Here is a 115343-nt window from a genome sequence, read left to right as displayed (position 1 = left end):
GCCGAGGAGTTCGGTACGGCGATCGAGTACGAGCCCAAGGGCGGGGTGGTCGTGGCCTCCGGGCCCGCGGAACTCGCCGCTCTCACCGAGCTGGCCGCCGCCCAACGCGCCGCCGGCGTGGAGTCGGTGGCCGTCGACGCCGAACGCCTCGCCGAGTTGGAACCGCGCCTGGCACCTGGTCTCGCGGGCGGCGTGTACTACCCCCAGGACGCGCAGGTGATGCCCGCCCTGGCCGCCGCGCACCTGATCCGCGCGTCGGGCGCGCGACTGCTCACGCGGACGACCGTCACCGGTGTACTGCATACAGCCGACGGCAGGGTGCGCGGCGTACGCACCGATCAGGGGGAGCTGCACGCCCCGGCCGTCGTGAACGCCGCCGGCACCTGGGGCGGTGAACTGGCCGCGCTGGCGGGCGTCCGGCTTCCGGTCCTCCCCCGGCGCGGCTTCGTCCTCGTCACCGAGCCGCTGCCGCCGTATGCGATACGGCACAAGGTATATGCAGCCGACTATGTGGCGGATGTCGCCAGCGACTCCGCGGCCTTGCAGACGTCGCCGGTGGTGGAGTCGACGGCGGCGGGACCGGTGCTGATCGGCGCGAGCCGGGAGCGGGTCGGCTTCGACCGCTCGTTCTCGCTGCCGGTCGTACGGGCACTGGCGGCGGGCGCGGTGCGGCTGTTCCCGTTTCTCTCGGGGGTGCGGGTGATGCGGACGTACGTCGGTTTCCGCCCATATCTGCCGGACCACCTGCCGGCGATCGGCGCCGATCCCCGGATGCCGGGGTTGTTGCATGCCTGCGGGCACGAGGGCGCGGGCATCGGGCTGGCACCGGCTACCGGGCAGTTGATCGCGCGGGTGCTGACCGGGGGGCAGGTGTCGGCCGGGAAGCAGTCGGAGCTGGATCTTTCGCCGTTCCGGCCGGATCGGTTCATACAGGAGCCCGTATGAAGCATTCAGTAGCCCGTATGAAGCGTTCGGTCAACCGTATGAGGCGGTCGGGAGGGCCGCGCCGTATGAAGCATTTTGGATATCGCATACACCATACGCGCGCACTCCCCCTCGACCTAGCCCGAGCCAACCCCGGCCCTCCGTTCTCCCTCACCTTCGACGGCCAGGAGATCCAGGCGCTGCCCGGTCAGACCGTCGCCGCGGCACTCTGGTCGGCCGGGATCACCGCCTGGCGGACCACGCGGGGATCGGGTAGTCCGCGGGGCGTGTTCTGCGGGATCGGTGTCTGTTTCGACTGCCTGGTGACCGTCGACGGCCGGCCCAATCAGCGGGCTTGTCTGGTACCGGCCGAGCCCGGGGCCGACGTCCGTACGCAGCGGGGGACTGGGCACGATGGCTGAGGGGACCGCCGAGCCGTGTGTCGCCGTGGTGGGGGCCGGTCCGGCGGGGCTGGCGGCGGCGCTCGCGGCTGCCGCCCGGGGTGTGCGCGTGTTGCTGATCGACTCCGGCGCGGAACCGGGCGGGCAGTTCTACCGGCAGGCCGCGCCCGCGCTGCGGGCGAGCCGTCCGGAGCGGTTGCACCACCAGTGGCGCACCTGGGAGCGGCTGCGTGACGGGCTCGCCGCGCACCGGGCCGCCGGGCGGATCACTCATCTGTCGGAGCGTCATGTCTGGTCGGTCGAGCGGCAGCCGTACGGGCACGGGGGTTTCGTCGTGCACGTGCTGCTCGGGCCCGCGCAGGAGGAGTCCGAGGCCGTGCGGGCGGACACCGTGCTGCTCGCGACCGGTGGCTACGAGAGGATGCTGCCGTTCCCCGGTTGGACACTGCCCGGTGTGGTCACCGCGGGTGGGGCGCAGGCCATGCTGAAGGGCGGGCTGGTCCTGCCCGGGCGTCGCGTGGTCGTCGCCGGCACCGGGCCGTTGCTGCTGCCGGTGGCGACCGGGCTCGCCGCGGCGGGCGCGGAGGTGGCGGCGCTGGTCGAGTCCGCCGCCCCCGGGGCCTTCGTACGGCATGCCCGTGCCCTGGTCGCCGAGCCCGCGAAGCTCGTCGAAGGCGCCGGATTCGCGGCACGGCTCGCGCGTCACCGTATCCGCCCGATGAGCGATCACGTGGTCGTTGCCGCGCACGGTGATCAGCGGGTCGACTCGGTGACCGTCGCCGCCCTGGACCGCGAGGGGCGGGAGCGGCCGGGCAGCCGGCGTCGTATCGTCTGCGACGCGCTCGCCGTGGGGCACGGCATGCTGCCGCACACCGATCTGGCCGACGCGCTCGGCTGCCGCCTGGCGGGGACGGCCGTCCACGTCGACGACGAGCAGCGCACCGACGTCCCGGGCGTGTGGGCGGCCGGTGAGGCGACCGGCGTCGGTGGCGCCGCGCTCGCGCTCGCCGAGGGGCACATCGCGGGCCGGTCGATCGCCGCACGGCTGCGGGGCGACGTTCCCGACCCGCGCGCGTGGGCGCCGGCCGCCCGTGTCCGTGGGCGGCTGCGCCGGTTCTCCGCGACGCTCGACGCGGTGTACGCCCCGCCCGCCGGGTGGCCGGAGCTGGTCACCGACGAGACGGTGGTGTGCCGCTGCGAGGAGGTCACCGCCGGGGCGGTCCGCGAGGCCGTGGGCGTCCTCGGCGCGGGCGACCTGCGTACCGTGAAGCTGTTGACGCGGGCCGGAATGGGCTGGTGCCAGGGCCGGATGTGCGGGCCCGGCGTCGCCGGGGTCGCCGGGTGCGAGCCGGACCCGGCGCGGCGCGTGCCGGCCCGGCCGGTGCCGCTCGGTGTGCTCGCCGAGGACGTCACCCGGCCCGCCCCCGCAGAGTCCCCGGGCTCCCGGAGGCCGCCCGAGAGTCCCCGAACTTCCGGAGAGCCCCCGTGACGCCCGGACCTCCCGAAGCTCCCTGAATCCCCGGACTTCCCGAACCCCCGGAACTTCCCGAACTCCCGAACCCCGGAGCCTCCCACCCCCCCCGAGCCAACCAACCCGCCACTGCCATGCCAAACCTCCCGAAGGGCACCCCATGACAGTCAGCGCGCCCACCCCCACCACCGCCCCCGCTCCCGCTCCCGCTCCCACCACCCCACCCCACCCCTGGCGCGGCCTCCTCGTCGCCACCGCGCTGCCGCTGGGTGCCGACCTCTCCGTGGACTACGACCGGTACGCCGAGCACTGCGTCTGGCTGGTGGAGAACGGCTGCGACGGTGTCGTACCGAACGGCTCGCTCGGCGAGTACCAGGTGCTGAGCCCGGAGGAACGCGCCCGGGTGGTGGAGACGGCCGTGCGGGCGATCGGTGGGGAGCGGGTGATGCCCGGCGTCGCCGCGTACGGCTCGGCGGAGGCGCGGGGCTGGGCCGAGCAGGCGGGTGAAGCGGGCTGCGCGGCGGTGATGCTGCTGCCGCCGAACGCGTATCGTGCCGACGACCGTTCGGTGCTCGCCCACTACGCGGAGGTGGCGCGGGCGGGTCTGCCGGTCGTGGCGTACAACAACCCGATCGACACGAAGGTCGACCTGGTGCCGGAACTGCTCGCCCGGTTGCACGGCGAGGGCTGGATCCGCGCGGTGAAGGAGTTCTCCGGCGATGTGCGCCGCGCGTACCGGATCGCCGAGCTGGCCCCGGAGCTGGATCTGCTGATCGGTGCCGACGACGTGCTGCTGGAGCTGGCCGTGGCGGGCGCGAAGGGCTGGGTCGCCGGGTATCCGAACGCACTGCCGCGCGCGTGTGCCGGCCTGTACCGCGCGGCGGTGGCCGGGGATCTCGGCACGGCGGCGCCGCTGTACCGGCAGCTGCATCCGCTGCTGCGCTGGGACTCGCGCGTGGAGTTCGTGCAGGCGATCAAACGGTCGATGGATCTCGCCGGCCGGTACGGCGGCCCGGTCCGCCCGCCGCGGATGCCGCTGCTGCCCGAGCAGGAGGCCGCCGTCCGCGCGGCCACGGAGAAGGCCCTCGCGGCCGGACTGGCATAAGGAGAGGCCCGTATGCGCAGCAGACTCGTCCTGCACGCCGTCGACTCGCACACCGAGGGCATGCCCACCCGTGTGATCACCGGCGGGATCGGCACCCTCCCCGGCGCGACGATGAACGAGCGGCGGCTGTACTTCCGTGAACACCGCGACGACGTCAAGCGGTTGCTGATGAACGAGCCGCGCGGGCACGCGGCGATGAGCGGTGCCGTGCTGCAGCCGCCGACCCGCCCCGACTGCGACTGGGGCGTGGTGTACATCGAGGTCTCCGGATATCTGCCGATGTGCGGGCACGGCACGATCGGGGTGGCGACCGTGCTGGTGGAGACCGGCATGGTGGAGGTGACGGAACCGGTCACCACGATCCGGCTGGACACCCCGGCGGGGCTCGTGGTCGCCGAGGTCGCCGTCGAGGGCGGCGCGGCGCGGGCCGTGACGCTGCGGAACGTGCCGTCGTTCTGCGTGGGCCTGGGCCGCGAGGCGACGCTCGCGGACGGGCGGACGGTGAGGTACGACCTGGCGTTCGGCGGCAACTTCTACGCCATCCTGCCGGTGGCGGAGCTGGGCCTGCCCTTCGACCGGGACCGCAAGGACGAGCTGCTTCAGGCCGGTCTCGCGCTGATGGAGGCGATCAACGCGGAGGAGGAGCCGGTGCATCCGGAGGATCCGTCGATCCGCGGCTGTCACCATGTCTACCTGGCCGCCCCCGGCTCCACCGCCCGTCACTCCCGGCACGCGATGGCCATCCACCCCGGCTGGTTCGACCGCTCCCCCTGCGGCACCGGCACCAGTGCCCGCATGGCGCAGCTGCACGCGCGCGGCGAACTCCCGCTGCACACGGAGTTCGTCAACGAGTCGTTCATCGGGACCCGGTTCACAGGGCGGCTGCTGGGCACGACCGAGGTGGCGGGGATCCCGGCGGTGCTGCCGAGTTTCACCGGGCGCGCCTGGATCACGGGCACGGCCCAGTATCTGCTGGACCCCACCGACCCGTTCCCCGCCGGGTTCGTGCTCTGATCGTCGTACGACCGCTGCCGACCGCTCGCTCTGCTGGAGACACCCCATGCCCGCTCAGCCGACCCCCGACCCCGTCCTCCCCGTCCTCCCCGTCCTCGGCGGGAAGCGGAGCAGCTACCGCGAGCGCGTCGCCGACGCGCTGCGGGCCGCGCTGATCACGGGTGAGCTGCGGCCGGGCGCGGTGTACTCGGCGCCGGCGCTGGCCGCCCGGTTCGGCGTCTCCGCGACGCCGGTGCGGGAGGCGTTGCTGGACCTGGTGAAGGAGGGGCTGGTCGACGCGGTGCCCAACAAGGGGTTCCGGGTGACGGCCGTGTCGGAGCGGCAGCTGGACGAGTACACGCACGTTCGCGCGCTCATCGAGATACCCACCGTGGTGGGGCTGGCCGGCACCGCCGAACCGGCCGCGCTCCAGGCCCTGCGGCCGACCGCCGAGGAGATCGTCACCGCCGCGGCGGCGGGCGACCTCATCGCGTACGTCGAGGCGGACACCCGCTTCCACCTGGGGCTGCTCGCGCTGGCGGGCAACGGCCACCTCGTGGAGGTGGTCCGCGACCTGCGGGGCCGGTCCCGCCTCTACGGCCTGACCGCGCTGGCCGAGGCGGGCAGGCTGCGCGCGTCCGCGGAAGAGCATCTGGAGCTGCTGGACGCGCTGCTGGCCGGGGACGCGCCGGCGGTGCGGGCGGTGATGACGCGTCACCTGGGGCACGTACGGGGGTTGTGGGCCGCGCCGGGCTGAGACCCCGAGGGCGCGTTCAGCCCTGGTCGCGCAGGCCCCACGGCGAGCCGTACTCGGTGAGCAGGTCGAGGAAGGGACGCGGCGGGAAGGCCTCCGGGCCGAGGACGCCCCGGCCCGTCCAGGCGCCGGTGGCCAGCAGTTCCAGGGCGACGACGGGGTTGACGGCCGTCTGCCAGACGACGGCCTGTGAGCCGTACTCGCGCATCGACCACTGGTTGTCGACCACGTGGTAGAGGTACACCTCCCGGGGCGCGCCCTCCTTGGTGCCCTTGACCCAGGTGCCGGCGCAGGTCTTGCCGGTCATCCTGTCGCCGAGGGTGGCCGGATCGGGCAGGCAGGCCGCGACGACGTCGCGCGGGGATACCCGTACGGGTCCGTCCCCGCCGGGCACCGTGACGTCGGCGGTGGAGTCCAGCCCCAGCTCGTGGAGCGTCTTCAGCTTGGCGATGAAGTCGTCGCCGAGCCCGTACTTGAAGGTGACGCGGCGCGCGTCCACCCAGCGGGGGATCAGCAGCACCTCCTCGTGCTCCACGTTGACGCACTCCACCGGGCCGATGCCCTCGGGGAAGTCGAAGACCTCCGGCTCGCTGAACGGAGGGGTGGTGAACCAGCCGCGGTCCTTCTCGTAGACCACGGGCGGGTTGAGGCATTCCTCGATGGTCGTCCAGATGCTGAAGGAGGGGGCGAAGTCGTAGCCCTCTACGGTCAGGTTCGCGCCGTCGCGGACGCCGATCTCCTCGATGTCGTCGAACAGCTCGTCGGCCGCGTAGCGGGCGAAGACGTCGGACAGACCGGGTTCGACACCCATGCCGACGAGGGCAAGCCGGCCCGCATCCTCCCAGCGCCGGGCCAGCGCGAACTGCTCGTCGCCCAGCTTCACCCCGCACTGCTCGTACGGGTGGTCGGCGTGCGGCGCCGACAGTGACATCGCCATGTCCACGTAGTGCGTGCCGGCCTCCAGGGCCGCCTGGAACAGCGGCATCACGAAGCGTGGGTCGGTGGCGTTGAGCAGCACGTCACAGCGCTGCTCCACGAGCACCCGGCGCACCGCCTCCGGGTCCGAGGCGTCCAGCCGCAGCGCGCCGAACCGGTCCTCCTCGGCGCCCAGCGCCGCGACGGCGGCCTCGGCACGGGAGAGGTCGTAGTCGGCGACCACCATGTGGGTGAGGAAGTCCCGTCGGGACGCGATCCGGGTGACGGCGGTTCCGACACCGCCCGCGCCCACGAGAAGCACTCGCATGTCACACACCTTTCGTCCGGGAGGCGACCGCCTCCGGCACGACCGATGCAACGGGATGGCGCGATGTAAGGTCAACCCTGTTGGCATAAGGCCGGCCGTTCGGCCCTGGGTACGACGGCGGCCGGAGTGCGAGGCGGAGGAGGAGGCGGCGGACATGGCGAAGGCAGTGGTGCCCGAGACGGCACGCCGACGGCGGCGGCCCACCCGGAGCGGCACCGTGCTGTCCGAGGAGATCATCGTGCGCACCGCCCTGCGCGTGCTGCGCGAACACGGCAGCACCGGGCTGACGGCGCGCCGTCTGGGCGCCGCCCTGGGTGCCGATCCGAGCACCCTCTACCGGTACTTTGCCGGAATGGACGACCTGACCAGGGCCATCGGGGACGAGCTGATGGGACAGGCGCTCGCCGGCTGGGAGGCGACCGGGGACTGGCGAGCCGATCTCCGGGCCCTGGGCCTCGCCATCCACGCCTCCTACCTCGCCCACCCGCAGGCGGCCGTGCTCACCGCCAGCCGCGTCACCGGCAGGCCGCGCGAGATCGCGGTGGACGAGACGATCCTCGGCATCCTGCGCGGCGCGGGCCTGCCCGACCCGGCGGCGGTCCGCGTCTACCACGCGTTCATCGACCAGAGCCTCGCCTTCGCCGCGCTGGACGCGGGCTCGCTCGCGCTGACGGACGAGGCCCGTACGGCGGACGAGCGGATGTGGGAGTCCACGTACGCGCGGCTGCCGGCCGAGTCCCATCCGAACATCGCGGCCACCGCACACCTGCTCGCCCGCCGCATGCCGCACAGCGCCTACCCGGCTGCCCTGGAGATGCTGCTGGAGCACACGGCGGCACAGCTGGCGCGGACGGGTGCCGGGTCCGGCTAACGGGTGGCGGGTCCGGTTAACGCGTGCCGGGGGTGGTTAACGGGTGGCGGCCTTCTGTGTTCTGTGTTCTGCGTTCGTGTTCTGCGGCCCGCATACCGCATGTCGCATACCGTATGCCGCGTACTGCATACCGCGTACCGCGTACCGCGTACCGCGTACCGCGTACCGCGTACCGCGTACCAACGATGACCGGCCGCCGCAGTACGACGTCCAGCACGCCCCGCCGGGTTTCCCGACCGTTCACGGCTCCCTCACTCGCGCGGCCTTGGGGTTCGACCGGGGCCGAACTAGCGTCCCACGGCGTCCGTTCGACGAACGAGAGGGGTCTCGATGTCCGTCAGACACTTCCTTGCCTCCCTTGCCCTGGTGCCGGCCCTCGCCCTCCCCACGGCCGCGCACGCCACCCCGCACACCACCTCGCACGCCACCTCCGCGCACGGCCCCGGCGGCCTCCCGCACCCGGCGCGTTTCGACCTCCAGGCCCACCGCGGCGGCCTCGGCATGACCACCGAGAGCACTCTGGAGGGGTTCGCCAAGGCGCTGCGCCTCGGGGTCTCGACACTGGAGCTGGACACCCAGGTCACCAAGGACCGCAGGGTCGTGGTCACCCACGACCGGCAGGTCAGCGCGCAGAAGTGCCGGGACACGGGGCCGGTCGTGCTTGGCGATCCCCAGTACCCGTACGTCGGCAAGTTCATCAAGGATCTGACGCTCGCCCAGATCAGGACGATGGACTGCGGCTACCAGCAGTTGCCCGGTCACCCCGAGCAGGAGCGGATCGCGGGTGCCCGGATGGTGGAGCTGCGGGACGTGCTGGACCTGGTCAAGCGGTACAGGGCCCGGCAGGTCACGCTCAACGTCGAGACGAAGGTGGAGGCGGGCGCGCCCGAGCAGACCGCGCCGCGTGAGCTGTTCGTGCGGCGGGTGTTCGAGGAGATCCGCGCCTCGGGCATCGAGGACCAGGTCACCATCCAGTCCTTCGACTGGGGCGCGCTGAGGGCGATGCACCGGCTCGCCCCGGACTGGCCGCTGGTCGCCCTCACCAACTACGACTTCCTCCAGGTCGGCAAGCCCGGCGCCTCCCCCTGGCTGGGCGGGATCGACGCCGACGACTACGGCGGCGACTTCGTGCGGGCCGCCGCCACCGTCCCGGGGCTCCGGGCCCTCTCCCCCAATTACGGCTTCCCGCAGAACGGGAAGATCGGCGACCCGGGCTTCCGCTTCTACCCCGACCGCACGATGATCGCCGACGCCCATGCGCGCGGGCTGAAGGTGATCCCGTGGACCTGCGACGACCCGGCCACGGTCGCCGCGCTGATGGACCTGGGCGTGGACGGCGTCATCACCGACTACCCCGACCGGGTGCGGGCGTTGATGGCCGATCGCGGCATGCGGCTGCCCAAGCAGTACCACCCGCGGGGCCGGCACCGGTGAGGGGACGACGCGGGGCCCGCTCAGTCCAATCGGCGGCCCGGCGCCCGACGGCACCTGTCACCGGCGGACGCCGGCCACCAGGCACCGGCCACCACGCACCAAACACCGACCACCGGCCCTGGCCACCGGCCACCGGCCACCACGCACCAAACACCGACCACCGGCCCTGGCCACCGGCCACCAGCCCCAGCCCCAGCCCCCAGCCCCCAGCCCCCAGCCCCCAGCCCCCAGCGAATCCTCAGCCCCGCGGCACCGAAAAGATCATGCACGTACTCGTCGCATGAGCGAGCAGCCGGTCCTTCTCGTCAAGGAGACGGGCCTCGGCGAGTGCCGTGCGGCGGCCGGCGTTGAGGACGGTGCCGACGGCGCGGACGCGGCCGGTGTCGACGGTGACCGGGCGGAGGAACTTCACCGCGAGGTCGACCGAGGTGTAGCCCGTGCCCTGCGGCAGGGTGGACTGGACGGCGCAGCCGGCGGCCGAGTCGAGGAGGGTGGCGTAGACGCCGCCGTGCATGCTGCCGATGGGGTTGTAGTGCTCCTCGCCGGGCAGCAGGGAGAACACCGCGTGTCCGTGGTCGACCTCGTCGAGGGTGAAGCCGAGGGTGGCCGCGAGGGGTGCCGCGGGCAGGCGTCCGGCGACGACGTCGCGGAGGAAGTCCAGGCCCGTGCCCCGGCCGACGGCGGCTGCCGAGGTCGTGGGGTCCTCCCACTCGTACGTGCGTGACCGTCCCATGGTGTCGTTTCCTCCTCCGACTCCTGGCTTCACCCGATGAAGCCAGCCAGCCCGCCGAAGCTAGCCCGCGCGCGAGCTGACTGTCAATGACGAAGCCAGGAGCTACGATGAGGGGCATGGAGTGGCTGGAGATCAGCACGGAGAACTGCACGGTCCAGCGCGCCCTCGACGTGGTCGGCGAGAAGTGGACGCTGCTGATCCTGCGTGACGCGTTCAACGGGGTTCGCCGTTTCGACGCCTTCCGCCGCCATGTGGGCCTGTCCGAGGCGGTCCTCTCCGACCGGCTGCGCAAGCTGGTCGCGGCCGGGATCCTGGACACCGTCCCCTACCGGGAGGAGGGCAGCCGGACCCGGCACGAGTACCGGCTGACCCCCAAGGGCCGGGATCTTTGGCCCGTACTGATGGCGCTGCGGCAGTGGGGTGAGACACATCTCGCCGACCCCGACGGCCCGGTCCTGGACGTCTCGCACCGCGACTGCGGGACCCCCGTAAGGGTCGTCGTCGAGTGCTCCGGCGACCGCGCTCCGCTCGCTCCCACCGAGGTCACGGTCCGTCCCGGCCCCGCGGCCCGCCCGCGACCCTGAACTGCGCGCATGCTCGCGGGGCGTGCGCCGGTGTGCCGGTGGGCGCCCCCGGGCGCCGCTTGTCACCACCCCGAGCCGGGCATTACTGTCACCACGCCTTGGTGAACGGGAAATCCGGTGTGATGCCGGTGCGGCCCTCGCCACTGTGATCGGGAAGTCCGGCTCCAGCCCTCACGGGCAGCCACTGGGTCCTCCGGGACCCGGGAAGGCGGAGTTCGGGCGGTGGTACCCGTAAGCCAGGAGACCGGCCAAGGCGCGTCAACCATCCACGAGGTGCTGGAGAGGGTCTGTTCGAGCCATGCACATAGCCGAGGGTTTTCTGCCTCCGGCGCACGCGGTCGCCTGGGGCGTCGCGTCCGCCCCGTTCGTCGTCCACAGCGTCCGACGACTCACCCGTGAAGTCCGGGAACACCCCGAGAGCACCCTGCTGCTCGGCGCGTCCGGAGCCTTCACCTTCGTCCTGTCCGCGCTCAAGCTGCCGTCGGTGACGGGCAGTTGCTCCCACCCGACCGGCACCGGTCTGGGCGCCGTCCTGTTCCGCCCGCCGATCATGGCGGTGCTGGGCACCATCACCCTGCTCTTCCAGGCCCTGCTGCTCGCCCACGGCGGTCTGACCACCCTCGGCGCCAACGTGTTCTCGATGGCAATCGTCGGCCCCTGGGCCGGGTACGGCGTCTACGCGCTGCTGCGCCGGTACGACGTGCCGCTGATGGTCTCCGTGTTCTTCGGCGCGTTCGTCGCCGACCTGTCCACGTACTGCGTCACCAGCGTCCAGCTGGCCCTCGCCTTCCCCGACCCGAGCAGCGGGTTCCTCGGCGCGCTCGGCAAGTTCGGCGCCATCTTCGCCGTCACCCAGATCCCGCTCGCCGTGAGCGAGGGCCTGCTCACGGTGCTCGTGATGCGGCTGCTGGTGCAGTCCAGCAAGGGCGAACTGACCCGGCTCGGCGTGCTGGTGGCCGGCAAGCGGGCCGAGAAGACGAAGACCGGTTCCGAGGCGGTGGCGTGATGAAGAAGAGCACGAGGATCAATCTGCTGCTGCTGCTCGCCGTGGCGGCGCTGGCCGTCCTGCCGCTCGTCCTCGGCCTCGGCGACCACAAGGAGGAGCCGTTCACCGGCGCCGACAGCGAGGCGGAGACGGCGATCACCGAGCTGGACCCGGACTACGAGCCCTGGTTCTCGCCCCTGTACGAGCCGCCGTCCGGGGAGATCGAGTCGGCGCTGTTCTCCCTCCAGGCGGCGATCGGCGCGGGCGTCCTCGCCTACTACTTCGGGCTGCGGCGCGGACGCCGGCAGGGCGAACAGCGCGCCCTGGCACGGCAGGACGCCGCCCCGGGCGGTACCGGCGAGCCCGGCGTCTGAGCGCCCGTGCTGCCGATCGACGCGGCGGCGCACAGCAGTCGCTGGCGCCGCCGTCATCCCGTGGACAAGGCCGTGCTCGGGCTCGGTCTCACCGTGCTCGCGATCGCGTTGCCGCCCTGGCCGGGCGCGGCGCTGGTGCTGCTGGCGGCGCTGGTGGTGCTGCTCGGCCCGGCGGGCGTGCCCGGGCGCCGGCTGTGGCGGGCGTACCGGGTGCCGCTCGGGTTCTGCGTGAGCGGCGCGGCCACGCTGCTGGTGCAGGTGGGCGGGCCCGGAGGGTTCGTGGCGCTCGCCCCCGCCGGCCCGGCCCGCGCCGGGGAGCTGCTGCTGCGCACCTCGGCCGCCTCGCTGGGGGTGCTGCTGTTCGCCTTCACCACGCCGATGTCCGACCTGCTGCCGCGGCTGGTGCGGGCGGGAGTGCCCGCGCCGGTCGTGGACGTCGCCCTGGTGACGTACCGGATGAGCTTCCTGCTGCTGGAGTCGGTGCGGCTGATCCGGGACGCGCAGGCCGCCCGGCTCGGCCACACCACGCGGGCCGCGACGTGGCGTTCACTGGCCGGGCTCGGCGCCACCGCGTTCGTGCGGGCCTTCGACCGGGCGGCGCGCCTCCAGGCGGGGCTCGCAGGGCGCGGCTACGACGGCACCCTGCGCGTGCTGGTTCCCGAGGCCCGGGTCTCCGCCCGGTTCACGGGCGCCAGCTGCGCCCTGCTCGCGGCGCTGGCCGCGCTCACCTTCGTACTGGAAAGGCCGCTGACATGAGCGAGGCCCCCGCCCTGGTCGCCCTGCGGGGCGTGTCCTTCGCGTACGAGGACGGCCCGGCCGTGCTCAGCGCGCTCGACTTCGAGGTGCGCGAGGGGCGGGCGCTGGCGCTGCTCGGCCGCAACGGCAGCGGGAAGACGACGCTGATGCGGCTGCTCAGCGGCGGGCTGCGGCCGCGCGAGGGGCGGCTGACGGTCGAGGGCGAGCCGGTGGGCTACGACCGCAAGGGGCTGACGCGGCTGCGGACGACCGTCCAGCTCGTGGTGCAGGACCCGGACGACCAGCTGTTCGCCGCGTCCGTCGCTCAGGACGTGTCGTTCGGGCCGCTGAACCTGGGGCTGCCGGACGCCCAGGTGCGGTCCCGGGTCGACGAGGCGCTGGCCGCCCTGGACATCACCGCGCTGGCCGACCGGCCCACCCATCTGCTGTCGTACGGGCAGCGCAAGCGGACCGCGATCGCGGGCGCGGTCGCCATGCGGCCGCGGGTGCTGATCCTCGACGAGCCGACGGCCGGACTCGACCCGGACGGCCAGGAGCGGCTGCTGGCCACGCTCGGCGGGCTGCGGGCGGGCGGTACGACGGTGGTGATGGCCACCCACGACGTGGACCTGGCGCTGCGCTGGGCCGACGACGCGGCCCTGCTCACCCCGGCGGGTGTGCGGACCGGTCCGGCGTCCGAGCTGCTGGCCCGCACCGACCTGCTGCGGCAGGCGGGCCTGCGGCTGCCGTGGGGGGTGGCGGCGGCCCGGCTGCTGAGCGCGCAGGGCCTGCTGCCCGACCCGGCGGACGGCCCGCGCACCGCGGAGGAGCTGGCGGCGCTCGTCCCGGCGCGGACAGCGGGCGACGACTGAGACCCGGCGCCGCCCCCGCCCGCGGGTGCCGTCCATACGGGGCATCGGCTGGGCCCCGGCGGCCCGGCAGCGGCAGCGGCATCGGCAGCGGCGGTGTCGGCTCAGGGCACGCCGGACAGGTCGATGCGGAACATGCCGCGGCCGTGGGTGACGCAGACGAGGGTCTCGTCCATCCAGAACAGGTCGTCCACCGAGCAGTTGGTCGGGCCCTCGTTCGTCGGGGACCAGGTGGCGCCCTCGTCCTCGCTGGCGAACAGGCCGACCTCGGTGCCGCAGTAGAGCAGGCGCGGCCGCCGTGGATGCAGGACGAGGGCCCGGACCGGCACGGCGGGCAGGGTCGCCGCCAGGTCGGTCCACTCGACGCCGCCGTCCCGGGTCACCCACAGGTTGCCGGTCTCGTACCCGCCGAACGCGGCGTACACGATGTCGGTGTCGTCGGGGTGGGCGGTCAGGGAGGTGCAGTACCGGCGCGGCTCCAGGCGGCGGGCGCCGGTCACGCCGACGCGGTCCCAGGCGGGGGTGGCGGCCGTGCCCTCGGTGGTGCGGAAGACCAGGCCGTCGGTGTGGCCGGCCCAGATCACGTCGGAGTCGCCCGGGGCCACCGCGAGGGCGCTGATGGGCGAGCCCGCGCTGGGTTTGATCGACCGCCAGCTCGGCCCCGACGTCGTCGTGTTGCGTTTCTTCGCGTCGTCCGTCACCCACAGGGAACGGCCGCCGGCCAGCAGCCGCTCGGGGTTGTTCGGGTCCAGCACGAACGGGGCGATGAACAGCGCCTGCTGGTTCTTGGCGTCCGGGATGCGGAAGGGCACCGGCTTCCAGTCCCACTCCCCCGTGACCGGGTTGAGGAACTGTCCGCTGATGTAGCGGTCGCCGCGGGTGTCGTCGGTGGTGCCGCCGTCGGTGTTGCGGTGGATGTTCAGGAAGACGTACTCGCCGTAGAAGACCTTCTCGTCGCCGGGGTCGGCGGCGCACCAGCCGCCGTCGCCGCCGAAGATCTCCCGCCAGTCCTCCGTGCCCCGGGCGGGGTCGAAGCAGAGGGTGCCGTTGTCCTGTGCCCCGCCGATGATCTTCCCGGTGGTGGTGCCGGCCGCGCCGGCGTAGAACTGGGTGGCGCCGTAGTTGTTGACCAGCTCGGTCCAGCCGTGCACGAACGGCGGTTGCGCCTCGGTGCCCACCTGGGCCAGGTCGGTGGCCTTGAACACACCGCCGTCGTTGCCGAAGAACACCGTCCGGTTGGTGACTCCGTCGTAGCCGGGGTGGGAGACGACGGCGTGCTGGTCGGCGTGGACCGAGCCGCGGTCCCACCAGGTGCTGATCTCGGCGAGCCGGTCGCCGCCGTCGGTGCTGCGCCACAGGTCGACACCGCCGGCCACCAGCAGGTCGGCGTCGGTGGGGTCCCCGGCCCAGAGCACGTTGTCGTACCAGCCCTGCTTGGCGAGGTAGGCGGCGGCGCGGCCCTGCGGGTCGAGGGTCTTGCGCGGCTCGTACGTCTCGCCGCCGTCCGTCGACCGCCAGATCTCGCCGCTGGTCATCTCCACGGACGCGTACACGACGTCCGAGTCGGCGGCCGCGTAGGCCAGTTCCACCCGGCCCGACCACGGGCCGCGGCCCGCCGCCGCCCAGGTGCGGCCGCCGTCCCGGCTGAACCACGCCTCGCCGTCCCGCATCGACCCGGCGACGGCCCTGTCGTCGTCGGCGGGGTCGAACTTCACGTCCGCGACGGGAATCCCCGTCAGCACCGGCGTCCAGGTGGCGCGTCCGGGGTCGGCGCAGCGGAAGACCCCGCTGTTCGTGGCGACCAGCAGCACCTCGCCGGTCGACGACACGGCGATCCTGCTGACGAAGGCGAAGTCGGGGGTCCGGGTGGCGGGCAGCGGCGTCCAGGTGACGGTGTCGGTGGTGGCGAACAGGCCGTTGCCGCGCAGGGCGTCGCCGTTGGAGAAGCCCTCGCCGGTGCCGACGTAGAGGGTGGCGGGGCGGGCGGGGTCCATGGCGATGCAGGCGCACGCCAGGTTGCCGAGGAAGTCGTCGACGGGCTGCCACTCCCCGCCGCCGTCCTCGGTGTGCCAGACGCCGCCGCCCGCGCTCGCCGCCCACATGCGCTCGGGGTCGTCCGGGTCGATGACGATGCCGCGGGTGCGTCCGCCGATGTTGCCGGGGCCCAGCCACTCCCAGGCGGCCAGGGACATGCCGGCCGTGGGTGAGGGGCCCGCTCTGCCCCGCGCTTCGGCGCGGCTCGTCGGCACTCCGGCGGTGACCGGGGCGGGCCGGGCGACCGCGAGCGAGGCCCACAGCTGTTCCAGGGCGCTGCCGAGGGCGTGCACGGGCACCCGTCCGTCGTCGCCGCGTTCCTGTTCCATCCGGAACATGCCGCGGGCGGTGGGCATGTCCGGGTAGTCCAGGCGGCGCAGCGCGTAGTGCACGGACGCCTCGGAGAGCCCTTCGAGGGTCTCGTTGGTGGCGCCTCGGAGCTCGCGCAGCAGGACGACCTGTTCGACGCTGATGTGCTTGGCTCGGGCGAGTTCTTCGTCGGAGACGGTCATGGTGGCTCCTCGGGGGACTCGGTGACTCGGGGGGGCGGGGTTACGGCTGCGGGGCCGGCGGCGGTCACGGGCGGAGCGGGGGTGCGCGCGGCGGGGGTGCCTCGTCCAGCACGACCTCCCACACGGGCGTATCGGCGGGCGGTCTGGTGCCCCGCAGCACCACGGCGACGCCGCTCGGGTCGGGGCGTACGGCCAGCTCGACGGTGAGGTCGCCGACCCGGACGGCGCTCGGCGGCCCCTCCCCCGTCTCCGGGGCCGGGGGCGGTTCGGGCAGCGGGGTCACCGACGGGGGGCCGCGCAGGTCGACGCGTACGGCTCCGCGTGCCTCGTGCGTGGCGGCGGCGACCCGGTCCGGGCCGGGTGCGGCGCCGCCCCGGTAGCCGGAGCGCGCGGTCCAGCGCAGGACGACCTGGTCGTGCCCGGGCTCGGCGTCCAGGGTGAACGCGTCGGTGTCGTGCAGGGCAGGGCGCGCCCACGGCGGCAGGGCGAGCGGCTCGGACGCCCACCGCTGGACGCCGTCGTCGGCGTCGAGCAGCACGACCACGAGCGGTTCGCCCGGCTCGCCGGGCGCGTCGATCCGCACGGCGACGACCGTCCCGGCCACGAGGGCGCAGGGCCGCAGCCCTCGCCCGGCGCGCCAGGCCACCCGCCCGGTCCTCGGATCGAGCGCGACGAGTGTGCCCCGCCGGTCGTGCACCACGGCCCGCGCCCCCTGCGCGTCGGCCACGCCACGCGGGAACTCCCCGGTCACCACAGGCCGTTCCGGCGCCCTACCCGCCGTGTTGCGGGCGGACCTTCCAGAAGTGCCGCAGCGCCGAGCGGACGCCTTCGACGAGCGCGTCGAGAACGAACCAGGTGGCGAGGAACGCCACCGCCTCCAGCGCGAAGTTCCCGAACTTGTAGAACAGGGCGGCGATCACGAACGAGACGGCGAACACGGGCGCCTGGCGGGCCGCCAGGTCCATGCCGCTGATGGTGCGGATGAGCTGGAACATGTCGTCCCCACGGGAGACCTGAGACCTTTCACCGCCCGTCGGGGCCCGACCGGGCGTGGCTCCCCTTCTCATGGTGCTCCCGCGGGGACGCGTCCGCATCTCACGGGGACCGGTGGCGGGTGCGCGTCACCGGTCCTTGGCGAGGGCGACGAGTTCGGCGAAGAGGCCGCCCGCGTGGACCAGGTCGTCGTAGTGTCCGTGCTCGACGACGCGGCCGTCGCGCAGCACGACGATCCGGTCGGCGAGGCGGGTGTTCTCCAGCTGGTGGGTGACGACGACGGTCATCCGCTGCGCGGCGATGCGCTTGATCTCGAGGAAGATCCGGTGCTCGCCGCGCGGGTCCATCTGCGAGGTGGGCTCGTCGAGGATGAGCAGGGGGGTGCGGCGGTACAGGGCGCGGGCGCACACCAGGCGCTGCCACTGGCCGCCGGACAGCTCGACGCCGCCGAAGAGTTCACGGGCGAGCAGGGTGTCGAGCTGCCGGGGCAGCCGTTCGACGGCGTCGCGCATGCCGACCGCGTCGACGGCGTCCCAGACGGGCCCGTCGTCGTAGGTGCGGGGCTGGCCGAGGGTGACGTTCTCGCGGGCCCGCAGCGGCCAGCAGGCGAAGTTCTGCGGGACGAGCGCGGTGCGCCGCCACACGGCGTCCGGCCGCACCCGCGCCAGGTCGACGCCGTCCCACAGGACGCGGCCCTTGTCGGGCAGGAGGATGCCGGTGAGGAGTTTGGTGAGGGTGGACTTGCCGGAGCCGTTCTCGCCGACGACGGCGACGATCTCGCCGCGGCGCAGGGTGAGGGAGATGCCGTCGACGGCGGGCTCCTCCTTGCCGGGGTAGCGCAGGACGACCTCGTCGAGCCGGATCTCGTCCACCCGTTCGGGGATGGTCGACTCACCTCGCTTGGGGGCCAGTTCGGCTGCCATGTCGAGGAAGGAGCGCATGTCGGCGAGGTAGAGGGAGGTGTGGAACATCGCCGCCCCGTGCTGGACGAGCTGGCCGAGCGCGGCAAGGGTGGTCTGCACGGCGACGACGGCGGTGGCGGCGACGGGCAGGGCGACCCGGCCGGTCGCGGCGAGCCAGGCGAGCGCGGCCCAGGTGACGAGCAGGAAGACCCCGCCGAGCGCGGAGGTGGCGAGGACGATGCGGAGCATGCGCGGGGCGGCGGTCAGGGTGCGCCGGTCGATGCGTTCGGACAGCGCGCGGTACCAGTGGACGAGGTAGCCGGTCATCCCGTTGGCGCGGACCTCGTCGCCGTGCCGCGGGTTGGTGGCCCACCAGCGCATCATGCCGCGGACGTTGCGGTCGCCGACGTTGAGGTAGTGGGTGGCGTAGTCGACGCGGGCGGACAGCACCGCGCCGAGGCCGGCGGGCAGCACGGCGAGCAGCAGCAGCGGCAGCATCAGCCAGTGCAGGGCGCCGATGACGCCGGCCGCGGCGGTCATGCGGATGAGGGAGGCCATGAACCGCTGGGCGTCCCTGACCATGTAGGTGGTGCGGACGACGCCGACCTCGGCGGCCTCCTGCCGGTCGGCGAACCCGTCGACGCCGTACGCGGAGCTCTCGACCCGGCACACGGCGGACACCAGCGCGACGTCGGCCTCGGTGGTCAGGCGCGGGGTGATGCGGCCGTCGGCGTAGGCGGCGAGCGCGCTGCCGGCCCGGCCCGCCGCGGCGGCGGCCGCGACGATCACCAGGTCGGGCAGGGCGGCCTGGAGGCGTTCGGGCACCACGCCGGTGCCGAGGAGGTGGGTCATGGCCCGCGCGGTGAAGCCGAGGACGACGGCGGCGGCGACGCCGGTGAGGACCTGGCAGCCGAGCAGCAGCAGGACGGCGGAGCGGTCGACGGCCCAGGCCATGCGCGCGGTCTGGCCGAGCACGGACGGCAGCCGCCCGCACATCTTCCGGAAGCCGGCGTCCTCCAGCGGGTTCCTGCCCAACTGCCCCGAGTAGTCGATCGGGGCCGGCGGTGGAGGGGGCGGTGTGCCGGAGTTGTCTGTCGCGGTGTCGGAAACGGTCACCTGCGTCCCTCCTCGGGGTCGGCGCCGCACCTGGATGGTCCGGCGGTGCCCGGCTCAACGAGGCGGAGGGCGAATCGAACGCGCTCGATTCCGGACGACGCGCGGGCCCGTGTTCCCGGGGGCGCCGCGGCGCCGGGCGCGGTGCCGCACGGCCTCCGCGCGGACCGTGGGTGACCGAAACGCCGGTGCTCGTGGCGGGTGTGACCGGTGGGTTCTCAGCCCGGTGTGCGCTCCGCTCCCCCGGTCTTCGCGGGTGCGGGTGCGTCCGCGCGGAGGTCGTCCCAGTGGACCGTGCGGTCGCACCAGCGGCGCAGCAGGACGGGGTCGTGGCCGACGGCGAGCAGGCCGGCGCCGGTGGCGGCGCGGTACTCCTCGACGACCGCGACCAGGGCGGCGGTGGTGGAGGCGTCGAGCATCGCGGTCATCTCGTCGCACACCAGCCAGCGCGGGCGCAGCACCAGGGCGCGGGCCAGGCAGGCGCGTTGCAGCTGGCCGTCGCTGACCTCGTGCGGCCGTCTGGTCAGCAGGTCCGCGGTCAGGCCGACCGTGGCGGCGAGGCCGGCGACCCGCTCGGGTGCCTCGGCCCGCCCGCCGGTGGCGCGCAGGGGCTCGGCGATCAGGTCGGCGAGGGACAGCCGGGGGTCGGCGGAGAGCCGGGCCTGCTGGAAGACGACGCCGAAGGCGGTGCGCTGGGCGCGGGGCGCCCGGTGCCGCCACCGTCGTACGGGGGTGCCGTCGAGGACGACGGTCCCGGCGTCGGGGCGGTGCAGCAGGGCGGCGACCCGGGCGAGGGTGGACTTGCCGCAGCCGCTGGGGCCGAGCAGGCCGACGGCCTCGCCGGGGGCGACGGTCAGGGAGACGTCGCGGACCGCGGGGGCCTGCCGGTCGTATCCGGCGGTGATGTCGCGCAGTTCAAGCACGGAGGTCCTCGGGGACGTACGGGTGGTGGCAGGCGGCCGTGCCGGTGAGCGGCGGCAGCGTGGCGCACAGGTCGTCGGCCCGGTCGCAGCGGGCGGCGAAGGCGCAGCCGTCGGGGAGGGCGCCGAGTTCGGGGGGCATGCCGGGGATGGGGGTGAAGGCGCGGTCGGGCAGGGCGTCGAGCAGGCCGCGGCTGTAGGGGTGGCCGGGGCCGGGTGCGCCGAAGAAGGCGGCGGCCTCGGCGAGTTCGACGATGCGGCCCGCGTACATCACCGCGACCCGGTCGGCGACGCGTTCGGCGGCGGCCAGGTCGTGGGTGATCATCAGCAGGGCCCGGCCGGCGCCGGCCCCGGTGTCGAGGTGCCGCCGCAGTTCGTCGACCGTGCGGTCGACGAGGTCGCGGTCGAGGCCGGTGGTCGGCTCGTCGGCCAGCAGCAGCGGGGCGTCCCCGACGAGGGCGAGGGCGGTGGCGGCGCGCTGGGCGAGACCGCCGGAGAGCTGGTGCGGGTACCGGTCGAGGTGGTCGGCGGGGAACGCGGCGCGCTCGGCGGCCCGCTCCGCGGCGGCGCGCAGCGCGTCCCGGCCGCGGACCGGGGCGAGCGCGGCGACGGTTTCCTCCAGCTGGGAGCGGATGGTGCGCACCGGGGTGAGGTGCGCGGCCGGGCTCTGCGGGACGAGGCCGACGAGGCGGCCCCGCACGGTGCGGGCCAGGGTCCGCTCGTCGGCGGCGAGCAGGTCGAGGTCGCCGAGCAGTGCCTGCCCGGCGGTCTGGGCGTTGCCGGGCAGCAGGCCGAGGAGGGCGGAGGCGAGCACGGACTTGCCGCAGCCGCTCTCGCCGATCAGCGCCAGGCATTCGCCGGCCGCGACGTCGAAGTGGGCGCCGCTGACGGCGGCGACCCGGCGTCCGCCGGGCATCAGGAACCGCACCGACAGTCCGCGCACCGACAGGACGGGCGGGCGGCCGGTCGCGGCACCGCCGCCCTCCCGGGCGGCAGCGAGTTCGTTCGGGGCCTGGTCCGCGTTCACAGCATCAGCTCCGATCGGCGGCGGGGATTGATCCGTTCGCGCCAGGCGCCGGCGAGCCCGGCGATGGCGAGGGTGGGCAGGATGATGAACAGGCCGGGGAACAGGGTGGGCCACCACTGTCCGGCGAGCAGGGAGCCGCGGGCGCCCCGGATGAGGGTGCCGAGGCTCGCGGTGTGGGTGGGCAGGCCCAGTCCGAGGAAGGACAGCGCGGACTCGTGCCACATGGCGTGCGGCACCATCAGCACGGCGGCGAGCGCGGCCTGCGGCAGCACCGCGGGCAGCAGATGGCGTACGGTCACCCGCCACCGGGTCGCTCCCCCGCTGACGGCGGCGTCGACGAACGGGCGGGAGCGCAGGGACAGCACCTCGGCGCGCACGATCCGGGCGGTGGACAGCCAGTGCGTGACGGCGACGGAGACGACCACCGGCCAGACGCCGGGCCGGAACATGGCGACGACGAAGATGCCGAGCAGCAGGTGCGGGACGGACGAGAGGGTGTCGACGACCCGCATGACGGCCCGGTCGGCCCAGCCGCCGAGCGCTCCGGCGAGGGCGCCCACGGCGGTACCGATCACGGTGGCCGTGAGGGCGGCCGCCAGACCCACGAGCAGCGACACGCGCAGCCCGTGGACGCAGCGCAGCAGCAGGTCGCGGCCGACGTCGTCGGTGCCGAAGGGGTGTGCGAGGGACGGGGGCAGGAGTTTGTCGGCCAGCTCGACGGCCTGCTGGTCGAGCCGGACCAGCGGCGGCACGAGCAGCACCGCGAGGACGGTCACGGCCAGCACGACGGCGGACACCCGGACCCGCAGGGCACGGGTGGCGCGGCGCCTGCCGCCGTACGACCGCCACGCGGGCTCGGCCGGGGACGGGGACTTCGGTCCGGCGGGCGCCGGGGCGTCACATGTCACTGAGCTTCACCCTCGGGTCGAACAGTCCGTAGAGCAGGTCGGCGAGCAGGTTGCCGACGAGGACGGCGGCGGTGGCCAGCGTGGTCAGGGCGGCCAGCAGCGGGAAGTCGACGGCCGTGGCCGCCTGGACGGTGGCCGCCGCGATGCCCGGCCAGCTGAAGACGCTCTCCACCAGCAGGGCGCCGGTGATGAGTTCGGGCACCCGGGAGCCGATCAGGGTGAGCACCGGCAGCAGGCCGGAGCGCAGGGCGTGGCCGAGCAGCACGGTGCGTTCGCCGAGGCCGCGGGCGCGGGCGCCGCGCACCGGGTCCTCCGCGAGGGCGTCGCCGACGCCTTGGCGGACGTACAGCGTGAACCACGGGAGCTGGGAGACGGCGAGGACCCCGGCGGGCAGCACCAGGTGGCTCGTGACCTGCCCGAGGGTGACGTGTTCGCTGGCCGCGTCGGTGAGGCCGCCGGCCGGGAGGAGGTTCCACTGGAGGGCGAACAGCCAGACGGCGAGCAGCGCGATCCAGAAGACCGGGGCGGCCTCCAGGACGTAGGCGAGCGAGGTGACGGCCCGGTCCAGGAAGGAGCCGGGGCGGCGGGCGGCGAGCACGCCGAGGACCGTGCCGAGCAGCACGGCGACGGCGAACGCGACCGCGCACAGCAGCGCGGACCACACCAGGCGTTCGCCGATGACCTGTGTCACCGGCTGGCGCAGCACGCTGGAGTGGCCGAGGTCGCCGGTGAGCGCGGACGTCAGCCAGTCCCACCAGCGGGCCGGGAACGGCTCGTCGACGCCGAGGTTGTCGCGGAGCCGGTCCAGGGTCTCCTGGTCGGCGCCGAGCGCGGCGCTGCCGGCGTAGGCCTTGACGGGGTCGAACGGGGAGGCGGCGGCGATCGCGAAGACGCCGAAGGTGACGGCCAGGAGGACGGGCCCCGCGTACAGGGCCCGTCGTCCGGCCAGTCGTGCCATCGCTCCCCAGGGGGGCGTGGTCATCGCTCGGGCTGCCAGTCCTCGATGTTCCACCAGGGGCCGCTGGCGAAGCCGTGCTCGTGCGGCTCCAGCTGGGTGGTCAGGCCGTCCCAGCGGTCGGCGAGGACGTACAGGTGGTCGATGTGGGTGAGGAAGGTGTAGCCGGGGTCCTTCACCAGGGCGCGCTGGAGCTTGTCATAGGCGGCCTCGCGTTCGGCGGGCACCCGGGTGCGGCGGGCGGTGTCGAGGGCGTCGTCGACGTCCTGGTTCCGGTAGCGGGCCATGTTGTTGAAGCCGTCGCCGGCGAGGGAGGAGTGCAGCAGGGTGTAGAGGCCGAAGTCGGGGTCGCCGACGCTGCCGAAGCCCGCGAGGACCGCGTCCTCGCCCATGCGCGGCTCGATGACCTCCCAGGTGGCGCTCTCCACGGCGACGTCGATGCCGGCCTTCTTCGCGTCGGAGGCGTAGGCGAGCGCGTGGTCCTGGCGGACCTTGTCGCCGGACGGGTACAGCAGGGTGAACGCGGCGCGGCGGCCGTCCTTGGCGCGGATGCCGTCGTCGCCGGTCTTCCAGCCGGCCTCGTCGAGGATCCTCTTCGCCTTGCCGAGGTCCCGGGTGCGCTCGATGCCGTCGGCGAAGGCGGGGTCGTCGACGGGCAGCGGCCCGTACGCCGGGCGGCCGGCGCCGTCGAGGATCTTGTCGACCATGGCCTCGCGGTCCACGGCGGCGTCGAGGGCCTGCCGGATCGCGCGGTCGCCGGTGACGGGGTTCCCGGTGGGCAGGGTCACGGCGCGGAAGTCGTAGGACCGCGCCTCGTAGGTGCGCTTGCCGTCCTCGCCCTCGAAGGTGGCGGCGAGGTTCGGCGGCAGGACGGCGCCGTCGAGGTCGCCGGAGCGCAGGCGGGTGGCGCGCACGTCGTCGTCGGCGACGATCGCCATGGTGAACGACTTCACCTCCGGCGCGGGGCCCCAGTAGTGCGGGTTGGCCTTGAAGGTGAGCTTCTCGCCCTTGCTCCACCGGGTGAGGACGTACGGTCCCGTGCCGACCGGCTCGGTGTTGAAGGACCCGGTGTTCGGGTCCTGCTTCCCGGCGATGTGCTCGGGGACGATGGGCAGGACCGTGCGGGCGGCGAACGGCGCGTACGGGTACTTCAGGGTGAAGACGACCTTGTCGTCGCCGCTCGCCCGGACGCTGTCGACGGCGTCCAGTTCGCTCTTGGCGGTGTTGTTGGTCTTCGCGTCGAGGACGGTCTCGTAGGTGTAGACGACGTCGGCGGCGGTCAGCGGCTCGCCGTCGCTGAACTTCACGCCGTCGCGCAGGGTGAAGGTGTAGGTGCGGCCGTCGTCGGCGATCTTCGGGAGGGCGGTGGCCAGGGCCGGCTTGAGTTTCAGGTCGGCGTCCCGGGCGAGCAGCCCGTCGAAGATCTTGGAGTTGCCGTCCTTGCCGTAGCCCAGCAGCGGGCTGAGCGTCTCCGGTTCGGTGGCGACGCCGATCACGACGGACTCGGCGGCCTTGCCGTCGCCCGCCGGGTCGCCGGGCGCCGAGCACGCGGCGACCCCGACGGTCAACGCCGCCGTGACGGCGGCACCTCGTATCCGACGGGCCGTCATGGACCTCACACCCCTACTGCCATCTCGTCGTTGTTGCATATCGATGGCAATTAAAGGTCACGAAGGCCCTCCGGCACCAGTCCGCCCCCGCCCCGACCAGCGGGAACACCCGATGATCAAGGGCGGGCGCGGGGGCTGGAGACGATCTAGACCGTGCGCGGGCGCAGGAAGCGGCTCAGCAGGTCGTCCAGGGTCACCAGGCCGGTGAGCCGGCCCGCGGGGTCGCGGACCACGGCGAGGGAGGCGCGGCGCCTGCGGAGCAGGTCGATCGCGTCGGCGACCGTGGCGTCCTCGGTCAGCTCGGGCACCGGGCGGGCCAGCGAGCGGGCGCTGGTGCTGCGGCCCCGGGCGCGGGCCACGAGGGCGTCGCGGGCGTGCACCGAGCCGAGCACGGCGCCGTCCTCGCGGACGAGGAGCCGGGTGCGGTCGCCGGCGGCGGCCAGCCGCAGGATCTCGTCGGCGTCGGCGGCCCCGTCGACGGAGGTGATCGCGGCGGCCGGCACCAGCAGGTCCCGTACCGGGGTCTCCGGCTCGGTCAGCGAGCGGGTCAGCAGCTCCGAGTCGGTGGCGCTGATCAGGCCGAGCCGTTCGGACTCGGTGACCAGGTGGGTGAGCTGTTCCCGGTTGTGCACGGAGGCCAGCTCGTCGCGCGGGCTGACCCGGCACAGCCGGAGCAGTCCGTTGCTGAGCGCGTTCAGCGCCCGGATCAGCGGCCGTACGGCCTTCACCACGGCCCGGAACGGCGGGGACAGCAGCATCGCCGAGCGTTCCGGGTGGGCGATCGCCCACGACTTGGGGGCCATCTCGCCGACCACCATGTGCAGGAACACCACGACGATCATGGCCACGGCGAACGCGACGCCGTAGCTGACCGCGCTCGGCAGGCCGAGCCGGTGCAGCAGCGGGTCGAGTTCGTGGGAGATCGCGGGCTTGGACACCGAGCCGAGGCCCAGGGTGCACACGGTGATGCCGAGCTGGGCGCCGGCCAGCATCAGCGACAGCTCGCGCATGCCGGCGAGCGCCGCCCCGGCGCCGTGCCGCCCCTCGGCCGCCGCCTTCTCCATGCGGTGCCGTTTGGCGGCGACCAGCGCGAACTCGGCCGCCACGAAGAAGCCGCTGCCGATCAGCAGCAGGACGGTGACGAAGAGCGCCGTCGGGAAACTCATGCCTGTTCCTCCGTGGCCGGGGCGAGCCGTTCGATCCGGACCCGCTCCGGGACGTGCCGGTCGAGGGTGCGTACGTCGATCACCGCGTCGCCGCCGTCGGGCAGTGCCACGGTGACCCGGTCGCCGATGGCCGGGAAGCGGCCCAGCCGGTCGACGACCAGGCCGGCCACGGTGTCGTAGTCGTCCTCCTCGGGCAGTGCGACGCCGGTCGCCTCGGCCACCTCGTCCAGGCGGCGTCCGGCGTCCACCAGCCAGCCGGCGCCGTCGGCGACGGCGACCCGGGTGACGGTGTCGGACTCGTCGGCGATGTCGCCGACCAGCTCCTCGGCGATGTCCTCGTAGGTGACGAGGCCGGCGACGCCGCCGTGCTCGTCGAGGACGACGGCGAACTCGTCGTCCCGCTCACGCATCCGCTCCACGGCGTCCGGCAGCGGCAGGGTGTCCGGCAGCAGCAGCGGCCGCCGGGCGAGAGCGCCCGCCGTGCTCCCGGCGAGCCGGCCGGCGGGCAGCGCCATCAGCTCGCGGACGCCGAGGACGCCCGCGACGTCGTCGGGGTGGTCGCCGAGGACGGGGTAGTTGGAGTGGCCGTACCTGCCGATGAGGCCGACGGCCTCGGCGGCGGTGGCGTCCTTGCGGACGAAGACGGCGTCGGCGCGCGGCACCATCACCTCGTCGAGGGTCCGCTCGGAGAACTCCAGGGCGTGGTCGAGCAGGTCGGCGGTGCCGCGCGGCAGGTGGCCCTGCTCGTGCGACTCGCCGATGAGGTGGCCCAGCTCCTCCAGGGTGGCGCCGTGGTGGAGCTCCTCGACGGGTTCGATGCCCGCCTTGCGCAGCAGCCGGTCCGCCGCCCCGTCGAAGATCCGCACCACCGGTCCGACGACCTTCAGGTAGCCGAGCGTCGAGGCGGCCAGCGTCTTCGCGAGGCGTTCCGGCACGGCGATGGCGAGGTTCTTCGGGGCCAGCTCGCCCAGCACCATCTGCACGGCCGTGGCCAGCACGAACGCGAGCACGACGGAGATGCCGGTGACGGCGCCGTCGGGGATGCCGACGCCGGTCAGCACGGGGCGCAGCAGCGCGGAGACGGACGGCTCGGCGATGAAGCCGACGACCAGTCCGGTGACGGTGATGCCGAGCTGGGCGCCGGAGAGCACGAAGGACAGGCGCTCCAGCACCTTCAGGGCGCGGGCGGCCCTGCGGTCCCCGGCCTCGGCGTCCCTCGCGAGGGCGAGCCGGTCGGCGGAGACGTAGGCGAACTCCTGGGCGACGAAGTAGCCGGTGCCCGCGGTCAGCACGAACACGGCCAGCACGCCCAGCCAGGCCTGAACGGCACTCATCGAACACCACCCCGCCGCGTGCCGTGCTCAGGAGGTTCCTGGCGGGATGGTCGGGGACTGTGCCCCGAGGGGTCCGTCGATCCGGCGGACAAGCAGTGACTCCTCATCTAGGTGGATATCCGGACAACGATTCTGTCCGGAACGTTGTTCCCGCACCCGCCGGGCCGTCCCGGCGGGTGTGTCCGGTCACGCGGATGCCTCAGGCCGCGGGGCCGACCAGCTCGGACAGCACGTCCTCCATGGTCACGAACCCGATCACCTGGCCGCGCTCGCCCACCACGGCCGCGAGATGGCCGCCGCCGGCGCGCAGCGCGGTGAGGGTGTCGTCGAGCGGGGTGTCGATCCGCACCCGGGTGACGCGGTGCAGGGCGGTGCGCGGGAAGGGCCGGTCCCGGTCGGTGACGCCGAGGGTGTCCTTGATGTGGAGGTAGCCCAGCAGGGTGCCGCCGGGTCCGGTGACGGGGAAGCGGGAGTAGCCGGCCTCGGCGGCCACCCGTTCCAGCCGGGCGGGGGTGATCGAGGCGTCGACCGTGCGCATGGCGCGGGCCGGGACGAGGATCTCGCCGACCGGCCGGGTGCCCAGCTCCAGCGCGTCGCGCAGCCGCCGGCCGTCGGCGGGGCTGAGCAGTCCGGCCTCGCTGGCGTCGACGACCATGCGGGCCAGCTGGTCGTCGGTGAAGACGGACTCGACCTCGTCCTGCGGCTCGACGCGCAGCAGCCTCAGCAGGGCGTTGGCGAAGGCGTTGACGCCGAACACGACCGGCCGCAGAGCGCGGGTGAGCGCGACCAGCGGCGGGCCGAGCAGCAGGGCGGTGCCCACCGGGGCGGCCAGGGCGACGTTCTTCGGGACCATCTCGCCGATCAGCATGTGCAGATAGGTGGCGGCGGCCAGGGCGACGACGAAGGCGACGGGGTGGACCAGGCCGTGCGGGAGGTGGACCGCCTCGAAGCCGGGTTCCAGCAGCCGGGCGATGGCGGGCTCGGCGACCGCGCCCAGCACCAGCGACGAGACGGTGATGCCGAGCTGGGCGGTGGCCATCATCGCGGAGAGGTGCTTCAGGCCCCACAGGGTCATCCGGGCCCGGGTGTCGCCCGCCTGCGCGCGGGGTTCGATCTGGCTGCGGCGCACGGAGATCAGCGCGAACTCGGCGCCGACGAAGAAGGCGTTGGTGAGCAGGGTGAGGGCGCCGACGGCGAGCTGCAGGGCGGTCATCACGCGTCCTCGGTGAGAGTTGCGGGGCGGGCGGCGGAACCGGCCGGGGCGGTGACGCGTATCCGGTCGGCGCGGTGGTGGTCGACCTCCAGGACCTCCAGCCGCCAGCCGTCGAGGTCGAGGGTGTCGCCCTTGACGGGGATGCGGGCGAGCCGGGTGGCGATCAGTCCGGCCAGGGTCTCGTACGGCCCGTCGGGCGCGGCGAGCCCGGTCTCCGCGAGCTGGTCGAGGCGTACGCCGCCGTCCGCCTCCCACACCGCGCGGCCGTCCCCGGTGTGCGGGGCGGGCAGCAGGCCGGGGGGCTCGACGGGGTCGTGCTCGTCGCGGACCTCGCCGACGACCTCCTCGACGATGTCCTCCACGGTGGCCACCCCGGCCGTACCGCCGTACTCGTCGATGATCACGGCCATGGTGCGGCTCGCGCGCAGCCGCTCCAGCAGGCGGTCCGCGGGCAGGCTGTCGGGCACCAGCAGCGGTTCGGTGGTCAGTTCCGTGACGGGGGTGGCGGCCCGGCGCCCGGGCGGCAGGGCGAGGACGTCGCGGATGTGGACGGTGCCGACGACCTCGTCGAGGGTGTGGCGGTAGACGGGGAAGCGGGACAGTCCGGTGGCGTGGCTGAGGCGGGCGGCGTCGGCGGCGGTGGCGTGCGCCTCCAGGGCCCTGACGTCGACGCGCGGTGTCATCACGTTCTCCGCCGTCAGCTCGCCCAGGTGCAGGGTGCGCACGAACAGCTCGGCGGAGTCCGCCTCCAGGGCGCCCTCGGCGGCCGAGTGCCGGGCGAGCGCGACCAGTTCGTCCGGCGTGCGGGCGGAGGCCAGTTCGTCGGCGGGTTCCAGGCCGAAGCGGCGTACGACACGGTTCGCGGTGTCGTTGAGGTGGCGGATGAACGGGCCGAAGGCGGCGGTGAAGCCGCGCTGCGGGCCCGCGACCACCTTGGCCACGGCCAGCGGACGGGAGATCGCCCAGTTCTTCGGCACCAGTTCACCGGCCACCATCAGCACGACGGTCGACACGGCCACGCCGAGCAGGGTCGCCACCGGTGCGGCGGCGCCGCCCAGGCCGGCCGCGCGCAGCGGTCCGCGCAGCAGCGCGGCGAGGGACGGTTCCGCCAGCATGCCAATGACCAGGGAGGTGACGGTGATGCCGAGCTGGGCGCCGGAGAGTTGCAGGGTCAGCCGGCGTACGGCCTTCAGCGCGCCGTCGGCGCCGCGCTCGCCCGCCTCCACGGCCCGCTCCAGGTCGGCCCGTTCGACGGTGGTCAGTGAGAACTCGGCGGCGACGAACACCGCGCAGGCCAGCGTGAGCAGCAGGGCGAGCAGGAGCAGCAGGAGTTCGGTCACCGTGCCACCCCCGTTCCCTCGGCTCCGGGAGTCCGGCGGGGGAGAGCACGGCTGGTACTGGGAGGCTCACCCATCGGGGGTCCGTCGCTCCTTCTCATAGGGTCACCTGCTTGCGCGTCCACTGTAAAGGACTCGCAAAGCCGGGACCACGTCACCCGCAAGCCACCCACGAATTGCACTTTTTGTCTGCCTAGCATGCGTACTCCGCGTGACTCCGCGTGACGATCCGCGTGATGAGAGGACATCAGATGGCGCCCACAGGCCGTCACCCAGGCCTGCCCGAGCATCCTTCCGCCCCCACCGACGCCGTCTGGCGTTCCGCCGCCCCGCATCTCGCCCGCCGCCGTTTCCTCACCGTGGCCGCCGCGGCCACCGCGCTCGCCTTCGGCACCGGCCTGCCGGCCAGGGGCGCGATGGCCGCGCCCCGGCTCGACGCCGCCCGGATCACCGAGGACCCGTTCACGCTGGGCGTCGCCTCGGGCGACCCGCTGCCCGACTCGGTGGTGCTGTGGACCCGCCTCGCTCCCACGCCCTACGAGCCCGACGGCGGGCTCGGGCAGCAGCGGATCACCGTGGAATGGGAGCTGGCCGCCGACGAGTTCTTCGCCATCGTGGTCCGCACCGGCACCGCCGTGGCCTACCCGGAGTACGCGCACAGCGTGCACGTCGACGTCCAGGGCCTCGACCCGGACACCCACTACCACTACCGGTTCCGCACCGGCACCTGGATCAGCCCGGCGGGCCGCACCCGCACCGCGCCCGCCCAGGGTGCCGCCGCGCCGCGGGTCCGGCTGGCGGCGGTCGCCTGCCAGGCGTACTTCGACGGCTTCTACACCGCCCACCGGCATCTGGCGCAGGAGGACGTCGACCTGGTCTTCCACCTCGGCGACTATCTGTACGAGTACCCCGTCGACTCCTCGGCCGGGGAGCGCGGGTACGCCGCCGGCACGCTCCCGGACGTCTTCGACCGGGAGACGATGACGCTGGCGGACTACCGGATGCGGTACGCGCTGTACAAGAGCGACCCGGACCTGCGGGCCTGCCACGCCGCCCACCCCTTCGTCGTCGCCTGGGACGACCACGAGACGGAGAACAACTACGCGAACTCCGTCCCCGAGAACGACGTCCCGCCCGAGCAGTTCCTGCTGCGGCGGGCCGCCGCCTACCGCGCGTACTGGGAGAACCAGCCGCTGCGCGCGGCACAGCTGCCCCAGGGCCCGGACGCGCGGCTGTACCGCCGGCTCCGCTGGGGCACCCTCGCCCAGTTCGACGTGCTCGACACCCGGCAGTACCGCTCCGACCAGGCCTACGGCGACCGGCCCAGCGTCCCGGGCCCCGAGTCGGACGACCCGGCGCGCACCCTCACCGGCGCCGCGCAGGAACGCTGGCTCATCGACGGGTGGGCGGCCTCCGACGCGCTGTGGAAGGTGATGCCGCAGCAGGTGTGCTTCTCCCAGCGCAAGTTCGACGAGAACGAACCGGCGAAGCTCTCCATGGACGCCTGGGACGGCTACCGCGCCTCCCGCGACCGGGTCGTCGCCGGGGCGAAGGCGGCCGGCGTCGCCAACTGGCTCGTCCTCACCGGCGACGTCCACGTCGGCTACGCCTTCGACATCAAGGACGACTTCGAGGACCCGCAGTCCCGCACGCTCGGCACGGAACTCACCTCCACGTCCGTCACCAGCGGCAAGGACGGCGCCCAGAAGCCGTCCAACTGGGAGACGTTCATGCGGGTCAACCCGCACCTGCGGTTCTACGACGGCAGACGCGGCTACGTCCGGGTGGAGCTGGGCCGGACCCTGGCGCGGGCCGACTTCCGGACCGTCTCCGCCGTGACGACGCCCGGCGCGCCCGTCACGACGGCCGCGTCCTTCGTCACCGAGGTGGGGGACCCCGGGCTGAAACCAGCGTGAGGCCACCGCCCTCCCGGTCACCCGCCGCACCCCCTGACACGGCCTACTGCACATGGCGCCCCGCGCCGCACCAAAAGCGCGAAAGCACGTCACCGACGACATCGCCGCCGACCTGCAGGGCAAGGCCTACCCCGTCCTGCCCTTCCCCTCCGCCCAGCCCCTCCCTTCCCCTCTCCCCTCCCCCTCTCCCCTCGAGCGAAGGAGACAGCCCGCATGGCCCGCAGACGAACCGTCACCCGGCCCCGCGCCGCCCTCAGCGTCCTCGGCGCACTGGTCCTCGCCGGACTCCCGTCCGCCGCCGGGGCCGATCCCGCGCCCGCCGCCGGGCCCGCCCCCAGCGCGGCGCAGACGCTCGGCGCCGACAAGCCGTCCCAGGAGATGCTGCTCGCCCTGGAACGCGACCTCGGGCTGACGCCGGTCCAGGCGCAGACACGGCTGGTCAACGAGGCGGAGGCGGGCACCCGCGCGGGCCGGCTGCGCAACGCGCTGGGCGAGCGGTTCGCCGGTGCCTGGGTGCGGGGCTCGGCCGCCGAGGAGCTGACCGTCGCGACCACCGACGCCAGGGACGTGCCGGCCATCGAGGCCGGCGGCGCGAAGGCCGCGGTCGTCACCAACCCGCTGTCCCGGCTGCGTGCCGTGAAGGCCCAGCTGGACAAGGCGTCCCTGCTGACCGACACCCGGAACACACCGCTGTGGTACGTCGACGTGCCCGGCAACCGGGTCGTGGTGGAGGCCACCGACCAGGCCTCCGGCGACGGCTTCGTCAAGGTGTCCGGGCTGGACCCGCGGTGGGTCTCGGTGCGGGTGACAGCGAACCGGCCGCGGCTGTACGAGAACATCACCGGCGGTGACGCCTTCTACATCGACGCCGCCTCGCGCTGCTCGGTCGGCTTCTCCGTCACCAAGGGCGAGCAGCAGGGCTTCGTCACCGCGGGCCACTGCGGCTCGCCGGGCGCCGTCACCACCGGCTTCAACCAGGCCGCCCAGGGCACGTTCCAGAGCTCCACGTTCCCCGGCCGGGACATGGCGTGGGTGGGCGTCAACGGCGGCTGGACCGCGACTCCCGACGTGAAGGCGGCGGGCGGCCAGAAGGTGCAGGTCACCGGGTCGGTCCAGGCGCTCGTCGGGGCGTCCGTGTGCCGTTCCGGGTCGACCAGCGGGTGGCACTGCGGGACGGTCGAGCAGCACGACACGAGCGTCAGCTACCCGGAGGGCACCGTCGACGGCCTCACCCGGACGACGGTGTGCGCCGAGCCGGGCGACTCCGGCGGCCCCTATGTCGCGGGCGTCCAGGCGCAGGGCGTGACCTCCGGCGGCAGCGGCGACTGTGCCACCGGCGGGACCACCTTCTTCCAGCCGGTCAACCCGATCCTCGACGGCTTCGGCCTCACCCTGAAGACGGCCGCCACGCAGAGCGCGCCCACCCCGCAGGACAACGCCGTCGACGCGTGGACCACGGGCCGTGTCTACGCGATCGGCTCCACCGTGACGCACGCGGGAGTGCGGTACCAGTGCCTTCAGCCCCACCAGGCGCAGGGCGGGTGGGCTCCGGAGACGACACCGGCTCTCTGGCAGCGCCTGTAGGAGGTGTACGTCCGGTGCGGGTGGGCGCTCCCCCGCGCCGGACGTCGTGTCATGGCTCCGCGAGGAGGCCGTACGCCGTGGTCACGAACGGGTCGCGGTGCCGGAAGCGGCGGGTGCACAGCGCGGCCAGGGCCGTGCCGGTGTCGGGCCGGAAGCCGAGGAACGCCTGCTGGCCGAGGGTCGCGCCGCAGTGGAAGTACATCGGTCCGCCCGGCGCCGGATGCCGGAACCAGGCCACGGTGTGCACATGCCGGTGCCCGAGCCCCCGGCGCAGCACCGGTGTGCGCACCGCCCGCGGCACGCCGTTCGGGTCGAGATGGGCTTCGAGGAAGGTCAGCAGGTCGTGCGGGGTGGCCCGGATCGCCCCGGCCGCCGTGAAACCGCCGGCGTCGAACGCGGGAACGGGCGTACGGCCGTCCCCGGCGCGCCCGGCGGCGTCGGTCCCCGGGTCGTCCGCCGCCCGCAGCGCGGTGCCGTGCAGTCCGAGCGGGCGCAGCACGTGCGCGGCGAGAAGGTCCTCCCACGGCGTGCCGGTCGCCGCGGCCACGGCGTGGCCCAGCACGGCGACACCGAAGTTGGAGTAGTGCCAGCGGGCCCTCGTGCCACGCGGCCCGGCTTCTCCAGGCCGACCGACCGCGCAGAGCATCAGGGGGCCCAACTGAACGCCGTCCGGGGCTGGTTCGAGCCTCGAAGCGGCCGTCACCACATGTCCGTGACGCTCTACTCCGGGCGTCCGTCGGGCTGTCGCGTACCGGCGCCGCCGGGGGCCTCCGAGACGTTCCAGGCGACGGCGCCCGCGTCGGTCCCCACGGAGGCGATCTCGAACGTCACCTCGCCCCGCGGCCGCTTGACGGCCACCAGCTCGTTGCCCGTGTTGCACGGCAGTCCGCGGGTGTCCGTCGTCCCGTTGACGGTCAGTCGGACCTTGACGGCCGTGCCCCGCCCGCGGCAGACGACCGACAGGAAGTGGTCGGTGCCGGAGTCGAGCCCCGAGACCTGACGGCGGATCCGCCCGGGGAGGTCACCGACCCCCTCGTCCGCGTGGTCGTCCGGCTCGCGGTCCAGGTTCAGATCGGCGTAGAGGCCGTCCAACGCCGCCTGCCGGTAGACGTTCAGCGGCGAAGTGCTCTCCAGCAGCCGCTGCACGTCCCGCAGGGTCCTGCGGTTGTACGTCTCCCCGACGGCGAACTCGGCGACCGCGTCCTCGGGCAGCCCCCGGACGGCCCGGCGATACGCGTCGGGGCCGATGGAGCGGCCCTCGAACTCGCCCCGGCCGAAGGTCTGCGCGTCGTAGGGCAGGGCCGCGTCGTCACCGATCAGTTCCACCCCGCGCTCCAGGCCGGCGAGCCCCACGAGGTAGGTGTGGCCGGGCTCCAGACGGGACGCTCCCTCGCGTGCGGCTTCCTCCCTGCCGCCCCAGAGGGTGCCGTACCAGCCGTTCACCCGCAGGGTGATCCGCTCGGGCAGCCGGGGTGCGCCGGGCCGCGACCAGACGACGCGGGTGACGTTCGCGGTGACCGTCCGGGGGATGTAGTCGCCGTCCTTCGGGTCGGGCTCCCCCGCCTTCTCCCCGGTGACGCGGATGACGGCGGCGTGGTCGCCGTGGGCGACCCACTCCTCCGCGGCGGCCGAGCCGCGGAACGGGTCGTACGAGGCACGGGAATGCAACCGCCGGCCGTCGTCCCCGACGACGGCCATCGTGCACCCGACGACCGCCAGGACGACCACCCCGGTGGCGATCCCGATGCTCACTCGTCTTCTCGGCGCCACCACAGTGCTCCCGTCCGATCCCCTGAGTTCCAGCCGCGTCGCGCGTCGACGGCCGACCGACTGTAGCCCTGCCGGACACACGGCCGTCGGGCGGGGCGCCGTTCGTCGGCGGTTTCGGGGTGCGGAGGACCGGTTCAGAGGACCGGTTCAGACGACCGTCGGCGCCGCCCCGGGTGCGGGGCTGATCCGTGCGCGTTCGCCGTGGTGGCAGTGGACGATACGGTCGCCGAGTCCGATGGCCTCCGTCTCGGTGAGGAACGCGGACAGGGGCGAACGCATCACCGTGTAGTCCCCGTAGTGGATCGGCAGGATGCGGCGGGGGTCGAGGCGCCGGGCCAGTTCCGCGCCCTGGACACCGTCCATGGTCACCACGAAGCCACCGGGGAGGCGTGTGCCGCCCAGGTGCAGAACGGCCAGGTCGGCGGCCGGGAAGCGGCGGGCGATCTCGTCGAGGCCGTCGTACACCAGCGTGTCGCCGGAGATGTACAGCCGTAGCCGGACCGGCCCTCCCACCGGGCCGAACTCCAGCATGCTGCCCATCACCGGCGGCAGCAGGCCGCGCAGCACGGGATGCCCCGCGTGGCGTCCCGGCAGCGCCGTCACCCGGACCTGCGTGTCGCCTCGCTGCAGGGTCAGCCCCTGCCAGGTGCGCAGCCCCGCGGTGTAGGGGAAACGGTGCACGACCCGGAGGCGGCGGGCGGCGTGCGGCGTGGTCAGCACGGGCACGGTGTGGTCCAGCTGCCTGTTCGTCCGGCGGTCCCAGTGGTCACCGTGCAGGTGCGACAGGACCACCCCGTCCAGCGGTGGAAGCTCGTCCGCGCCGATCGCGGGTTCGGTCAGGCGGCGGCTCAGCAGCCCGTAGCCGAGATACGCGTACTCTCCGCGGTGCAGGAAATTGGGGTCGGTGAGCAGGGTGAGCCCGCCGTAGCGCAGCAGAACGGTCGCGTTGCCGATGAAGTGGAGATCGACCGCGCCGTCGGTGATGTCGTCGTCCACGGGCACACGGAGTACCCCTGTCGGGCGTGGTCATTCGGGCCTGGGCCGGCCGTCCGGCGCCCCGGTGTCAGGCCGCCGCCGTCCTCTTCCTGCGGCGCCCGGCTCGGGCGAGCGCGTCGATCAGCTGCTCCCGGCTCATCCTCGACCGGCCGGCGACGTCCTGATCGGTGGCCCGCTGGTACAGCTCCGCCTTGCTCAGCCTCCCCAGCTCGCTCTTCGACGCCGCGCCGGAGCCCTTCGGACCGCTGGACCTACCGGCCTTTCCGGCGGTCTTGCGCGGCTTCCCCGCCGCGGCCGTGGAGGGCTTCCGCGTCTTCCTCCGGGACGCCGCCGCCCCGGGTTCACCGCGTTCCTCCAGCCGGCCGCCACCGCGGGCGCGGTCGATGCTGCCCTGGAGGACCTGCATCAGGTCGATGACGTCGGTCGCCGCGGGTGGCTCCGCCGCGGGCGTGATCTCCTGCCCCTCCGCCTTCGCCCGCACCAGTTCCCGGACCTTCTCCTGGTAGGTGTCGTGATAGCGGGACGGGTCCCACGGCCCGCTCAGCGTCTCGACCAGTTGCAGCGCCATGTCCAGCTCCTTGCCGCGCCCGGCGCGGCCCGAGGGCAGTTCGGGCAGCTCCCGGCCGGGGTCGCGGACCTCGTCGGCCCAGTGCAGGGTCTGCAGGACCAGCACCTGCGCCTCCGCCCGCAGAGCGGTCAGATACTGCCTGCCGCGCATTACGAGGGTGGCGATCCCCACCTTGCCGGACTCGGCCAGCGCCGCGCGCAGCAGCTCGTACACCTTCAGGTACTCCCCGCCGCGCGGGGCGACGTAGTAGGTGCGGTCGAAGTAGACCGACTCGATCTCCTCCAGCTCGACGAAGTCGGAGATCTCGATGGTCCGGGAGCGGCCCGGCGCGATCTCGTCCAGTTCGTCGGGTTCGATGACGACGTACTCGCCCTCCCCCACCTCGAAGCCCTTGACGATGTCGTCACCGGCGACTTCCTCGCCGGTGCGCTCGTTGACCCTGCGGTTGCGGATGCGGTCGGAGGTGCCGCGCTGCAGCTGGTGGAAGCGGACGGCGTGCTCCTCGGTCGCCGCGTACAGGCCGACCGGCACGCTGACCAGCCCGAACGTGATCACGCCGGTCCACATCGCCCGGGCCATCCGTCCGCTCCTCGGGGTTCCCGGAACACCCCCGCACGGGTGCTCCCTGCCTGCCCTCCACGCTGGCCCACTCCTCGCACGGGCGCGCGCCGGGTGGGCCGCACGGGGCAAGCTGCAGGCGAGAGGGCCGGGAACCGGGCTCGGCCGGGCCTACTGGTGGCTCCAGTCCTACTGGTGGTGGCTCACTCCCCGGTCGCCCGCACGTCGAAGTCCCCGCGCCCGTCGAACCGCACCTCCAGCACGGCATCGAAGCCGTCGTCGGGCGACGGCTCGCGCAGACGCCTCAGCGTCGCGAGGACGCCGACGTCGGGCACGCGGTCGCGGCCCTCGCGGGCGGCGTTGCGGCGCAGCGACCCGGTGAGGTCCGGGGGGAACCAGTACGCCGTCGCCGTGGCACCGTGGGCGCGGGCGGCCTCCACCAGCGGGGTCCACTCCTCCGGGGACGGGTTGGTGTTGTCCACCGCCACGGGCTGGCCCGCCGCCAGGGCCTCCGCCACCAGCCGCATCTGCCGCCGCTGCTTGTTGCGGGCGCCCCGCGGGAAGAGGTCCTTGCTCACCAGCGCGTACCGGCCGGACAGCCGCCGCCGGTAGAAGGTCGACTTCCCGGACGCCTGCAGCCCGACGAGCACCGCGACATCCAGTCCCGTCGTCATACCGGCAACCATGACACGAAGACACGAAATGGTGGCCGGGATCGCTCCCGACCACCATTTCGTGATCTGTGTCCGAGGGGGGACTTGAACCCCCACGCCCGATAAAGGGCACTAGCACCTCAAGCTAGCGCGTCTGCCATTCCGCCACCCGGACTAGGTGTTTGTCGCCTTTCGGGGGTGTTCCCCGCGGCGACATGGACAACAATACCAAGGTTTCGGAGTGCCTTTCACCTGCGTATCCGTACCCCTGAGCCACCCCGGGGCGGGCCGCCTGACCCCGCGGCGCCGGATCACCGCGGGTGACGGTGCGATCACTGTGCGAACGCAGGCCGCGGGAGTCAGACGTCAGGGCATGTGGCGTGAGGGCATGTGGGGTCAAGGCATGCGGCGGACGTCCCGGTGAGCCGCGGACGTCACGGCATCAAGTGGTAGTCCGGGAAGTTGCCGGGCAGCCGTTCCCCCGCCGGGCCCTGGGTGACGGCGCGGATCAGCAGCTCGCCGCCGACGAAGGCGCCGCGCCAGGACGCGCCGAGGCCGCCGAACAGCTCGTCGCGGTCGCCGCGGGAGCGCGGTGTGCCGTAGCCGACCTTGAACGCGCGGATCTGCGGGGCCAGCCGGTCGTACGCCGCCCGGTCGTCCGTGGCCAGCGTGGCGACCAGCGCGCCGTTGGAGGCGTTCATGGCGGCCAGCAGCTCCGCCTCGGTGTCGACCAGGACGATGGTGTCGACCGGGCCGAAGGGTTCCGCGTGGTGCAGCGGGGAGGACGGCGGGGGGTTGAGGAGGGTGACGGGCTGGACGTACGCCGAGGTGTCCTGGCCTGGTAGGAAGCGGGCGGCGGCGGGCCGGCCGCGGTACAGCGGGACGGCGCCGCGGTCGATCGCCTCGGCCACCTGGTCCTGGAGTTCCTTGGCCTTGGCCGCGTTGATCACCGGCCCGAAGTCGAGCGCCGGGCAGGGGTCGCCGGGGTGCTCCACCGCCAGGGGGTGGCCGACGCGGAGGGTGCGGACCGCGGGGAGGCAGGCCTCGAGGAACGCGTCGAAGAGTTCCCGTTGGACGACGAAGCGCGGGTAGGCCGTGCAGCGCTGCTTGCCGTAGTCGAAGAGCTTGGGGACGACGGCGGTGAGCGCGTCCCAGTCCGTGAAGTTCCAGATGCCCCAGGTGTTGAGTCCTTCCTGTTCCAGGATGTGCCGCTTGCCTAGGTCGGCGACGGCCGTGGCCACCGTGGCGCCGGTGTCGCGGCCGCCGACGAAGGAGACGCAGCCGATCTCGGGCGCCCGCACCAGCACGAGGGTGAGACGGGCAGTCCCTCGCGTCACCCCGCTGCGGGTATGAGTGGGGTCACTCCGCGGCGCCCAGGACGGCCTGGGCGAGGCGGGCGGTCCCGGTCGGGGTGCCGCCCACCCGTACGCCCAAGGCCTCCAGGGCCTCTTTCTTCGCCTGTGCCGTCCCGGAGGATCCGGACGCGATCGCTCCGGCGTGCCCCATGGTCTTGCCCTCGGGGGCGGTGAATCCGCATCCGTGTCCTGGACATGACCCACGTCCGGTCCGGGCCGTCGGCGACGCAGCTCCTCGCCTGGCTCGGCGCGGACGTCGTCAAGCTGGAGGCGCCCTCGGCAAGTGGTATCCGGAGCGCAAGGGCGGCAAGACCGGTCGCAGGCGGCATCGTGGCCACGGCGATGTCCCTGAAGGCGATCGTCAACGGCACCGGCCGCGGGGTCATCGGCTGGATCTCCGACCGCTACGGCCGCCGCAACACGCTGATCATCGTGTGCCTGGTGCTGGGTACCGCCCAGTTCGGCGTGCTGGTCTCCGGCCAGATGGGCAGCATGCCGTTCTTCCTGTTCTGCTCCATGGTGTCCGGCTTCGGCGGCGGGGCGATCTTCCCGCTGTTCGCGGCCATGACGGCGGACTACTTCGGTGAGAACAACAACGCCACCAACTACGGCATGGTCTACAGCTCGAAGCTGATCTCCGGCCTGGTCGGCTCGGGGATGGGCGCGATCGTGGTCGGCGCCTGGGACTACGAGGGCGCGTTCGTGCCGGCCGGCTGCATCGGCCTGGCGTCGGCGGTGCTGGCGCTGTTCCTGAAGGCCCCGGGCCGGCCGGCGGTCCGCCGGGTCGTGCCGAACCCGCAGCCGCTGGGCGAGGAGTCCGCGTGATCTGACGCGGGGGGAGGGAAGGGCCCCTCCCGGAGTTCCGGTTCCGGGAGGGGCCCTTCCTGGTGTGCGCGTGCGGTCAGCAGTCCTCCCGCAGCGAGTGCAGATGCGCGCTGGACTTGCGGGCGAAGGCGAAGGACTCGACGGGGTTGTCGTGCTCGGCCTGCCAGTGGTGGGCGAGCCGCTGCCCGCGCAGCCGCGTCACGCCGGAGATGAACCGCTGGTAGTCGATGTCGCCGTCGCCGACGTCGGTCATGCGGTAGCCGTGCTCCGTCGACGGGTCGCTGACGCCGTCCTTGACGTGGAAGAGCGGATAGCGGTCGGGGTCGCGCTGGACGTAGTCGAGCGGCTCGAACGGCGCGGGGGTGCCGTCGGGCCGCTTGGAGAAGCGGAACTGGCCGACGTACGCCCAGTAGACGTCCATCTCCAGGTACACCAGGTCCGGGTCGGTCTCGGCGAGCAGCACGTCGTAGAGGCGCACGTGCGGCTTGTCGGTGGCGAAGGAGAACTCCTCGGAGTGGTTGTGCTGGTAGAACTTCATGCCGCGTGCCCTGGCCGCCGCGCCGTAGGTGTTGAAGTCCTCGGCGGCCCGCTTCCAGGCGTCGACGGTGGAGCCGTAGCGGAACGGGCCGGAGGCGGTGCCGATGTGCTTCAGCCCGAGGGCCTCGGCGTCGTCGAGGACCTTGGTGAGGTTGGTGGCGAAGGTGTAGGCGTTCGGGTCGCTGGAGTAATAGCCGACGTGGCTGCCGATCGGGTTCAGGCCGTGGCTCCGCGCCAGCCGCTTGAGCTGGGCGAGTGTGATGGGGCCGGCCGAGCCCTGGGTGTAGCCGGCGAACTCGACCTCGTCATAGCCGTACCGTTCCAGCTCGGCGAAGACGGGGCCGAAGCCGAGGGTGGAGACCTTGTCGCGCAGGCTGTAGAGCTGGATGCCGAGGCGGCCGGGAGGCAGCACGGGGCGGCCGCGGCCGTGCGGGGCGCTCGCGGCCCCGGTGGCGGCCGTCGCGGGGGTCGTGGCGGCGCCGAGCAGGGCGGCGGCGGTGGCGCCTGCGGCGACGCCGAGCATGCCCCGTCTGCTGATGCGGTGGCCGAGTTCGGGGTCGGGCTGGGAGAAGCGGCTCATGCCTGGAACTCCTGTGGGTCGGGGGCCGTTGTCAGTGGTGGGTGCTTCACTGGTGACCAGTCAGGAGAGACCGGCCAGTTCGAGCAGGAGTGCTTTCACGTCGGTGGCCGCGACGCGGTCGCCGACAGCGCGGGGGGTGGAGCAGATGAGGAGCGGACCGTCGTAGTCGCTCGCCGGGAGGCGGCCGTGGCTGCCTCGAATAGGTGAGGGGTCCAGGGGCACGACCGCCATGCGGTAGCGCAGGCCCAGCTTCTTGCGGGCCAGGGCTGTGGCCGCCTTCACCTTGACGTAGGGGTCGAGGGGATCCATGAAGAGTTCCACCGGGTCGTAGCCGGGTTTGCGGTGGATCTCGACGAGCTGCGCGAAGTCGGGCGCGCGGGCGTCGTCGAGCCAGTAGTAGTACGTGAACCAGGCATCCGGCTCCGCGACGGCGACGAGTTCGCCGGAGCGCGGGTGATCGAGGTGGTGGGCCTTCTTGCCCTCGTCGTCGAGAAGCCGCTCGATGCCGGGGAGCCCGGTCAGCGCGGCGCGGGTCGCCTCCAGGTCCTCGGGGCGGCGTACGTACACATGGGCGATCTGGTGGTCGGCCACGGCGAAGGCGCGGGACGCCATCGGGTCCAGGTATTCCATGCCGTCCTGGGTGTGCACCTCCAGCAGTCCGGCGCGGCGCAGGGCCCGGTTGATGTCGACGGGCCGGGACACGCGGGTGATGCCGTACTCGGACAGCGCGACGACGGTACGGCCCTCGGCGCGGGCGTCGTCGAGCAGCGGGGCGAGCGCCGCGTCCAGGTCGGCGGCCGCCTGCAGGGAGCGCGGGTCGTCGGGTCCGAAGCGCTGGAGGTCGTAGTCGAGGTGAGGGAGGTAGCAGAGGGTCAGGTCGGGGCGGCGGGTGCGCTGGATGTGGCGGGTGGCGTCGATGATCCAGCGGCTGGAGACGAGGTCGGCGCCGGGGCCCCAGAAGTGGAAGAGCGGGAACGTGCCGAACTTCCGGGTGAGTTCGTCGTGCAGGGCGGCGGGACGGGTGTAGCAGTCGGGTTCCTTGCGGCCGTCGGCGTAGTAGACCGGGCGGGGGGTGACGGTGATGTCGGTGTCGGCGCCCATGGCGTACCACCAGCAGATGTTGGCGACCGTGTAGCCGGGGTGGGCGCGGCGGGCGGCGTCCCACAGTTTGTCGCCGGCGACCAGGCCGTTGTGCTGACGCCACAGCAGGACGTCGCCGAGTTCGCGGAAGTACCAGCCGTTGCCGACGATGCCGTGCTCCGACGGCGTCGTACCGGTGAGGAAGGTGGACTGGGCGGCGCAGGTGACGGCGGGCAGCACGGTGCCGAGGTGCGCGTGGGAGCCGGACCGGGCGAGGGCCTTCAGGTGCGGCATGTGGTCGAGGAGACGGGGGGTGAGGCCGACGACGTCGAGGACGAGGAGCGGGGTGGGGCGCGCCGGGGCGTGGGCGGTCACGGCAGCTCCTTCAGGCCGAGGTCGGTGAGCAGGTCGCGGGCCAGGGTGAGTTCGGCGGCGATGCCGTCGGCGAGCTGGGCGCGGGTGTGGGGCCGCAGCTCGGGCGGGAGGGCCTGCCAGGTGTAGGTCTCGACCTCCAGGTGGCGGGTGAGCGGGTGCGGGCCGCCGACGAGCCGGGTCAGGGCGGTCTTCAGGACGGGGAGGGTCGAGGTGAGGGGTGCGGCGGGAGCCGCGTGCAGCGGGACGTGGAAGTGGGACCGCCAGGGTGCGCCGTCCGGCAGGGCGTCGCCCTCGACGGCCTCGCCGAGGTCGTCGGTGCCGCGCAGGCCGGCGGCGGTGGAGGTGCGGGTCTGGTGCAGGAAGCGGGGCTCGTCGAAGGCGGCGAGGGCTTCCCGGACCTCGGGGAGATGGGGTTGTTCGGCGTGCAGGGCGGCGGAGAGCTGCGACTTGACGACGGGGACACCGGCCCGGGCGAGGGCGTCCAGGGCGGTGTGCGGGTCCTCGAAGGAGGTGGCGAGATGGCAGGTGTCGACACAGATGCCGATGCGGGGGTGGTCGATCGCGGTCAGCGGGGCGAGGGCGTCGCCGGTGGTCTCGACGACGCAGCCCGGCTCCGGCTCCAGGCCGACGCGCAGCGAGCGGCCGGTGAGCTCGGCGAGGGCGTCGAGGCGTTCGCCGAGGGTGACCAGCGCGGCGCGGGCGGCGGCGCGTTCGTCGTCGGCGGCGGTGCGCCAGGCGAGCGGCAGGGTGGAGATGCTGCCCTCGGTGACGTCGTCGGGGAGCAGTCCGGCGAGCACGCGGGCCAGGGCGGTGGTGTGGTCGAGCCGTTCCGGGTCGGCCCAGTCCGGGCGGTAGACGCGGTACTTGACCTGCTCCGCGCCGAACCCTTCGTACGGGAAGCCGTTGAGGGTGACCACCTCCAGGCCGCGCCGGTCCAGCTCGGTGCGCAGGGCGCGCAGCGCGGACGGGTCGCCCTCCAACGCGCGGGCGGCGTCCCTGGCGAGCCACAGGCCGATGCCGAGGCGGTCGCGTCCGAGGCGGCGACGCACTGGTTCGCAGTGGTCGCGGAGCTGGGCGAGAACGCCGTCGAGGGTCTCCGCGGGGTGCACGTTGGTGCAGTAGGCGAGGTGGACGGTGGAGCCGTCGGGGTGGCGGAAGCGCATCGATCACTCCCCGCCGCGCAGGATGGAGTTGCCCTCGTGGGTGGCGTCGGTCGTGCCCACGTCGAGGGTGAGCCGGCCGCTGAGCCCGTAGAAGGCGACGGGGTTGCGCCACAGCACCCGGTCGACGTCGTCCTCGCTGAAACCCTCGGCGAGCATCAGGTCGCCGACCTTGCGGGTCTTCAGCGGGTCGCTTCTCCCCCAGTCGGCGGCGGAGTTCACCAGGACCTGCTCGGGGCCGTGGGCGCGCAGCAGGGCGACCATCCGCTCCTCGTCCATCTTGGTGTCGGGATAGACGGAGAAACCGAGCCAGCAGCCGCTGTCCTTGGCCTCCTTGACGGTGGTCTCGTTGAGGTGGTCGAGCAGCACCCGCTCCGGGGGCAGGGCCGACTCGCGGACCACGTCGAGGGTGCGGCGCAGACCGGCGAGCTTGTCACGGTGCGGGGTGTGCACCAGGGCCGGCAGGCCGTGGTCGGCGGCGAGCTGGAACTGGGCGGCGAGGGCGGTGTCCTCGGCCGGCGTCATCGAGTCGTAGCCGATCTCGCCGACGGCGACCACCTGGTCCTTGACGAGATAGCGGGGCAGCTCGTCGAGGACGGGACGGCAGCGCGGGTCGTTGGCCTCCTTCGGGTTGAGGGCGATCGTGCAGTGGTGGGCGATGCCGTACTGGGCGGCGCGGTACGGCTCCCAGCCGAGGAGGGAGTCGAAGTAGTCGAGGAAGGAGGCGGGCGAGGTGCGGGGCTGGCCCAGCCAGAAGGACGGCTCCACGACGGCACGGACACCGGCCGCGTGCATGGCCTCGTAGTCGTCGGTGGTCCGGGAGGTCATGTGGATGTGGGGGTCGAAGATGCGCATCAGGACTCCTTGCCGTGGGGGACGTCCGGTCCGTGCGACGGGGTCTGGGGCACGCTCTCGGTCAGCGCCAGCACGCGGTGCAGGTCTGCCGGGACGGGGCGGCCCGCGGCGGTGCGTTCGGCGGCGTAGTCGCCGAGCATGCGGGCGAGTTCGCGGTCGGCGCGGGCGCGGTCCTCCAGGTCAGCAACCTCGTCGACGGGCACGCCGGTGAACAGGCACTTCAGGACGGCGTGGCGCCAGCTGTGGGCGTCGAGGTGGCGGGCGGCGTACGGGCCGACGGCGGCGGCCAGCAGCCGGGTGTCGTTGGTGCGCAGGGCGTCCTCGACGAGGGGCAGCGCCTCCGGGCCCGGGACCAGGTGGCTCAAGGCGTGCAGGACGGCGCGGCGTTCCGCGGCCGTGCCCTGTGTGTAGACGCGGCGCAGCGCGGCCGGGTCGGCGCGGGCGGCGTGCAGGATCAGCACCCGGGCGGCGTCGGCGTGCACGGCGCCGCACCGGCGGCCGGCCTCGGCGAGCCGCAGCTCCCACACCGAGATCGGGCCGTGCGTACCCGGATGCGCGGTGGCCTCGGCGAGGGCCTGGTCGAGCCAGGCGCGGGCGGCTCCGGACAGTTCGGCGGCGACGCGGGCGTGGAGGTCGTGCGGTGGGGTGCGGGCGAGGGTGGTGCCCGCGGTCGGACCGCCCGGGTCGGGCTGTGCGTGGGTCATGGGGTGCTCCCTTGTGGGGTTGGCGCCGCGTGACGGAGAAACGGGAGGGACAGGTCGGCGAAGTGCGGGCCCGCGTGCGAGTGGCGGGGCAGTTCGACGACGGTGAGCCCCTGGTAGCCGGTGGCGGCCAGGGCCGCGAGGACCGGCGGGAAGTCGATCTCGCCGTCGCCGAAGGGAAGGTGTTCGTGGACGCCTCGGCGCATGTCCTCGATCTGGACGTGGCGCAGCCAGGGTGCGGCGGCGCGGACGCAGTCGGCGGGAGGGAGGGGTTCGAGGCACTGGCAGTGGCCGATGTCCAGGGTGAGCCCGAGCGGTTCGGGGTCGCCCAGGAGGCGGCGCAGGTGGTGGAAGTCGGCGAGGGTGGCGAGGAGGTGGCCCGGTTCGGGTTCGACGGCGAGGGGGACGCCGGCGGTCGCGGCGGCGTCCAGGACGGTGGTGAGCCCGTCGGCGAGGCGCTTCCACGCCGAGTCCGGGTCGGTGCCGGGCGGGGTAATGCCGCTGAAGCAGTGCACGGCGTGCGCGCCGAGGTCGGCGGCGACACGCACCGCCCGCAGCAGCAGGTCGACGCGGCGGGCCCGGTCGTCGGGGTCGGGGTCCAGCAGCGAGGGTCCGTGCTTGCGGCGCGGGTCGAGAACGTAGCGGGCGCCGGTCTCGACGGTCACCGACAACCCCAGTGCCTGGAGGCGTTCCGCGACACGGCGGGTGCGGGTGGCGAGGTCGGGGGCGAGGGGGTCGAGGTGCATGTGGTCGAGGGTCAGACCGACACCGTCGTAGCCGAGGTCGGCGAGCAGGGCGAGGGCGTCGTCGAGGCGGAGGTCGGCGAGACCGTTGGTGCCGTAGCCGAAGCGGAGCGGCGACGGGGAGCCGGGGCCGGGCGCGTGCGGGCTCATGTGACGCTCACCTTCCTCGCGTACTTGCGTCCGATCGGGGCGAGCGCGGCGACGGCGAGGGCGGTGACGCGGGCTCCCGAGCGGGCGGCGAGCGCGGCCTGCAACGGGATGGTGGCGCGGATGCCGCCGCCGACGGCCCGTTGGGTGAGCGGAGGTGACGGGTTGAGGGCGGCGTGGAGATAGGGGCGGGCGACGGTCGCGGCGTAGGCGGCGCCGAGGGCGGTACGCAGGACGGACGCCGCACCGGTTCCGCCCAGCTGCCCGGGTGCGGTCGGACGGCTGGAGGCGGTCGGACGGCTGGAGGTGATCAGCCGGGTCAGCACGGCGGAGGTGGTGAGCGCGGCAAGGGGGACGAGAGGAGAACCGCCCTGCGTCTCCCGGCGGGAGACGGTGGTGACGGCGAGGGTGTGGGTGCCGAGGAGCGCGGCGGACGGGAGGGCGCTGCGGGTACCGCCACCGGTGGCGGCGGCCCCGAGGAGCAGGTCGAGGCCGCGGGCGGCGGCCATCGCGGCGGGCCCGGCCGGCGTGCGCTTCAGGACCAGGTCGTACGCCCAGACCGTGGTGGCGAGGGGCGCGGCCACGGCCAGCGCGGGGCGGCCGGCGCGGGCCGCGAGGGCGAGCCCGGCGCCGGTCAGGGCACAGGCCGCGGCGAGAGCCGCCACCGGTCGGACTCGGCCGGACGGGAGTGGCCGGTGCGGCCTGTCCCGAGCGTCCTCGGCCCGGTCCGCCCAGTCGTTCAGGGCCATGCCGGCCTCGTACAGGCACAGGGAGGAGCCGATGGCGAGCAGAGTGCGCGGGCCGGGGCGCACACCGGTCGCGGCGGCTCCCGCCAGGGCGTCGCCGGGGACGGTGAAGAGGGCGGGGAGACGGAGGAGTTCGGCCCAGGCGCGGGGGCGGGAGGGGGAAGGGGAGGGCGATGAGGCGGGGTGGGAAGTACCGGAGGCCGTGTCGGTGCGGGCGCCGATGACCGTGCCGGAGGCCGTGTCGGTGCCGAGCTCCGCCTCGGTGCCCGCATCGGTGCCGGTGGCGGTACCGGTGTCCGTGCCGGAGGCCGTGGCGGCGTCGCTGGCGGTGCCGGTGTCTATGCCGGTGCCGGTGCCGGTGACTACGCCGGTGCCGGTGTCGGTGTCGATATCACTGCCCGTGTCCCTGCCGGTGCCGGCGCCGGCGTCTGCGCCGCTGCCCACGGCGGTGCCGGTGCCCAACCCCCGCCGAATACCGCCGGTGTCCGAGGCAGCCGTTCCGGGCTCCCCAGGGCGGCGCGCGCTCACCGCTGCTCCCCGGAGGGATCCGTCGCGGTGTCCCGCGTGCCGCGCCTCAGCCGGTCCGCGAACGCGATCAGTGCCGCGTACTGCTCGCCCAGGGACGACGGCCCGTCGCCTACCGGGTCCTTGAAGTAGAAGCCCAGTTCGCCCAGAGGGCCGGACAGTCCCGCCTCGTGGGCGCGGGCGGTGAGCCGGGCCAGGTCCAGGACCAGGGGGGCGGCGAGGGCCGAGTCGCAGCCCTGCCAGATGGTCTGGAGGATCATGCGGGTGCCGAGGAAGCCGTCGAAGGCGATGTGGTCCCAGGCGGTCTTCCAGTCGCCGAGCGCGGGCACGTCGTCGATGTGGACCTCGCCCTCGGGGGCGGCGCCGAGCGTGTCGGCGAGGACGCGTTCCTTGCCGGCGTTCTTCGCCGCCGCCGCGGCCGGGTCGGCGAGTGCCGCGCCGTCGCCGCCGCCCAGGAGGTTGGTGCCGGACCAGGCCCGCACCGAGAGGGCCCGCTGGGCGAACATCGGCCCGAGCACCGACCGCAGCAGCGTCTGCCCGGTCTTTCCGTCGCGGCCCGCGTACGGGAGACCCGCGGCCTCGGCCTCGGCGGCGAGTCCCGGGTGGTGCAGTCCCGTGGAGGGGGTGAAGTTGACGTACGGACAGCCCGCGCGCACGGCCGCCGCCGCGTACAGGGAGCTGGTCGGCGGCTCGGCCGCGGTCGGGGCCGGTTCCGTCGAGGCGACGTTCACCACGACGGCCCGGGCCAGCCCGTTCCGGCGTTTGAAGTCTCGTATGTCGGAGGCGAAGACGGTGATCAGGTCCTCTGCGCTCCGGGTGTCACCGGTGTGTCCCGGAACCGGGCCGCCCGGCCGGATCTCGTGATCGGCGGCGGCCAGGTCGGCGGCGACGACGGCCGGCAGGCCCGGTGGCAGGACGCCGCCCGCCGCCAGGGCCTCGGCGCGTTTGGGCAGGGGGTAGTCCACGATGTCGTGGCCGCCGAAGACGAGTGACGACAGCGGCGGCAGGCCGCTGTCCTCGAAGGGTGGGGTCTCGGTGACCATGCCCGTGGGCGGGTGCAGGCCCGCCGTGACGGCGGCGCAGCCCGCGACGACGGTGGTGGCGACGGAACCGCGGGCTCCGATCAGCCAGACGCCGACGCGCGGCTGGGAAACGGACGCGGACATGGGCAGCCTCCTTGTCCCCAAGTGATGGCCGGATGTCGTCCCCCGTGGCGGTGGCCGGGAGACGGCGGGCGGGGGTCCGGCGTCCCCCGCCCGCCGCCGTTCAGTCGCCCGTGACGGGCAGTTCCCTCAGCTGGATGTTCCGGAAGGAGACCTGGTCGTCGGCGCCGTGGTTCTGCAGGCCGATGTGACCGTCGGTCAGGCTCCGCTGCGGGTCCTTGTTGGTGAAGTCGTTGATCTTGACTCCGTTGAGGAACACCTGGAGGCGTTCGCCCTGGACCTTGATCTCGTAGGAGTTCCACTGGCCGGGCGGCCGCAGGACCTGGTCACGGGCCTTGATGTTCGCCGACTTGAACGAGTAGACGGAGCCCGTGGTGCGGTCGGGGGCGTCCGTGGCGTCGATCTGGATCTCGTAGCCCTTGTTCACCGCGGACCAGGGGTCGTCGGAGGCCGGGAAGCCCACGAAGATCCCGGAGTTGTCGTCGCCCTGCATCTTCCAGTCGAGCTTGAGCGAGTACGACTTCAGCTCCTTGGCCTGGTACCAGAGCAGGCCCATGCCGCCCTCGGTCTCCAGGGTTCCGTCCTTGACGTTGAACTTGCCGGGGCCGGCCTGCTTCCAGCCGTCCAGGGTCTGGCCGTTGAAGATCTCGCGGTAGCCCTTGCCCGGCTTGCAGTCGGCCTTGACCTGCCCGGTGGCGTACTGGAGACCGCCGAGCAGATGGGCCCGGAAGGCCTCCTCGGCGTAGGACTCCTTGGTGTGGCCGCCGCCGGTGTAGAAGGAGCGGCCGCCGCCGTAGCTCTGGCACCAGGCGATCGGGTGGTCGCCCTTCATGGTGCCGCCCTGGTAGGTGGTCTCGTCGAGGGTGGCGAGGACCTTGGCCTGCTCGCGCGGGTTGGTGCGGTAGTTGTACCACTCGTCGGTGCGCTGCCAGGCGTCGTCCAGGTGCGCGGTGGACGGGTGGTCGTGGTCCTCGACGCGTACGGTGGCCTGCTGGATGGCCGGGTGCGAAGTGAAGTAGGCGCCGACGAGGCCGCCGTAGAACTCCCAGTCGTACTCGGTGTCGGCCGCGGCGTGGATGCCCATGTAGCCGCCGCCGCCCGCCACGTAGTCCTCGAAGGCCTTCTGCTGCTCGGCGTCGAGCACGTCGCCGGTGGTGGACAGGAAGGCCACCGCGTCGTACTTGGCGAGGTTGGTGGTGGTGAACTGCCGGGCCTCCTCGGTGGCGTCGACCGTGATGCCGGCGGGGGCTCCGAGTTCCTTCAGGGCGGCGATGCCGGCCGGGATGGAGTCGTGGCGGAAGCCGGCGGTCTTCGAGAAGACCAGGACCTTCTTGCCGCCCTTGAACGGCTCCTTGGAGAACTCGAAGTCGTCCACGTCGAACAGCGCGCCCTCGCCGCCCTTGAAGACCAGGTAGATGTCCGTGGTCTTCTTCGGCAGCGACCGCAGCGGCACGTCGACGTTCTGGAACGTCTCCCAGCCGCCGGTCGGCGGGATGTACGCCGATCCGTGCAGCGGGCCCTCGGGTGAGCCGGTGCGCAGCTCGACGAAGCCGCCCGCGCCGCCGGAGGAGACCCGCACGGTCATCTTCTTCTGCCCGTCGAACCGGTAGGGGGTGAAGGAGATCCAGTCACCGTCGTGCACGTCCCCGACGGTTCTGCCGCCGTTGGCGCCGGTCTTGTCGATGACCGACACGCCCGACTGGGTGGAGAAGTGCTCGCCCTGGCGGTGCAGCGGCTGGAGCACGGTGCGGGCGGTGCCGGTCAGCGCCTCCTGGCCGTTCGCCCCGCCGTCGGTGTAGCTGGCGCCGACGACGCCGTAGATGTTGGCGTTGGGGTCGTGGCCGCCGTCACCGGCGGGCGGCTTCAGGGTGCCCTCGCAGCCCATCTCGCTGGTCAGCTCGTGGGCGTGGGAGTCGTGGCCGAGGCTGTAGGCGACCTTGACCTTGGAGCAGTCAATCGTCTCCTCGGGGTCGGTGACGGTCACCTTGAACGGAACCGGCTGGCCGAAGGCGGCCAGGCTTCCGTTGCCCGGGACGTCGATCCGCACCTTGGGCTCGGTGTTGCCGACCACGATCCGGACGCTGGCGTTGCCGGTGTTGCCCTCGGGGTCCTTGGCGGTGAAGGTGGCGCTGTAGGTGCCGACCTTCTTGTAGCGGTGGGTGGGGTTGAGGCCCTCGCCCTTGGCGCCGTCGCCGAAGTCCCAGCTGTAGGTGAGGTCGGTGGAGTCAGCGTCCTTGGCGGAGCCGGTGAACGTCACCTTCAGGCCGGCCGCTCCGGACGACCTGTCGGCGCTGACCTCGGCGATCGGGGAGAAGCCGTCCTCGGCGTTCTCGATCCGGTACAGCGCGGAGTGCTCGTCGCCCTGGAACCAGGAGACGCCGTAGTCGAGGACGTAGAGGGCGCCGTCGGGGCCGAACTCCATGTCCATGATCTGGGTGCCGGTCCACGGGAAGTCGTTGATCTTCGCGACGGAGCCGTCCGCGTTCTGCTCGATCCGCTTGATCCAGCGGCGGCCGAACTCACCCGCGAAGAAGTCGCCGTCGTACGCCTCGGGGAACTTCACGCTGGAGTCGAGGTCGGGGTCGTAGCGGTAGACCGGGCCGGCCATCGGGGACTCGGAGCCGGTGCCGAACTCCGGCACGGAGCCGCCGTCGTACGGGATCCAGGCGGCCTGCGCGGGCGGCAGGTCGGTCAGGCCCGTGTTGTGCGGGGAGGTGTTCTTCGGGGCGGCGCAGTCGAACTTCTCGCCGGACTCCTTGGTGGCGAAGTCGTAGTCGCGGTAGGCGTCGTTGTCGCCGGTGCAGAACGGCCAGCCGAAGTTGGCCGCCTTGGTCACCTTGGCGAACTCGACCTGTCCCGCCGGGCCCCGGTTCGGGTCGGCGGCGCCCGCGTCGGGGCCGTAGTCACCGACGTAGACGATGCCGGTCTTGTCGTCGACGCTCATTCGGAACGGGTTGCGGAAGCCCATCGCGTAGATCTCGGGGCGGGTCTTCTCCGTGCCCGGGGCGAAGAGGTTGCCCTCCGGGATGGTGTACGAGCCGTCCTCGGCGACCTTGATGCGCAGGATCTTGCCGCGCAGGTCGTTGGTGTTGCCGGAGCTGCGGCGGGCGTCGAAGGCCGGGTTGCGGTTGGGCCGGTCGTCGATCGGCGTGTAGCCGTCGGAGGCGAAGGGGTTGGTGTCGTCGCCGGTCGACAGGTAGAGGTTGCCGTCCGCGTCGAAGTCGATGTCGCCGCCGACGTGGCAGCAGGTGCCGCGGGAGGCCGCGACGTCGATGACCTTCTTCTCGCTGGCCAGGTTCAGCGTGCCGTTGGCGTTCAGGGTGAAGCGGGAGAGGCGGTTGACGCCGTCGAACTTCTTGAAGTCGTCGGCGGTGCCGGTCTCCGGGGCGTCGCCCGCGGGGGTGTCGAGCGGCGGGGCGTAGTAGAGGTAGATCGCCCGGTTGTTCTCGAAGTCCGGGTCGATGCCGACGCCTTGGAGGCCCTCCTCGTCGTGGCTGTAGACGTCGAGCTTGCCGGCGATCTTGGTGACGCCGCCCTGGTCGGTGAGGCGCAGGGTGCCGTCGCGTGAGGTGTGCAGGACGCTGCGGTCCGGGAGCACGGCGAGCGACATGGGCTCGCCCATCTCGGGTTCGCCCTTGGCGAGGGGTACCTGCTGGAACTGCCCCTCGGCGGCGGCCGTTTCGTCGTGTTCCGGGTGGCCGGGGTGGGCGCCGGCGACGGTGGCCGGGGTGCCCACGGCCAGGAGCAGGCCGGTGAACAGGGCGAGGGTGGTGCGAAGCCTGGGCCGCCTGGGAGTGCGGGTGCTTCCGAGTCTGGTTCTGTGCACGAAGTCCCTCCGGGAACGGGGTGGGCCGTACGGGATGGGTGCGAAGACGTGCGGTGCGGGCGCCGGGGTGCGCCGTCACCCCGGAGGTGCGTGTGTCCTGAACACTTCAAGGACGGTAACCGGGTCCGTCCGGCGCGAACACCCCTTGCGCCAGGATCGGTTGAACTTTCTCCCATCACAGGACAAAGCGGTATCCGGGCAGGTCGGAGAGGGGACCGGCGGTTCCTCCGGTCCCCGGCCCCGACCTGCTGTGGGGCGCCGGGTCAGCTGTTGAACGCGGCGTCGAAGGACGCGCTGGGCGGCTCGAAGTCGTACGCCTTGAGCCGGGTCAGTGCCTCCGGGGCGCCCTGGAGCCGGTCCATGCCGGCGTCCTCCCACTCGACCGAGACCGGGCCGGCGTAGTCGATGGAGCGCAGCATCCGGAAGACGTCCTCCCAGGGCACGTCGCCGTGCCCGGCCGACACGAAGTCCCAGCCGCGGCGGGGGTCGCCCCAGGGCAGGTGGGAGCCGAGGCGGCCGTTGCGGCCGTCGAGGCGCCTGCGGGCCTCCTTGCAGTCGACGTGGTAGATCCGGTCGCGGAAGTCCCACAGGAAGCCGACCGGGTCGAGGTCCTGCCACACGAAGTGGGAGGGGTCGAAGTTGAGGCCGAAGGCCGGTCGACGGTCGACCGCGTCCAGCGTGCGTACAGTCGTCCAGTAATCGTATGCGATCTCACTGGGGTGGACCTCGTGCGCGAACCGCACGCCCTCCGCGTCGAAGACGTCGAGGATCGGGTTCCACCGCTCGGCGAAGTCCTCGTAGCCGCGCTCGATCATCGACTCGGGGGCGGGCGGGAACATGGCGACCAGGTGCCAGATCGCGGAGCCGGTGAACCCGATGACGGTGTCGACGCCGAAGGCGGCCGCGGCGCGGGCGGTGTCCTTCATACGGTCCGCCGCACGCCGCCGCACCCCTTCCGGGTCGCCGTCGCCCCAGACGTCGGCGGGCAGGATCGCCTGGTGGCGTTCGTCGATGATGGCGTCGCAGACCGCCTGGCCGACCAGGTGGTTGGAGACGGCCCAGCATTTCAGCCCGTACTTGTCGAGCAGCTGGTGCCGGGAGGCGACGTACGACGGGTCGGCGAGCGCCTTGTCGACCTCGAAGTGGTCCCCCCAGCAGGCGAGTTCCAGGCCGTCGTAGCCGAAGTCGCGGGCGAGGCGGCAGACCTCCTCAAGTGGGAGGTCGGCCCACTGGCCGGTGAAGAGCGTGAACCTGCGCGGCATACCGCTGTCTCCTCCTCAGGCTGCTATCGGCGTGTAGACGGAGTTCTTCTCGGCGCTCTCCTCCACCGCGGCGAGCACGCGCTGCACCTGCAGTCCGTCGGCGAAGGAGGGTTCGGGGCGGCGGCCCTCGGCGACCGCGTGGACCAGGTCGCGGGCCTGGTGGACGAAGGTGTGCTCGTAGCCGAGGCCATGGCCCGGCGGCCACCAGGCGTCCAGGTAGGGGTGGTCGGGTTCGGTGACGAGGATGCGGCGGAAGCCGGCGTGCGTACCGGGCTCGGTCGCGTCGTGGTACCAGAGCTCGTTCAGCCGTTCCAGGTCGAAGGCGAGCGAGCCGTGTTCGCCGTTGAGTTCGAGACGCAGGGCGTTCTTGCGGCCGGTGGCGTACCGGGTGGCCTCGAAGGAGGCGAGGGCGCCGGAGGCGAACCGGCCGGTGAACAGGGCGGCGTCGTCGACGGTGACGGTTCCGGTGCCGTTCGACGAGACGGCGGCCAGGCCCGAAGTGGGTCCGCCGGGCAGCGGCCGCTGCCGTACGAACGTCTCGGTGAGCGCGGAGACCCCGGCCAGCGGCTCGCCCGCCAGGTACTGGGCGAGGTCGACGATGTGCGCACCGAGGTCACCGAGCGAGCCGGAGCCCGCCAGCTCCTTGCGCAGCCGCCAGGTGAGCGGGAACTCGGGGTCGACCAGCCAGTCCTGGAGGTACGTCACCCTCACGTGCCGCAGGGTGCCGAGGCGGCCCTCGGCGACCATCCGCCGGGCCAGCGCGGTGGCGGGGACACGGCGGTAGTTGAAGCCGACCATCGCCAGCTGTCCGCGCCCGTACGCGGCTTCCGCGGCCGTGGCCATCACCTCGGCCTCCTCGACGGTGTTCGCGAGGGGCTTCTCGCACAGCACGTGCTTGCCGGCGGCGAGCGCGGCGAGCGCGATCTCGGCGTGGCTGTCGCCGGGGGTGCAGATGTCGACGAGGTCGACGTCGTCCCGGGCGATCAGCGCCCGCCAGTCCGTCTCGGCCGCGGCCCAGCCGTGCCGGTCGGCCGCCGCGCGCACCGCGTCCGCGTCCCGGCCGCAGATCGCGGCCATGACCGGGCGCCGGGGCAGGTCGAAGACGCGGCCCGCGGTGCGCCAGCCCTGGGAGTGGGCGGCGCCCATGAAGGCGTATCCGACCATGCCGATGCGCAGCGGGGGCTTGTCGGCCCCGGGCTCCGGCGCTGCTGACTGCTCCGGCTCTTGCATGCAGATGTCCTCCTCGTCTGGTGGGCCGCCGGGGCGGCCCGTGCCGTGCGCGGTGGGGGGTGCGGACGGCTCACTCGAAGCCGGTGGGCATGTACTGGTCGACGTTCGTCTTGTCGACGACGGCCGAGTAGAGCGTGATGGACGCCGGGATCTCGAACTCGGCGAGGCCTCCGACGCCCTTGCCCTGGCCGAGGGCGCGGGCGAGGTCGATCGCGGACGCGGCCATGGTGGGCGGGTAGAGGACGGTCGCCTTGAGGACGCCGTCGTCCTGCTTGATGGCCTGGAAGGCGGAGAGCGCGCCGGCACCGCCGACCATCAGGAAGCCGTCGCGGCCGGCCTGTTCGATGGCGCGCAGCGCGCCCACGCCCTGGTCGTCGTCGTGGTTCCACAGGGCGTCGAACTCGGACTGCGCCTGGAGCAGCTGGGCCATCTTGGCCTGCCCGGACTCGACGGTGAAGTCGGCGGCCTGGCGGGCCACCTTCTTGATGTTGGGGTAGTTCTTCAGGGCGTCGTCGAAGCCCTGGGTGCGCTGCTTGGTCAGTTCGAGGTTGTCCAGGCCGGCGAGTTCGATGACGCGGGCGTTCGGCTTGTCCTTGAGTTTCTCGCCGATGTAGTGCCCGGCGTTGAGGCCCATGCCGTAGTTGTCGCCGCCGATCCAGCAGCGGTAGGCCTGCGGGGTGTTGAAGACCCGGTCGAGGTTGACGACGGGGATGCCCGCGCGCATCGCCTTGAGGCCGACCTGGGTGAGGGCCTTGCCGTCGGCGGGCAGGACGACCAGGACGTCGACCTTCTTGTTGATCAGGGTTTCGATCTGCCCGATCTGCGCGGCGGTGTCGTTGGAGCCCTCGGTGATCTCCAGGGTGACGTCCTGGTACTTCTCGGCGCGGCTCTTGGCGTTCTCGTTGATGGCGTTGAGCCAGCCGTGGTCGGCCTGCGGGCCGGCGAAGCCGATGGTGACCGGCTTGCCCGGCTTGTCGTCGGCGGCGGGCTGGTCGCCCGCCGCGGGCTCGTCGTCCTTCTTCTCGTTACTCGTGCAACCCGCGAGAAGGGCACCGGCGGAGACGGCGGCGGTCCCGAAGAGCAGTCCTCTGCGACTGGTGAGGTGCGACATGGTGGTGAACCCTTTCCTCAGGTCGTGCTTGCGGTACGGCGCTGGACCAGCACGGCGGCGACGATGATCGCGCCCTTGGCGATCTGCTGGACGTCGCTCTGCAGGTTGTTCAGGGCGAAGATGTTGGTGATCGTGGTGAAGATCAGGACGCCGAGCACGGAGCCGGTGATGGTGCCGCGGCCGCCGCTGAGGAGGGTGCCGCCGATGATCGCGGCGGCGATGGCGTCGAGTTCGTAGAGGTTGCCGTTGGTGTTCTGACCGGAGCCGGACAGGATGATCAGCAGGAAGGCGGCGATGCCGCAGCACAGCCCGGACAGCAGGTAGAGGTAGAGCCGCTGGCGGCGGACGTCGATGCCGGCCAGCCGGGCGGCCTCCGCGTTGCCGCCGACGGCCACCGTGCGGCGGCCGAAGGTGGTGCGGTTCAGCACCAGCCAGCCGACCACGGTGACGGCGGCGAAGACGAGGACGAGCGGCGGTATACCGAATACGTACGCGTCGCGTTCGCCGAGATCCAGGATCCCGTCGACCGTGACGATCTGCGTCTTGCCGTCGGTGATCTGCAGGGCGAGGCCGCGCGCGGAGGCCAGCATGGCGAGGGTGGCGATGAACGGGACCATCCCGCCGTAGGCGATCAGCAGTCCGTTGACCAGTCCGCAGCCGACACCGACGAGCACCGCGGTGAACAGGATCCCGCCGAAGCCGTACTCCTGGGTGGCGACCGTGGTCGCCCACACCGAGGCGAGGGCGACGATCGCGCCGACGGACAGGTCGATGCCGCCGGAGGTGATCACGAAGGTCATGCCGACGGTGACGACGCCGATCACCGAGGCCTGGGTGAGGACGAGTTGCAGGTTGCGGGTGTCCAGGAACTCGTCGGGCTTGGTGATGCCGCCGATGAGGACCAGTGCGGCCAGCACGCCCAGCAGGGAGAGGGTGCGCACGTCGGCGCGGAACACGAGGGTGCGCCAGGCGGGGCGGGGGGCGGCCGGCGGCGCCTTGTCGGTGGCGCCCCGCGGCGGGGAGACGGGCTGCGTCATGACGCCGGGCTTCCTTCCATCACGAGGTCGAGTACGCGGTGTTCGTCGAGTTCGGCGGCGGGCGCGGTGTGGACGACCCGGCCCTCGCGCAGCACCAGGACACGGTCGGCGAGGCCCAGCACCTCGGGGACCTCGCTGGAGACGAGGAGCACCGCGAGGCCTTCGTCCGCCAGTCGACGGACGACCGCATACAGTTCGGCGCGGGCGCCGACGTCGACACCACGCGTGGGTTCGTCGAGCAGCAGCACCCGGCAGCCGCGCAGCAGCCAGCGCGCCAGGACGGCCTTCTGCTGGTTTCCGCCGGAGAGGGTGCGGACCGGTACGGCGGGGTTGTCGGGGCGGAGCGACAGCTCGCGGGTCGCGGCGCGGGCCGCGGCGAGCTCGGCGCCCCGGTCGATCCAGCCGATCCGGGAGAAGCGGGACAGGGAGGAGACCGAGACGTTGCGGGTGACGGACTCCAGCATCAGCAGGGCCTGCGCCTTGCGTTCCTCGGGGGCGAGACCGAGGCCGGCGCGGACGGCGGCTCGTACACTGCCGACTTTCAACGGTCGACCGTCGACCAGCACCTGACCGGATACCGGCTTCCGTGCACCGTATACAGTCTCCAGTATTTCGGATCGCCCGGAGCCGACCAGCCCGGCCAGCCCCACGATCTCCCCCGCGTGCACGGTCAGATCCAGCGGCGCGAACTCCCCCTCCCGCGCCAGCCCCCGCACCTCCAGCACGGGCCGTCCCCGCTCCCGGACCGCGGGCCGCTCCGGGAAGACGTACTCCACGTTCCGGCCCGTCATCAGCGCCACGACGTCACGCGTCGGAGTCGTCTTCGCGGGCAGTCCGCCCGCCACCGCCCGCCCGTCCTTGAGGACGGTCACCCGGTCACCGATGCGGCGGATCTCCTCCAGCCGGTGCGAGATGTAGACCACCGCCACGCCGTCCGCGGTCAGATCGCCGACGATCCGGAACAGGTTGTCCACCTCGTCCGGGTCGAGCGCGGCGGACGGCTCGTCCATCACGATCAGCCGTACGTCGTGGGAGAGCGCCCGCGCCATGGACACGATCTGCTGCTGCGCCGCCGACAACTCCCCCACCAGCCGCGCCGGGTCGATCTCCGGATGCCCGAGCCGCCTCAGGAGCGCGGCGGTCGAGGCTCGCGCCGTTCCGCGCCGTACGACGAAGCCGGCGGTCGTGGGCTCGTGGCCGAGGTGGACGTTCTCGGCCACCGACAGGTGTTCCACCAGGTCGAGTTCCTGGTAGATGGTGGCGATGCCGAGCCGCATGGCGGCGATCGGCGAGCGCAGGGTGACGGGTTCGCCGCGCCAGCGGATCGTGCCGCCGTCGGGCTGGTGGGCGCCGGCGAGGACCTTGATGAGGGTGGACTTGCCGGCCCCGTTCTGGCCGAGCAGGCAGTGCACTTCACCGGCCAGGACGTCGAGGTCGACGCCGTCCAGGGCCCGGACTCCGGGGAACGACTTGGTGATGCCGGACATGCTGAGCAGCGGTGGTTCTGGTGCCATGTGGGTTCCCCTCGGCGGGCGTGCGGGCCGGTGTCAGGGCGGTTCCGTCAGCGGAACAAACGTTTTTGTGGCAGGGCGGAGCGACGGTGCGGGTACTGGGGTGCGGTACTCGGGGGGCCGTACGGACGTGACAGAGGTGCGTACTGCTTAGGTGCGTACTGCTGGGGCTGAGCCGTTCGGTGACGCTGACGCTTACGCGGGTGAGAACAGGTGGTCGCTGATGAGTCGGGCCGCGCCGATGACGCCGGCGGTGGGGCCCAGCTCGCCCAGCACGATGGGCAGGTTGCCGGTCGCGAGCGGCAGCGACTGGCGGTAGACCTGGGTGCGGATCGCGGCGAGCAGGGTGTGGCCGAGGCCGGTCACCCCGCCGCCGATCACCACCAGACCGGGGTTGAAGAAGCTGACCAGGCCGGCGATGACCTGCCCGGTGCGGGTGCCGCCCTCGCGGATCAGGTCGAGGCTGACGGGGTCGCCCGCGGCGGCCGCGGCGGCGACGTCCACGGCGGTGAGGGCGCCGTTCGCCTCCAGCCGCGTGGCCAGTTCGGCCGACCGGCCCTGCTGGGCGGCCTCCAGTGCGTCGCGGGCGAGGGCGGCGCCGCTGAAGTGGGCCTCCAGGCAGCCCCGGTTGCCGCAGGCGCACGGGCGGCCGTCGGGTACGGCCTGGATGTGGCCGATGTCGCCGGCGCTGCCCGTCGTACCGCGGTGGACCTCCCCGCCGGCGACGATGCCGCAGCCGATACCGGTGCCGATCTTGACGCAGAGGAAGTCGCCGACGGAGCGGGCGACCCCGGCGTGCTGCTCCCCCATGGCCATCAGGTTCACGTCGTTGTCGACCATGACGGGGCAGCCGAGTTCCTGGCTCAGCGCCTCCCGGACCGGGAAGCCGTCCCAGCCCGGCATGATCGGGGGCGCCACGGGGACACCCTCGGGGAAGCGGACCGGGCCGGGGACGCCGATGCCCGCGCCGTCGAAGCCCTCGGCGAGTCCGGAGGCCCGCAACTTGGCGGCCATGGCGAGGACTTGCTCGAAGACCGCGACCGGCCCCTCGCGCACCTCCATGGGCTGGGTGATGTGTCCCAGGATCTCCAGTTCGGCGTTGGTGACGGCGACGTCGACGGAGGTGGCGCCGATGTCGACACCGAGGAAGCGCAGGCCGGGGGCGAGCCGGATGTTGTGGGAGCGGCGGCCGCCGCGCGAGGCGGCGAGTCCGTCGGCCACGACCAGGCCCGTCTCCAGCAGCCGGTCCACCTCCACGGCCAGCTTGGACCGCGACAGGTCGACCTGATCGCCCAGCTGGGCACGGGAGTTGGGCCCGCCGTCGCGCAGCAGCTTGAGGAGCCTGGCCTGGTGGGCGTTCGCGGGTCGCGCTGTCATGCGTCTCACGTGCCCCTCCCCGCCTCGTTTCGGCCATCGCTGTCGGGCTTTCGAGGGGAACGTAGCAGTGGCTGCCACAGCTGGGAAGAAGTCGCGCAGGAATTGCCCACTACTTTTTCCACTCACAGGACAAAGGCCCGGGTGCGAGTACGGCGGGCGGGCACCGCGACCGTCAGGGACACGGCCGACCCGTCAGGAACACGGCCGACCAGTCAGGGGCACGGCGGCTCGTAGGGCAGTTGCGGGACGTACGTCTCCCAGAGGCCGCGCGTCAGCAGGTTCCCGGTCGTCCGGCACACGTGGTCGGCGGCGGCCCGCGCGGAGAGCGGCAGGACGTGCACGGTGGCTTCTCCTGCGCCGATGTAGAGGAACCGCCCGTCCGGGGAGAACGTCACGTCGTTCACGTAGCCGACGACGCCGGTCACCGGCAGGCCGTGGGCCCGCGCGCGCCCCTGTCCGTCGACGTCCCACAGCCGCAGGGTTCCGTCGAAGCTGCCGCTGACCAGCGTCCGTCCGTCCGGGCTGAAGGCCAGTGTGTAGACGGTGTCCTTGTGCACGCCGGTGAGGGGCGGGGCCGTCGGTGTGGGGTGTGTGCGGTCGGTGAGGTTCCACAGGCGGATCGCGCCGTCGTTGCCGGAGGCGGCGAGGGTACGGCCGTCCGGGCTGAAGACGATGGTGTTGACGGGGTCCGCGCCGGCACGCAGGGGCACGCCGAGAGGTCTCGGCCGCGCGGGCTCGGTGATGTCCCACAGATGGACGGTGCCGTTGTGCGACGCGGCGGCGAGGGTACGGCCGTCCGGGCTGACGGCCAGGCGGTTGAGCCGGCCGGCGGCGGAGGGGTCCAGCGGTGCCCCGAGTGGGGCCGGGCGGGCCGGGTCGGACACGTCCCACAGTGCGACCGTGCCGTCGGCGTTGGCCCCCGCGAGGGTGCGCCCGTCCGGGGTGAACTCGACGGCCAGGAAGTTCTCGGCCGGGTTGCGGAGCGCTCCGCCCAGGGGCTTGGGCCTGGCAGGTACGGTCACGTCCCACAACTGGATGCCGGGGCCGGCGGCGACGGCCAGTGTCCGTCCGCGGGGGCTGAAGGCCACCCAGTTGACGTACGGGGTGCGGCCGCGGATCGACGCGCCGAGCGGGCGGGGACGTGTGGGGTCCCCGACGTCCCAGAGCCGGACGGAGTTGTCCTCGGAGCCCGAGGCGAGCAGCCGTCCGTCGGGGCTGGCGTCCACCGTGTCGACGTAACTCGTGTGCCCCCTCAGGACGGTGCGCGGGATGGTCCACAGCCGGACGGTGCGGTCGGCCCCGGCGCTGGCCAGCATGGTGCCGTCCGGGTCGAAGGCCAGGCCCAGTACGTGGCCGGTGTGGCCGGTCAGGGCCTGGGTGAGGTGTCCGACGTCGTCCGGGGCCATCACGTTCTCCAGCCGGATGGTGTTGTCGTCCCCGCCGTACGCCATGAGCCGGCCGCGGTCGGAGAAGGCGACGGCGTTGACGACGTTGTTGGCGGCCGGGCCCTGGAGCGTCTTCGGTTCGGAGGGGTCCGTGACGTCCCACAGGTGGGCGGTATGGTCGCTGCCGGCCGCGGTGAGGGTGCGGGCGTCCGGGCTGAAGGCGACCGCCTGGGCGGTGCCGGGGTTCCCGGCCTTGAACGGGATGCCGGGCGTCCGTCCGGCGGCGGACGGACGGCGCGGGTCCGCCACCTTCCACAGCCGCACCGTCGCCTCGCTCCCGCCGGACGCCAGCAGCTCGCCGTCCGGGCTGAAGGCCAGCCCCCGCACCTCGCCCGCGGAGGCCCGCAACGGCTCGGCGAGAGGCCGTGGGCGCCCTGGGCCACCGATGTCCCACAGGTGGACGCGGCCGCCGTGCCCAGCGGTGGCCAGGACGCGTCCGTCCGGGCTGAAGGCCAGCGCCCGCTGGGCGCCGGCGCCGGTCCGCGCGGGCGCGTCGAGGGCGGCCGGCCGGCGCGGGTCGCGGACGTCCCACATGTGTACGGTGCCGTCGTCGCCGGTGGCGGCCAGCAGGTGCCCCCGCGGGCTGAAGGCGAGCGCCCGTATCGCGCCCCGGGGCCCGTGCAGCGGGGCGCCGAGCGGCGCCGGAGGGCCCGCGCCCGCGCGAGACGTGTTCCACAGCCGGATGGTGCCGTCGCCGCCGGCGCCGGCCAGCGTGTGTCCGTCCGGACTGAAGTCCACGGCGTTCACCCGGTCCGTGTGGCCGCGCAGCACGGTGGCCAGCGGCACGTTCCGGGCGCCGAGCAGCCGGGTCTCCGTGGACGCGGCCGGTGACATCCGGTGCGCCACCAGGTCCAGCTGGGCGGCCAGCGAGGCGTCGTTCAGGCGCACCAGGTCGGCCTGTGCCCGTGTCTCGCCGAGTATCGCGGTGTTGCGTTCCCGCTGTGCCGTGTCGCGCTGGTGGAAGGCGAGGGCGGCGGAGACGGCGGCGAGCACGGCCAGCGCCGTCAGCCCGGCGACGACTCCCCGGCGGATCCGGCGTGCGCGGTGCCGCTGCCGCAGCGAGGCGGCCAGGAACGCGGACACGGCCGGACCGCACTCGCCCGTGTCCTTGTCGTCGGCCAGGGCGCGGGCCTCGTCCAGCCGGTGGCCGCGGTACAGCAGCGCCGGGTCGCGGTCGGCCTCCTGCCACGCGCAGGCGGCGTCCTCCAGCCGCTGGCGGGCCATGTACCGGGCGCGATGGGCGTCGATCCACTGCCGCAGGCGCGGCCAGGCCCGCAGCAGCGCCTCGTGGGTGATGGTGACGGTGTCCTGCTCCCGGGTCAGCAGCCGTCCCCGGGTGAACGTCTCGACGACCTCGGCGGTCTCGTCGGCGGGCGCGCCGAGGTCCAGCAGTTCGGCGTACCGCGCCGGACGGCGGGTGGTGTCATGGGTGCCGTCGCCGAACTTGACCAGACGGAGGAACACTGCCCGCGCCGTCCGCCGCGCCCTCGGGTCCAGACGGTCGAAGCAACGGTCCGCCTCGGCCGTCACGCTGTGCGCGATGCCACCGGTGGACTCGTAGCCGTCCACGGTGAGGACGTGGCCCGACCGGCACAGCCAGGTGGCCCGCAGCGCGTGGGCGAGCAGTGGAAGCCTGCCGATCTCGTAGGCGCCGCCATCGGCGTCTGGGTCGGCGCCGGCGTCTTCCGTGCCCAGGTCGCGCAACAGGAGCTGTACGAGGCCCGGTTCGACGTCCATCCCGACCGCGCGGGCGGGATGGAGGATCGCCTCGCGTACGCCGGTCCGGGACAGCGGTCCCACGATCACCTGGTTGCGTTCCACCGCTTCGAGGAGGCCCGGGTGGGTGGCGCAGTGTGTGTAGAAGTCCGAGCGCAGGCCGAACACGACCAGTCCGACGGGCGGTTCGCCCGCGGGGCCCGGGTCGGCCAGGCGCAGGACCGCGTCGAGGAAGCGCCGCCGCTCCCGCTCGTCGGCGCACAGCGTGAACAGTTCCTCCAACTGGTCCACGACCAGCATGAGCCGGCGTTCCGCGCCGGTGTCGCCGCCGGCCGCCGTGAGCGCGCGGCGCAGGACGGCCGGGTGCCACACCGGCCCGCGTGCGCCGTCGCCGGCCGTTCCGCGACTGCCGTACGCCGCCTCCGCCAGGCGGGCTCCGAGCGCCGCCATCGGATGCGCGGTCGGGGTCAGCCACAGCCGGCACCAGTGCGCCGAGCCCGGCAGGGCGCCCCGGGCGAGCTCGGGCAGGAGTCCCGCCCTGAGCAGTGACGACTTGCCGGCTCCGGAAGGCGCGACGACGACCAGCGCGCCGCCCACCGCGAGGCAGGCGTCCAGCCGGACCAGCAGCTTGGCGATCAGCGCGTCCCGGCCGAAGAACCACTGGGCCTGGTCCGCGTCGAACGGGGCCAGCCCCGGATAGGGGCACACCTGGGACAGGTCGGCGGTGTGGTGGCGGTGGGCCGCGCGCACCCCGTCCTCGAAGTGCAGGTGCAGGTCCCGCTCCGACACGTACAGGTCCCGGCGCGCCTGACAGATCCTGGCCCGGTCCGCGGCATGGGCCTCCAGCCGGATCTCCGCTCCGTCCGGGGGCTGCCCGTCGGCGGAGGTCATGGCCCGTAGATGTTCTGGTCGCGCCCGGCCTGGTACACCCTGCCGTGTCCGGACGCCCTGGCACGGAACTCGTGTGACGCGGTGCGCGTGCCGTCCTCCCGGCCCGTCAGCAGCGGGGTGACCTTCTCGTCGATCAGCCGCCGCAGCTCGTCCTCGAGCGCGGGGTCGTCCCGCAGCAGCGAGGTCAGACGGTCCTCCCACGCCGCGACGAGCTCCGTCTCGGCGTCCTCGTCCCGTTCCCGGCGGGCGGTCAGCGCGCGGTCGCGGGACTCCACGAACGCGGCGTCCACGAGGTCCGCCTGCCGCGGACGTATACGCCGCCACCAGGCGACGAGAACGGCTCGCGCCTGCTGCCACGCGTCCGTGACCATCGCTCCGACCAACGCCGTGGCCGCCGACGTTACGATCGCGTCCATCACCGTCAACCCCGATATACGCTACCTAATTACTAATGTACCTATTTGCGACGCTTGAGGCCCTTGCCGCCGTTGCGGCCGGTACAGCCCTTGCGACCCTTGCAGCCCTTGCGGCCTTCAGTTGTTGAAGCCCGAACGTCCAGAAGACCGGACAAGTTGAAGCCTGAAAGACCTAACAAGCGGATATCCGGGGGCACTTGATCCCAGGCAGCCCCTAGGGTGTGACGCGCCGGCCCGCCGATGAGGCCGGACATCGCTTCGATGCCGTCCGCTCGGGCACGAGCGAGTCCGAGCGGCACCGGGAGAGGACACTTTCGTGATCTTAGTGACGGGCGCCACGGGGAACGTCGGCGCCGAGCTGGTCCAGGCGCTGGCCGAGGCCGGGGAGCCGGTGCGGGCGCTGAGCCGGGCCGGCCGGGCGGACGGGCTGCCGCCGGGAGCGCAGGCCGTGGCCGGCGACCTGAACCGGCCGGAGACGGTGCGGCCCGCCCTGGACGGAGTACGCGCCCTTTTCCTGATGCCCGGCTACGAGGGGCAGCGGCAGGTCCTCGAGGACGCGCGGGCCGCCGGGGTCGAGCGGGTGGTGATGCTGTCCGGCGGGTCGGCCGGGGCCGACGACAAGGACAACGCGATCGTCGCCTATCTGACCGAAGCCGAGGAGTCGGTGCGCACCTCGGGGCTGCCCTGGACGTTCCTGCGCCCGACGAGCTTCATGTCGAACGCGCTGCGCCTGCTGGACCAGATCCGCGCGGGCGACACGGTCCGGGTGCCGTTCCCGGACGTGTACACCACCGACATCGACCCGTACGACATCGCCCAGTGCGCGCTGCACGCGCTGCTCACCGACACGTACGCGGGCCGCGTCCTCGAACTCACCGGGCCCGTGGCGCTGTTGCCCGCCGACCGGGTGCGCGTCCTCGGCGAGGTGCTGGGCCGGGACCTGCGCGCCGTCGGTCTCGGGAACGAGGAGGCGCGGGCCGAGATGGAGGCGCAGATGCCGAAGCCGTACGTCGACGCGTTCTTCAGCTTCTTCGTCGACGGCACCATCGACGAGTCGGTGGTGCTGCCGACGGTGCGGGAGGTCACGGGGCGGGAGCCGCGCACGTTCGAGCAGTGGGCGCGAGCGCACGCGGACGCCTTCCGAGGGGCCGGCTCCTGAGATCCTCGACTCGGACTCCTCCCTGAAGTCCCTTGGGAGTCAGCCCTGTTGGCGTGCGTGCGCGTGGTACGACATGCGGGTGTGCTCCGTGTGCTCCCGCATCAGGCGGGCGGCCTCCTGCTCGTCCCGGTCGGCGATCGCGGCGATCAGGTCCCGGTGCTCGGCCCAGGACTGCCCGCCCCTCAGCTTGGCGACCGGCGTGTAGTACCAGCGCACCCGGCGGTCGACCTGCGCGGCGAGTTCGGCGAGGACCGCGTTCCCGGCCAGCTCCATGATCTTGGCGTGGAAGCGGGCGTTGAGGGCCACGGCGGCGTCGACGTCGTCGGAGGCGACGGCCAGCAGCCCCTTGGCGACGATCTCGTCGAGGGCGTCGATGCCGTCGCTGGTCGCGTTCCGGGCGGCGAGCCGGGCGGCCTCGGCCTCCAGGAGCGTACGGACGGTCAGCAGCTGGTCGGCCTCTTCCTCGGTGGGGACGTGCACGAACGCGCCCTGCGCGGGGCGGAGGTCGACCCAGCCCTCGGTGTTCAGCCGCTGCAGTGCCTCACGCACCGGCTGGCGGGAGACGCCGAGGTGGCCGGCGAGTTCGCTCTCCACCAGGTGCTGGCCGGGCTGGAGGGCGCGGGTGGTGATGAGTTCGAGCAGCGCCTCGTACACCCGCTCGCGCAGCGGACCCGGCCGTTCCAGCCTGGGCACCGCTCCCTGTGGCAGTCCTGTCGACAACATCGTCGGTCCCCCTCCTCGGCAGGGCCCTGCACAGCGGCCGTAAAGACACCGGAAAGCCTGCGGAAAGACAGTATCAATTGTCTATCGTCTACAGTCTACGGTGCACAAAGGCCAGCAGACCGGGGAGTTGGCCCCGTTACACCCCCCGCCACTCCCCGAAGTCTCGCCCTACGAGCGTGGCGTCACGGACACCGGACGACCTGGCCGGCGTACGACAGGTTGCCGCCGAACCCGAACAGCAGCACCGGATCCCCGCTCGTCACGGCGCCCTGCTCGACCAGCTTGGAGAACGCGAGGGGGATGCTGGCCGCCGAGGTGTTGCCCGATTCGGTGACATCGCGCGCGATCACCGCGTTGACGGCACCGATGCGCACGGCGAGGGGTTCGATGATGCGCAGGTTGGCCTGGTGCAGCACGACCGCGGCCAGGTCCTCGGGGGCGAGCCCGGCGCGCTCGCAGGCCGCGCGGGCGAGCGGCGGCAGCTGGGTGGTGGCCCAGCGGTAGACGCTCTGCCCCTCCTGCGCGAACCGCGCGGGCGTGCCCTCGATGCGGACGGCGTGCCCCATCTCCGGCACTGACCCCCACAGCACCGGCCCGATCCCGGGCTCCTCGCCCGGGGCGCAGGCCTCCACGACGGCGGCCCCCGCCCCGTCGCCGACGAGCACGCAGGTGGTGCGGTCGGTCCAGTCGGTGACGTCGGACATCTTGTCGGCGCCGATGACCAGGGCCCGGGTCGCCGCTCCGGCGCGCACGGTGTGGTCGGCGGTCGCCAGGGCGTGGGTGAAGCCGGCACACACCACGTTGACGTCCATCGCGGCGGGCTGCGGGATGCCCAGCCGGGCGGCGACCCGGGCGGCCATGTTCGGGGAACGGTCGACGGCCGTCGAGGTGGCGACGAGCACCAGGTCGATGTCCGCGGGGGTGAGTCCGGCCGCCGCGAGCGCCTTGGCGGCGGCGTGCGCGGCCAGCTCGTCGACGGGCTCGTCGGGACCGGCGATGTGCCGCGTCCGGATGCCGACCCGGGACCTGATCCACTCGTCACTGGTGTCGACCATGCCCGCGAGGTCCTCGTTGGTGAGGACCCTGGCGGGCTGGTAGTGGCCGACGGCGGTGATGCGTGAGCCGTTCATGGATGGTGTTCCCCCTCGTGCCTCGGGTAGCGGGGTTCACCAGTCTGATCAGTGACTCACGGGTAGGGCGGCAGGTGAAGCCACAGGAATCCGGCACCCGGATTGTCGGCTTCCATCAGACCCTCGGACGCCCGAGCACTCACCCGGTGAACAGCTGTGTCACCTTTTGTACTAGTTCGCACAGGCCGTAGGCGAGCGGCACCCCGACCCACAGCCAGGCCAGGGCGATCAGCCACCGCCGGTCAGGCGGACTCTGGCTGCTGTCGTCGGACATCGGCGGCCTCCCTCGGCGCGGGAACATGGTGACGCGGATGGACGGGACGGACGAACTCGTTCGCGAGGAAGCCGACGACGAGCAGCCCGATCATGATGCCGAACGACAGCCCGTACAACGACGCGCCCTGCCGGCCCGCCTCCTCCTGCCGGTCGGCGATCCAGTTGACGATCAGCGGGCCGAGCACCCCTGCGGTCGACCAGGCGGTGAGCAGCCGGCCGTGGATCGCGCCGACCTGGTAGGTGCCGAACAGGTCCTTCAGATAGGCGGGGATCGTCGCGAAGCCGCCGCCGTAGAAGGAGAGGACGACCAGCGCGCAGAGGACGAACAGCGGTTTCGAGGAGTCACCGAGGAGCGCCATCAGGAGGTACATCAGCGCGCCGACGCCGAGGTAGACGCGGTAGATGTTCTTGCGGCCGATCAGGTCGGAGGTCGTCGACCAGCCGATCCGGCCCGCCATGTTGGCCGCCGAGAGCAGCGCGACGAAGCCGGCCGCGGCGGTCGCCGAGACCGGGGTGGAGCTGTCGGCGAAGAAGTCCGTGATCATCGGGGCGGCCTTCTCCAGGATGCCGATGCCCGCGGTGACGTTCATACAGAGCACGATCCACAGGCACCAGAACTGGGGGGTGCGGACCGCGTCGCGGGCGGAGACGCGGATGGATTCGGGGGGTGCGGTCGGACTGGGGGCTGGGTCCGGGTGGGGGCGCGGGTCTGGGTGCGGGTGCGGGTCCGGATCCGTGGAGGGCGGGTGCCCCGCCGGTTTGCCGGTGGCGCGCGGCACCCGTACGAGCAGCACGCCCAGCAGCATGAATACCGCATACGACAGACCGTGGACGAGAAACGCGAGCGCGATCCCGGAGTTGTCGGCGCCGAACGCCTCGAGCATCCGCGCCGACCAGGGTGAGGCGATCAGCGCGCCGCCGCCGAAGCCCATGATGGCGATGCCGGTGGCCATGCCGGGGCGGTCCGGGAACCACTTGATCAGGGTGGAGACGGGCGAGATGTAGCCGATGCCGAGCCCGATACCGCCGACGAAGCCGTAGCCGAGGACGATCAGCCAGTACTGCTCGATGGCCGCGCCCAGCGCGGAGAGCAGGAAGCCGGACGAGAAGCACACCAGCGCGACGGTCATCGCCCAGCGCGGCCCGTTGCGCTCCACCAGCGTGCCGCCGAACGCGGCCGACAGGCCGAGCATCACGATGCCGAGCTGGAAGGGCAGCGCGCTCTGTGTGCCGCTGAGGCCGAGCGCGGATTCCAGGGGCGGTTTGAACACGCTCCAGGCGTAGGCCTGGCCGATGGACAGGTGGACGGAGAGCGCGGCCGGCGGGACGAGCCAGCGGCTCCATCCCGGGGGTGCGAGCGGGGGACTCATGAGCCCGAACGGTAGGGAGGGGCGCGGGAGTTGGAAAGTCGCGGCGTCGACCGTATGCGATGAACGGTATGCAGGATGCGGTGAACGGTCGACCGACCGGCTTCACGTTGCTGCGCGAACCCTTGCTGGCCAACTCGCCATACTGTAGACAATATTTCGTCGACAGCATTCTCGCGACCGTCGACGCGAACCACCTCCGCGGTACTCCCTCGACCGAACGGAGCGTTCCCGAAGTGAAAGTCGCAGTTCTCGGCGCCGGTGCGATCGGCGCCTATGTCGGTGCGGCGCTCGACCGGGCCGGCGCCGAGGTGCATCTCGTCGCCCGTGGACCGCATCTGGCGGCCATGAGGCGGCACGGGGTGCGCGTCCTCAGTCCGCGCGGCGATTTCACCGCGCACCCCCACGCCACCGGCGACCCCGCCGATATCGGCCCGGTCGACTTCGTTCTCCTGGGCCTGAAGACCAACGCGTACGCGGCGTGCGGGCCCCTGATCGAGCCGCTGCTGCACGACACCACGGCGGTGGTCGCCGCGCAGAACGGCATCCCCTGGTGGTACTTCCACTGCGACGACCGGCTTCGAGCAGTACCGGGCGCTCGTCGAGCCCTGGACGCTGTCGCTCGCCGAGAAGGTGACGGGAGTACCGGCCGCCGCGATCCGGGAGCTGGCGCACGCCTACGCCCGCGCCGAGCGCGCCCAGCTGTGCTGGACCCTCGGCATCACCGAGCACCACAACGGCACCGACAACGTCCGCGCCCTGATCAACCTGGCCCTGCTGACCGGACACGTGGGCCGCTACGGCTCCGGACTCCAGCCGCTGCGCGGCCAGAACAACGTGCAGGGCGGCGGCGACATGGGCGCCATCCCCAACCGGCTGCCCGGCTTCCAGGACATCCTCGACCCGGCGGCCCGGCTGCGCTTCGAGTCGGCCTGGGACACCGTCATCCAGCCGCACTACGGGCTGAACCTGACCGAGATGTTCGAGGCGATGGAGGAGGGCACCCTCAGGGCCGTCTACTGCGTCGGCGAGAACCCCGCACAGTCGGAGGCGGACAGCGAGCTGGCCGTACGTCGGCTCCGCGCCCTGGACTTCCTGGTCGTGCAGGACATCTTCCTCACCAGGACGGCCGAGCTGGCGCACGTGGTCCTGCCCGCCACGGCCGGCTGGGCGGAGACCGACGGCACGACGACCAACAGCGAACGGCGCGTCCAGCGCGTCCGCAAGGCGGTCACCCCGCCCGGCGAGGCCCGCGAGGACATCGACATCATCTGCGACCTGGCGGCTCGGCTCGGGCACGACTGGAAGTACGCCGACGCCGAGGCCGTCTGGAACGAGCTGCGGTCCCTCTCACCGGACCACCACGGGATGACGTACGCCCGTCTGGAGGAGCACCAGGGCATCCAGTGGCCGTGCCCGAGCACCGACCGGCTCGAACCGGCCTACCTGCACGGCCGGTTGTGGGAATCGGACCCGGCGGCGCGCGGCCTGCGGGCGCCGTTCGGGCTCGTGCCGCACCACCCGCCGGTGGATCTGACGGACGAGGAGTACCCGATCCGGCTCACCACCGGCCGCCGTCTCGACTCGTACAACACCGGTGTGCAGAGCGGAAGTTACGCCTCGCCGCTGCGGCGCGGGGAGTACGTCGAGCTGTGCCCGGAGGACGCCGAGCGGTACGGGGTCGTGGTCGGCGAGGAGGTGCGGGTGACCTCGCGGCGCGGTTCGGTGGTGGCACCGGTGTGGGTGGACCCGGCGCTGCGGCCGGGGCTCGCGTACATGACGATGCACTTTCCCGACGAGGTGGACACCAACCAGCTGACGATCGAGGCGAACTACGCTACGCCCGAAGAACGCCTGCCGGGTGTGCGTGGTCGAGGTCGAGGTCGAGGGCTCGCGCACGCTGGTGCCCACCTGCTCGCGCCGGGCGGAGCCGGGCATGGAGGTGCGGACCGACACCGAGCGGGCCCGGCACAGCCGCAAGATTGTCCTGGAGCTGCTGGCGTCCTCGGTGGACCTCTCGACGACGCCGCGGGCCGCGGAGTGGATCAAGGAGTACGAGGCGAAGCCGGACCGCTTCGGCCCGGACGCGGCCCGGCTGAACGAGGAGCCGAGGGTCGACAACGACCTGTATGTGCGCGACTACGGCAAGTGCATCCTCTGCTACAAGTGCGTGGACGCCTGCGGCGAGCAGTGGCAGAACAGTTCCGCAATCTCAGTTTCCGGCCGTGGCGTCGACGCCCGGATCGCGGTGGAGCACGACGCGCCGCTGACCGATTCGGCGTGCGTGTATTGCGGCAATTGCATCGAGGTGTGCCCCACCGGTGCGCTGTCGTTCAAGTCGGAGTTCGACATGCGAGCGGCGGGCACATGGGATGAATCGGCACAGACCACTACGACGACGGTATGCGCGTACTGCGGAGTGGGCTGCAACCTCACCCTCCACGTGCAGGACAATGAGATCGTGAAGGTCACCTCCCCGCACGACAACCCGGTGACCCACGGGACCTCTGCATCAAGGGCCGATTCGGCTACCAGCACGTACAGAACCGGGGCTGATCAGGACATGGGACGAGTCACGGAACGACGCAAGGTGATCCGCATCCGCGACGGGGCGGTCTCGTCCCGCCCGGACACGCTCGTCGCCGAGGAGCCGATGGAGATCCGGCTGAACGGCAAGCCGCTGGCGGTCACGATGCGGACGCCGGGCGACGACTTCGCCCTGGCCGCCGGCTTTCTGGTGAGCGAGGGCGTGCTGGCGACTGCATACGATCTGCAGAACATCGTGTACTGCGCGGGGGCGACCGTCGACGGTTCCAACACCTACAACGTCGTCGACGTGAAGACGGCCCCCGGCGTGACCGTCCCCGACATCACTCTCGAACGCAACGTGTACACGACCTCGTCCTGCGGGCTCTGCGGAAAGGCGAGCCTCGACGCGGTCCGTACCACGGCCCGCTGGCCGATCGCCGACACTCCCCCGCTGCGGATCACCCCGGAACTCCTGGCGAGCCTCCCCGACCGGCTGCGCGCGGCCCAGCGCGTCTTCGACCGCACCGGCGGCCTGCACGCGGCGGCCCTGTTCGACGAGCACGGCGAGCTCCTTGACATACGGGAGGACGTTGGCCGGCACAACGCGGTCGACAAGCTGGTCGGCCGCGCCCTGCAGAACGGCGACCTGCCCCTGTCCCGCACGATCCTCCTCGTCTCGGGCCGGGCCTCCTTCGAGCTGGCGCAGAAGGCGGTCATGGCGGGCATCCCGGTGCTGGCGGCGGTCTCCGCGCCGTCCTCGCTCGCCGTCGACCTGGCGGCGGAGACGGGGCTGACGCTGGTCGGCTTCCTGCGGGGCGGTTCCATGAACGTGTACGCGGGCGAACACCGGCTCGCCCTGCGGACCGCGGCCGCCCAGGGCTGACCGGCTCGGCGCGACACGGCGGCGGGGCCCCGACCGGCGGGGAGCGCCCCCTGCGCCGCAGGGGACCCGTCTCAGTCCGCCTCATATCGCATACCGCATACCGCATACTGCGGATTTACACAGCGTCAGGGTGACGCGCCAGGTGTGGAACCGTGCGCTGAGCGACGCGGAGCTGCGCTCGTCGCGTGCGCCGCATGAGGGCACGGTGCTGTGACTGCCCATGGACCGGGTGAGCGCCGCCCGCTAACGTCCCGGGGGTGCCCGATGACGGACGCGACGGATACGGCATACAGGATCCGGGAGACCGGCGACAGGACGCGCGAGCACGGCGGCGGACGGCAGTCCGCATCGGCGTCGGCCTGGTGCTGGTGTCGACACTCATCGCCATACTGCTGACCGTCGTACGGGATACGGACGGCCATCGACAGAAGAGCGCCGACTGTATACCGCATACCGTCGCCTCCTGGTCGACCGCCACCTCCCTCACCACCGAGTTCACCCGCTACGGCAACGACGGCACCCGCACCGACGACTGGACCGGCGGCGACGGCACCCACTCCCTCCGCCTCCCCGACGGCCGTCTCCTCTGGCTGTTCTCCGACACCTACCTCGGCCCCGTCCACGCCCCGCCCAATCCGGCCAGTGAGCCGCACCCCTGGCGTGACGCCACCGCCCCCATGGTCCGCAACTCCGGGGTCGTGATGACCGAGGGCGGCCGGCTGGCCGCCACCCTGCCCGCCCCGCTCTTCCCCGACCCTGCGCCGCAGCAGTGGCGGTGGCCGGTCGCCGCCCGGGTCGAGCCTCGCTCGCCCGGCTCCGCCGAGCAGGTGGTGCGGGTGCTGCTGTGGACCCGGGCGGCCGGCCAGGCACCGTGGATCTACGGGGTGCCGCTGGCCACCGAGGTCGCCACGCTGTCGCTGCCGGATCTCCGGGTCGAGAGCATCGTGCAAGTCCTGAATCAGCGGTCGGTCGCCGATCCGTCCCGTCGGGTGCTGTTCGGGACGACGCTGGTCGAGCGGGACGGCTGGAGCTATGTGTTCGGCGGGAACGACGGGCAGGCGGCCTCCCGACCGACCTCTTCGGCGTTCGTGGCGAGGGTGCCGGAGGGCGCCCTCGCCGACCCGGCCGCCTGGCAGTACTGGACGGGCTCGGCATGGGCCGCCAGCGCACGGCCCGGCGCGGTCCTCGGGGACGAGCGGCACACCGGGGTGGGCAGCGCGTTCTCGGTCGTACGGCGGGGCGGCACCTACGTGCTCTTCACCATGGCGGCAGGCACCGAAGGCCTGTCCACGGTGTCGTCGTACTGGTCGTGCTCGCCCGCCGGACCCTGGCACGGCCCCGCGCGCGCCTTCGCCGCGCCGCTGCCGCCGGGCGAGGTGGCCGCGTACAACCCGCAGGCACATCCGGAGCTGGGCGGGGACGGACGGCTCGTCCTCAGCTACGACGTCAACTGGCTGCGGACCACGGACGCGTCCGCGCACCTCAGCGGGAACGTGGGCCTGTACCGACCGCGGTTCGTGACCCTGCGTCTGCGGACGGCCCGCTGACCTGCTCCTCCGCGCCGTCGTCCGCGCCCTCGTCCCCGTCCTCGGGGTCGTGGGAGCGGCGTTTGGCGATCACCGCGCAGACCATGAGCTGCATCTGGTGGAAGAGCATCAGCGGCAGCACGGCCAGGGCGGCGTGCGCGCCGAACAGGACGCTGGCCATGGGCAGGCCGGAGGCGAGGGACTTCTTCGACCCGGCGAACTGGATGGTGATCCGGTCCGCGCGGCCGAAGCCGAGCGCCTTGGCGCCGTACCAGGTCAGCGCGAGCATCACGGCCAGCAGTACGGCCTCCACGCCGAGCAGCCCGGCGAGCCGGGCGGGGCTGACCTGGTGCCAGATGCCCTGGACCATGCCCTCGCTGAACGCGGTGTAGACGACGAGGAGGATGGAGCCGCGGTCGACGTATCCGAGGATCTTCTTGTGGCGGGCGACGAAGCCGCCGATCCAGGGGCGCAGCACCTGTCCGGCGAGGAACGGCACGAGCAGCTGGAGGACGATCTTCAGCAGCGAGTCGGCCGAGAAGCCGCCGGTGCCGCCGCCGAGCAGGGATGCGGCGAGCAGCGGGGTGACGAGGATGCCGGCGAGCGAGGAGAAGGAGCCGGCGCAGATCGCCGCGGGCACGTTGCCGCGGGCGATCGAGGTGAAGGCGATGGAGGACTGGATCGTCGACGGGACGAGGGTGAGGAACAGCAGGCCCTGCCACAGGGAGTGGGTCAGGACGACCGGCACGAGGCCGCGGGCGGCCAGTCCGAGCAGCGGGAAGACGACGAAGGTGCAGGCCAGGACGGTGATGTGGAGCCGCCAGTGCCTGAGTCCGTCGAGTGCCTCGCGGGTGGACAGGCGGGCGCCGTAGAGAAAGAAGAGGAAGGCGATGGCGGCGGTGGAGGCGCCGGAGACCACGTCGGCGGCCGTGCCGCGGGCGGGCAGCAGGGCCGCGAGGCCCACGGTCCCGAGCAGCAGCAGGATGTACGGGTCGATCGGTGGCCGGCTCGGCCATCGCAGGCGTCTCACGGTGCTCCACACGGTTGTGAACAGACGAGAAGTCGGTACGGAGAGTCGTTACAGGAAGTCGGTACAGGAACGCTCGCACGAGTCCTACGAGCCCTGCGAGCCGTACCGAAGAGGGCCAGGAAGCCCCCCTCCATCGTGCTCCTCCACCAACCGATCGGGAATCCGGCATACCACTCTGACTGTCATCACGAATTGCGATGACCGGGCTACCCTCGAACCATGTACGACCCCTCCCACCTGCGCACGTTCCTGGCGGTCGCGCAGACCCTGAGCTTCACGCAGGCCGCGCGGCGGCTGGGGCTGCGTCAGTCGACGGTCAGCCAGCATGTGCGGCGGCTGGAGGACGCCACCGCGCGGACGCTGTTCTCCCGGGACACGCACTCGGTGGAGCTGACCGAGGACGGCGAGGCGATGCTCGGGTTCGCCCGGCGCATCCTGGAGGTGCACGAGCAGGCGTCGGCGTTCTTCGCCGGCACCCGGCTGCGGGGCCGGCTCAGGTTCGGCGCGTCGGAGGACTTCGTGCTGACGCGGCTGCCGGAGATCCTGGAGGGGTTCCGGCACGACCATCCCGAGGTCGATCTGGAGCTGACGGTCGAGCTGTCGGGCACGCTGCACGAGCAGCTGGCGGCCGGGAAGCTGGACCTGGTGCTGGCCAAGCGGCGGCCGGAGGATCCGCGCGGGGAGCTGGTCTGGCACGACCGGCTGGTGTGGATCGGCGCCGACCGGCTGCGGCTCGACCCGGAGCGGCCGGTGCCGCTGATCGTCTATCCCCCGCCGGGCATCACCCGCGCGCTGGCGCTTGAGGCGCTGGAGCGGCAGGGGCGGTCCTGGCGGATCGTGTGCACGAGCGGCAGCCTGAACGGGCTGATCGCGGCGGCCCGCGCGGGGCTGGGGGTGATGGCGCACTCGCGGGGTCTGGTTCCGCCGGGGCTGGTGCGGGTGCCGGACCGGTTCGGCCTGCCGGTGCTCGGCCGGGTCGACTTCGTGCTGGTGCACGGGCGGCGTCGTACGTCCGCGGCCGGTGCGGCGGACGCGCTGGCCGCGGCGATCCTGGCGGGCGGGGACCGGCTGCACCGCCGCTGAAGAGCCGGGCCACCAGACGGGCCGCCAGCCGAGACGTCAGCCGGGCCGCCAGCCAGGCCCCCCGCCAGGCTCAGCCCGGCCACGTGACAAACGATCACGTGACGAACGATCACGTGACGAACGATCCCGCACCGGCCGGCGTGACGAATCGCACGGCATTCGCGCTGAGAGAAGTGACGCTGTGCGCGTCCGTGGCCCGGTGTTCGGGTCGTACAGATTCCGTGGAGATTACGGCACCGAAACTTACTCCACCGTCAGGAATGTGTCCGACCCTTCCCCATGTGCGCCCATTTTCCCCCACTGACCAGCGCGGACCTGAACATCGCTCGGCTTTCGCACCCCTCCCGTCCGGACTCTGCGTGGGGTAGCTTTCACGGCCTGTGCGGGGCGCCAGGCGTCACCGGGAGCCGTCACGGAGATCGGGGGAGCGGGTTTGCGCGAGTTCACCAACCCTCCGTCCGCGCTGGCACCCCCGGTGGGCGGTCTGGCCGATGTCGTCTACCGCAACGCCGAGGAGGACCCGCGGCACATCGCGCTCGGCCGCAAGGACGAGGCGGGGCGGTGGCGGGACGTGACCGCCGCCGAGTTCCGCGACGAGGTCCTCGCCCTCGCCAAGGGCCTGCTCGCGCAAGGCGTCCGGTTCGGCGACCGGGTCGCCGTGATGTCCCGCACCCGCTACGAGTGGACGCTGTTCGATTTCGCGCTGTGGTCGATCGGCGCGCAGGTGGTGCCGGTCTACCCGACCTCCTCGGCGGAGCAGTGCTTCTGGATGCTGTACGACGCGGAGGTCACGGCCGCGGTCGTGGAGCACGAGGACCACGCGATGACGATCGCCACCGTCATCGACCGGCTCCCCCGGCTGCGGCAGCTGTGGCAGCTGGACGCGGGGGCGGTGCGGGAGCTGTACGACGCGGGGGCGCACCTGGACGACGAGGTGGTGCACCGGCATCGCAAGGCGGTCACCCCGGAGACGGTGGCAACGGTCATCTACACCTCGGGCACCACGGGCCGCCCCAAGGGCTGTGTGATCTCGCACGGCAACTTCATGTTCGAGGCGGACACGGTCATCGAACGCTGGGAGCCGGTGTTCCACTCCCGCAAGGGCGACGAGGCGGCCACCCTGCTCTTCCTGCCGCTCGCGCATGTGTTCGGCCGGATGGTGCAGGTCGCGGCGATCCGCGGCCGGGTCCGCTTCGGCCACCAGCCGCAGCTGAACGCCGCCGCCCTGCTGCCCGACCTGGCCGCCTTCAAGCCGACCTTCTTCCTGGCGGTGCCGTACATCTTCGAGAAGGTGTTCAGCGCCGCCCGCCGCAAGGCGGAGCGCGAGGGCCGCTCGGGGCCGTTCGAGAAGGCGGTGGAGGTCGCCGTACGGTACGCGGACGCGATGGAGGAGAAGGCCTGGGGCATCGGGCCGGGGCCGTCGGCGGGGCTGCGGATGCAGCACCAGTTCTTCGACAAGCTCGTGTACGCCAAGGTGCGCGAGGCGATGGGCGGCCGGGTGCGGCACGCGATGTCGGGCGGTTCGGCGATGGACCGGCGGCTCGGCCTGTTCTTCGCGGGCGCGGGCGTGCACATCTACGAGGGGTACGGCCTGACCGAGTCCACGGCGGCCGCCACCGCGAACCCGCCGGAGCGCACCCGGTACGGCACGGTCGGGCAGCCCATCCCCGGGGTGACCGTGCACATCGCCGACGACGGCGAGATCTGGCTGCGCGGCGGCAACGTCTTCCAGGGCTACCTCAACAACCCCAAGGCCACCGACGAGACGCTGCACGACGGCTGGCTCGCCACCGGCGACCTCGGCGTCCTCGACGAGGACGGCTATCTCACCATCACCGGCCGCAAGAAGGAGATCCTGGTCACGTCGGGTGGCAAGAGTGTTTCGCCGGGGCCGCTGGAGGAACGTGTCCGGGACCATCCGCTGGTGGCGCAGTGCATCGTCGTCGGCAATGACCGCCCGTACGTCGCCGCGCTGATCACCCTCGACCAGGAGGCCGTGGAGCACTGGCTGAAGATGCGCAACAAGCCGTCGATGACCGCGGCGGAGCTGGTGCACGACGCGGATCTGGAGACGGAGATCCGGCGGGCCGTGGTCGCCGCGAACACCCTGGTCTCGCAGGCCGAGTCGATCCGCACGTTCCGTATCCTCGCCCAGCCGTTCACCGAGGAGCACGGCCTGCTCACCCCGTCGCTGAAGCTGAAGCGCAAGGCCATCGAGAAGGCGTACGTGAACGAGGTGGAGGCCCTGTATCAGACGTGACGGGCCTGCGCCCGGCACGCGGATTCTCCCGTCAGGAATGCATCGCGGCCCGTGATCGTTGACGATGGGAGTACCACCTGACGACAACCGAAGGATCAAGAGCTCGTGAGCAGCAAGGTCCCCCCGATCATCCTCAACAACGGCGTCGAGATGCCCCAGCTGGGCTTCGGCGTCTGGCAGGTGCCGGACGACGAGGCGGAGCAGGCGGTCTCCACCGCGCTGGAGGCCGGGTACCGCAGCATCGACACAGCGGCGATCTACGGCAACGAGGAGGGCACCGGCAAGGCCATCGCCGCCTCCGGCGTCCCCCGTGAGGAACTCTTCGTCACCACCAAGCTCTGGAACAGCGACCAGGGGTACGACTCCACGCTGCGCGCCTTCGACCTCTCGCTGTCCAAGCTCGGCCTGGACTACGTTGACCTGTACCTCATCCACTGGCCGCTGCCGTCCCGGGACACGTACGTCGACACGTACAAGGCGTTCGAGAAGCTGTACTCCGACGGCCGGATCAAGGCCATCGGTGTCTCCAACTTCCTGCCGGAGCACCTGCGGCGGCTGATCGGCGAGACCTCGGTCGTTCCGGCGGTCAACCAGATCGAGCTGCACCCGCATCTGCAGCAGCACGCCTCGCGTGAGATCCACGCGGAGCAGGGAATCGCCACCGAGGCCTGGTCGCCGCTCGGCCAGGGCAAGGGCCTGCTGGAGGTGCCGGCGATCGTCGCCATCGCGCAGAAGCACGGCCGCAGCCCGGCCCAGGTCGTGCTGCGCTGGCACATCCAGCTGGGCAACGTGGTCATCCCGAAGTCGGTGACCCCGTCCCGGATCAAGGAGAACATCGACGTCTTCGACTTCAGCCTGGACGACGAGGACCTGGCCGCGATCAGCGCGCTGAACGAGGACCGGCGGATCGGTCCCGACCCGGCCGCCTTCGACATGGTCTGACCCGCCCCGCACTCCGCGACCGCGCCCCGGGACCGCCAAGGTCCCGGGGCGCGGCGTCTGCCGGGACGACTCCGCGGAGTCTGCCGGGGCGCCTGGTTCTAGAGGGACTTGGTCGCCGTGTGCACGGTGTGGGCGGTCAGGACGAACACGTCCGGGCGGTGGTGCACGCTCGCCGGGTCGTCCGGGTCGAGCAGCCGGTCGAGGGTGGCGCGGTCGTCGGCGTCGAGCCGGTCTCCGAGGCCCTCGCGTACGCGGGACAGGGTGGCGGCGACGTAGGCGCGGGCCCGGCCGGTGGTGGGGGCGGGCAGGTCGAGCAGGAAGCTGCGGGTGTGCGGGTGGCCGAGGCCCGCGGCGGCCAGCAGTGCCGGCCAGTCCTCCGTCTCGGCGACGCTGCCGGGCAGCCCGGCCCGCATCCCCGCGAACCACTCCTCCTGCAGCGCGTCCAGCCGGGCCTGCAGTCCGGGGCGGCCGAAGCCGAGGTCGCGCGGCAGGAACCGGGCGGGCAGTCCGCCCTCCAGGATCGCGAGGGTGCCGCCGGGCGCGAGCCGGTCGGCGAAGGCGGCGAGGGCGGCCCGCTGGTCACCGACATGGTGCAGGCTGCGGCTGGCCCACAGCAGGTCGGCGGGGTAGTCGAGATCGTCCAGTACGCCGGGCAGCTCGCCGGTGAGGGTGCCGAACCGGTCGGCGACACCGAGCCGGCCGGCGCGGGCGCGGGCCCGCTCCAGCAGCGGCTCGGCGCCGTCGACGGCGACCACCCGGGCGCCGGGGAAGGTCTCGGCGAGCAGGCAGGAGACGACGCCGGGTCCGCTGCCCGCGTCGACGACCAGGCCCGGGTCGGTCTGCTGCTTGGCCAGCCAGGCCAGGGCCCGCTCGTACAGCGGTGTGAACAGCTCGGCCTGCGCCTCCAGCATTGGGCCCATCTCCGCCCAGTCGACGTCCCCGTGGTCGTGGTGGAAATGCGGGTGCTCGTGCTCGTCGTCGTGCTCGCGTTCGTGGTGGTGCTGGTGGTCGTGGTGGTGCGCCATGCTGCTCAGCCTCTCCTCCGGGTGCGGTCAGCGTGCGCCGACGCACCGCGGGGGAGCCAGCCGTGTTGCCGGGACGGCAAACCCGGTGGAAGGGAAACCGGTGGGGGTGTGCGGGACGATCCGCCGGGCCCGGACCGGCGCCGGACCCGGCGGATCATCAGGTGCCCGTCACCGCGGCCACCGGAGGCCGCGGTGCTCCGCCTCCGTCAGGACAGCGGCGGGTAGGCGTTCTGCATCAGCTGCTGGAACTGCGCGGAGAACCAGTGCCCGGAGATCGGGGCGTCCGGCAGGGCACCGGACAGGTTGTTGTTGTTCCGCGGGTTGCCGGTGTACGTCGGGTCGCACATCCGGTCGAAGCCCTTGCCCTCGGTGTTCGGGATCTCCTTGCTGGCGCCGTCGGACTCACCCGGCGGCTTCATCCAGACGTAGGCGTCGATGCCCGGCTCGGGTGCGGCCTGCGGACGCTCGCCGAGGCCGGCGCCTGCCTGGTTGCACCAGTTGCCGGTGTTGAGGCGGCGGTCGTAGCGGCCCCCGTCGACGTAGGTGTCGACGCTGGTCGTGGCTCCCGGACCGGTGGGCCGCGCCGTACCGCCCCAGCCGTTGCGGGAGGTGTCGATCAGCATGCCGATCTTGGAATCGAAGCCGACGGAGACCAGCTTCTCGCGCATGGCCTGCGCGTACGACAGCTCGTCGACGTAGCGGTTCCAGTCGACCCACTTGGACTGGCGCACGGAAGTGCCGTTCACGGTGTCCGTGATCTTGAAGTTGTTCTCCTTCAAGGCGCTGTAGTTGGCGGTGTTGACGATGAAGCCGTGCACGTCGGCGACGGTCGCGCCCTCAGTGGTCGCGGCCACCTTGAAGATGTCCGCGGAGGGGCCGAAGTTGTCGTCCCAGCCGAGCCAGCCGTGGTGGCCGGCGTCGATGTAGTTGTAGACGTTGTCGATGTCGCCGAACTTGTTCAGGGCGTAGCCGATGCCCTTCTGGTAGTTGCCGTTGGCCTTCATCACGTCGCAGTTGGGCGTGGCGGTGGCCCGCGGCGTGACGTTGGTGACCAGGTTGGGCAGCGAGTCGATCTCGATGGTGTTGACGATCCTGAGGTCCGCGTACTTCGGGTCGTCGAGGATCGCGGCGATCGGGTCGATGTACTGCGTCTTGTACTTGTCGATCTCCGTCGGGCCGAGTTCGCCGTTGGAGGCGAGGGCGGCGCAGTCACGGCCGGGCAGGTTGTAGATGACCAGCTGGACGACGAGTTCGCCGGAGCCCTTCTGCTCAAGTGCCTCGTCGAGGTGGTCGCGCAGGCCCATGCCGCCGTTCACGCCGTTGATCGCGGCGATCCGGTCCAGCCAGACACCGGTGGGCTGGTTGGCGATGCGGCTGCCGCCCGGCTCGGCGGCGGCCTTCGCCGACCACTCCGGGTTCACGTACACCTTGGCGCCCTGGTACGGGTTGTCTGCCTTGCCGTCCGGGTCGGTCGGCGGGTCCGTCGGGTCCGGCGGGTCGGTCGGACCGCCGCCACCGTCGACGTTGCAGGTGACGCCGTCGAGGGTGAACGTGGCGGGGACCGCGTTGGTGCCGCTGTAGGTGCCCTGGAAGCCGAAGGTGGCCGAACCGCCGGTGGCGAGCTGGCCGTTGTAGCTCTCGTTGGCGGCGGTGACGGCGGTCCCGCTCTGGCTGACCTTGGCGTTCCAGGCGTTGGTGACCTTCTGGTTGCCGGCGTACGACCACTTCAGCGACCACCCCGACTTGGCGGCGCCGTTGTTGGTGACCGTGACGGAGGCGGTGAAGCCGGTGTCCCACTGGTTCTGCACCTTGTAGTCCACGGTGCAGGGGACGGCGGCGGCGCCGATGTCGCCGGGGATCGCCGCCATGGCGGTGCCGGTCGCGCCGCCCACCAGCGCCAGTGCGGCGAGGAGTGCGGTTCTCGTTCGGGTACGGCTCATCAGTGCGGGTTCCTCTTCTCTGACTGCTCTGACAGGTGCGGGTCCCTCAGGGAGCACAGGCGAGGGCGCGGCCAGGCGCCGGACGACGGGGGTGTCCGTCCGGCCGGGCGGCAAGGGATCACGTGGGCCGAGGCACGTCGGCGCGGGCAGGGCGCAGCGGGCGCCCCGGGTCCCCGACGAGGGCGGGGACGGCTGCGCCGACGAGTAAAAGACCTGAACGCGGGGGGTGTCGCATGAGCGACTCCTTGCAGCTCGGGCGTGCCCTGACGGACACGTCGACTGGCGGAATCGCTCCCACTGGTGATGGCGAAGGTAGCGCCAAGTGACGGTAAAGAACAGAGGAGTTGCCTGAGTTTTCCGTCGGCACGTTCGTCGAATCTTTTCGACTCTTCAAACATCTTGACCGGCACTGGGGCCGTCCTCACTATGGGAGCGCTCCCACTGGTTCAAGCCTTGACTTTCCAACCCTCAGTTGCCGCAAGGAGGAACCAGCTCATGCGCCCCAGAACCAGACGCCGCACCGCGCGGCGTCTATGGACCGCCGTGGTGGCGGCCTTAGCGGTACCCCTGTCGATGCTGGCCGCGAACCCGACCCCGGCGCACGCCGCGGCGGTCCAGTGCAGCGTCGACTACAAGACCAACGACTGGGGTTCCGGCTTCACAGCGGACCTGACGCTCACCAACCGCGGCACGGATCCCATCGACGGCTGGACGCTGACGTACTCCTACGGCGGCAACCAGAAGCTGACCAACGGCTGGAACGGCACCTGGTCGCAGTCCGGGCAGTCGGTCACGGTGAAGAACGCCTCGTACAACGGCCGCATCGCCGCCGGCGCGGCCGTGTCGACCGGTGCCCAGTTCACCTACAGCGGCACCAACACCGCCCCCAGCTCCTTCGCGGTGAACGGCACCACCTGCGCCGGCGCGCACCAGCCGCCGATCACCGTGCTGACCAGCCCCGCCCCGGGCGCGGTGTACACGCAGGGTGACGCGGTGCCGCTCGCGGCCACCGCCGCGGCGGCCGGCGACGCGAGCATCACCAAGGTCGAGTTCTACGACGACACGACCCTGCTGGGCACCGACACCACGGCGCCCTACACGCACTCCGCCTCTGGTTTGACCGTGGGCAGTCATTCCCTGGTGGCGAAGGCGTACGACAGTCTGGGCGCCTCGGCGTCCTCGACGCCGGTCGGCATCACGGTCGCCTCGGGACCGGCCGTGGTCGCCACCCCGACGCAGCTGCCGGTGCAGCAGGGCAAGACGGGCACGTACGAGCTGCGGCTGTCGACCCAGCCGTCCGGCAACGTCACCGTCACCACCGCCCGCGCCTCCGGTAACTCGGACCTGTCCGTGACCGGCGGCGGCTCGCTGACCTTCACCCCGTCGAACTGGAACACCCCGCAGAAGGTGACCGTCACCGCCGACTCCTCCGGGACCGGCGCGGCCGTCTTCGAGTCGACCGCGACCGGGCACGGCAAGGCGTCGGTGACGGTCACCCAGATCGCGGCGAGCAAGGAGTACGACGCCCGCTTCCTGGAGCTGTACGGGAAGATCACCGACCCGGCGAACGGCTACTTCTCCCCCGAGGGGATCCCCTACCACTCGGTGGAGACGCTGATCGTCGAGGCCCCGGACCACGGCCACGAGACCACCTCGGAGGCGTACAGCTATCTGCTGTGGCTGCAGGCCATGTACGGCAAGGTGACCGGCGACTGGACCAAGTTCAACGGCGCCTGGGAGATCATGGAGAAGTACATGATCCCCACCCACGCCGACCAGCCGACGAACTCCTTCTACAACGCGTCCAAGCCGGCGACGTACGCACCGGAGCTGGACACGCCGAACGAGTACCCGGCGAAGCTGGACGGGACGGTCTCGGTCGGACCGGATCCGATCGCCGGTGAACTGAAGACTGCATACGGTACGGACGATGTCTACGGTATGCACTGGCTGCAGGACGTCGACAACGTCTACGGCTACGGAAACTCCCCCGGCAAGTGCGAGGCCGGCCCCACGGACACCGGCCCGTCGTACATCAACACCTTCCAGCGCGGCGCCCAGGAGTCGGTCTGGGAGACGGTTCCGCAGCCGACCTGCGACGCCTTCAAGTACGGCGGCAGGAACGGCTACCTGGACCTGTTCACCGGTGACTCCTCCTACGCCAAGCAGTGGAAGTTCACCAACGCCCCGGACGCCGACGCGCGCGCCGTGCAGGCCGCGTACTGGGCGGACATCTGGGCCGAGGAGCAGGGCAAGGGCTCGCAGGTGTCGGCCACCGTCGCCAAGGCCGCGAAGATGGGCGACTACCTGCGGTATGCGATGTACGACAAGTACTTCAAGAAGGTCGGCAACTGCGTGGGGACCACCGCCTGCCCGGCGGGCACCGGCAAGGACTCCTCGCACTACCTGCTGTCCTGGTACTACGCCTGGGGCGGCGCCACCGACACCTCGGCGGGCTGGTCCTGGCGCATCGGCTCCAGCCACGCGCACGGCGGCTACCAGAACCCGCTCGCCGCGCACGCCCTGGCCAACTATCCGGACCTGAAGCCGAAGTCGGCGACGGGCCAGGCGGACTGGGCGAAGTCCCTCGACCGGCAGCTGGAGTTCTACCGCTGGCTGCAGTCGGCGGAGGGCGCCATCGCCGGCGGCGCGACCAACAGCTGGCAGGGCCGTTACGCGACCCCGCCGACCGGCAAGTCGACGTTCTACGGCATGTACTACGACGAGAAGCCCGTCTACCACGACCCGCCGTCCAACCAGTGGTTCGGCTTCCAGGCGTGGTCGATGGAGCGGGTCGCCGAGTACTACCAGCAGACCGGTGACGCGGACGCCAAGGTCGTCCTCGACAAGTGGGTCGACTGGGCGCTGTCCGAAACCACCGTCAACCCGGACGGCACCTTCCGGATCCCGTCCACCCTCCAGTGGTCCGGCCAGCCCGACACCTGGAACGCGTCGAGCCCGGGCGCCAACAACGGGCTGCACGTCACCGTCGCCGACTACACCAACGACGTCGGTGTGGCCGCCGCCTACGCCAAGACCCTGACGTACTACGCCGACCGCTCCGGTGACACCGAGGCGGCCCGGGTGGCGAAGGCGCTGCTGGACGGCATGTGGGAGAACCACCAGGACGCGCTCGGCATCGCCGTCCCGGAGACCCGCGCCGACTACAACCGCTTCGACGACGCCGTGTACGTCCCGAGCGGCTGGACCGGCACCATGCCGAACGGCGACGTGATCAACTCCTCCTCGACCTTCGACTCGATCCGCTCGTTCTACGAGGACGACCCGGCCTGGTCGAAGATCGAGAGCTACCTCGCGGGCGGTGCCGCGCCCGTCTTCACGTACCACCGGTTCTGGGCGCAGGCGGACATCGCCCTCGCCATGGGTTCGTACGCGGAGCTCCTCGAATAGTCCCCGCTGAACGCTCCGCGTGCACGGGCCCCGTCACCTGACGGCGGGGCCCCGTCCAGGCCGGGCGGTCCCCACCCGCACGGGGGGCCGTCCGGCCGTCGCGTGTTCCCCACCATGGCGACTCCGCAGCAAGGCGCAGCACCTCCGGATCACTTGCGCAGCTCCTCCGCAGCATCTCCGCAGCAGGAAGGACATCCCCACCGTGCGAAGAACCCGCATCCTCACGGCCGTGCCGGCGCTCGCGGCCGGCCTGCTCGCGGGCACCCCGCCCGCGCTGGCCGCCGAGCCCGTCGAGCGAGAGGTGTCGATCGCCGCCGACACCTACACCTGGAAGAACGCCCGGATCGACGGCGGCGGTTTCGTCCCCGGCATCGTCTTCAACCGCAAGGAGAAGGACCTCGCCTACGCCCGCACCGACATCGGCGGCGCCTACCGCTGGCAGGAGTCGACGAAGACGTGGACGCCGCTGCTGGACCACGTCGGCTGGGACGACTGGGGGCACACGGGCGTGGTCAGCCTGGCCTCCGACAGCGTGGACCCGGACCGGGTGTACGCGGCCGTCGGCACGTACACCAACAGCTGGGATCCCGGGAACGGGGCGGTGCTGCGCTCCGCCGACCGGGGCGCCAGCTGGCAGAAGGCGGACCTGCCGTTCAAGCTGGGCGGCAACATGCCGGGCCGCGGCATGGGCGAGCGGCTGGCCGTCGACCCGAACAAGAACAGCGTGCTGTACCTGGGCGCGCCCAGCGGCAAGGGCCTGTGGCGGTCGACGGACTCCGGGGCGACCTGGTCGCAGGTGGCGAACTTCCCCAACGTCGGCGACTACGTACAGGATCCGAGCGACACCTCGGGCTACGCCAGTGACAACCAGGGCATCGTCTGGGTCACCTTCGACGAGTCCACGGGCACGTCGGGGAGCGCGACGAAGACGATCTACGTCGGGGTGGCCGACAAGGAGAATGCGGTATACCGCTCGACGGATGCCGGCGCCACCTGGCAGCGGCTGGCCGGGCAGCCGACGGGATACCTCGCCCACAAGGGTGTACTGGACACCGTCAACGGTCATCTGTACATCGCATACAGCGACAAGGGCGGCCCGTACGACGGTGGCAAGGGCCGCCTGTGGCGGTACACCACCGCGACCGGCACCTGGACGGACATCAGCCCCGTCGCCGAGGCCGACACCTACTACGGCTTCAGCGGACTGACGGTCGACCGGCAGAAGCCCGGCACCATAATGGCTACTGCATACAGTTCCTGGTGGCCCGACACCCAGATCTTCCGTTCCACCGACAGCGGCGCCACCTGGACGAAGGCATGGGACTACACGTCGTATCCCAACCGCGAGAACCGGTACACGATGGACGTCTCGTCGTCGCCGTGGCTGACCTGGGGCGCCAATCCGTCGCCGCCCGAGCAGACGCCGAAGCTGGGCTGGATGACCGAGGCGCTGGAGATCGACCCGTTCGACTCCGACCGGATGATGTACGGCACGGGCGCGACGGTCTACGGCACCGAGAACCTCACCGACTGGGACGACGGCGGCAAGTTCACCGTCAGGCCGATGGTGCGGGGCCTGGAGGAGACGGCCGTCAACGACCTCGCCTCTCCCCCGTCGGGCGCCCCGCTGCTCAGCGCGCTCGGTGACATCGGCGGCTTCCGGCACACGGACCTGACGAAGGTCCCGCCGATGATGTACACCTCCCCCAACTTCACCTCCACCATCAGTCTGGACTTCGCCGAGTCGAACCCCGACACGGTGGTCCGGGTCGGCAACCTGGACTCCGGCCCGCACATCGCGTTCTCGACGGACAACGGCGCCAACTGGTTCGCGGGGACCGACCCGTCCGGCGTGAGCGGCGGCGGCACGGTCGCGGCGGCGGCCGACGGCAGCCGTTTCGTGTGGAGCCCGCAGGGCGCCGGGGTGCACCACACGACCGGCTTCGGCTCGTCCTGGTCGGCGTCCAGCGGCATCCCGGCGGGCGCGATCGTGGAGTCGGACCGGATGGACCCGAAGACGTTCTACGGCTTCAAGTCCGGGAAGTTCTACGTCAGCACGGACGGCGGCGCCACCTTCACCGCGTCCGCCGCGACCGGCCTGCCGAGCGGGGACAGCGTCCGCTTCAAGGCGCTGCCCGGCACCAAGGGCGACGTGTGGCTGGCGGGCGGCGCGAGCGACGGGGCGTACGGGCTGTGGCACTCCACGGACGGCGGCGCGACGTTCACCAAGCTGTCCAACGTCGGGCAGGCCGACACCATCGGCTTCGGCAAGGCGGCGGCCGGCGCCTCGTACCAGACGCTCTACACCAGTGCCGAGATCGGCGGGGTCCGCGGCATCTTCCGCTCCACCGACAAGGGCGCCACCTGGACCCGGATCAACGACGACGCCCACCAGTGGGGCTGGACCGGAGCGGCGATCACCGGTGACCCGCGGGTGTACGGGCGGGTGTACATCGCGACCAACGGCCGCGGGGTGATCTACGGCGACACCTCCGACGCCGGTGGCGGGGACGACGGCGGCGGTACGGACCCGGGGCCGACACCCACGGGTGCCTGCGCCGTGACGTACGAGGTCACCAACCAGTGGTCGGGCGGCTTCCAGGCGGACGTGCGGCTCGCCAACACCGGGAGCGGCGCGTGGAACGGCTGGTCGCTGAACTGGTCCTTCCCCGACGGGCAGACGGTGTCCCAGATGTGGAACGCCGAACACACCTCGTCGGGCGGGTCGGTGACGGCGAGGAACGTCGGCTGGAACGGGAACGTGGCCGCGGGCTCGTCGGTGAGCTTCGGCTTCACCGGCAGCTGGTCGGGGGCCAACGGGAAGCCGACGGTGTTCAAGCTCGGTGACCGGACCTGCGCGGTGAGCTGAGCGGGAAGGGCGCGTGCCGCCGCCGGCACGCGCCCTTCGTACACTCGACCGACCCCAGGTCGTTGAATTTCACACTTCCATCACGGTTGCGTCACCGACCCACTCCGAGGCGCCCCTTGGGGGCGTCTCACCCCTTACGGTCATCTGGCACCAACTGATCTATGGGGTACACATGTCGCACAACCAACCACCGCCTGCCGAGCCGCCGCACATGGAACCGCCGGCCGGCAAGGCGGGGGTGAAGCCGGGATGGGCGCGGAAGCGGATCGCCATCCCGGCCGCACTCCTCATCTTCTTCGTCGGCGTCGGCGTCGGCTCTTCCGACAGCAATGGCCAGGAGAAGGCGGGCACCACCGGCAAGGCCGAGCCGCGGCCCACCGTCACCGTTACGAGGACGGCCGAGGCCGAGCCGGCCAAGGCCGACGACGCGGAGCCCGCCGGCGACGACAAGCCGGCCGCCGACGACGAGAAGGCGACCGTCCCCGACTTCGTGGGCATGGGCCTGCAGTCCGCACAGGACAAGGCTCAGGAGCTCGGCTTCCACATCCTCACGTCGCACGATGCGCTCGGCCGCGACCGCATGCAGGCCTTCGACCGGAACTGGAAGGTGTGCAGCCAGAACGTGAAATCCGGTACGTCGGCGTCCACCGGCACCGAACTGGACTTCGGTGCCGTAAAGCTGGAGGAAGGCTGCCCGGCGAAGGACGAGAAGCCCCCGTCCGCGGCCGGCGGGAAGATGCCCGACTTCACGGGCAAGTCGGTGAAGGCGGCCCGCGGGGCACTCGACTCGGGCACGTCACTCACCGTCGAGGATGCCTCGCCGGAGGGCCGGTGGGTGCTGGTCGAGTCGAACTGGCAGGTGTGCACCCAGAAGCCCGCCGCCGGTGAGGCGCTGAAAGGCCAGCCCGTCACGCTCACCGCGGTGAAGTTCGGGGAGAGCTGCCCGTAGACGTGGCGCATCCGCCCAGAAGACGGCCGGCCGTCCGCATCTCGCAGTCGGCCGCCGTTCATGTGGGACATCGTGCGGTGTATCGCCTGCTTCGCCGGCCTCAGAGCCTCACGGCGTGGCACCCTTCGTCTCCAGCCCGCGTAGCTGGTAGCGGTCCTCCAGTTCGCACACCTTGCGGTAACGGACGCGACCCATGTCCTCAAGGTGCCACTGATGGAAGCGCACGGAGCGGGCCTCGGCGGCGCCGACCACGCTGATCGGCACGGTGACCAGGCCAAACGAGACGGCGCCGCTCCAGATGGTTGCCACACCCTCACCCCATAGCGGACATAGGGGGCAAAAGGGATGAATGGGGAGCAGTCGTCGTGGGCACCCCGGCCGGTGAACCCCCTACAGACGGGAGCCGCCATGATCATTCAGAAGATGCACGAGATGGGCATCCGCAGCGAGCACGCCTACATGGCCGGCATGGTATCCATCGGCCTCTCCATCGCCTCCTGGGTCACCAGCCTCAAAGCCGAGCCTGGCGCCGGTGTCGCGCGCGCCGACAGGTGGGGCATTTTCGTCGGCGAATGGGCCCCCACATTCTTCGGCCTCGGCCTCGCGCTGTCCCACTACGAGCAAAGCGACGGCACGCTCACCGCCAGTGTCCACGAAATCCGGGAGCAGCAGAAGGCCGGCTGACCACATGACTGCGGCGCCCGCCTCCGGATCGAGGGGCGGGCGTTCACCCGCCATCCGGCGTGCGGCCCCTGGCACCCCGCCGCACCCTGGATCCATGGCTTCCGATCGCCCTGTCGTCGTGTACCCGCCCGATGAGGACGGCGGCCGGCGCGTGCGTATCGACGGGCAGATCTCCGGCCGCGCCTACTCGGTCCGCGACGTCGTGGCCTTTGCGCAGGAGGCCGGGCTGCAGCACTGGGACGAGATGGACGTCGTCCGGTCGGCGCTCATCGAGTGGCGTGGCGGCGGGCCCGACGTGTGGACGCACTGACGGCAGCCGCATACCTCCCGTGGGGAGCCGGGAGGCGCGGCGGGCCCTGCCGTCCGCAGCAGACGGCAGGACCCAGCAAGGGGACTCACCCAGGGGTGGAGTGGGGTCCCGTGGCACCACCATGCATCACATCAAGCCACGACGGTAGATATCGGCCACGGGTTTCTCGCGGCACCCAGAAGGCGCGCCTCGACGGGACGAGGCGGGCCTGCTACCAGGTGGGCGCCGGCAGGGCTATGCGGGGGTGTCCTGCCCAAGCACGTCCCCCGGTTTGGCGGCGAGGACGTAGGAGCGGAGCGCCCAGTCGCGCGCCGTCTCGCTACGTCGTTGACTTGGACGCCAGGATGTCCTCGCTCTCACTGCTCGACCTTTCCCTGCCCCAACGCCTCGCCGTCTACAGCGTCGAGGTAGTCAACTCGCCGATCATGGACACTGGACGCTTCGGTTCGCTCTTGGAACGTCGTGACGGCTCTCGGGTTCTGTCGCTGCCCGCGGGGCGCAGCGCGTTCGAGCGGGACACGGTCGCACGCACGCTCCTAGCGGAGGGGCTGGGGCCGGACGCTCCGTCGGTGCCGGCGCCCCTGACGGTAACCCGCAGCTGACGACACAACGAACCGCCCCCACCCGAAGCATCGGTCCGCCGACCGGCGATTTTTCGCCAACCCACCCTGCCCCTTTTGTCCCAGAGGACTACGCACAACTACGCAACACCCGGCACGCAACCTACTGCTTGCACGCATGCATGACCGCAGGTGATCCTGGTGAAGCGAGGATTCACGTTCAGTGATTCCGCAGGTCAAACGCATCTTGAGATGCGCAGGGGTGGGGTCCTGGCGGCTGCGAGCGGCGTCGCTGAATTCTGCCGCATGCCACCTGGCTCATACCAGCTGGTCCGGTAGGGTCCCAGAACGTGATCGGGCCGAGCGGTCATCACCCGCCCGGCCCGGTCCAGACGGCAAGTCATCACCTCGCCGACCAATCAACCTGCCACTCTGCAGAGAAGAAGGTCTTGTCAATGACTGTAGTACATAGCGAAACGCGAACGTGCAACGCACGGAGTAGCTTCTTCACAGCCCGCGTAGACCTACTCACCGCTCCGCTTCGCGGTGAATTCACCGAGCGTCGTGCGGGTGCCGCGGGCGCCGTCGGTCCGGTCGGAGCTCGAGCGGCACACTGTGGCGCGGATGCCGCAAACCGAAGGTCTCAGTCGGATGCTTCGCCGGCATCGGCGAAGCTGCTGATGTCGCGCGCTTGAGCAGGCGGCAGGCCCCCGCCCGGGGAGGGCGGGGGCCTGCCATCGTTTGGGCGGCTCACGGCGTGTATACAGTCGGCCGCGGTGCCGTAGGCATGCCGTTGCCGAGGAAGAAGCTCGGGTGCGGGGGCTGGTTGTAGCCGGTGTTCTGCCAGGCGATGCCCGTGCGGTACATGGTGTCGTGGAGCAGGGTCGTGATGCGGGTGCCGGTCTCGTGCGGGGTGGAGTAGATCCGCAGGGCGGTGTTGTCGCTGGTGCGCCAGACGACCTCCTCGCGCCAGTCGCCGAGGATGTCGCCGGAGAGGACCGGGGTGGCCTTGGTGCCGTTGTTGGAGGACACGCCGGAGCCGGTCAGCAGGCGGGTGTCGGCGGAGGTGCCGTACTTGTCGACGCGGGTACCGTCCAGGAGTTCGCGGACGGTGTCGCCGTCCCACCAGGCGAGGAAGTTGACGGAGGACGGCTCGCGGCCCTTGGTGGCGCCGGCCTCGTCGCGGATGGAGCTGTCGGAGGCGGACCACATCTCGGCGCCGTCGTTGCCGGCGTAGACGTCGCCGGCGACGCCGCGGCCGTTGTCGCAGCAGGCGGCGAGCTTCCAGCGGACCTGTCCGTTCGCGGGGTTCAGGTACAGCTCGGCGGGCTGGGAGGTGGACTCGGAGACCTTGAAGTACTCCAGGCCCGCGGTGGACGGGTCGAGGTCGCCGAGGTGCTGGGCGTCGCCGTGGCCGGTCTTCGCGGTCCACAGTCCGTTCCCGTTGTCGTCGACGGCCATCGAGCCGTAGACGATCTCGTCCTTGCCGTCGTTGTCGACGTCGCCCACGGAGAGGCTGTGGGAGCCCTGGCCGTCGTAGCCCTTGCCGCTGTTGGTGGACGAGTTGGTGTCGAAGGTCCAGCGGCGGGTGAAGGCGCCGCCTCGCCAGTCCCAGGCGGCGACGACCGTGCGGGTGTAGTAGCCGCGCGCCATGATCAGTGACGGGCGGGAGCCGTCCAGGTAGGCCGTGCCGGCGAGGAAGCGGTCGACGCGGTTGCCGTAGGAGTCGCCCCAGGAGGAGACGGTGCCGCGGGCCGGGACGTAGTCGACGGTGCCCATCGCCTTGCCGGTCCGGCCGTCGAACATGGTCAGGTACTCGGGGCCGGACAGTACGTAGCCGCTGGAGTTGCGGTGGTCGGCGGAGGCGTTGCCGATCACCGCGCCGGTGCCGTCCTTGGTGCCGTCGGCGGTCTTCATGGCGATCTCGGCCTTGCCGTCGCCGTCGTAGTCGTACACCTGGAACTGGGTGTAGTGGGCGCCGGAGCGGATGTTGCGGCCGAGGTCGATACGCCACATACGGGATCCGTCCAGCCGTATACCGTCGACGATCGTCGGTCCGGTGTATCCCGACTGCGAGTTGTCCTTGGCGTTGGTCGGCTGCCACTTGAGGACGAACTCGAGGGCGCCGTCGCCGTCGAGGTCGCCGACGGAGGCGTCGTTGGCCTCGTAGGTGTAGGCGACGCCGTCGGGGGTGGTGCCGCCGGGCGGGGGGCTGATCGGGACGTCCTTGTAGCCGGTGCGGAACTGCACGGCGTGCACGGAGTCGGCCTGTTCGACGCCGTTCACGATCGCGCGGACCGTGTAGTCGGCGTGCGACGGGGCGCCGGCGTGGAAGTAGTTCGTCGAGCCGGTGATCGGGGTCGCGTTGACCTTCGTGCCGGCCCGGTAGACGTTGAAGGAGACATTGTCCGGATCGGTGCCCAGCCAGCGCCAGCCGACCAGGTTGCCGCTGCCGGTGTGGACGCTGACGACGCCCCGGTCCAGGGCCTCGACCTGCCGCGCGGTCGCCGCCATGGGGGTCCCTCCCGCGCGAGTGAGTTCGAGCGTGGGGGAGGTGGCCGGGGCGAGGGCGCCGAACCCTGCGCCGAGCAGCGCGGCGGCGGCGGTGACGGTGGCGAGGCCGGACAGGACGGCCCGGCGGCGTCTGCGGTGCGCGTGCGGGCGCGGCATCGGGTGCGAGCGTGGTTGTGCGTGCGGATGCGGGTGCTTCACGTGACGTGCCTCCCGGGGAGGACGGACGGGTTGTGCCCGTCCGTCGCCGCCGGTCGGCGTTACGTTGCCGCCTCCGCCGATTTTCTGAACGCGCGCAGGGTGAACCAGGGGTCCGGGCGGGGCCGGTCCTGGTCGGGGAGGGCGGCCAGGCGTTCGGCGAAGCCGTCGGCCCGGGGGTCGCCGGGCGGCAGCGTGCCGAACCAGCCGCGGCGCAGGTCGGCGATGGTGCGGCGGGGGCTGCGGCCCTGGCCGCGGCCGGGGAACCGGGCCCGGCCGACGGGGTGCAGGCCGAGTTCAACGGCGTATGCCTCGACGGCGGCGGCCTCGTCGACGGCGTGGGCGCGGGGCCGGGTGGCGAGGACGGCGTCGATGTCGCTGCCGACGTTGTGGGCGGCGGCCTTGTCGACGGTGGTGACGTAGACGCCGCCGGGTCGCAGGACGCGCGCGCACTCGGCGACGACGGCGCGGACGGCGTCCCGGTCCGGCAGCAGGTGGAGCAGCCAGACGCTGGTGACGGCGTCGAACCGGCCGTCGGGGAAGGGCAGCCGGCGGGCGTCGGCGCGCAGCACCGCGCCGGGGAGGCGGGCGGCGGCCAAGTGGACCATCTCGTCGGTGAGGTCGACGCCGACCACCCGTGTCCCGGGGCGGGCCGCGGCGAGCCGGCGGGTGACGATGCCGGTGCCGCAGGCCAGGTCGAGCAGGGTGCGGGCGCCGTCCGGGACGAACGCGAGGACGCCTTCGGCGGCGGCCTCGGCGCGGGGTTCGCCGCCGCGTGAGACGTCGTAGCGCTCGGCCTCCTGTCCGTAGTCCAGCACCGGGCGCTCAGCTCGCGCCGTGGGCCGGGGCCAGGTCCTGGACCTTGCGGGCGAGCTCGAAGTCGAGGGCGGTGAGCTTGCCGTCCGCGCTGTGCGTGGTCACCGACAGCGACACGGTGTCGTACCCGAGGGTGAGGTCGGAGTGGTGGTTCAGCTCCTCCTGCACCTGGGCGATGTGGATGACCAGCGCGGCGGCCGCGAGGTGCGAGCCGAGCCGGTAGGAGCGGGTGAGGCGGTCCTCGTGGACGGACCAGCCCGGCAGTTCGGCCAGCCGGTCCTCGATCTCCTTCTGCGACAGCGGTTCGACGGCCATGACCGCGCTCCTTCCCGGGGTGTCACGTCCCCGTCCAGCCTGCCACAGGAGGGCCGCCGCGGTCCTGGTCGGAGGGCTTCCGGGGGTTCATGTACGGACACATTCGGCCGCGAGGTCGTCGGCCAGCGCGGCGATCCGGTCGCGGCCCTCGACGCGCCGGAGCCAGGAGTGCGGCAGGCCCACGTCGCCGTGCCGGGCGCCGAGGAGGTTGCCGCAGACGGAGCCGGTGGAGTCGCTGTCGCCGGAGTGGTTGACGGACAGCAGCAGCGCCTCCGGCACGCGGCGCGGTTCGGCGAGCGCGCAGTACACGCCGATCGCCAGGGCCTCCTCGGCGATCCAGCCGGCGCCCAGCCTCTCCACCTTCTCGGCGCTCGGCGCGCCCTCGGCGGCCAGCGCGAGGGCGTGTTCCAGGGCGGCGGTGGTCTCCTCGTGGCCGGGGTGGCCGGCGAGCTGCCGCAGGGCGCGCAGGACGGCGCCCTCCACGGACTCGCCGGCGATCAGGTGGGCGACGATCGCGGCGAGCGCGCCGGCGGCGTAGGCGCCGGTGGGGTGGCCGTGGGTGAGCCGGGCGCAGCGGGCGGCGAGGTCGAAGGCGCGGTCGGCGGGGGCGCCGGTGAGTCCGAAGGGCGCCGAGCGCATGACGGTGCCGCAGCCCTTGGAGCCGGGGTTGACCGGGCCGGGCACGCCGAGCGGGGTGCCGGTGTCGGGGGTGTAGGGCTGCTGCAGGCCGGACAGGCAGGCGTTGCCGGGGGCGCGGCGGGCGTACAGCCAGGGCTCGGCGAGCAGCGGGCGGTCGAATCCGGTGTACGCCGCCGTCCGCGGGTCGGGGCCGGGCTGCTGCTGGGTGACGAGCCAGCGGTCGTACGCCTCGCGCAGCAGCTGGTGGGCGGCGCCGCCGATGCCCTTCTCGCGTTCGCGGCGGTGGGCGGCGAGGACGCCTTCGACGGTGAACAGGGTCATCTGGGTGTCGTCGCTGATCCGGCCGGTGACGCCGGTGCCGTCGGGGACGAGGGAGGTCACGCCGCGCGGGCCGTGGGCGGCGCGGATGGCGTCCAGGGAGCTGAACTCGACGGGGTATCCGAGCGCGTCGCCGAGTGCGCCGCCGAGCAGGCAGCCGCGCACTCTGGCCCGGTACAGTGCCTGCGCCTGCCGGTTCGCCTGCTGCCACGGCTCGTTCACGCGGTGCCTCCTGGATTACGGTCGTACGCATGAGCATTCTCATGTCCGCGTCCGACGGGCCCGCCACCGCCCCCGCCGACCAGGGTGTCGGCCCGCTGCTGCGGGCCTGGCGGGAGCGGCGGCGGATCAGCCAGCTGGAGCTGGCGCTGCGGGCCGGTTCCTCGGCGCGGCACGTCAGCTTCGTCGAGACGGGCCGTTCCCGGCCGAGCGAGGAGATGGTGCTGCGGCTGGCGGAGCACCTGGACGTGCCGGTGCGGGAGCGCAACGCGCTGCTGCTGGCGGCGGGTTACGCGCCGCGGTACCCGGAGACCCCTCTGGACGATCCGGCGATGGGCGCGCTGCGGGCGGGCATGGAGCGGCTGATCCGCGGCTACGAGCCGTATCCGGCGCTGGTGGTGGACGCGCTGTACAACGTGGTCGCCGCCAACCGGGGCATCGTCATGCTGCTGGACGAGATGCCCGAGTCGCTGCTCGGGCCGCCGCTGAACGCGATGCGGCTGACGCTGCACCCGCAGGGGCTGGCGCCGCGGATCCGCAATCTGCGGGAGTGGCGGGGGCATCTGCTGGCGCAGATGGAACGGCAGATCGCGCTGCACCGGTCGGCGCCGCTGCGGGAGCTGTACGAGGAGGTGGCGGCGTATCCGGTGCCGGAGACGGCGCCGGAGGCCGAACCGGAGGAGCCCGTCCCGTACTTCGCGCTGCCGATGCAGCTCGAGTACCGGGGGCGGATCCTGTCGTTCATCTCGTCGATCTCCACCTTCAACACGCCGATGGACGTGACCGTCGCCGAGCTGGCCATCGAGACGCTGCTCCCGGCCGACCCGGCGACGGTCAAGTACCTTCAGGAACTCATGCCCTGACTGGACTCGTGTTCTGACGTGCCTTCAGCGCCATGTGCTGGAGTACGGCGAACCCGGCCACGGTGACCGCCTGGAGCACGGTCCACACCGCGCCCGTCGTGGTCGGGGTCAGCCACAGGGCGAGGGCGGCGAAACTGGCCGCCGTCCAGGCGAGGTTGGCCTCCACCACCACGCGGACGTGCAGGGTGGCCGGGTGCGGGCGGGAGGCGACGAGGCCGACCGCGGCGGCGTAGACGGCGAGGAACGCGCCGAGGGCGAGCAGCAGCCCGGGGTCGGCGCCGAGCAGGTCGCCGAGCGGGCCGGACGCGGCGAGGTAGGCGATGGCGTTGGTGCCGGTGACGACCGCGTCGAGGGCGAGGAAGCGGCGCAGCATGGTGCGCGGGTCGGCGGTGCGGGCGAGCGCGGCGAGCTGGGTGGCGGACATGGCGGATCATCCTCCGGCGAGGTCGGGGTACGGCCTTCAGGGCCGGGTCCGGCGCGGAGTGCGCCGCGCCGGACCCGGTGGGACCACCATGGCGCCGGAGCCGGGCCGGGTCGATTACCCGGGAGGTAAGGGGTCGTCATGTAGGGGCGGGCGGGCGGTGCCCCGGGACGCGCCGGCGCCTCGCTGACGCCCGCGCCGTGTCTCAGAAGGTGAACGTCTCGTTCCGACCCCGTGAGAGTGCGGCCCGAACATGACAGACTGCTCGGGGACTTTCGGCGCGTAGGGGAGGCGTGGCGTGAGTGAACGGCGGCCCGCGCCCACCGTGGGCCAGGTGGTGCTGGGCAAGCGGCTGCAGGAGCTGCGGGAGGCGGCCGGTCTCAGCCGGGAGGACGCCGCGCGGGTGCTGCGGGTGGCCCCGGCGACCGTACGCCGGATGGAGATGGCCGAGGTCGCGCTGAAGATCCCGTACGTGCAGCTGCTGCTGACCGCGTACGGGGTGCCCGAGGACGAGGTGGACGCGTTCGTCTCGCTGGCCGAGGAGGCGAACCAGCCGGGCTGGTGGCAGCGGTTCCACGACGTGCTGCCGGACTGGTTCAGCCTGTTCGTGAGCCTGGAGGGCGCGGCCCGGATGATCCGCTCCTACGAGCCGCACTTCGTGCCCGGTCTGCTGCAGACCGAGGAGTACGCGCGGGCCGTGCTGGAGGCCGGGACGATCGGGCAGACGGACCGGCCGTCGCTGGAGCGGCATGTGTCGCTGCGGATGGCCCGGCAGGAGCTGCTGCGCCGCCCGAACCCGCCCCATCTGTGGGTGATCATGGACGAGACGGTGCTGCGGCGTCCGGTGAGCACCCGGCCGGAGGTGATGCGCGGCCAGCTGGACCGGCTGCTGGAGGCCGTCGAGAGCGACCGGATCACCTTGCAGATCGCGGAGTTCACGACCGGCCCGCATCCCGGGACGTACGCGCCGTTCGCGCTGTTCCGGTTCGCGGAGCCGGAGCTGCCGGACATGGTGTTCACCGAGTATCTGACGGGCGCGCTGTACCTGGACTCCCGCAAGGAGGTCTCGGCGCATCTGGAGGTGCTGGACCACATGACGGCGCTGGCCGCGTCGGCGCGGCGCACGAAGAAGATCCTTCAGGAGTGCCGCGGGGCGTTCTGAGCCGGCGGAGCCACGGGGTTGCTCCCCCGATCAACTGTTTCTCCGTCAACGACCTGACCCGTTTGCGCAAGACAGGCGATATTCAAAGATTTGTGGTAGTCACCGCGTTGCGGTGACGGGATTCGCAGGGGGGCTCCAGACAACCGTCCGACGCGCGGTCGCGCTGCCGGGGCAACGGCACGGCCACCGGCGGACGGAGAGCGTCGACACCGTCCGGGCCCTGCTGGGCGTCGCCCGGCCGTGGCGGGACGGTTTCCGCGGGCAGAACATCGTGGTCGGCATCGTCGACGAGGGCGTGAACGGGCAGGTCTACCCGGTCTCCGGCGGCTTCACCAGCCCGGGAGCCTGCGCCGCCGACATCCTCGTCGCGGCCCCCGCGGCGAGACTGTACGACTACCCCTTCCTCGGGCGGCCCGACTCCGGCACGGCGCTGACCATGTTCCAGGCGATCCTGGAGCATCGTCGGCTCGACGGCACACCGCACCTGACGAACAACAGCTACGGGTACGCCGAGGTCCCGCGCCGCGAGCAGGCCCCCAGGCACGAGATCTGGGCGATCAACCACCCGCTCCACCGCAAGGTGCGCGAGGTCGTGGCCTCCGGCGCGGCGGCGTTCTTCGCGGCCGGCAACTGCGGCGCCCAGTGCCCGAGCAGCAACTGTGAGCGCAGCGGAACCGGCCCCGGCCGCTCCATCCACGCCTCCAACAGCCTCGCGGAGGTCATCACGGTCGCCGCGGTCAACAGCCGCCAGGAGCGCGTCGGTTACTCCTCGCAGGGGCCCGGCATGTTCGCGCCGAAGAAGCCGGACTTCGCCTCCTACACGCACTTCTTCGGGAACTTCGGGCCGGGCCGTCCCGGCGGCGCGCCGCGGCCCCCGAAGTCGCCGTTCGACAGCGGGACGTCGGCGGCCACACCGGTCGCGGCAGGCGTCGCGGCGCTGCTGCTGTCCGCGTTCTCCGAGCTGACCCCGGAGGAGCTCCGCGAGGCCCTGCTGTCCGGCCTGGTCAATCCGACCGGCAAGGACTGGGACCCCGGCTACGGGCGTGGCATCGTGAACGCCGCGGCGTCGTATTCGTTCCTGCTGCGGAAGTCCTGAGCCGCGCAGGCCGTGACAGGAAGGGCCCGGGAGATCGTTGATGAAGTGGCTCCTGACGGTGCCGGCCGGCACCGACCTCGGGCACCTGGCGGCCAGGCTGGCCACCGTCGGCGTCACCCTGCTGGACGGCGACCCGGTGCCGCAAGGTGACGACGAGCTGGTGGTGCAGGCGGAAGGGCCGCACGACCTGCCCGCCCGGGTGGCCGGCCTCGGCCTCCCGGTCGAGGCGTACCCCAGCTCCGAGTTCGACGACTTCGGTCCGGGCGGCTGACAGGGCACCGAGTGCGCCGGGTGCACCAGGTCGGGCTCCCCCGGCCGGGGGCATCCGGGCGCCCGGACGTCCGAGCGCCTGTGTCCCTAACCCGTACGGCCGCTGTGAGCGGGTGTGCTCCCCTGCCCGCGCCTAGGTTCGAAGGACCTGGTGAGCAAGGGAGCGCTTGTGACGGACACGCGGACACCCCCCACCGAGCCGGGCGCCGCACTGCTGCGTGCCGGGCGGTTCTTCCGGCCCGGGACGCCCGCACCCGCTGTAGTACCTGGCGGAGCTGTTCACCGCCGGCGACATCGGCCCCGTCAGGGCGTCGCTGGACAGGCTCGCCGCGATGCGCTCGCACATGCGGGCGATCAACCTCGGTGAGGACCCGGACCCGTCCCTGGCGGACGCGGTCGGCATGACGGCCGGGGAGGTGGAGGAGATGTACCGGCTGCTGGCGATCGCCAAGTACGAGGAGCGGTACGTCATCCCGACCGCCGCGCTGGGCGACGCGCGGCGGCTGGAGGAGACGGCGGTGCCGGACGAGTGCAGCCTCGATCACGCCGGCGGGCCCGGGATGGGCGGCGACGGCCCGTTCGGCCGGGACTCCGGCCGCAAGCTGCTGCCGCTGGTGACGGTGGAGAACTTCCATCTGCTGCGCCGACGGCAGACCTCCGACGACGCGAAGGAGGCCTGATGCCCTCGGACGCGGTGCTGTACCAGGCGGCGGCGCTCTGCCGGACCTACCCCGACGACGACTTCCGCGCCCGGCTCCCGCTGCTGCGCGAAGCGGCCCCGCAGCTGCGGGAGTTCACCGACCACGCGGCCGTCACCCCGGCGCACGAGCTGGCCGCGCACTACGTGCAGGTCTTCGACTTCAAGAACCGGCACAGTCTGTACCTGAGCTGGTGGCGGGACGGGGACACGCGGCGGCGCGGGATGTCGCTGGTCCGCTTCAAGGAGGTCTACCGCGCCCACGGCCTGGAGTTCAGCGGCGAGGAGCTGCCGGACTTCCTGCCGGCGGTGCTGGAGTTCGCGGCCCGCACCGGCGACACGGGGCTGCTGACGGAGTACCGCGCCGCTCTCGAGGAACTCCGTGCGCGGCTGACCGACTTCGGCACACCGTATGCATGCGTCCTGGAGGCCGTATGCGCCACACTGCCGACTGTATACACCGGAGCGCGCCGATGACCGTCCTCCTCTGGGGCGTACTGCCCTACCTCGCCTTCGTCCTGCTGGTGGCCGGGCTGGTGTGGCGGTACCGCTACGACAAGTTCGGCTGGACCACGCGCTCGTCGCAGCTGTACGAGTCGAAGCTGCTGAACATCGCCTCCCCCGCCTTCCACTACGGCATCCTGTTCGTGCTGGTGGGGCATGTCGTCGGCCTGTTCGTCCCGATGTCGTGGACCGACGGGCCCGGGATCACCGAGCACACGTACCACCTGTTCTCGCTGTACGGCGGGACGGCGGCCGGCGTGCTGACGGTCGTCGGGATCCTGTTGCTCGTATACCGTCGGCGGACCAAGGCGCCCGTCTTCCGCGCGACGACCGCCAACGACAAGCTGATGTGTCTGGTGCTGCTCGCGTCGATCGTGCTGGGTATGGTCGCCAAGCTGGCCCACGCGTCCGGCGACGGCTACAACTACCGGGAGTCCATCGCGCCTTGGTCGCGCAGCCTGTTCACCCTCCAGCCGGACACTGGGCTGATGGAGGGTGTGCCGCTGCTGTACAGGATCCACGCGGCGGTCGGGATGGTGCTGATCGCGATGGTGCCGTACACCCGGCTGGTGCACATGTTCAGTGCGCCCGTGCAGTACCTGTTCCGCCCGTATGTGGTCTACCGCACGCGGGATTCCCGGCAGTTGGGTCCGCGGCCGGAGCAGCGGGGCTGGGAACGGGCGGGGTTCTAGAAGGCGGTACCGGCGGTCCGCCGATCGTCCGCCGAGCGGACCGCTCGGGCGTCGACGCACTCCCCGCCACTCTTAACGTATAGCGCACAGGGGGCCTTGCGGCAAGGCCCCCTTCGTGCCGCAGAATCACTCCCTCGAAGCCAGAACCTGCGGAAATGAGGGATTCGCGAAGTGCGTGTGCTGATGTCCGGCGCGTTCGACCTGCCCGACCGTCTGTCCGCCAAGGCCGCCCCGGAGCTGATCGCCGCCGACGAACGGCACTTCGCGGCCGTCGCGGAGAGCCTCGAACAGGCGATCGCCGAGCTGTCCGACCGTCTCGACGAACTGCGCAGGGCGCCCGGCGGCGTCGGCCGGGAGGCGCTGGAGCGGGACCTGGAGATCCACCGGCTGACCGGCCGGCTGCGTGCCCTGCGCCGCTTCGGCCTGGACCTGTGCCTCGGCCGCGTCGTCGGCGCGGACGACCCGGAGCCGGTCTACATCGGGCGCCTCGGCCTCACCGACAGCCAGGGGCGTCGGCTGCTGGTCGACTGGCGCTCCCCCGCGGCCGAGCCGTTCTTCGCCGCGACCCACGCCGACCCGATGGGGCTGGTGAGCCGCCGCAGGTATCGCTGGACCGGCGGCCGGGTCGGCGACTACTGGGACGAGGTGTTCGCCGCGGACGCTCTCGACGGGCATGCCGCGCTCGACGACCAGTCCGCGTTCATCGCCGGCCTGGGCGGCAGCCGTTCGGCGCGGATGCGGGACGTGCTGGCCACCATCCAGGCCGACCAGGACGCCGTCATCCGGGCGGGCTCGCAGGGCGCGCTCGTCGTCGACGGCGGGCCGGGCACCGGCAAGACCGTCGTGGCGCTGCACCGCTCCGCCTACCTCCTGTACTCCGATCCCCGCCTCGGTCACCGTCGGGGCGGCGTGCTGTTCGTCGGTCCGCACCAGCCGTACCTGGCCTACGTCGCCGATGTGCTGCCCAGCCTCGGCGAGGAGGGCGTGCGGACCTGCACGCTGCGGGATCTCGTCGCCGAGGGAGCCGGGGCGGGGGTCGAGAGCGACCCGGAGGTGGCCGCGTTGAAGTCGTCGGCGGACATGGTGAGGGCGATCGAGAAGGCCGTCGCGTTCTACGAGGAGCCGCCCGTCGCGGGGATGACGGTGTCGACCGACTGGGCGGACGTCCGGCTGACCGCCGGCGACTGGGCGGAGGCGTTCGAGGCTCCGGAACCCGGCACTGCGCACAACGAGGCGCGCGAGCAGATCTGGGAGGCGCTGGTCACGATCCTGCTGGACAAGCTCGACGGGGACGTGCCGCCCGAGTTGTTCGGCAGGCAGCTGCGGCGCGACGAGGAACTGGTGGAGACCCTTGAGCGGGCGTGGCCGCTGCTGGACCCGGCGGACCTCGTCGGGGACCTCTGGTCGGTGCCCGCGTATCTGCGGATGTGCGCTCCCTGGCTCGCGCCCGACGAGGTGCGCAAGCTCCAGCGCGAGGCGGCCCCGCAGGCCTGGACCGTGTCCGACCTGCCGCTGCTGGACGCGGCCCGGCAGCGGCTCGGCGACCCGCAGGCGGCCCGGCGCCGGCGCCGGCACGACGCGTCCGTCGCCGCCGAGCGGGAGCGCATGGCCGGTGTCATCGACAACCTGGTGGCGGCCGACACCGACGGGGAGGGCGCGGTGACGATGCTGCTCGGGCGGGACCTCCAGGACAGCCTGGTCGACGAGTCCGCGCTGCCCGGCGCCGATCCGCGGCCGCTCGACGGTCCGTTCGCGCACATCGTCGTGGACGAGGCCCAGGAGCTGACGGACGCGGAGTGGCAGATGCTGCTGCTGCGGTGCCCGTCGCGGAGTTTCACCATCGTCGGGGACCGCGCGCAGGCCCGCCGCGGGTTCACGGAGTCGTGGCGGGAGCGGCTGGAGCGGGTCGGGTTCGACCGGGTCGACGTGGCGTCGCTGAGCATCAACTACCGGACGCCGGAGGAGGTCATGGCGGAGGCCGAGCCGGTCATCCGGGCCGTGCTGCCGGACGCCAACGTGCCGGCGTCGGTCCGCTCCAGCGGGGTGCCCGTCCGGTACGGGGCGGTGTCGGAGCTGGACGCGGTGCTCGACGGCTGGCTCGCCGAGCATGCCGACGGCACGGCCTGTGTCATCGGCGATCCCGCGTTCCGGGCGAGGCCCCGGGTCCGGTCGCTGACTCCGGAGCTGGCGAAGGGGCTCGAGTTCGACCTGGTCGTCCTCGTCGACCCGGAGGGGTTCGGCACGGGCGTCGAAGGCGCGGTCGACCGCTATGTCGCGATGACCCGGGCGACCCAGCGGCTCGTCGTCCTCACCGGCCGGTGAGCCCTCGCTAGGGGGTGTCTTGCCGATCAGGCCGGGCTCGCGGCGTCTGGCACCGCGCCTCGCCGCGTTGTCGTCGGTCCCCGATTCCCCCAAGCTCTCGGCTCCGCTCGAGCAGGGGGGACCCCCATCGCATCGACTCCCTCCTCCGCCTTGCGATGCACGGCACCAGACGCCGCTCCCTGATCCGGCCTGATCGACGAGACACCCCCTAGGCCGCTCCGCCCTTCTGGTCCCGGTCCCGTTCCTCGTCGACGATCTCCGCGTCGACCACGCCCTCCTCGTCGGGCGGGGTGGTGGGGCCGGGGCCGGTGTCGGTGGGGGTCTGCTGGGCCTGGGCGTACATGGCCTGGCCCATCCGCTGGCTGACGGAGGCGAGTTTCTCGACGCCGGCGCGCAGTTCGGCCGTGTCGGCGTTGCGCTCCAGGGACTGTTTGAGGTCCGCCACGGCCGACCGCACCTCGTCCTTGGTGTCGGCCGGGACCTTGTCCTCGTTGTCCCGCAGGAACCGCTCGGTCTGGTAGACGAGCTGTTCGGCCTGGTTGCGGGTCTCGGCGGCCTCGCGGCGTTTGCGGTCCTCCTCGGCGTACTGTTCGGCCTCCCGCATCATGCGGTCGATGTCGTCCTTGGGGAGGGCCGAGCCGCCGGTCACCGTCATCTTCTGCTCGCGGCCCGTCGCGAGGTCCTTGGCGGAGACGTGCATGATGCCGTTGGCGTCGATGTCGAAGGCGACCTCGATCTGCGGGACGCCGCGGGGTGCCGGGGGCAGGCCGGTGAGGTCGAAGGTGCCGAGCTTCTTGTTGTACGCGGCGATCTCGCGTTCGCCCTGGTAGACCTGGATGCCGACCGAGGGCTGGTTGTCGGTGGCGGTGGTGAAGATCTCCGAGCGCCGGGTGGGGATCGTGGTGTTGCGTTCGATGAGCTTGGTCATGATGCCGCCCTTGGTCTCGATGCCCAGGGACAGCGGTGTGACGTCGAGGAGCAGGACGTCCTTGACGTCGCCGCGCAGCACTCCGGCCTGGAGGGCGGCGCCGACCGCGACGACCTCGTCGGGGTTGACGCCCTTGTGCGGGTCCTTGCCGGTCAGCTCGCGGACCAGCTCGGTGACCGCGGGCATCCGGGTGGAGCCGCCGACGAGGATCACGTGGTCGATGGCGGCGAGCTTGATCCCGGCGTCCTTGACCGCCTGGTGGAAGGGCGTCTTGCAGCGGTCGAGGAGGTCGGCGGTCAGCTCCTGGAATCCGGCGCGGGTCAGTTTCTCGTCCAGGTGGAGGGGGCCTTCGGCGGAGGCGGTGATGTACGGCAGGTTGATCGTGGTCTCCGAGGAGCTGGACAGTTCGATCTTGGCTTTCTCGGCGCCCTCGCGCAGCCGCTGCACGGCCATCTTGTCGCCCGCGAGGTCGATGCCGTACTGGCCCTTGAACTTCTTCACCAGGTGGTCGACGATCCGCTGGTCCCAGTCGTCGCCGCCGAGGTGGGTGTCGCCGTTGGTGGCCTTCACCTCGATGACGCCGTCGCCGATCTCCAGCAGGGAGACGTCGAAGGTGCCGCCGCCGAGGTCGAAGACGAGAACCGTCTGCTCCTCGCCGCGGTCGAGGCCGTAGGCGAGGGCGGCGGCGGTCGGCTCGTTGATGATCCGCAGCACCTTCAGGCCGGCGATCTCCCCGGCCTCCTTGGTCGCCTGCCGCTGGGCGTCATCGAAGTAGGCGGGGACGGTGATCACGGCGTCGGTGACGTCCTCGCCGAGGTAGGACTCGGCGTCCCGCTTCAGTTTCTGCAGCACCCGCGCGGACAGCTCCTGGGCGCGGTAGCGGGTGCCGTCGACGGAGCCCTGTTCGGGGAACCGCCAGACGGCGTCGCCCATGTGCCGTTTCACCGAGCGCGCGGTGCGCTCGACGTTGGTCACGGCCTGCCGTTTGGCGACCTCGCCGACCAGCACGTCGCCGTTCTTGGCGAAGGCCACGACCGACGGGGTGGTCCTGGCCCCCTCCGCGTTGGCGACGACGGTGGGCTCACCGCCCTCGAGGACGGCCACCACCGAGTTCGTGGTCCCCAGATCGATCCCGACCGCGCGTCCCATCGCTGTCACCCCTCGTCCGCAGGGATCCCCTCGCTTTCCAGCACAGATCCTGAGCCGTCCGCTGTCAATGGGGCATCCCCCGCAGGGGGGCCGGGGCCGTCCCTCAGGGGCGGGAGGGCTCGGCGGCCTGGGTGTCCCGTCCGTCGGCCTCCGGCGGCCCGCCGCGCAGGTCGAGGGCGCGGCGCGGCCGGTCGGTGATCAGCACGTCGACGCGCGGGTCGGCGAGGAAGCCGCTCATCGCGGTGTCGTCGTTGACCGTCCAGACCATGGTGAACAGGCCGTTCCGGGCGGCTTCGCGCAGGACGTTGGCGCGGGCCAGGCGCTGGTGCACGGCGACGCCGTGGGCGCCGCAGGCGCGCACCCGGCGCATGGGGAACAGTTCGCTGAGCCGGGTCGTGGCGAGCCGGGCCGCGCCGATCTCCTTGCGGTCCCGGCCGAGGGAGAGCGCGGTCTTCACACCGGGGTAGGCGCGGGTGATCGCGGCGACGGAGCTGTCCTCCAGGGTGGTGGCGACGAAGCCGTCCTCGCCGAGCAGGTCGATGGCCCGGTCGATGACGTGGGCCTCGTAGCCGGTCTCCTTCAGGTCGAGGTGGCCGATCAGCTTTCCGGCGATCAGTTCCATGACCTCGTCGACGACGGGCACGGGGTAGCCGGCGCGTTCGCTGAGTTCGGCGTGGGTCAGCTCGGACAGCAGCGGGCCGGTGTGCCGTACCCGGGGGTCGTGGTAGACGACGAGGACGCCGTCGAAGGTGCGGCGGATGTCGAACTCGACGTACTCGGCTCCGGAGAGCAGCGCGTCCTCGTACGCCTGCCAGGTGGCGGGGCCGAAGGTCTCGGATCCGCCGCGGTGGGCGGAGACGGCGGGGCGTCGGGTCATGGGCGGTCAGCTCCCGGGGGTAGTGCGTGGTGCGGGGACGGGCGGGGGCCCGTCGTCGGACGGTGAGAGCAGCTCGCCGGAGCCTGTGCCGGCCCGCCTGAGCAGCAGGTAGCCGATCACGACGAGGATGATGAAGGGCAGCCAGGCCAGCAGGTAGGCGATGCCGTAGCTGCCGAGGTCGAGGATGGAACGTTTCTCGTCGACGTTGGAGCCGTTCACGCCGAAGAACGCGAGCAGCAGGGTCGGCGGCAGGGCGATCAGGGTGGCCGCGGCGACGAGTCCGGAGATGGTGCGGTCGCGGGCCTCGTCGCGTTCGGCGAGGGCGGCGTCCAGGGCCGCGGAGCGGGCGTTGATGACGGAGGTGAGGCGTTCCACCATGCGGGCCGAGTTGTCGAGGCTGTCGCGGATGCCGAGGGTGTCGCGCAGGGACGACTGGAAGCCCTCCATCAGCATCTCGGGGATGAGCAGGCTGTCGACGTAGGCCTCGACGCCGAAGGCGAGGTCGAGTTGGAGTTCGTTGACGCCGGCCGAGAGGCGGGAGATGAGGGTGCGGACGTTCTGCGGGGAGTCGGCGCGGGCCTGTTCGTTGGCGCGCATCATGGCGAACGCGGCGAGCCGGGTGCGTTGCAGCACGGCCAGCGCGGAGACCATGCCGACGGCGACGAGGGCGAGGCCGTTCTCCACGTGCGGGGCCCAGCCGGCCTGCACGGAGACGCCGCGGCCGTGCGCGGAGAGCATGGCACCCTGATTCTTGAGGTTGGGCGGCACGCTGGGGCCGCCCGCCATCTTGCCGCGGTAGACGATCTCGTTGAGCGGGCCGAACAGGGGGGCGCCGCCCTCGGCTCCGGCGGTGAGCAGTTCGTTCAGCAGCCGGCCGCCGGGGAAGACGAGCTGGTGCACGTTCTGTCCGAAGCGCAACGGGGTGTCCAGGCCGAGCCGTTCGGCGACCACGTCGAGCAGGGGGCGGCCCTCCAGGGTGAGCAGGCCGCGGTCGAAGCAGGTGTCGGCGAGCCACGCGGCGACCGCCGTGGACGAGGTCTCGCCGGTGAACTCGCAGTCCAGCAGCAGGGTCGCGTCGCCGCGCGGGGTGGTGACGACGAGGATCCCGGCCCGGTCGAGGGTGAGTCCGTGGTCGCCGTTGGGCAGTCCGAGGTCCGCGGGCCGGGGGCGCAGGGCGAGCACCGGCACGGGGAGCAGGGCGGCGCCGGTCACCAGGTGCGGGGCGAAGCGTCCGAAGTCGTAGCGGTCGACGAGCGGTCCCTGCCCGTCGTCGACCGGGAGTATCCGGCCGGCCAGGCTGAATAACATCAGCATGCGGGTGTGCTCGCGGGTGGCGGAGTCGAGTACCGCCGTACTACTGGTCGTTCCCGCCGCCATCGTCTTCCTCTCCACCTCGGCGCAGGGCGTTGATACCCCCCGCGCCCCGTCCGTGAACCGCGCCGAGCGCCGTGCAGGCCGCCCCGTTGCGGGGACGGCCTGCTTCAAGCATGCGTCAACTGCCCGTCCGGGTCAGGAGAGCTTCGCCGACAGCGTGATCGGAACAGCCTTCAGGGCCTGGCTGACGGGGCAGTTGGCCTTGGCGTCCTCCGCGGCGGCGACGAACGCGTCGTTGTCGAGGCCCGGCACCGTGCCCTCGACGGTGAGGTGGATGCCGGTGATGCCCTCACCGGGCTGGAAGGTGACGTCGGCGGAGGTGACGAGCTTGGTGGGCGGGGTGCCGGCGCCGGCCAGGCCGTGCGACAGGGCCATGGAGAAGCAGCTGGAGTGGGCGGCGGCGATCAGCTCCTCGGGGCTGGTCTTGCCGTTCGCCTGCTCGGCGCGCGACGGCCACGACACCGGCTGCTGGCCGATGCCGGAGGAGTCGAAGGTGACGACTCCGTTGCCCTCGAGCAGGTTGCCTTCCCAGACGGTGTGTGCGGAGCGCGTGGTGGCCACGGTCATTCCTTTCGTATGGTCCCGGCTCAGGTCCGGATCCGGGTGTTCGGATCCCATCCGATCACACTCCGGCTCACCTCACGTGGAAGATCGGGCCACGCGCGGTGAACGGGAGCCGGGCGCCCTGGGGAATCAGGTAGGCGTGTTCGCGCCGCACCCGCAGGATGTCGTCGCACCAGCCGTCGGTGATGATCAGGACGGGCGCGGTGGGCGGGAAGTCGTCCGCGCGGTGCAGCAGGTCGATGCCGGGCTGCAGGACCGTACCGCCCCGCCCGTGCACGCGGACCCGGCCGGCGATCTCGGTGACGGGCAGATAGCCGGCGTCGTGCGGGGCGGCGTCGCAGAAGACGACCCGCGCGGCCGGTACGTCGCGGGCCTCGGCGTAGGAGGCGATCGCGCCGAGGGCCTTGCCGAGCAGGGTGCGGTCCATGGAGCCGGAGGTGTCGAGGACGACGCCGAAGGTGCAGCGGGGCACCTCCTCGGGCGGGAAGTACCGGCCGGCGCGGGGGATGTCCGGGGTGGACGCCTGGCGGCGGGCGGGGCGGGCGTAGGAGCGGACCGGTTCGGGGCGGGGCACGAACTCGTCGAACCAGCGGGCCAGGCGGGCGTCCCAGGGCATCGGCGGGTGGCTGAGCGCGCGGATCTCCTCGACCAGGCCGCCGGGCAGGAAGCCGCGGTCCTGCCGCTGGTGCAGGTCGAGGCCCTGGGCGAGGCCGCGCCGGTAGAAGCCGTCGAGGTCGACGTAGTCGCCGGGCGGTCCGAGGGGGGCGCCGAGGACGTCGCCGGCGCCCTTTCCGCGCAGGGTGGCCAGGCGGCGGGCGCGGCGCAGGTCGCCGGCGATCCGGTCGTAGACCTCCTCGGCGGACAGTCCGGCGAGCTCGGGGTCGTACAGCACGCCCTCGGGCATGGTGCCGACCTGCATCTCGCGCAGCCAGCCGTTGATGACGTAGTCGCAGGCGACGTTGAACAGGTAGGGGTCGCGGGTGCCGCGGCGGTCGCCGTGGCGCAGGGCGGCGTGCAGCATCTCGTGGGCGAGGACGAACCGCCATTCCTCGTCGTCGAGGTGGCGCAGCGGGTTGACGTAGATCTCGCCCGCCTCGGCGTCGACGGCGGCGATGGCGATGTCGTGGGCGCGGGCGAGTTCGGCGTCGGCGACGAGGGTGATGCCGGCGGCGATGCCGCCGAGCAGCGGGTAGGAGGAGACGAACCAGCTCAGTGCCCGCTCCCAGGGGCGGGGTGCGGGGGCTTCGGCGTCCATGGAGTCGCGGCGGCCGCCCGCGACGTCCAGGGCGGTGGACACGGTGCGGGTGAGCGCGGTCGCGAACGCCAGCTGCCAGTCGGGCCGTGCTCCCCAGCCGTTCCAGGGCACCAGCAGCTGGTCGGCCTGGCCGCCGGCGGTGCCGCAGCGCTCGTAGGCGGTGGGGACGCCGTCGCGGCGCCAGCGGGCGGCGAGCCGGTCCTCGTCGCCGTCCGGGTACGACAGGGGCAGGTCGTCGGGGGGCCGTCCGACGGGGTGGGTGAGCAGGAAGCGGTTGACGACGACGCAGCGGGCGGCGAGGTCGTACCGGTCGGGCTGGGTGCGCTCGCCGGTGGCCGCCGGGAGGTGTCCGAAGCCGAGGTGGAGGGCGGCGTGGGCGAGCGCCCAGGCCCAGTGGGCGGGGTCGGCGAGCCGGTCGGGGTGGATGTGCAGCCGGCCGTCGCTGTCGGCGGTGACGAGGCCGTCCCGGGGGGCCTTCGAGCACCCGTCGGGCCGGCAGACGCGGTAGTCGACGGCGGCCAGCGCCGGGTGGGCGCGGACCTGGCGCATGCCCTCGGCGAGCGCTTCGGCCGCGCGGTCGCGCTGCTTGTCGCGGCCACGGCGGTTCACCGGCGGGCCTCGGCGAGCCGGGGCATGTCGCGGGCCGCCTCGATCAGGAACCAGGCGGGCAGGACGGGGTTGCCGTCGGCATCGGAGGCGATGACGCTCTGCGCGACCTCGACGGAGATCTCGGCGAGCTGCACGAGCAGCGACTTGGCGCGGTAGGCGGTCTGCCGGCCGTTCGCCGACATGTGCTCCTTGCTGGCGGGCAGCTCCTTCAGCAGCCGCCCGCGGAACGACTCGGCGAGGTAGTACAGCAGGTCGCGGTCCTCCAGGCGGTTGGGCCAGCGGGCGTCGCCCTTGAGGATCGCCTCGATGCCGAACCGGCTGCGCACGATCTTGACGTAGCCGCAGAAGGCGGTGGCGTGCGCGGGCGTCAGCGTGCCGTGCGCGAGGACCTTCAGCGTCTCCTCGCCGAGGCCGGGCCCGAAGGAGTGCAGGGCGTCGGAGAGCATGTGCCAGGAGCGCGGGGTGGAGAACGGCTCCTCGGTCTTGGGCGGCTTGGACCACAGGTGGTCGGGCCGGTCGGTGAGGTGGTCGGCCACCCACGGGTGGATGCCGTTGCTGCCGGCCCAGGTCAGCCAGTCCTTGGCGGAGACCTCCAGGTGGACGTGGGTGAGCCGGTTGACCAGCGCGGAGGCGATGGGACGGGCGAGGGCGTTGTCGGTGGCCCGGTTGCCGGCGCCGATGACGATGGAGCCCTCGGGCAGCTCGTAGCTGCCGATACGGCGGTCCAGGATCAGCGAGTAGAACGCCTTCTGCACATCGGGTGCGGCCGCGTTCAGCTCGTCCAGGAACAGGCAGTACGGCTCGTCGCGGGCGATGGCCTCGGGCGGGCAGAACACCGACCGGCCGTCGCGGATCTGCGGTACGCCGATCAGGTCCTCCGGCGCCAGCTGGGTGCCGAGCAGACTCACACACTCCAGGCCCAGCGACTCGGCGAACTCCCTGACCAGGGAGGACTTGCCGATGCCGGGGGCGCCCCAGAGGAACACCGGCCGGACGGTGGCGAGCCCGAGCAGCAGTTCGGGTATGCGGGCGGGCGTGACGGTGACTGCTGCCTGCAAGGCGGCGGCTCCTTGGAGAGGTGTGTTCGAGGGGCGCGGGACCTGCCCGCGCCGGGCTCGAACAGTGTGTGCCGCCCGCGTGCCGCACGCAGCCGATTTTCGGCCCGCCCGCCCCGGTTCAGGCGGTGGCGCGCTGCCGGCGGGCCGCCAGCCAGGCGTACACGGGCACGCCCGCGAAGAGGAACAGCACGCCCTGGTAGACGGCCGCGTAGCCGGCGCCCGCGACGAGCCACAGGGAGAAGCCGAAGGCGAGCGAGGCGAGCACCGCGTCGCGCACCAGCCGGGCCCGGTTCACCTTCTCCCGCTCGCCGCGGACCAGGTGGAAGATCTGCGCGGCGGTCGCCAGCAGGTAGGGGACGGTCGCGGTGAAGGTGGTGACGAGGACCAGGATCTCGAAGACGCGCGCCGAGCCGGCCGTGTAGTTGTACACGGTCAGCAGGGAGGCCAGGACGACGGTGACGGCGACGCCGACCGTGGGCACGCCGCGCCGCTTTCGGGCGAAGGCCGCCGGGAACAGTCCGTCGCGGGCGGCCGCGTACGGCGTCTGGGCGCTCAGCAGGGTCCAGCCGTTGAGGCAGCCGGTCATCGACACGAGCGCGGCGAGGGCGACGGCCCAGCCGCCCCAGGAGCCGCCGAACATGGCGTCGACCGCGTCGGAGAAGGGGGCCGTGGAGCCGACCAGTTCGTCGTGGGCGACGGTGCCGAAGACGGAGAGCGTGCCGAGCAGGTAGACGAGGGCGGCGCCGGTGGTGCCGATGACGGTGGCGCGGCCGACGTTGCGGCGCGGGTCGCGGACCTCGCCGGCGCTGACCGCGGCGGACTCGACGCCGAGGTAGGAGAAGAGCAGGATCGCGGCGGACGCGGAGACCGCGCCGAGCGTGCCGTCACCGCTCGCGTTGAACGGGCCGAGGTTGTCGGCGTCGAAGAAGAACAGCCCGCCGACCGCGACGAGGAGCAGCGGCGCGAACTTCAGCACGGTGGAGACAAGCTGGACGGCGCCGACGTACCGGCTGCCCGCGAAGTTCGACAGCGCGGGCAGCCACTGGATGACGAGTGCGGCGAGGCACGCGGTCCAGGCGTGGTCGTTCACGGGGATGAGGACGTCGAGGTAGCCGACGGCGGCGACGGCGAGTGCCGCGTTGGACACCCAGGTGGTGATCCAGTACGCCCAGGCGGAGAGGAAGCCGGCGAAGTCGCCGAAGGCCTCGCGGGCGTAGACGTACGGGCCGCCGGTGCGCGGGTCGCGTTCGGCGAGCCGTCCGAAGACCAGGGCCAGGGCGATCGCGCCGGCGGTCAGGACGCCGAAGGCGACCAGGCTGACGGTGCCGAAGGGGGCCACGGAGGCCGGGAGCAGGAAGATGCCGCCGCCGATGATGTTGCCCATGACCAGAGCGGTGGCGACGGGCAGGCCGAAGCGTCGGGTGTGGCGGTCGGGGGTGGTCGCCGCCTGGTGCGGGATCTGCTGCCGGGCCGGAGCCGACTGGACGGTTCCGGTGTCGTGCATGGGGTGGTGCGCCTCTCGTCGTGCTGGGGTCCGGGATCGCCGGACGACCGCCCATGTTCGGTCACCGGTTCGAGTTGTGCCAAATCACGCGGTTTTGTCCTGCACGGTGGGGTCCGGCGCCGCAAAAGGTGCGCGTTCGAGGGCCTGCGGCCGGGAATCGTCCACCGGTACCTGTGGGCCGTTCGACTCGCGCAGCCAGCGGCGCAGCACCCGGTGCACCTGTTCGGCGCCGACCGGCGGCCGCCCGTCGTCGGCGGGCGGGGACAGGGCGAGCGGGGACAGCAGGAACGGGGTGCTCTGGGCGCCGCCGAGGCCGCCGTGGGAGCCGATCTGCTCCTCGAAGGCGAGGACCTCGCCGTCGGCCGGGTCGTGGAAGGAGTTGACCATGATGTCGGCGGCGTGCGGGAAGGAGTGGGTGCGGCGCACGGCGGCCGCGGCGCCGGGGCCGAAGGCGGCGAGCGGGCCGGGGCGGTCGTCGTCGAGTTCGCCGACCGGTGTCTCGGTGCCGCCCGCGCCGAGGACGACTCCGCCCTGTTCCTCGCTGTCCACCAGCAGGAAGCCGATGCCGGGGTGGTTGGCGAGGGTGGTCAGCAGCGCCGGGTGGCGGGCGTCGATCTCCTCCCTGGTCATGCGGTGCGGCACGTCCGGGAAGGAGATCAGGCCCAGGTTGCCGGAGGCCAGCACGACCGGTTCGGAGCGGCGGGCCGGACGGCGCTGTCCGGCCTCCTCCTCGACGGGTATGCGCAGCGCGGCGCGGACGGCGGCGCGGGCCTCGGTGCCGCTGCGCGTACTCTCGGCCCGGCGCGGCACCGGCAGTCCGCAGCCGGCCCGCACCAGGTCGCCGAGGGTGAGGCCGTAGCGGGCGCGGAAGGTCTCGCCGGGGCTCTGCCCGTGGTCGGAGAGGATCACGATCCGGTAGCGGCGGGGGGCGTGCTCGGCGACCTTCTCGATCAGCGCCAGCGACCGGTCCAGCCGCTGGAGGACCTTCTCGGCGTCCCGGCTGAACGGGCCGGAGTGGTGGGCGACCTCGTCGTAGGCGACGAGGTCGGCGTAGACGGCGGTGCGCCCGGCGAGCATGTCGCCCATGACGGCGGCGACGACCACGTCGCGTTCGACGACGGTCGCGAAGGCGCGGACGAACGGGTAGAGGCCGCCGCGGGAGACGCGGGGGCGCTGCCTGGCGATGCGGGCCCGGGTGGACTGGCCGATCTCGCGGCCGACCTCGGCGACGAAGGAGAGGGCGGTGCGCACCGCGTTCGCCGGGTCGGAGAAGTAGGCGAAGTAGCCGGCCCGGGAGCGGGTTGCGCGGCTGCGCCGCCGGGTGGCGATGGACAGCACCAGCGCCTGTTCGTCGGCGCCGCCGCCGAACAGGTTGCCGCGGCTCGCGCCGTCGGCGCCGAGCAGCCCGCCGTCGCCGGTGCGGGCCACGGCGCGGCGCTGGAGTTCGGCGGCGCTGGTGGGGCGGTTGCTGACCATCACCTCCTGGGTGTCCTTCTCGTACCAGCGGAAGGCGGGGACGTCGAAGTTGCTGCCGTGCAGGATGCCGAGCTGGCTGGCGCCGGTCTGGCTGGACCAGTCGGTGCGCCAGGGGGTGAGGCGGTGGGTGGGGCGGGGCGTGCCGGGGCCGTCGCCGGTGCCGAGCCAGCGGGCGACCGTCGGCATGAGTCCCTTGCCGACGGCGTCCACCAGCACGTCGTGGCCGACGCCGTCGAGCTGCAGGAAGAGGGTGCCGGGGCCGGCGGGGCCGGGCGGCTGTCTGCGGCGGCGGCGGTCGGCGAGCCGGTGGAGGCGGCGCCGGTAGGCGTCGTCGTCGCGCACCGCCAGGGCGGCGCCGGTGGCGGAGGCGACCGCGGACATCACGGCGGCCACCACCACCGCCGTCTCGGGGGCGGCGGCGCCCCGCTCGGCCGGGTTCAGGCGCAGCGCGAGCAGCAGCAGCGCCCCGTTGAGCGCGAACACCAGCAGTCCGAGGACGAGCGCGGGCACCAGCAGCAGCAGGCGGACCAGCAGGGGCCACACCAGGGCCGACAGCACGCCGAAGGCGCCGGCGCCGAACGCGGCGGTGACGGCGATGTCGGTGGCGCTGTCGCCGTCCTCGGAGCGGAGCCGGAAGTCCGGCAGGATCCCGGCCAGCGCCAGCATGGTGACGGTGCTGACGACCCACACC

At 72.4% G+C, this 115343-nt stretch carries 89 protein-coding genes, 1 tRNA gene, 10 pseudogenes and 1 riboswitch (2 of these 101 running past the window's edge); of the genes and pseudogenes, 39 read left to right on the top strand and 61 right to left on the bottom strand.

Annotated elements, in window-relative coordinates; translation table 11 throughout:
- The 6 genes from AMK31_RS24095 to AMK31_RS24070 form a co-directional block, all read left to right on the top strand.
- A protein-coding gene (locus tag AMK31_RS24095) for an NAD(P)/FAD-dependent oxidoreductase (protein ID WP_073942697.1) crosses the window boundary here: on the top strand, window positions 1-945 show its 3' portion. It extends 228 nt beyond the left edge of the window; only the last 945 of its 1173 coding nucleotides appear in the window; its start codon lies off the left edge, out of view; its stop codon occupies window positions 943-945.
- 65 nt (window positions 946-1010) lie between these two features.
- On the top strand, window positions 1011-1346 hold the full coding sequence (locus AMK31_RS24090; RefSeq protein ID WP_073942696.1) for a (2Fe-2S)-binding protein: 336 nt from the start codon (window positions 1011-1013) through the stop codon (window positions 1344-1346).
- A complete protein-coding gene (locus AMK31_RS24085) occupies window positions 1339-2814 on the top strand; it encodes an FAD/NAD(P)-dependent oxidoreductase (RefSeq protein WP_073942695.1) in 1476 nt (491 codons plus the stop codon). The genes AMK31_RS24090 and AMK31_RS24085 overlap by 8 nt, the downstream gene beginning before the upstream one ends.
- 142 nt (window positions 2815-2956) lie before the next feature.
- On the top strand, window positions 2957-3901 hold the full coding sequence (locus AMK31_RS24080; RefSeq protein ID WP_073942694.1) for a dihydrodipicolinate synthase family protein: 945 nt from the start codon (window positions 2957-2959) through the stop codon (window positions 3899-3901).
- A gap of 12 nt (window positions 3902-3913) precedes the next feature.
- The gene (locus AMK31_RS24075) at window positions 3914-4915 is read left to right on the top strand and encodes a proline racemase family protein (RefSeq protein WP_073942693.1); all 1002 of its coding nucleotides are present in this window, start codon (window positions 3914-3916) and stop codon (window positions 4913-4915) included.
- A gap of 46 nt (window positions 4916-4961) precedes the next feature.
- Entirely contained in the window at window positions 4962-5651 is a 690-nt protein-coding gene (locus AMK31_RS24070) for a GntR family transcriptional regulator (protein WP_073942692.1), read from the top strand.
- A gap of 16 nt (window positions 5652-5667) precedes the next feature.
- On the opposite strand, the gene AMK31_RS24065 is transcribed toward AMK31_RS24070, so the two are convergent.
- Window positions 5668-6891: a saccharopine dehydrogenase family protein gene (locus tag AMK31_RS24065; protein WP_073942691.1), complete on the bottom strand. Its 1224-nt coding sequence runs from the start codon at window positions 6889-6891 to the stop codon at window positions 5668-5670.
- Window positions 6892-7045: 154 nt separating this feature from the next.
- On the opposite strand from AMK31_RS24065, the gene AMK31_RS24060 reads away from it, so the two are divergent.
- Complete coding sequence (locus AMK31_RS24060) at window positions 7046-7762, top strand: TetR/AcrR family transcriptional regulator (RefSeq protein WP_073942690.1); 717 nt, start codon at window positions 7046-7048, stop codon at window positions 7760-7762.
- Between the two features lie 330 nt (window positions 7763-8092).
- Complete coding sequence (locus tag AMK31_RS24055) at window positions 8093-9196, top strand: glycerophosphodiester phosphodiesterase family protein (RefSeq protein WP_073942689.1); 1104 nt, start codon at window positions 8093-8095, stop codon at window positions 9194-9196.
- Window positions 9197-9434: 238 nt separating this feature from the next.
- Here the strand turns inward: AMK31_RS24055 and AMK31_RS24050 are convergent, their stop codons facing one another.
- Window positions 9435-9929, bottom strand: coding sequence for a PaaI family thioesterase (locus AMK31_RS24050; RefSeq protein ID WP_073942688.1), 495 nt, complete (start codon window positions 9927-9929; stop codon window positions 9435-9437).
- Window positions 9930-10045: 116 nt separating this feature from the next.
- On the opposite strand from AMK31_RS24050, the gene AMK31_RS24045 reads away from it, so the two are divergent.
- From AMK31_RS24045 to AMK31_RS24025, 5 genes are all read left to right on the top strand, one after another.
- Window positions 10046-10513, top strand: coding sequence for a winged helix-turn-helix transcriptional regulator (locus AMK31_RS24045; RefSeq protein ID WP_073942687.1), 468 nt, complete (start codon window positions 10046-10048; stop codon window positions 10511-10513).
- Between the two features lie 82 nt (window positions 10514-10595).
- Window positions 10596-10780: riboswitch (cobalamin riboswitch) on the top strand.
- A 31-nt stretch (window positions 10781-10811) separates the two neighbouring features.
- Window positions 10812-11519: an energy-coupling factor ABC transporter permease gene (locus AMK31_RS24040; RefSeq protein ID WP_073942686.1), complete on the top strand. Its 708-nt coding sequence runs from the start codon at window positions 10812-10814 to the stop codon at window positions 11517-11519.
- Window positions 11519-11872 carry an energy-coupling factor ABC transporter substrate-binding protein gene (locus tag AMK31_RS24035; RefSeq protein ID WP_073942685.1) on the top strand — a complete coding sequence of 118 codons (354 nt, stop codon included), beginning with the start codon at window positions 11519-11521 and terminating at the stop codon, window positions 11870-11872. Before AMK31_RS24040 ends, AMK31_RS24035 begins: the two co-directional genes overlap by 1 nt.
- Before the next feature lie 6 nt (window positions 11873-11878).
- Entirely contained in the window at window positions 11879-12628 is a 750-nt protein-coding gene (gene cbiQ / locus AMK31_RS24030; RefSeq protein WP_073942684.1) for a cobalt ECF transporter T component CbiQ, read from the top strand.
- Window positions 12625-13479 carry an energy-coupling factor ABC transporter ATP-binding protein gene (locus AMK31_RS24025; RefSeq protein ID WP_073942683.1) on the top strand — a complete coding sequence of 285 codons (855 nt, stop codon included), beginning with the start codon at window positions 12625-12627 and terminating at the stop codon, window positions 13477-13479. Before cbiQ ends, AMK31_RS24025 begins: the two co-directional genes overlap by 4 nt.
- A 101-nt stretch (window positions 13480-13580) precedes the next feature.
- Here AMK31_RS24025 and AMK31_RS24020 read toward each other — a convergent pair whose 3' ends face one another.
- From AMK31_RS24020 to AMK31_RS23960, 13 genes are all read right to left on the bottom strand, one after another.
- A complete protein-coding gene (locus AMK31_RS24020) occupies window positions 13581-16022 on the bottom strand; it encodes a WD40/YVTN/BNR-like repeat-containing protein (protein ID WP_073942682.1) in 2442 nt (813 codons plus the stop codon).
- Window positions 16023-16086: 64 nt separating this feature from the next.
- Window positions 16087-16749 carry a hypothetical protein gene (locus tag AMK31_RS24015; protein WP_143204253.1) on the bottom strand — a complete coding sequence of 221 codons (663 nt, stop codon included), beginning with the start codon at window positions 16747-16749 and terminating at the stop codon, window positions 16087-16089.
- Between the two features lie 43 nt (window positions 16750-16792).
- On the bottom strand, window positions 16793-17017 hold the full coding sequence (locus AMK31_RS24010) for a hypothetical protein (RefSeq protein ID WP_073942680.1): 225 nt from the start codon (window positions 17015-17017) through the stop codon (window positions 16793-16795).
- Between the two features lie 126 nt (window positions 17018-17143).
- Window positions 17144-19033, bottom strand: coding sequence for an ATP-binding cassette domain-containing protein (locus AMK31_RS24005; RefSeq protein ID WP_073942679.1), 1890 nt, complete (start codon window positions 19031-19033; stop codon window positions 17144-17146).
- 215 nt (window positions 19034-19248) lie between these two features.
- Complete coding sequence (locus AMK31_RS24000) at window positions 19249-19953, bottom strand: ABC transporter ATP-binding protein (protein WP_073942678.1); 705 nt, start codon at window positions 19951-19953, stop codon at window positions 19249-19251.
- A complete protein-coding gene (locus AMK31_RS23995) occupies window positions 19946-20866 on the bottom strand; it encodes an ABC transporter ATP-binding protein (RefSeq protein ID WP_073942751.1) in 921 nt (306 codons plus the stop codon). The genes AMK31_RS24000 and AMK31_RS23995 overlap by 8 nt, the downstream gene beginning before the upstream one ends.
- A gap of 107 nt (window positions 20867-20973) precedes the next feature.
- On the bottom strand, window positions 20974-21885 hold the full coding sequence (locus AMK31_RS23990) for an ABC transporter permease (protein WP_073942677.1): 912 nt from the start codon (window positions 21883-21885) through the stop codon (window positions 20974-20976).
- On the bottom strand, window positions 21875-22843 hold the full coding sequence (locus AMK31_RS23985) for an ABC transporter permease (protein ID WP_073942676.1): 969 nt from the start codon (window positions 22841-22843) through the stop codon (window positions 21875-21877). Before AMK31_RS23985 ends, AMK31_RS23990 begins: the two co-directional genes overlap by 11 nt.
- A gap of 20 nt (window positions 22844-22863) precedes the next feature.
- Entirely contained in the window at window positions 22864-24450 is a 1587-nt protein-coding gene (locus AMK31_RS23980; RefSeq protein WP_073942675.1) for an ABC transporter substrate-binding protein, read from the bottom strand.
- Window positions 24451-24596: 146 nt separating this feature from the next.
- Window positions 24597-25616, bottom strand: coding sequence for a hemolysin family protein (locus AMK31_RS23975; RefSeq protein ID WP_073942674.1), 1020 nt, complete (start codon window positions 25614-25616; stop codon window positions 24597-24599).
- A complete protein-coding gene (locus tag AMK31_RS23970) occupies window positions 25613-26950 on the bottom strand; it encodes a hemolysin family protein (RefSeq protein ID WP_073942673.1) in 1338 nt (445 codons plus the stop codon). The genes AMK31_RS23975 and AMK31_RS23970 overlap by 4 nt, the downstream gene beginning before the upstream one ends.
- Window positions 26951-27149: 199 nt before the next feature.
- The gene (locus AMK31_RS23965) at window positions 27150-28163 is read right to left on the bottom strand and encodes a hemolysin family protein (protein WP_073942672.1); all 1014 of its coding nucleotides are present in this window, start codon (window positions 28161-28163) and stop codon (window positions 27150-27152) included.
- Entirely contained in the window at window positions 28163-29503 is a 1341-nt protein-coding gene (locus tag AMK31_RS23960; protein WP_073942671.1) for a hemolysin family protein, read from the bottom strand. The genes AMK31_RS23965 and AMK31_RS23960 overlap by 1 nt, the downstream gene beginning before the upstream one ends.
- A 248-nt stretch (window positions 29504-29751) precedes the next feature.
- Between AMK31_RS23960 and AMK31_RS23955 the strand changes: the two genes are divergently transcribed.
- Both AMK31_RS23955 and AMK31_RS23950 read left to right on the top strand, forming a co-directional pair.
- The gene (locus AMK31_RS23955; RefSeq protein WP_073942670.1) at window positions 29752-31416 is read left to right on the top strand and encodes an alkaline phosphatase D family protein; all 1665 of its coding nucleotides are present in this window, start codon (window positions 29752-29754) and stop codon (window positions 31414-31416) included.
- A 213-nt stretch (window positions 31417-31629) separates the two neighbouring features.
- Window positions 31630-33000 (top strand): carbohydrate-binding protein, encoded by a 1371-nt coding sequence (locus tag AMK31_RS23950; RefSeq protein ID WP_073942669.1) that lies wholly within the window; start codon window positions 31630-31632, stop codon window positions 32998-33000.
- Window positions 33001-33049: 49 nt separating this feature from the next.
- Here the strand turns inward: AMK31_RS23950 and AMK31_RS23945 are convergent.
- The 8 genes and pseudogenes from AMK31_RS23945 to AMK31_RS23910 all read right to left on the bottom strand — a co-directional run.
- Window positions 33050-33592: pseudogene (locus AMK31_RS23945) on the bottom strand (serine hydrolase domain-containing protein); the annotation flags it as partial.
- A 128-nt stretch (window positions 33593-33720) separates the two neighbouring features.
- The gene (locus AMK31_RS23940; RefSeq protein WP_073942668.1) at window positions 33721-34752 is read right to left on the bottom strand and encodes a hypothetical protein; all 1032 of its coding nucleotides are present in this window, start codon (window positions 34750-34752) and stop codon (window positions 33721-33723) included.
- A 165-nt stretch (window positions 34753-34917) separates the two neighbouring features.
- On the bottom strand, window positions 34918-35766 hold the full coding sequence (locus AMK31_RS23935) for an MBL fold metallo-hydrolase (RefSeq protein WP_241842712.1): 849 nt from the start codon (window positions 35764-35766) through the stop codon (window positions 34918-34920).
- 67 nt (window positions 35767-35833) lie between these two features.
- The gene (ku, locus tag AMK31_RS23930; protein WP_073942666.1) at window positions 35834-36913 is read right to left on the bottom strand and encodes a non-homologous end joining protein Ku; all 1080 of its coding nucleotides are present in this window, start codon (window positions 36911-36913) and stop codon (window positions 35834-35836) included.
- 182 nt (window positions 36914-37095) lie between these two features.
- A complete protein-coding gene (locus AMK31_RS23925; RefSeq protein ID WP_073942665.1) occupies window positions 37096-37566 on the bottom strand; it encodes an ATP-binding protein in 471 nt (156 codons plus the stop codon).
- Window positions 37567-37635: 69 nt separating this feature from the next.
- Window positions 37636-37720 (bottom strand) — tRNA-Leu (locus AMK31_RS23920).
- Window positions 37721-37979: 259 nt separating this feature from the next.
- A pseudogene (locus AMK31_RS23915) lies at window positions 37980-38855 on the bottom strand (aldehyde dehydrogenase family protein); the annotation flags it as partial.
- A gap of 49 nt (window positions 38856-38904) precedes the next feature.
- A pseudogene (locus AMK31_RS23910) lies at window positions 38905-39090 on the bottom strand (succinate--CoA ligase subunit alpha); the annotation flags it as partial.
- 5 nt (window positions 39091-39095) lie between these two features.
- On the opposite strand from AMK31_RS23910, the pseudogene AMK31_RS41625 reads away from it, so the two are divergent.
- Both AMK31_RS41625 and AMK31_RS23900 read left to right on the top strand, forming a co-directional pair.
- Window positions 39096-39152, top strand: a pseudogene (locus AMK31_RS41625) (hypothetical protein); the annotation flags it as partial.
- A 66-nt stretch (window positions 39153-39218) separates the two neighbouring features.
- Window positions 39219-39725 (top strand): annotated as a pseudogene (locus tag AMK31_RS23900) (MFS transporter); the annotation flags it as partial.
- Between the two features lie 76 nt (window positions 39726-39801).
- Here AMK31_RS23900 and AMK31_RS23895 read toward each other — a convergent pair.
- The 17 genes from AMK31_RS23895 to AMK31_RS23815 all read right to left on the bottom strand — a co-directional run bounded on the left by AMK31_RS23895 (window position 39802) and on the right by AMK31_RS23815 (window position 64159).
- Window positions 39802-40842 carry a sugar phosphate isomerase/epimerase family protein gene (locus tag AMK31_RS23895; protein ID WP_073942664.1) on the bottom strand — a complete coding sequence of 347 codons (1041 nt, stop codon included), beginning with the start codon at window positions 40840-40842 and terminating at the stop codon, window positions 39802-39804.
- A gap of 60 nt (window positions 40843-40902) precedes the next feature.
- On the bottom strand, window positions 40903-42297 hold the full coding sequence (locus AMK31_RS23890; RefSeq protein ID WP_073942663.1) for a nucleotide pyrophosphatase/phosphodiesterase family protein: 1395 nt from the start codon (window positions 42295-42297) through the stop codon (window positions 40903-40905).
- On the bottom strand, window positions 42294-43460 hold the full coding sequence (eboE, locus tag AMK31_RS23885; protein ID WP_073942662.1) for a metabolite traffic protein EboE: 1167 nt from the start codon (window positions 43458-43460) through the stop codon (window positions 42294-42296). The genes AMK31_RS23890 and eboE overlap by 4 nt, the downstream gene beginning before the upstream one ends.
- A 3-nt stretch (window positions 43461-43463) precedes the next feature.
- Window positions 43464-44312: a TatD family hydrolase gene (locus AMK31_RS23880; protein WP_073942661.1), complete on the bottom strand. Its 849-nt coding sequence runs from the start codon at window positions 44310-44312 to the stop codon at window positions 43464-43466.
- Window positions 44312-45016, bottom strand: coding sequence for an EboA domain-containing protein (locus tag AMK31_RS23875; protein ID WP_073942660.1), 705 nt, complete (start codon window positions 45014-45016; stop codon window positions 44312-44314). Before AMK31_RS23875 ends, AMK31_RS23880 begins: the two co-directional genes overlap by 1 nt.
- Window positions 45013-45906: a sugar phosphate isomerase/epimerase family protein gene (locus tag AMK31_RS23870; protein ID WP_073942659.1), complete on the bottom strand. Its 894-nt coding sequence runs from the start codon at window positions 45904-45906 to the stop codon at window positions 45013-45015. The genes AMK31_RS23875 and AMK31_RS23870 overlap by 4 nt, the downstream gene beginning before the upstream one ends.
- Window positions 45903-46871: an SCO3242 family prenyltransferase gene (locus AMK31_RS23865; RefSeq protein WP_073942750.1), complete on the bottom strand. Its 969-nt coding sequence runs from the start codon at window positions 46869-46871 to the stop codon at window positions 45903-45905. The genes AMK31_RS23870 and AMK31_RS23865 overlap by 4 nt, the downstream gene beginning before the upstream one ends.
- Window positions 46872-47173: 302 nt before the next feature.
- Window positions 47174-48340, bottom strand: coding sequence for an inositol-3-phosphate synthase (locus AMK31_RS23860; protein ID WP_073942658.1), 1167 nt, complete (start codon window positions 48338-48340; stop codon window positions 47174-47176).
- Between the two features lie 100 nt (window positions 48341-48440).
- On the bottom strand, window positions 48441-52163 hold the full coding sequence (locus tag AMK31_RS23855; protein WP_073942657.1) for a ThuA domain-containing protein: 3723 nt from the start codon (window positions 52161-52163) through the stop codon (window positions 48441-48443).
- A 263-nt stretch (window positions 52164-52426) separates the two neighbouring features.
- Window positions 52427-53425: a sugar phosphate isomerase/epimerase family protein gene (locus AMK31_RS23850; RefSeq protein WP_073942656.1), complete on the bottom strand. Its 999-nt coding sequence runs from the start codon at window positions 53423-53425 to the stop codon at window positions 52427-52429.
- Window positions 53426-53440: 15 nt separating this feature from the next.
- Window positions 53441-54655 (bottom strand): Gfo/Idh/MocA family protein, encoded by a 1215-nt coding sequence (locus AMK31_RS23845; RefSeq protein WP_073942655.1) that lies wholly within the window; start codon window positions 54653-54655, stop codon window positions 53441-53443.
- A gap of 70 nt (window positions 54656-54725) precedes the next feature.
- Entirely contained in the window at window positions 54726-55766 is a 1041-nt protein-coding gene (locus tag AMK31_RS23840; RefSeq protein WP_073942654.1) for a substrate-binding domain-containing protein, read from the bottom strand.
- A gap of 17 nt (window positions 55767-55783) precedes the next feature.
- Complete coding sequence (locus AMK31_RS23835) at window positions 55784-56803, bottom strand: ABC transporter permease (RefSeq protein ID WP_073942653.1); 1020 nt, start codon at window positions 56801-56803, stop codon at window positions 55784-55786.
- Window positions 56800-58317, bottom strand: coding sequence for a sugar ABC transporter ATP-binding protein (locus tag AMK31_RS23830; RefSeq protein ID WP_073942652.1), 1518 nt, complete (start codon window positions 58315-58317; stop codon window positions 56800-56802). The genes AMK31_RS23835 and AMK31_RS23830 overlap by 4 nt, the downstream gene beginning before the upstream one ends.
- Window positions 58318-58509: 192 nt before the next feature.
- Window positions 58510-59691, bottom strand: coding sequence for an ROK family transcriptional regulator (locus tag AMK31_RS23825; protein ID WP_073942651.1), 1182 nt, complete (start codon window positions 59689-59691; stop codon window positions 58510-58512).
- A 212-nt stretch (window positions 59692-59903) separates the two neighbouring features.
- Window positions 59904-63743: a WD40 repeat domain-containing protein gene (locus AMK31_RS23820; RefSeq protein WP_073942650.1), complete on the bottom strand. Its 3840-nt coding sequence runs from the start codon at window positions 63741-63743 to the stop codon at window positions 59904-59906.
- Window positions 63740-64159, bottom strand: a complete 420-nt coding sequence (locus tag AMK31_RS23815; RefSeq protein ID WP_073942649.1) for a hypothetical protein — start codon at window positions 64157-64159, stop codon at window positions 63740-63742. The genes AMK31_RS23820 and AMK31_RS23815 overlap by 4 nt, the downstream gene beginning before the upstream one ends.
- A 316-nt stretch (window positions 64160-64475) precedes the next feature.
- On the opposite strand from AMK31_RS23815, the gene AMK31_RS23810 reads away from it, so the two are divergent.
- Window positions 64476-65318: an NAD(P)H-binding protein gene (locus AMK31_RS23810; RefSeq protein ID WP_073942648.1), complete on the top strand. Its 843-nt coding sequence runs from the start codon at window positions 64476-64478 to the stop codon at window positions 65316-65318.
- A gap of 39 nt (window positions 65319-65357) precedes the next feature.
- Here AMK31_RS23810 and AMK31_RS23805 read toward each other — a convergent pair whose 3' ends face one another.
- From AMK31_RS23805 to AMK31_RS23795, 4 genes are all read right to left on the bottom strand, one after another.
- The gene (locus AMK31_RS23805) at window positions 65358-66041 is read right to left on the bottom strand and encodes a GntR family transcriptional regulator (protein WP_073942647.1); all 684 of its coding nucleotides are present in this window, start codon (window positions 66039-66041) and stop codon (window positions 65358-65360) included.
- Between the two features lie 182 nt (window positions 66042-66223).
- Entirely contained in the window at window positions 66224-67171 is a 948-nt protein-coding gene (locus AMK31_RS23800) for a beta-ketoacyl-ACP synthase III (protein WP_073942646.1), read from the bottom strand.
- Window positions 67172-67310: 139 nt separating this feature from the next.
- Entirely contained in the window at window positions 67311-67445 is a 135-nt protein-coding gene (locus tag AMK31_RS42170; RefSeq protein ID WP_274535974.1) for an MFS transporter small subunit, read from the bottom strand.
- Window positions 67414-68817, bottom strand: a complete 1404-nt coding sequence (locus tag AMK31_RS23795; RefSeq protein ID WP_073942645.1) for an OFA family MFS transporter — start codon at window positions 68815-68817, stop codon at window positions 67414-67416. The genes AMK31_RS42170 and AMK31_RS23795 overlap by 32 nt, the downstream gene beginning before the upstream one ends.
- Before the next feature lie 233 nt (window positions 68818-69050).
- Here AMK31_RS23795 and AMK31_RS23790 point away from each other — a divergent pair.
- The 5 genes and pseudogenes from AMK31_RS23790 to AMK31_RS23770 all read left to right on the top strand — a co-directional run.
- Window positions 69051-69380, top strand: a pseudogene (locus AMK31_RS23790) (ketopantoate reductase family protein); the annotation flags it as partial.
- 1 nt (window position 69381) lies between these two features.
- A pseudogene (locus AMK31_RS23785) lies at window positions 69382-70647 on the top strand (molybdopterin oxidoreductase family protein); the annotation flags it as partial.
- A 1-nt stretch (window position 70648) separates the two neighbouring features.
- Window positions 70649-71370: pseudogene (locus AMK31_RS23780) on the top strand (4Fe-4S dicluster domain-containing protein); the annotation flags it as partial.
- A 7-nt stretch (window positions 71371-71377) separates the two neighbouring features.
- Window positions 71378-72226 (top strand): formate dehydrogenase accessory sulfurtransferase FdhD, encoded by an 849-nt coding sequence (gene fdhD / locus AMK31_RS23775; protein ID WP_073942644.1) that lies wholly within the window; start codon window positions 71378-71380, stop codon window positions 72224-72226.
- A 257-nt stretch (window positions 72227-72483) separates the two neighbouring features.
- A complete protein-coding gene (locus tag AMK31_RS23770) occupies window positions 72484-73773 on the top strand; it encodes a DUF4185 domain-containing protein (RefSeq protein WP_241842707.1) in 1290 nt (429 codons plus the stop codon).
- Here AMK31_RS23770 and AMK31_RS23765 read toward each other — a convergent pair.
- On the bottom strand, window positions 73709-74782 hold the full coding sequence (locus tag AMK31_RS23765) for a bile acid:sodium symporter family protein (protein ID WP_073942748.1): 1074 nt from the start codon (window positions 74780-74782) through the stop codon (window positions 73709-73711). The genes AMK31_RS23770 and AMK31_RS23765 overlap by 65 nt on opposite strands.
- A 219-nt stretch (window positions 74783-75001) precedes the next feature.
- Between AMK31_RS23765 and AMK31_RS23760 the strand changes: the two genes are divergently transcribed.
- The 3 genes from AMK31_RS23760 to AMK31_RS23750 all read left to right on the top strand — a co-directional run bounded on the left by AMK31_RS23760 (window position 75002) and on the right by AMK31_RS23750 (window position 79067).
- Window positions 75002-75865, top strand: a complete 864-nt coding sequence (locus AMK31_RS23760; RefSeq protein ID WP_073942643.1) for a LysR substrate-binding domain-containing protein — start codon at window positions 75002-75004, stop codon at window positions 75863-75865.
- Between the two features lie 433 nt (window positions 75866-76298).
- Entirely contained in the window at window positions 76299-78125 is a 1827-nt protein-coding gene (locus AMK31_RS23755; RefSeq protein WP_073942642.1) for an AMP-dependent synthetase/ligase, read from the top strand.
- A 105-nt stretch (window positions 78126-78230) separates the two neighbouring features.
- Complete coding sequence (locus AMK31_RS23750) at window positions 78231-79067, top strand: aldo/keto reductase (RefSeq protein WP_073942641.1); 837 nt, start codon at window positions 78231-78233, stop codon at window positions 79065-79067.
- A gap of 98 nt (window positions 79068-79165) precedes the next feature.
- On the opposite strand, the gene AMK31_RS23745 is transcribed toward AMK31_RS23750, so the two are convergent.
- Together AMK31_RS23745 and AMK31_RS23740 are read right to left on the bottom strand one after the other, a co-directional pair.
- Complete coding sequence (locus tag AMK31_RS23745) at window positions 79166-80092, bottom strand: class I SAM-dependent methyltransferase (protein ID WP_073942640.1); 927 nt, start codon at window positions 80090-80092, stop codon at window positions 79166-79168.
- Between the two features lie 206 nt (window positions 80093-80298).
- Entirely contained in the window at window positions 80299-82032 is a 1734-nt protein-coding gene (locus AMK31_RS23740) for a glycoside hydrolase family 6 protein (protein WP_073942639.1), read from the bottom strand.
- 495 nt (window positions 82033-82527) lie between these two features.
- Between AMK31_RS23740 and AMK31_RS23735 the strand changes: the two genes are divergently transcribed.
- From AMK31_RS23735 to AMK31_RS23725, 3 genes are all read left to right on the top strand, one after another.
- A complete protein-coding gene (locus AMK31_RS23735; RefSeq protein ID WP_073942638.1) occupies window positions 82528-85443 on the top strand; it encodes a glycoside hydrolase family 48 protein in 2916 nt (971 codons plus the stop codon).
- 202 nt (window positions 85444-85645) lie between these two features.
- On the top strand, window positions 85646-88312 hold the full coding sequence (locus AMK31_RS23730; RefSeq protein ID WP_073942637.1) for a cellulose binding domain-containing protein: 2667 nt from the start codon (window positions 85646-85648) through the stop codon (window positions 88310-88312).
- A 172-nt stretch (window positions 88313-88484) separates the two neighbouring features.
- Window positions 88485-89261 carry a PASTA domain-containing protein gene (locus AMK31_RS23725; protein WP_073942636.1) on the top strand — a complete coding sequence of 259 codons (777 nt, stop codon included), beginning with the start codon at window positions 88485-88487 and terminating at the stop codon, window positions 89259-89261.
- Between the two features lie 150 nt (window positions 89262-89411).
- Here AMK31_RS23725 and AMK31_RS23720 read toward each other — a convergent pair.
- Window positions 89412-89570 (bottom strand): annotated as a pseudogene (locus AMK31_RS23720) (Ku protein); the annotation flags it as partial.
- Between the two features lie 99 nt (window positions 89571-89669).
- Here AMK31_RS23720 and AMK31_RS23715 point away from each other — a divergent pair.
- Window positions 89670-89945, top strand: a complete 276-nt coding sequence (locus AMK31_RS23715; protein ID WP_073942634.1) for a hypothetical protein — start codon at window positions 89670-89672, stop codon at window positions 89943-89945.
- Between the two features lie 94 nt (window positions 89946-90039).
- Entirely contained in the window at window positions 90040-90255 is a 216-nt protein-coding gene (locus tag AMK31_RS23710; protein ID WP_073942633.1) for a hypothetical protein, read from the top strand.
- Window positions 90256-91565: 1310 nt separating this feature from the next.
- Here the strand turns inward: AMK31_RS23710 and AMK31_RS23700 are convergent.
- From AMK31_RS23700 to AMK31_RS23685, 4 genes are all read right to left on the bottom strand, one after another.
- Entirely contained in the window at window positions 91566-93485 is a 1920-nt protein-coding gene (locus AMK31_RS23700; protein WP_073942631.1) for a rhamnogalacturonan lyase, read from the bottom strand.
- A gap of 101 nt (window positions 93486-93586) precedes the next feature.
- Window positions 93587-94342, bottom strand: coding sequence for a class I SAM-dependent methyltransferase (locus tag AMK31_RS23695; RefSeq protein ID WP_073942630.1), 756 nt, complete (start codon window positions 94340-94342; stop codon window positions 93587-93589).
- Between the two features lie 7 nt (window positions 94343-94349).
- Window positions 94350-94655, bottom strand: a complete 306-nt coding sequence (locus AMK31_RS23690) for a 4a-hydroxytetrahydrobiopterin dehydratase (RefSeq protein ID WP_073942629.1) — start codon at window positions 94653-94655, stop codon at window positions 94350-94352.
- Window positions 94656-94742: 87 nt separating this feature from the next.
- Window positions 94743-95834, bottom strand: coding sequence for an ADP-ribosylglycohydrolase family protein (locus tag AMK31_RS23685; RefSeq protein ID WP_073942628.1), 1092 nt, complete (start codon window positions 95832-95834; stop codon window positions 94743-94745).
- A gap of 29 nt (window positions 95835-95863) precedes the next feature.
- Here AMK31_RS23685 and AMK31_RS23680 point away from each other — a divergent pair, with 29 nt between their 5' ends.
- Entirely contained in the window at window positions 95864-96694 is an 831-nt protein-coding gene (locus AMK31_RS23680; RefSeq protein ID WP_073942627.1) for a helix-turn-helix domain-containing protein, read from the top strand.
- On the opposite strand, the gene AMK31_RS23675 is transcribed toward AMK31_RS23680, so the two are convergent.
- Window positions 96684-97118, bottom strand: coding sequence for a hypothetical protein (locus AMK31_RS23675; RefSeq protein WP_073942626.1), 435 nt, complete (start codon window positions 97116-97118; stop codon window positions 96684-96686). The two genes, AMK31_RS23680 and AMK31_RS23675, sit on opposite strands and share 11 nt — an antisense overlap.
- Window positions 97119-97413: 295 nt before the next feature.
- Here AMK31_RS23675 and AMK31_RS23670 point away from each other — a divergent pair, with 295 nt between their 5' ends.
- The 7 genes and pseudogenes from AMK31_RS23670 (at window position 97414) to helR (ending at window position 103858) form a co-directional block, all read left to right on the top strand.
- Window positions 97414-98277, top strand: a complete 864-nt coding sequence (locus AMK31_RS23670; protein ID WP_107468700.1) for a helix-turn-helix domain-containing protein — start codon at window positions 97414-97416, stop codon at window positions 98275-98277.
- A gap of 112 nt (window positions 98278-98389) precedes the next feature.
- Complete coding sequence (locus tag AMK31_RS23665) at window positions 98390-99373, top strand: S8 family serine peptidase (RefSeq protein ID WP_073942625.1); 984 nt, start codon at window positions 98390-98392, stop codon at window positions 99371-99373.
- A gap of 40 nt (window positions 99374-99413) precedes the next feature.
- A complete protein-coding gene (locus tag AMK31_RS23660; RefSeq protein ID WP_073942624.1) occupies window positions 99414-99644 on the top strand; it encodes a hypothetical protein in 231 nt (76 codons plus the stop codon).
- Between the two features lie 262 nt (window positions 99645-99906).
- Window positions 99907-100323: pseudogene (narY, locus tag AMK31_RS23655) on the top strand (nitrate reductase subunit beta); the annotation flags it as partial.
- Complete coding sequence (gene narJ / locus AMK31_RS23650; protein ID WP_073942623.1) at window positions 100323-100817, top strand: nitrate reductase molybdenum cofactor assembly chaperone; 495 nt, start codon at window positions 100323-100325, stop codon at window positions 100815-100817. The pseudogene narY and the gene narJ, both read left to right, overlap by 1 nt.
- Entirely contained in the window at window positions 100814-101536 is a 723-nt protein-coding gene (narI, locus tag AMK31_RS23645) for a respiratory nitrate reductase subunit gamma (RefSeq protein ID WP_073942622.1), read from the top strand. Before narJ ends, narI begins: the two co-directional genes overlap by 4 nt.
- Window positions 101537-101719: 183 nt before the next feature.
- A complete protein-coding gene (gene helR / locus AMK31_RS23640) occupies window positions 101720-103858 on the top strand; it encodes an RNA polymerase recycling motor ATPase HelR (RefSeq protein WP_385311553.1) in 2139 nt (712 codons plus the stop codon).
- A gap of 208 nt (window positions 103859-104066) precedes the next feature.
- Here helR and dnaK read toward each other — a convergent pair whose 3' ends face one another.
- The 8 genes from dnaK to AMK31_RS23600 all read right to left on the bottom strand — a co-directional run.
- Window positions 104067-105935 (bottom strand): molecular chaperone DnaK, encoded by a 1869-nt coding sequence (gene dnaK, locus AMK31_RS23635; RefSeq protein ID WP_073942620.1) that lies wholly within the window; start codon window positions 105933-105935, stop codon window positions 104067-104069.
- Between the two features lie 103 nt (window positions 105936-106038).
- Window positions 106039-106812, bottom strand: coding sequence for a glycerophosphodiester phosphodiesterase family protein (locus AMK31_RS23630; protein WP_073942619.1), 774 nt, complete (start codon window positions 106810-106812; stop codon window positions 106039-106041).
- Between the two features lie 6 nt (window positions 106813-106818).
- Complete coding sequence (locus AMK31_RS23625) at window positions 106819-108189, bottom strand: hypothetical protein (protein WP_073942618.1); 1371 nt, start codon at window positions 108187-108189, stop codon at window positions 106819-106821.
- A gap of 132 nt (window positions 108190-108321) precedes the next feature.
- On the bottom strand, window positions 108322-108747 hold the full coding sequence (locus AMK31_RS23620) for an OsmC family protein (RefSeq protein WP_073942746.1): 426 nt from the start codon (window positions 108745-108747) through the stop codon (window positions 108322-108324).
- 73 nt (window positions 108748-108820) lie between these two features.
- On the bottom strand, window positions 108821-110554 hold the full coding sequence (locus AMK31_RS23615; protein ID WP_107468707.1) for a vWA domain-containing protein: 1734 nt from the start codon (window positions 110552-110554) through the stop codon (window positions 108821-108823).
- 56 nt (window positions 110555-110610) lie between these two features.
- A complete protein-coding gene (locus tag AMK31_RS23610) occupies window positions 110611-111672 on the bottom strand; it encodes an ATP-binding protein (RefSeq protein WP_073942616.1) in 1062 nt (353 codons plus the stop codon).
- Between the two features lie 118 nt (window positions 111673-111790).
- Complete coding sequence (locus AMK31_RS23605) at window positions 111791-113176, bottom strand: amino acid permease (protein ID WP_073942615.1); 1386 nt, start codon at window positions 113174-113176, stop codon at window positions 111791-111793.
- An 84-nt stretch (window positions 113177-113260) separates the two neighbouring features.
- Window positions 113261-115343: the 3' portion of a phage holin family protein gene (locus tag AMK31_RS23600; RefSeq protein WP_073942614.1), read on the bottom strand. The gene runs 53 nt beyond the window's last position; only the last 2083 of its 2136 coding nucleotides appear in the window; its start codon lies beyond the right edge, outside the window; it ends in the stop codon at window positions 113261-113263.

This window comes from Streptomyces sp. TSRI0107, assembly GCF_001905845.1.
In the GTDB taxonomy this organism is placed as follows: domain Bacteria; phylum Actinomycetota; class Actinomycetes; order Streptomycetales; family Streptomycetaceae; genus Streptomyces.
This window is presented reverse-complemented; position numbering and strand designations above follow the sequence as displayed.

Coding starts and splice junctions, on each gene's coding strand:
- AMK31_RS24090 (WP_073942696.1), top strand. CDS start 1,011: ATGAAGCATTTTGGATATCGCATACACCATACGCGCGCACTCCCCCTC.
- AMK31_RS24085 (WP_073942695.1), top strand. CDS start 1,339: ATGGCTGAGGGGACCGCCGAGCCGTGTGTCGCCGTGGTGGGGGCCGGT.
- AMK31_RS24080 (WP_073942694.1), top strand. CDS start 2,957: ATGACAGTCAGCGCGCCCACCCCCACCACCGCCCCCGCTCCCGCTCCC.
- AMK31_RS24075 (WP_073942693.1), top strand. CDS start 3,914: ATGCGCAGCAGACTCGTCCTGCACGCCGTCGACTCGCACACCGAGGGC.
- AMK31_RS24070 (WP_073942692.1), top strand. CDS start 4,962: ATGCCCGCTCAGCCGACCCCCGACCCCGTCCTCCCCGTCCTCCCCGTC.
- AMK31_RS24065 (WP_073942691.1), bottom strand. CDS start 6,891: ATGCGAGTGCTTCTCGTGGGCGCGGGCGGTGTCGGAACCGCCGTCACC.
- AMK31_RS24060 (WP_073942690.1), top strand. CDS start 7,046: ATGGCGAAGGCAGTGGTGCCCGAGACGGCACGCCGACGGCGGCGGCCC.
- AMK31_RS24055 (WP_073942689.1), top strand. CDS start 8,093: ATGTCCGTCAGACACTTCCTTGCCTCCCTTGCCCTGGTGCCGGCCCTC.
- AMK31_RS24050 (WP_073942688.1), bottom strand. CDS start 9,929: ATGGGACGGTCACGCACGTACGAGTGGGAGGACCCCACGACCTCGGCA.
- AMK31_RS24045 (WP_073942687.1), top strand. CDS start 10,046: ATGGAGTGGCTGGAGATCAGCACGGAGAACTGCACGGTCCAGCGCGCC.
- AMK31_RS24040 (WP_073942686.1), top strand. CDS start 10,812: ATGCACATAGCCGAGGGTTTTCTGCCTCCGGCGCACGCGGTCGCCTGG.
- AMK31_RS24035 (WP_073942685.1), top strand. CDS start 11,519: ATGAAGAAGAGCACGAGGATCAATCTGCTGCTGCTGCTCGCCGTGGCG.
- AMK31_RS24025 (WP_073942683.1), top strand. CDS start 12,625: ATGAGCGAGGCCCCCGCCCTGGTCGCCCTGCGGGGCGTGTCCTTCGCG.
- AMK31_RS24020 (WP_073942682.1), bottom strand. CDS start 16,022: ATGACCGTCTCCGACGAAGAACTCGCCCGAGCCAAGCACATCAGCGTC.
- AMK31_RS24010 (WP_073942680.1), bottom strand. CDS start 17,017: ATGTTCCAGCTCATCCGCACCATCAGCGGCATGGACCTGGCGGCCCGC.
- AMK31_RS23995 (WP_073942751.1), bottom strand. CDS start 20,866: ATGCCCGGCGGACGCCGGGTCGCCGCCGTCAGCGGCGCCCACTTCGAC.
- AMK31_RS23985 (WP_073942676.1), bottom strand. CDS start 22,843: ATGGCACGACTGGCCGGACGACGGGCCCTGTACGCGGGGCCCGTCCTC.
- AMK31_RS23980 (WP_073942675.1), bottom strand. CDS start 24,450: ATGACGGCCCGTCGGATACGAGGTGCCGCCGTCACGGCGGCGTTGACC.
- AMK31_RS23975 (WP_073942674.1), bottom strand. CDS start 25,616: ATGAGTTTCCCGACGGCGCTCTTCGTCACCGTCCTGCTGCTGATCGGC.
- AMK31_RS23970 (WP_073942673.1), bottom strand. CDS start 26,950: ATGAGTGCCGTTCAGGCCTGGCTGGGCGTGCTGGCCGTGTTCGTGCTG.
- AMK31_RS23965 (WP_073942672.1), bottom strand. CDS start 28,163: ATGACCGCCCTGCAGCTCGCCGTCGGCGCCCTCACCCTGCTCACCAAC.
- AMK31_RS23955 (WP_073942670.1), top strand. CDS start 29,752: ATGGCGCCCACAGGCCGTCACCCAGGCCTGCCCGAGCATCCTTCCGCC.
- AMK31_RS23950 (WP_073942669.1), top strand. CDS start 31,630: ATGGCCCGCAGACGAACCGTCACCCGGCCCCGCGCCGCCCTCAGCGTC.
- ku (WP_073942666.1), bottom strand. CDS start 36,913: ATGGCCCGGGCGATGTGGACCGGCGTGATCACGTTCGGGCTGGTCAGC.
- AMK31_RS23925 (WP_073942665.1), bottom strand. CDS start 37,566: ATGACGACGGGACTGGATGTCGCGGTGCTCGTCGGGCTGCAGGCGTCC.
- AMK31_RS23895 (WP_073942664.1), bottom strand. CDS start 40,842: ATGAGCCGCTTCTCCCAGCCCGACCCCGAACTCGGCCACCGCATCAGC.
- eboE (WP_073942662.1), bottom strand. CDS start 43,460: ATGCGCTTCCGCCACCCCGACGGCTCCACCGTCCACCTCGCCTACTGC.
- AMK31_RS23880 (WP_073942661.1), bottom strand. CDS start 44,312: ATGCGCATCTTCGACCCCCACATCCACATGACCTCCCGGACCACCGAC.
- AMK31_RS23875 (WP_073942660.1), bottom strand. CDS start 45,016: ATGACCCACGCACAGCCCGACCCGGGCGGTCCGACCGCGGGCACCACC.
- AMK31_RS23870 (WP_073942659.1), bottom strand. CDS start 45,906: ATGAGCCCGCACGCGCCCGGCCCCGGCTCCCCGTCGCCGCTCCGCTTC.
- AMK31_RS23860 (WP_073942658.1), bottom strand. CDS start 48,340: ATGTCCGCGTCCGTTTCCCAGCCGCGCGTCGGCGTCTGGCTGATCGGA.
- AMK31_RS23850 (WP_073942656.1), bottom strand. CDS start 53,425: ATGCCGCGCAGGTTCACGCTCTTCACCGGCCAGTGGGCCGACCTCCCA.
- AMK31_RS23845 (WP_073942655.1), bottom strand. CDS start 54,655: ATGCAAGAGCCGGAGCAGTCAGCAGCGCCGGAGCCCGGGGCCGACAAG.
- AMK31_RS23840 (WP_073942654.1), bottom strand. CDS start 55,766: ATGTCGCACCTCACCAGTCGCAGAGGACTGCTCTTCGGGACCGCCGCC.
- AMK31_RS23835 (WP_073942653.1), bottom strand. CDS start 56,803: ATGACGCAGCCCGTCTCCCCGCCGCGGGGCGCCACCGACAAGGCGCCG.
- AMK31_RS23830 (WP_073942652.1), bottom strand. CDS start 58,317: ATGGCACCAGAACCACCGCTGCTCAGCATGTCCGGCATCACCAAGTCG.
- AMK31_RS23825 (WP_073942651.1), bottom strand. CDS start 59,691: ATGACAGCGCGACCCGCGAACGCCCACCAGGCCAGGCTCCTCAAGCTG.
- AMK31_RS23820 (WP_073942650.1), bottom strand. CDS start 63,743: ATGACCTCCGCCGACGGGCAGCCCCCGGACGGAGCGGAGATCCGGCTG.
- AMK31_RS23815 (WP_073942649.1), bottom strand. CDS start 64,159: ATGGACGCGATCGTAACGTCGGCGGCCACGGCGTTGGTCGGAGCGATG.
- AMK31_RS23805 (WP_073942647.1), bottom strand. CDS start 66,041: ATGTTGTCGACAGGACTGCCACAGGGAGCGGTGCCCAGGCTGGAACGG.
- AMK31_RS23800 (WP_073942646.1), bottom strand. CDS start 67,171: ATGAACGGCTCACGCATCACCGCCGTCGGCCACTACCAGCCCGCCAGG.
- AMK31_RS42170 (WP_274535974.1), bottom strand. CDS start 67,445: ATGTCCGACGACAGCAGCCAGAGTCCGCCTGACCGGCGGTGGCTGATC.
- AMK31_RS23795 (WP_073942645.1), bottom strand. CDS start 68,817: ATGAGTCCCCCGCTCGCACCCCCGGGATGGAGCCGCTGGCTCGTCCCG.
- fdhD (WP_073942644.1), top strand. CDS start 71,378: ATGGGACGAGTCACGGAACGACGCAAGGTGATCCGCATCCGCGACGGG.
- AMK31_RS23760 (WP_073942643.1), top strand. CDS start 75,002: ATGTACGACCCCTCCCACCTGCGCACGTTCCTGGCGGTCGCGCAGACC.
- AMK31_RS23745 (WP_073942640.1), bottom strand. CDS start 80,092: ATGGCGCACCACCACGACCACCAGCACCACCACGAACGCGAGCACGAC.
- AMK31_RS23740 (WP_073942639.1), bottom strand. CDS start 82,032: ATGAGCCGTACCCGAACGAGAACCGCACTCCTCGCCGCACTGGCGCTG.
- AMK31_RS23735 (WP_073942638.1), top strand. CDS start 82,528: ATGCGCCCCAGAACCAGACGCCGCACCGCGCGGCGTCTATGGACCGCC.
- AMK31_RS23725 (WP_073942636.1), top strand. CDS start 88,485: ATGTCGCACAACCAACCACCGCCTGCCGAGCCGCCGCACATGGAACCG.
- AMK31_RS23715 (WP_073942634.1), top strand. CDS start 89,670: ATGATCATTCAGAAGATGCACGAGATGGGCATCCGCAGCGAGCACGCC.
- AMK31_RS23710 (WP_073942633.1), top strand. CDS start 90,040: ATGGCTTCCGATCGCCCTGTCGTCGTGTACCCGCCCGATGAGGACGGC.
- AMK31_RS23700 (WP_073942631.1), bottom strand. CDS start 93,485: ATGCCGCGCCCGCACGCGCACCGCAGACGCCGCCGGGCCGTCCTGTCC.
- AMK31_RS23690 (WP_073942629.1), bottom strand. CDS start 94,655: ATGGCCGTCGAACCGCTGTCGCAGAAGGAGATCGAGGACCGGCTGGCC.
- AMK31_RS23680 (WP_073942627.1), top strand. CDS start 95,864: ATGAGCATTCTCATGTCCGCGTCCGACGGGCCCGCCACCGCCCCCGCC.
- AMK31_RS23675 (WP_073942626.1), bottom strand. CDS start 97,118: ATGTCCGCCACCCAGCTCGCCGCGCTCGCCCGCACCGCCGACCCGCGC.
- AMK31_RS23660 (WP_073942624.1), top strand. CDS start 99,414: ATGAAGTGGCTCCTGACGGTGCCGGCCGGCACCGACCTCGGGCACCTG.
- narJ (WP_073942623.1), top strand. CDS start 100,323: ATGCCCTCGGACGCGGTGCTGTACCAGGCGGCGGCGCTCTGCCGGACC.
- narI (WP_073942622.1), top strand. CDS start 100,814: ATGACCGTCCTCCTCTGGGGCGTACTGCCCTACCTCGCCTTCGTCCTG.
- helR (WP_385311553.1), top strand. CDS start 101,720: ATGTCCGGCGCGTTCGACCTGCCCGACCGTCTGTCCGCCAAGGCCGCC.
- dnaK (WP_073942620.1), bottom strand. CDS start 105,935: ATGGGACGCGCGGTCGGGATCGATCTGGGGACCACGAACTCGGTGGTG.
- AMK31_RS23630 (WP_073942619.1), bottom strand. CDS start 106,812: ATGACCCGACGCCCCGCCGTCTCCGCCCACCGCGGCGGATCCGAGACC.
- AMK31_RS23625 (WP_073942618.1), bottom strand. CDS start 108,189: ATGGCGGCGGGAACGACCAGTAGTACGGCGGTACTCGACTCCGCCACC.
- AMK31_RS23615 (WP_107468707.1), bottom strand. CDS start 110,554: ATGCGCCAGGTCCGCGCCCACCCGGCGCTGGCCGCCGTCGACTACCGC.
- AMK31_RS23605 (WP_073942615.1), bottom strand. CDS start 113,176: ATGCACGACACCGGAACCGTCCAGTCGGCTCCGGCCCGGCAGCAGATC.